This window comes from Antarcticimicrobium luteum, assembly GCF_004358185.1.
Classification (GTDB): domain Bacteria; phylum Pseudomonadota; class Alphaproteobacteria; order Rhodobacterales; family Rhodobacteraceae; genus Antarcticimicrobium; species Antarcticimicrobium luteum.
Window position 1 is genome coordinate 1 of sequence record NZ_SMUV01000069.1, and the last position, 110,464, is coordinate 110,464.

Below are 110,464 nucleotides of genomic sequence, written 5' to 3' on the forward strand. Positions count from 1 at the left end.
AGGGCGGCGGCGGCGACCCGGTCCCGCCGCACGGGCCGGGCGCCGCGCGCGACCGCGTCGCCCGCGCGCTGGCCGACCTCGGCCCGGGGCTGAGCGACGTGGCGCTGCGCTGCTGCTGCTACATGGAGGGGTTGGAGCAGGCCGAAAAGCGGCTGGGATGGTCGGCGCGCTCGGGCAAGATCGTGCTGCGCATCGCCCTGCAACGGCTCAGGGCGCATTACGATCAGGTTGCCGGCGATGCGCTGATCGGATGACTGTGCGGGCGGTCTTGTCGCCGCCGCGTCAATGATCCGCGCGCGCCTCGGGCGCGGGGGGCGGGCCCGGCGCGAACCGGGGGCAGTGACACTTTGTCCGGCATAGGGGCGGGTTGTCAGGCGGCGCCCGCATGATAAGTCTTTCCTATGAATTTCACCCTGCGCCAGCTCACCTATTTCAAGGCCCTGACCCAGCACCGCAACTTCGGCCGCGCGGCCGAGGTCTGCAATGTCTCGCAGCCCGCGCTATCGGTGCAGATCAAGGCGCTGGAGGCGGCGATGGGTGCCCCGCTGGTCGAACGGCGCGCCCGCGATGTGGTGCTGACCGGACTGGGCCGGCAGGTGCTGGCCCGGGCGGACGAGGTGCTCTCGGCGGCCGGGCGGCTGGACCGGCTGGCGCGCGATCACAGCGGCGGGCGGTCGCTGTCGCTGGGGGTGATCCCGACGCTGGCGCCCTATCTGCTGCCCGGGGTGCTGGCGGCGCTGCGGGCGGGCGATCTGTCCCTGACCGTGCAGGTGCGCGAGGCCCGGACCGAGCGGTTGCTGGCCGCGCTCCAGGCCGGCGAGCTGGATACGGTCATCCTTGCACTGCCGACCGGCATGCGCGGCGTGGTCGAGCGCCCGCTGTTCGAGGATCGCTTCTTGCTGGCCGGGTCACGCTCGCGGCTGGCGCGGATGGACGCGGCGGGTCAGGTGCTGCGCCCGACCGATCTGCAACCCTCGCAACTGCTGCTGCTTGAGGATGGCCATTGCCTGACCGATCAGGCGCTGGAGGTCTGCGGCATGGACCGCAACAGCGGCAATATCAACATGGGCGCCTCGTCGCTGGCGACACTGTCACGGCTGGTGGGGGCGGGATTCGGCCTGACCCTGATGCCGGAACTGGCCGCCGCGGCCGAGCAGGCGGCGGACCCGGATCTGGCACTGCGCCGGTTCCCGGCGCCGGAACCGGCCCGGCAGATCGGGCTGGTGCGGCGCGACAGCACCCCGGCCGAGGATTGGTTCGATCGCCTGGCCGGGATGATTCGCGGCGTCGGCGAGGGGATCGTGGCGTCCTATCGAAACGAAAACGGGCCCGCGCAGGGCGGGCCCGATGATGGCGCAGCCGATCCCGGTGATCAGGCGGCGGCCTCTTTCGATGTCTCGGTCAGGTAAGTCTTGACCGTTTCCGGCGAGGAGACGCCGTAAGGATCTTCGGGGTGGTTGTCCGACAGACCCGGCTCTTCGAACCAGGCTTCGATCATGCCGTCGTTGATCACGGCGGCATAGCGCCAGGACCGCAGCCCAAAGCCCAGGTTGTCCTTGCGCACCAGCATGCCCATGCGGCGGGTGAATTCGCCCGAACCGTCGGGGATCACCTTGACGTTCTTCAGCTCCTGCGCCTCGGCCCATTTGTTCATGACAAAGCTGTCATTGACCGACATGCAATAGATTTCGTCGATGCCCAGATCCTGGAACTCGCCATAGCCCTTCTCGAACCCGGGCAGCTGGTAGGTCGAGCAGGTGGGCGTAAAGGCACCGGGCAGCGAGAACAGGATCACCCGCTTGCCGGCGAAATAATCCTCGGTGGTCTTGTCTTCCCAGCGGAACGGGTTCGGGCCGCCGACGGATTCGTCGCGTACGCGGGTGTGAAAGGTGACGCTGGGCAGTTTCATTCCGGATTTCATGTCGCTCTCCTGTCTGATCTGGTTCAGGGGCGAATTAAAACGATTCCAATCTGTCATCAACCGGCGAATTGCTGCACCTGCAATATCGGTTTCATCAGGCAATTCAGACGCATGATGTGATCACCCCGCGACCATCTCCGCCTGATTTTCGCGCGCGCAGCAAACCGGAATCATGGCGGCTATGCGCGTCTGGCGGTTTCCCGGGCGCGCCGTTATGCTAAGCAAAGTGCAACGCGACATGACCAAGGCCGATCCAAATGCGTGATCTCAAGATCCCCGAACAGCGCCATCCCGAAAAGGCGCACCGCCCCGACAACGCCCAGCCCAAGAAACCGGCCTGGATCCGGGTCAAGGCGCCGGGCGGCAAGGGCTATGCGGACACCCACAAGATCATGCGCGAGAACGGGCTGGTCACGGTCTGTGAAGAGGCCGGCTGTCCCAACGTGGGCGAATGCTGGAACCAGGGCCACGCCACCATGATGATCATGGGCGATATCTGCACCCGCGGTTGCACCTTCTGCAACATCGCCACCGGCCGGCCCGAAACGCTGGACGCGTTCGAGCCGGGCCGCGTCGCCCATGCGGTCGAAAAGCTGGGGCTGAACCACGTTGTGATCACCAGCGTCGACCGTGACGACCTGGCGGATGGCGGGGCCGAGCATTTCGCCCAGACCATCCGCGCCGTCCGCCACCGCAGCCCCGCGACCACGATCGAGATCCTGACGCCCGATTTCCTCAAATGCGCCCCCGAGGTGCTCGAGGTGGTGGTCGCTGCGAAGCCGGACGTCTTCAATCACAATCTGGAAACCGTGCCGGGGCTCTATCCCGAGGTGCGCCCCGGCGCGCGCTATTTCCACTCGCTGCGGTTGCTTCAGCGGGTGAAAGAGCTTGATCCCTCGATCTTCACCAAGTCCGGCATCATGGTCGGACTGGGCGAGGAGGCGCCGCAGGTGCGGCAGGTGATGGACGACATGCGCGCGGCGGATGTGGATTTCCTGACCATCGGGCAATACCTGCAACCGACGCCCAAGCATCACCGCGTTGACCGCTTCGTCACGCCCGAGGAATTCGCCGCCTATGAAAAGGCCGCCTTCGGCAAGGGGTTCCTGATGGTCTCGGCCACCCCGCTGACGCGGTCCTCGTATCACGCCGGCGACGATTTCGCCCGGCTGAGGGCGGCGCGCGAGGCGAAGCTGGCGCAGCTGTGAGGTCTATCCGGGCCTGCGGTTGAGGGCCTGCGGTTGACGGTTGCCTGGCCTGACGGCCGGGCTATTCCGCCGGCCTCGGCAGGGCCTTGACATAGGCGGCCACCGCCGCGCGATCCGCGCTGGTCAGCTTGCCGAAATTCCCGACCACGGCGGCCATATGCCCGCCGGCGCTGTCGTAATCGGGGGTAAATCCGGTCTCCAGGTAATAGGCGATCTCGCCCGCGTCCCAGGTCAGCCTGTCCGGGGTCAGCGACGGGATCGTCCCCTTGCCCGAGGGGTTTGGCGCCCCGGCCAGCCAGCGTGCGGTGTCGAGCCCGCCCAGCGGGCCGCGCGGCGTGTGGCATTCGCCGCAATGGGCCAGCGCCTCGACCAGATAGCGCCCGCGCTCCAGCTGCGGATCGGCATCGCCACCCATCACCCAGTCATCCCTGAGATAAAGCAGTTTCCAGACACCGACGGCGCGGCGGATCGAAAACGGAAACCCGACCTCATGCGGCTGGCTGGGTGCATCGCTGGCCGGCAGGGTCTGCCAGAAGGCCCAGAGATCGGCGATGTCCTGATCGCGCATCCGTACATAGGCGGTATAGGGAAACGCCGGATAGTAATGCCGCCCCTCGGGCGACACGCCGCGTTTCAGGGCGGTGGCAAATTGCGCCACTGTCCAGCCGCCGATCCCATGGACCGGGTCGGGCGAGATATTAGGTGCGACGAAGGTTCCGAAATCCGAGGCGAACTGCTGCCCGCCCGAGAGGATCGGCTTGTCCTCTGCCCCTTCTGCCCCCTCTGTCGCCTTCGGTGCCGCGTGGCAGGAGGCGCAGCCGGCGGCCAGAAACACCGTCTCGCCCCGCGCCGCCTCGCCCGCAAGACTGGCCAGCGCATCGGCGGGCAGGGGACGCGCCCGCGTGATCCACCACCCCGCCGCCGCGGCCAGCACGGCGGCAAGGATCAGCCAGCGAAAGGCGCGCATCGCTTACTCGGGGGCGCGGTGGGTGTCGTGGCAGGCCTTGCAGGCGCCGCCCAGCTTGCCCATCGCCGGCCCCAGCGCCTCTTGCCCGGTGGCTGCGACCTGCTGCATCCCGGCCGCCGCGGTGCCGAATCCGCCCCATTTGGTCAGGAAATCGTCGTGATCATCCCAGATCGAGGGCATCGCGCGGGTGCCGTCGATGCTCATGTTGTCGGAGCCCTCGGGCCAGAGCGGGCCGGGATCGATATGCGACACCGCCACCAGCGTATCGGCGGCCCGCTGCGCGGCCTCGGCATCATAGGCGATCTTGCCCTGCGCCATGCCGCCCAGAATGCCGACATTCAGCGCCATGATCCGGAACTGGCCCTGCCGGGCCTTGAGGTTGGCGGAATAATCCTGCGCAACGGCGGCCGTGGCAATCACGGCGGCGGCGGCGGCAATGGCGAAAACCTGTTTTTTCATGATAATCCTCACTGTTGGCGAACCGGTATTGGGTCACTCTATCGTGCAACGACTGTGCAACAAACCGATGCAAAGAGATTTCACATCCACGTGATCCGCGCCGCGATCAATAAACCGGCCTGACCCGCGGTCCGGTCGGCTGTACGCTCAGCGCCTCGGGCCAGCCGATCCAGCGCTCGACGGCGAACAGCGCCAGACAGATCGCGATCACCGCCAGCACCAGGATCACCCGCTGCGTCGACGGCGGGTGCTGCACCCAGCGCCGCATCCGCAGCAGCCAGAAGAAATTCACGGCGTGAACCGCACCTTGCCGATATAGGGCAGGTTGCGGTTCCTCTGGGCGAAATCCACGCCATAACCGACGACGAACTCATCCGGGATTTCGAACCCGATCCAGTCGGCGGCGATCTCGACCTCGCGGCGTGACGGCTTGTCCAGCAGCGCGATGGTCTTCAGCCGCGCCGGCTTGCGGCTTTGCAGCAGCTTGATCACATGGCTCAGCGTGAACCCGGTGTCGACGATGTCCTCGACCACCAGCACGTCGCGCCCCTCGATGGCCGAGCGCAGATCCTTCAGGATGCGCACCTCGCGGCTGCTTTCCATCGCGTCGCCGTAAGAGGAGGCCTCGATGAAATCCACCTCGATGGGCAGGTCCAGCTCGCGCACCAGATCGGCGATGAACACGAAAGAGCCGCGCAGCAGCCCCACCACCACCAGCTTGTCGGTGTCGTCGAATTCCGCCGCGATCTCGCGGCTCAACGCCTCGATCCGGGCCGCGATCGACTTGGCCGTGATCATTTCGTCGATGACATATGGACGCTCTGTCATGGGTCCCCCTTGAACTTCGCGGCCAAGCATAGGACATGGGGCGCCACTGTCACCCAGGAAACACCGCGTCAGGATGCCGACCCACTCCGAAACCCGCCACCTGCCATATTCGGCCCGTGAAATGTACGATCTGGTCGCCGATGTGGCCCGCTACCCCGAATTCCTGCCCTGGACCGCGGCGGCGCGCATCCGCTCGCGCACACCCATCGCCGACGGCGGGGAGGTGATGGAGGCCGATCTGGTGATCTCCTTCAAGGTGTTCCGCGAACGCTTCGGCAGCAGGGTGACTCTCTGGCCCGATGAGGGGCGGATCGACACCGAGTATCTCGACGGCCCGTTCCGCTACATGAGGTCTCAATGGCGGTTCGCGGACAACGGCGAGGGGTGCGAGATCTCGTTCTTCGTGGATTTCGAATTCAAGAGCGCGGTTCTGCAAAAACTGATCGGCGTGGTGTTCAACGAGGCGATGCAGCGGATCGTGCGCGCCTTCGAGATGCGGGCGAAAGCGCTGTACGGCTGATCGCACCTGCAACTGGGAAACGGGCCTGTCGGCCCGTTTCCCAGTTCGTCGGCGTGACCGGGCCTAAGACATCATCTCATAGGCCCGCTCGCCGTGCACCGAGAGGTCCAGCCCGTCTGTCTCGGTCTCGGCGTCCACCCGCAGCGGGGTGATCAGGGACACCAGCTTGATCAGCGCCACGGTCACCACGGCGGTGAACACCCCGACGATGGCCAGCCCGCCCAGTTGCGCCGCCCAGCTTCCGGCGCCGAAGACCGCGATCATCACCGTGCCGAAAATACCGCCGACCCCGTGCACGGCAAAGACGTCCAGCGTGTCGTCGATCCGCAGCCTCTCGCGGATCAGGACGACCACCTCCTGGCACAGCACGCCAGCGATCGCGCCGATGATCAGCGCCTCGATTGGGCCGACGAATCCGCTGGCAGGAGTGATCGAGGCCAGCCCGGCAATGGTGCCGGTGACGGTGCCGACGAGCGATGCCTTGCCGAACTTGATCCGCTCCCACAGCGCCCAGGAGAGCGAGGCGGTGGCGGCCGAGATATGCGTCACGGTCAGCGCCATCGCGGCGCCGCCGTCGGCGGCCAGTTGCGAGCCGCCGTTGAACCCGAACCATCCGACCCAGAGCATCGCGGCCCCGATCATGACAAAGCCAGGGTTATGCGGCGGGGTGTGCCGGTTGCGGCGCGGGCCGAGAAACACGGCGATGATCAGCGCGGCAAGCCCGGCGGTCTCATGCACCACGATGCCGCCGGCGAAATCCCTCACACCGATCTCACCAAAGAGGCCGCCATCGGCAAGCATCCCGCCGCCCCAGATCCAGTGGACCACCGGCGCATAGCACAGCAGCATCCAAAGCCCGGAGAACAGCAGCACGAAACCAAAGCCGATCCGTTCCACATAGGCGCCGACGATCAGCGCCGGGGTGATGATCGCGAAGGTCATCTGAAAGGCAAAGAACAGAACCTCGGGCAGGGTGCCGGCGAGGCTCTCGGCGGTGATGCCGGCGAGAAAGGCTTTCCCCAGCCCGCCCCAGACACCGGACGGGGCGCCGCCAAAGGCGATGGAATAGCCCGCGATCAGCCACAAAACGCTCATCAAACAGGCGATCGCATAGCAATGCATGAAGACGCTCAGCACGTTTCGCGCCCGCACCAGCCCACCATAAAACAGCGCCAGCCCCGGCAATGTCATGAACAGGACCAGGGCGGTTGCCACGATGATCCATGCTGTATCGGCTCCGTTCATCAGCCGTCCCTCCCCCTCGCGAGTGATCGTTAAGCGGCGACCAAGCGGATCGGGGGCGCGGGAAAAAGAGGCAGACGGGGGTTTGGGCGCGTAAATTGTACGCTTTTGCAATAACGCACGAAACATTGGCGTAAAATCGCGCCGAAAGATCAAAAACAGGGCGGTTTAAGAAACAGCACCCATCAGCAGCGACAGCGCGTGATCCCGCGCTGCCGCGCGCACCCGGTCCCGCCCCAGCGCGCCAAATTCGACCGTTTCGACATGGGTGGCGCGCCCGGTTCCGGCCAGCCCGAAACAGACCCGCCCCTCCGGCTTGTGCTCGGATCCGCCGGGACCGGCGATGCCGGTGATCGAGACGGCCAGATCGCCGGCGGAGCGCGCCAGCGCCCCCTCGGCCATCTCGCGCGCCACCTGTTCCGAGACGGCCCCATGGGCGGCGAGCGTTTCCTCCCGCACCCCCAGCATGTCGCGCTTGGCGGCGTTGGAATAGGTCACGAACCCCCGGTCCACCACGTCGGACGAGCCGGGAACATCGGTCAGCGCCGCCGCCACCATCCCGCCGGTACAGCTTTCGGCGGTGGCGATCGTCAGCCCCCTCGCGCGGGCGGCATCGAGCAGCGCGGCAACGTTCATCGCATCATCACCCCGTGATAGAGCCCGGCCAGGATCACCGTGCAGACCCCGGCAAAGAGTCCCGCCCAGAGATCGTCCAGCATCACCCCGGCAGCATCGTGGCGCCGGTCGGCGCGGCCCACCAGCCAGGGTTTCCAGATGTCGAACAGCCGGAACAGGACAAAGGCCGCGACCGCGCCCGGCCAGACCATCGGCACATCACGCATCCAGAACCCCATGGCGGGGAACAGCAGCGCCAGCCACTGTCCGGCGACCTCGTCGATCACGATTTCCGAGGGGTCTTCGCCCGGGCGGTCCTTCAGCGCGGCGCCGACGGTATAGAACCCCAGCGCGGTCACTGCGACGAAGGCGGCGACAAGCGGCAGGAACCCCAGCCAATGCTCGATGGCCCAGCCCAGCAGAACCGCGCCGAGAGAGCCCCAGGTGCCCGGCGCCGGGCGCATCAGGCCGACGAACCCAAAGGTATTGATTGCACGCAGCATGGGTTATCCTCCGATCAGCGCGGCGGTGGCGATCGCCGCGATCCCCTCGCCCCGGCCGGTGAAGCCCAGCCGCTCCGACGTGGTGGCCTTGACCGAGATGCGGGCCGCCCCGATTCCGAGGATCTGAGCAAGACGGTCGGCCATTGCAAGGGCGTACGGCCCGATCTTGGGCAGCTCGCACACCAGCGTGCAGTCGATATTGGAGATCTGAAAGCCCATCTGCCGCGCCAGATCTCCGGCATGACGCAGGAAAATGGCGCTGTCGGCGCCCTTCCACTGCGGATCCGAGGGGGGGAAGTGGCGGCCGATGTCGCCCTGCGCCAGCGCCCCATAGATCGCATCGGTGATCGCGTGCATGCCCACATCGGCATCCGAATGGCCCTGAAGCCCGCGATCATGATGCACCCTCACCCCGCAGAGCATCACGTGATCGCCCGGCCCGAACCGGTGCACGTCGTATCCGTTGCCCAGTCTTACATCCATGTCCTGCCTCAATATGCGTTCGGCCCGCGCGAAATCCTCCGGCCGGGTGATTTTCAGATTGTCCGCCTCGCCCGGCACGATGGCAACCCGCAGGCCGGCGGCCCGGGCGACCTCCACATCGTCCGCCGCGCCGCCCGGGTGGGCGGCATGGGCGGCGCGGATCGCCTCCAGTTGGAACCCCTGCGGCGTCTGTGCGGCGAACAGCCCCTCGCGGTCGCGGGTGCCGGTCACCGCGCCCTCCGCCCCGGTCCAGAGCGCGTCGGTGACGGCCAGCCCGGGCGCGGCGGCTGGGGCCTCGTCCAGCGCGGCGATCACCACGGCGATCAGCGCCTGCGAGACGCAGGGCCGGGCGATGTCGTGGATCAGCACACGCTCCGCGCTGGTGCCCTCCAGTGCCGCCAGCCCGTTTCGCACCGAGGCCGCGCGGTCGGCGCCGCCTTTGGTCAGGGTCAGGCGGGGGTCGGCGCCGAACTCGTCCCAGGCAGCGGTGTCCCCGGGGGCGAGTACCAGAACGATGGGGCCGATTCCCGGAGCGGCGCGGAAGGCGTCGAGCGTCCAGTCCGCCACGCGCCGCCCGGCGAGGGGTCGCCACTGCTTGGGCAGGCCGCCGCCGGCCCGTTGACCGCGTCCGGCGGCGACAAGTAAGACCGCTGTGTCCATCAGACCGCTCCGAAATCCGCCGCCCGCGGGGCGCCGCCGCCCTGTTTATGCGGTGATGCCGGGCGAGGCAATTCCCTGGGGGTGTGTGATTAATTATTAGGCAAGTGGTGGTTTGTTGGGCTTTCAGGACGGCGGATAGATTGTGAGTCCGGGCGGAATTCCCTAGATCTGCGGTATCTGCACAAGGATTGGGCATTTGAGCGTTCATCAAAAGACACTGACGATGACACCCCCGGTTGCCCTGGCCCCGATGGCCGGAATCACCGACCGGCCGTTCCGCGATCTGGTCATGCGCTTTGGCGCCGGGCTGGTGGTCAGCGAAATGGTCGCCAGTCAGGAGATGGTCCAGGCCAAGCCCGGCGTGCGCGAACGGGCCGAACTGGGCATGGGTGTGGCGAACACCGCCGTCCAGCTGGCCGGGCGCGAGGCGCATTGGATGGCCGAGGCGGCCCGCCAGGTCGCAGGCCGCGGCGCGGCGCAGATCGACATCAATATGGGCTGCCCGGCCAAGAAGGTGACCAGCGCCAGCGGGGCGGGGGCCAGCGGCTCGGCGCTGATGAAGGATCCCGATCACGCGCTGCGCCTGATCGAGGCGGTGGTGGGGGCCGTGGATGTTCCCGTGACCCTCAAGACCCGGCTGGGCTGGGACGACGATCTGCGCAACGCGCCGGAGCTTGCGCGCCGGGCGCAAGACGCGGGCGTCGCCATGATCACCATTCATGGCCGCACCCGTTGCCAGTTCTACAGGGGTCAGGCCGACTGGGCGGCGATCGCCGAGGTGAAACAGGCGGTTGGCATCCCGGTGCTGGCCAACGGCGACATTCGCAGCCCAGGCGATGCGCGGCGGGCGCTGGCCCAGTCGGGCGCCGACGGGGTGATGGTGGGCCGCGGCGCCCAGGGCAAACCCTGGCTGCTGGCGCAGATCTCGCATGAGATCTGGGGCGCGGCGGCGCCCGAGGTGCCACGGGGCGGGGCGCTGGCCGATATGGTCGCCGGTCATTACGAGGCGATGCTGGGGTTCTACGGGCGCGATCTGGGCCTGCGCGTGGCGCGCAAGCATTTGGGCTGGTACATGGACACCGCCGGGACCGGTCCCGCTCTGCGCCGCGCGGTGCTGACCGCGCGCGCCCCGCAGTCCGTGCTCGACCTGCTGCCCGAGGCGCTGGCGGCGGAGCAGGGCGACAATCAGGGGCGGGCTGCGGCATGACGTCGGACCATACCCTCTGGGCCTCGCTGCCCGTGCCGGCCATCCTGATCGACGAGAACGACACGATCCTTGACGTCAACGCCGCCGCCGAGGGGTTTCTCAACGCCTCCAGCAGATCGGTCACCGGCGCGCCGGTCTGGGACATGATCGCGATCGACGCGCCGATCGAGGATGCCTTTGCCCGGGCCCGCGAGAATGGCACGCCGCTGTTCGTCAACGACATCGATGTCGGCACCGGCAGCCGCGCGCCGCTGCAATGCGCGTTGCAGATCGCGCCGTTGTCGGGCCATCCGGGGCAGATGATCATGATGATCTCGCCGCGCGAGCTGGCCGGCCGCATGACCCAGAGCCACTCGGTGAAATCGGCGGCGCAATCGGCCATCGGCATGGCGGAGATGCTGGCGCATGAGATCAAGAACCCGCTGGCCGGGATCACCGGCGCGGCGCAGCTTCTGAGCATGAACCTGCGGCCCGAGGATCTTGAGCTGACCGACCTGATCGTGGCCGAAAGCCGCCGGATCGTGAAGCTGCTGGAGCAGGTCGAACAATTCGGCAATCTCAGCCCGCCGGACATGAAGCCGGTCAATATCCACGACGTTCTGGACCGCGCCCGCCGCTCGGCGCTGCTGGGATTCGGCGCGCATATGAAGATCATCGAGGATTACGACCCCTCGCTGCCACTGGCCTGGGGCGACCCGGACCAGTTGTTGCAGGTGATCCTGAACCTGCTCAAGAACGCCTCGGAGGCCTCGCCCAGGGGCGGAACCATCCGGCTGCATACCTATTTCGAGCATTCCTTCCGGCTGCGGCGCAGCGACGGGTCGGGCCAGTCGCTGCCGCTTCAGGTCGAGATCATCGACGACGGTCCGGGCCTGCCCGACGCGATCCGGGACGACATCTTTGATCCCTTCGTGTCCGGGCGCGAGAACGGGACCGGCCTTGGACTGGCATTGGTCAGCAAGATCGTGTCGGACCACGGCGGGTGGATTTCGGTCACCTCGGTGCCCGGCCGCACGGTATTTCGCCTGTCGCTGCCGCGGGTTCCGCGGACCCATGAAAGTAAGGAGAACGGCTGATGGATGGCACGGTTCTGGTCGCAGATGACGACCGCACGATCCGAACGGTCCTGACCCAGGCGCTGACGCGCGCGGGGTGCAAGGTTCATGCGACCAGTTCGCTGACCACGCTGATGCGCTGGGTCGGCGAGGGCAAGGGCGACGTGGTGATTTCCGACGTCGTCATGCCCGATGGCAACGGGCTGGAAATGCTGCCCAAGATCGCCCAGGACCGGCCCGGCCTGCCGGTGATCGTGATCTCGGCGCAGAACACGATCATGACCGCGATCCAGGCGGCCGAGGCCGAGGCCTATGATTATCTGCCCAAGCCCTTCGACCTGCCCGATCTGATGAAACGCACCGCCCGCGCGCTGGAGCTGAAGCGTCGCGCGCCGGCGCGCACCGCGGGAGAGGAAGAGGCCGAGCGTCCGGACGAATTGCCACTGGTCGGGCGCACCCCGGCGATGCAGGCGCTCTATCGGCTGGTGGCGCGGGTGATGAACACCGATCTGCCGGTGCTGATCACCGGCGAGAGCGGCACCGGCAAATCGCTGATCGCCCACGCGATTCACGATTTCTCGGACCGGCGCACACTGCCCTTCATCACCGTGTCGGGCGCGGATCTGCAGGATCTCGAGGGGCCGGCGCGGGTGCTGGCCCGGGTCAAGGGCGGGACGCTGCTGATCGACGAGATCGGCGATCTGGAGGACGAGGTGCAGGCCCGCATCGTGCGCATGATGGATGCGCCGGGCGATCACGTGCCGCGTTTCATGGCCACCAGTCAGGGCAATGCCACCGCCGCGATGGAGGAGGGGCGCCTGCGCCATGACCTCTATTATCGCCTCAGCGGCACCAACCTGCATGTTCCGGCCCTGCGCGAACGGGTCGATGACATACCCCTCCTGGCCGAGCATTTCCTGGCCCGGGCCGAACGCGAGGGCGGGGCCAAGCGCGAGTTGAGCGAAGAGGCCGAGGCGCTGGTGCGGGCCTATTCCTGGCCCGGCAACGTGCGTCAGCTTGAGAACGCGGTGCGGCGGCTGGTGCTGACCGGCCGCGCCGAGGAAATCACCCGCTCCGAGGTGGAGGCGGTACTGGGCCGCCAGCCGGAGATGGAGCCGGTGCTGGATGGCGGCGGCTCGGAAAAGCTGAGTGCCTCGGTGGCGCGCCACCTGCGGCGCTATTTCGACCTGCACGGCGACATGCTGCCGCCGCCGGGCCTCTATGCCCGCATCCTGCGCGAGGTCGAGATGCCGCTGATCGAGATCGCGCTGGAGGCCAGCGGCGGAAATCAGGCAAAATGCGCCGAATTGCTGGGGATCAACCGGAATACCCTGCGTAAGAAAATCACCGACCTCGATATTCAGGTGACACGCCGCCGCAAATTGATGTAAATACGTCACAGAACCGTGGCAGTGCGGCGTCAGTCCTGATCTGGTGCCGCGATAGACCACGAGATTTGGCGGTTGGCTGCGAAAGCGGCACACAGTGATGAGGGCGGCAGGTGACAAGCCGGTCACAATACGGGCTGTTTCCGGCCGTGAACAGGTGGCGCCGGACCCGGCGCGCGCGCAATATTGGCACGCTGGGCCTGGTTCTGCTGGGGCCGGCGCTGGCCTTTGCCACCTTCATGGTGCTGGGACCGTTCGATCTGGGGGCCTCGGCGCCCGGGCTGCGATTCATCCTGCTGGCCGATCTGGTCTATGTCCTGACCGTGGCGGCGCTGGTGCTGGCCCAGCTCGGTCGTCTGATCGCGGCGCGGCGGGCCAAATCGGCGGGATCCCGCCTGCACCTGCGGCTGATCGGGGTGTTCACCTTTCTGGCGCTGGGACCGACCGTGATCGTGGCGATCTTTGCCGGGCTGACGGTGAACATCGGGCTCGAGGGGTGGTTTTCGGACCGGGTCCGCCAGGTGGTGGGAAGCTCGCTTGCCGCCGCCGAGGCCTATGAGAACGAACACCGCGAGGATCTGGCCGAGGACGCCCGCGCGCTGGCGCGCTTTCTCGACAACAGCCGCAAGGTGGTCTTCTTCCTCAACGACGCCGAACTGCGGCAGATGCTGGCCCAGGGCCAGAGCCAGATTCAGCGCGGTCTGCGCGAGGCCTATGTGATCGACGGAACCGGAGAGATCCGGGCGCGCGGCGAACGCTCTTACCTGTTCGATTTCGAGCGCCCGACCGAGGCGCAGATCGCCGAGGCGGGCGAGACCGGGATGATGATCATCCAGGATTGGGACAATAACGAGTTTCGCGCGCTGGTGCGGCTCAATGCCTTTGTTGACCGGTTCCTCTATGTCAGCCGCGCGGTGGACGGCGAGATCCTTAATCTGCTGGACGACACCAAGGAAACCGTCGTCCTCTATCAGCAGCTCGAGAGCGAGCGGGGCCGGGTGCTGTTCGAATTCGGGCTGCTCTATGTCGGTTTCGCGGTGATCCTGATCCTGGCGGCGGTCTGGCTGGGCCTGTGGTTCGCCGAGCGGTTGTCGCGCCCGGTGGGCCGGCTGACCACCGCGGCGCAGCGGGTCGGGACCGGCGATCTGGACGTGCAGGTGGTCGAGGAAGACGGCGACGACGAGATCGCCATGCTGAGCCGTTATTTCAACCAGATGACCAAACAGCTCAAGGGGCAGCGCAAGGCGCTGCTCGACAACACCCGCCAGATCGAGGCGCGGCGGCGGCTGTTCGATTCGGTGCTGTCCTCGGTCACCTCGGGCGTGGTCGGGCTCGATCCCAAGGGACGGGTCACCTTCGTCAACCGCTCGGCCGAGCGGCTGCTCGACTGGTCGGGCGAGGAAACCGCGCTGGCGCTGGAGGTGGCGGTGCCGGAGTTCGGCCCGCTCTTCGAGGCAGTGAAGGTATCGCCCAGCGGCGTCGCGCAGGGCGAGGTCAAGGTGGCGCGCCAGGGCGGGCTGGAGCTCTTGCTGGTGCGCATGGCGACACGGACCAGCGAGGATGGCGGGCTGGAGGGCTATGTGGTGGCCTTCGACGATGTCACCGATCTGGTCAGCGCCCAGCGGATGGCCGCCTGGGGTGACGTGGCGCGCCGCATCGCCCATGAGATCAAGAACCCGCTGACCCCGATCAAGCTCAGCGCCGAGAGGATCAAGCGCAAGTTCGCCCCGCGGCTGGGCGAAGAGGACAGCGACGCGCTGGAATCGATGACCGATGTGATCGTGCGCCAGACCAATGACCTGCACCGCATCGTCAACGAGTTCTCCAAGTTCGCACGGATGCCCGAGCCCGAGCGGCGCAGCGAGGATCTGGTGAAACTGGTCTCCGACGCGGTGCTGCTGCAACGGACCGGACAGCCGGAGGTGACGCTGATCTCGGATATGCCAGACGGCCCGGTGATGGCCGAGGTCGACGCAACCATGCTGTCTCAGGCGTTGACCAACCTGATCAAGAACGCCGGCGAGGCGATCGAAACCCTGCGCCAGCGCGGCGCGCCCGAGGGATTCAAGCCCGAGATCCGCGTACGGCTGAGCGAAACCGATGACGGCTGTGAAATCACCATCGCCGACAATGGCATCGGGCTGCCCGAGGATCGGGCGCGGCTGTTCGAGCCCTATGTGACAACCCGCGACGAGGGCACCGGGCTGGGTCTGCCCATCGTCAAGAAGATCATCGAGGAACATGGCGGCAGCCTGAGCTTGCAGGATGCCCCGGTTTTCGAGGGGCAGGCGCATGTCGGTGCCATGGCGGTGATCCGCCTGCCGGCTGCCACGCCCGCGGCTGCAGGCGCCGCGCAAAAAAATCGCCCGCCACAGAGGAAAAAGAGCAATTTCATAGCAGGTCTGACATGAGTGATATTCTGATTGTTGACGATGAACGCGACATCCGGGAACTGATTTCGGACATTCTCGAGGATGAGGGGTTCGTCACCCGCAAGGCCGCCAACTCCGACGAATGCATGGCGGCGATCAATTCCGAGGCGCCGGCGCTGCTGATCCTGGACATCTGGCTCAAGGACAGCCGGATGGACGGCATCGACATTCTCAAGGCGGTCAAGCGCGACAACCCGGACGTGCCGGTGGTGATCATCTCCGGGCACGGCAATATCGAGATCGCGGTCGCGGCGATCAAGCAGGGCGCTTATGATTTCATCGAAAAGCCGTTCAACATCGATCAGCTGATGGTGGTGATCCGCCGCGCGATGGAGGCGTCGCGCCTGCGCCGCGAGAACAGCACGCTGAAGCGGCGCGAGGTGACCAATGCCGAGATGATCGGTCAGAGCGCGGCCTTCCGCGCGCTGCAAAGCCAGCTCGACAAGGTAACCAAGTCGAACGGGCGGGTTATGCTGAGCGGGCCGGCGGGCGCCGGCAAGGAGGTCGCGGCGCGCTATATCCACGCCAATTCCCACCGCGCCGACGCCCCCTTTGTCAGCGTCAACTGCGCCTCGATCGCGCCGGACCGGATGGAAGAGGTGCTGTTCGGCCGCGAAACGCCCGAGCGGGGGGTCGAGCCCGGCCTGCTGGAAGAGGCGCACGGCGGTGTGATCTTCTTCGACGAGGTGGCCGACATGCCGCCGGGCACGCAATCCAAGATCCTGCGCGTGCTGGTCGATCAGCAGTTCCAGCGCGTCGGCGGCGCCGACAAGGTGCGCGTCGATCTGCGGGTGATTTCCAGCACCAACCGGGATCTGGCGCAGGAAATCGCCGACGGCCGGTTCCGGCAAGAGCTGTTTCACCGTCTGAACGTGGTTCCGATCGGGGTGCCCTCGCTTGAGGAGCGGCGCGAGGACATCCCGGTGCTGGCCGAGTATTTCATCGACACCTGCCATGCCAGCCAGGGATTGCCGCGGCGCGAGCTGACCGAAGAGGCGGTGGCGCTGATGCAGACCATGGTCTGGCCCGGCAATGTCCGCCAACTCAAGAACCTGATCGAACGGGTGCTGATCCTGGGCGAGGGGACCGGCCCGATCGAGGCGCGCGAACTGCCCGGCGACGAGGAGAAGACCGGCGACGACGGCCGGGTGGTGCTGTCCGGCGCGCTGGCGACCCTGCCCCTGCGCGAGGCGCGCGAGGCCTTCGAGCGGGAATATCTGCTGACCCAGATCAACCGGTTCGGCGGCAATATCAGCCGCACCGCCAGCTTTGTGGGGATGGAACGCAGCGCGCTGCACCGCAAACTCAAATCGCTCGGCGTGGTGACCGCGACCAAGGCCGGCGCCCGGGTGGCGCGGGTCGACGAGACGGCGGAATAGGGCGCCGGCCCCGGCGACGGGACCGCTCCGGCGATCGCCCCCCTGTGCCGTGGGGCCAGGTCGATGCGGGGGCGATGCGGCGGGCCGCTACCGTGTCACGATCTGCCAGGTTCCGTCCTGGTTGCGGATCACGCAGGCATCCTGCGTCAGCCTCGGCAGGACCGTCGTCGCCCCCGGCGGAACGGTCTGGCGCACCTCGGCCGGGCAGACCGGCAGGCTGACCGGATCATAGCCCTTTTCGGCCATGCACAGCGCCATGACACGGCCCCGCAAGCCTGCGTTCACATCGACGGTATAGACCGGCCCCTCGACCCAGTGACCCGGCCGCACCCAGCAATCCCCCTGGGCGTTGCACAGCCGCCTGCCGGGCACGAAGCGCGGCGGATATTGCCGTAGCTGCGGCGCCGCCGGCGCCTCGCGCAGCGCGCGCACCTCGCAGCGGGTGGTATCGGCCTGCATCCGCGCCACCGACACGCCGGGCCGGTAATACAGCTCCATCGGCGCGCAGGCCGACAGCACCAGACCCAGACCAAGCAGAAGAACACAACGTCTCATGGCTTCAGAATGCCGCAGGGGCGGCGGCGGTACAATTGAATTGACCGGTCCGGGGGCATCTGTCATTCAAAAACCTCTGGCGACAGGGAAGCAAAAGGCGATGAAGGTCATCATTTGCGGCGCAGGACAGGTCGGCTGGCAGATCGCCCGCCATTTGTCCAGCGAGCACAACGACGTCACCGTCGTGGACAACAACCCCGATCTGGTGCGCCGGGCCACCGACTCGCTGGATGTGCAGGGGATCGCCGGCTTTGCCAGCTATCCCGACGTGCTGGAGAGGGCCGGCGCCAAGGATGCCGACATGCTGATCGCGGCCACCTATTCGGACGAGGTCAACATGGTCACCTGCCAGGTGGCGCATTCGGTCTTTGGGATCCAGCGCAAGATCGCGCGGCTCAGGGCGCAATCCTATCTCACGGCGATCTACTCGGACCTCTACCGCCGCGACCACCTGCCCATCGACGTGGTGATCAGCCCCGAGCGCGAGGTCGCCGCGGCGGCGATGCAGCGGCTCTCGGCGCCGGCGGCCTTTGACACCGAAACCTTCATGGGCGGAAAGGCGCAGCTGCTTGGCGTAACGATCGAGGAGACCTGCCCGATCGTGAACACGCCGCTGCGCCAGCTGACCGACCTGTTCTCGACCCTGCGCGCCATCGTGGTGGGGATCCGGCGCGACGGCAGCCTGTTCGCCCCGGAACCGGACGATCAGCTGTTCATCGGCGACAACTGCTATGTCTTCGCCCATGCCGACGACGTGAACCGGACCATGGAGGTTTTCGGCAAGACGCAAAAGACCCAGGACCGCGTCGTCATCGTCGGCGGTGGGAATGTCGGGCTCGAAGTGGCCCGCGCGCTGGAAAACCGCAAGACGCGGACCCGCGCCAAAGTGATCGAACGCAACCGGGCCCAGGCCGAACGCGCCGCCGAGGCGCTGGAGCGGACCATCGTTCTCAATGGCGACGGGCTTGACGCGGCGCTGCTGAAGGAGGCCGGGATCGAACGCGCCGATGCCATGCTGGCGGTCACCGACGACGACAAGACCAACCTGCTCTCGGCGGTGCGCGCCAAGGCCGAGGGCTGCCCGCTGGCCATCGCGCTGATCAACGATCCCACGCTGGTGCCGCTGATGGAGCCGCTGGGCATCGACGCCTATATCAACCCGCGCGCCACCACGGTCAGCTCGATCCTGCGCCATATCCGCCATGGCCGGGTGCGCCAGGTCTATTCGATCGGCGACGCCGAGGCCGAGGTGATCGAGGCCGAGGTGCTGTCGACCTCGCCGCTGGCCGGTCAGCGGCTGCGCGACATAGATTTCCCCGAGGGCGTTCTGGTCGGCGCGGTGCGCAAGGGCGACGAGGTGCTGCGCCCCTCCGGCGCGCTGCGGATCGAAGAGGGCGACGTGGTGGCGATCTTTGCCATGGCCGCCGATGTTCCCGAGGTCGAGCGGCTGTTGCAGGTCTCGATCGACTTCTTCTGATCATGGCAGAGCGCAGAAAACCCGGCCTGTTGATGCGGCTGCCGTTGTCCCTGATGATCTGGGGCGTCGCGTCGCTGTCGATGTGGCTGCCGGCGATCCATGCCGAGATCCGCAAGAACCATCCGGTGGCGCAGTCGTTCTTTTTCGCCGGACTACTGGGGTTGGTGGGGGTGACGCTGATCGCGCTGGCGCTTGGTGGCGACCGCCGGTCGCGCCATGGCAGCCTGGGACAGCTGCTGACGCTGCTGACCACATTCGCGGCGCTGCCCGTCTTTCTGGCGCTGCCATTCTATGAGGCGCTGCAGACCACCAGCTATCTGAACGCCTATTTCGACATGGTCAGCGCGCTGACCACCACCGGGGCCAACCTGTTCGACGACCCGTCGCGGCTGGATGGCGCGTTGCATCTGTGGCGGGCGCAGGTGGGCTGGATGGGCGGGCTGGTGATGTGGATCGCGGCCTCGGCCATCCTGGCGCCGCTGTCGCTGGGCGGTTTCGAGATCACCGCGCGCGGCCAGCCCGGGCGCGCCGCGCCGCAGCCGGACAAATCCGCCGGCGTCGATCCCCGCCGCCGGTTGCTGCGGATCACAGCCGCGCTGACACCGGTCTATGCCGGGTTGACCATGATCGCCTGGGTCGTGCTGCTGATCGCCGGGGAATCCGGGCTGACCGGGCTTTGCCATGCGATGTCGGTGATGGCGACCTCGGGGATTTCTCCGGTCGGCGGGATGGCTGGCGCCCAGGGCGGGATCGCCAGCGAGGCGATCCTGTTTCTGTTCATGTTTTTCGCCCTGTCGCGGCTGACCTTTTCATCGGACACCGCCACGGTCCGCCGGGCCAGTCTGATGTCGGATCCCGAGTTCAAGACCGGGCTGCTGCTGATTCTGGGCATTCCGCTGCTGCTGTTCCTGCGGCACTGGCTGGCCGCGCTGGAGGTGAGCAGCGATGCCGATCCCCTGCTTGCGTTCCAGGCGCTCTGGGGCGCGCTGTTCACGGTGACCTCCTTTCTGACCACCACCGGGTTCCAAAGCGTCTATTGGGACGAGGCCGGGCAATGGTCGGGGCTGACCACGCCGGGGCTGATCCTGCTGGGGCTGGCGATGATCGGCGGCGGCGTGGCGACGACGGCGGGCGGGGTCAAGCTGCTGCGGGTCTATGCGCTCTATCTCAACGGCCTGCGCGAGATGGAGCGGCTGGTCCACCCCAGTTCGGTCAGCGGGGCGGGGCGGAACAACCGCCGGATCCAGAAGAACGGCGCCTTCATCGCCTGGGTCTTCTTCATGATGTTCGCCCTGACGCTCACGCTGGTCTGCGTGATTCTGTCCGCCCTGGGGCTGAGCTTCGATCAGGCCATCGTTCTGAGCATCGCGGCGCTGTCCACCACCGGCCCGCTGATCGACGTGGCCGCCGATACGCCGATCCGGCTGGCCGAACTGGGCGGCTGGGCCAAGGGTGTGCTCTGTGCAACAATGGTATTGGGGCGGCTGGAAACCTTGGCGATCATTGCGCTGATCACCCCTGATTTGTGGCGGAATTGAAAACATCGGTGAAAACCGCGCGCCCCGGAGTACGATTTCGGCTGGAAACTCCCCGAACCGCACTCCATACTCAAGCAGGAAGGGCGCGTTGGTCCGCAGCGCGTGGCAAGAACAAAGGCGAGATTTTTTAAAATGGCTTCGGACAGACAGAACCTGCAGGACGCGTTCCTGAACCACGTCAGAAAAACCAAGGTTCCGGTCACGATTTTTCTGATCAACGGCGTCAAATTGCAGGGCGTCATCACTTGGTTTGATAATTTCTGCGTATTGCTGCGCCGCGACGGTCAATCGCAACTTGTCTACAAACATGCGATTTCGACCATCATGCCGGCGCAACCGATCAGCCTTTATGAGGGCGAAGACGCTTCTTGATGGATCACGACAAGGAAGACACCCGCGCCTGGGTGCTTCATCCGGACATAAAATCCGACTTTGACCGCCGCGACCCCGCACCGGCGCTGGAGGAGGCCGTCGCGCTGGCGGCTGCCCTGCCGGGCCTCGATGTGGTGGGCGCCGATGTCGTGCGGCTGCCGCGGGCGCAGCCCGGCCATCTGTTCGGATCGGGCAAGATCGAGGAACTGGGCGCCAAGTTCGAGGCCAATGATGTCGGACTTGTGCTGATCGACGGGCCGGTGAGCCCGGTGCAGCAGCGCAATCTGGAAAAGGACTGGGGCGTCAAGATCCTCGACCGTACCGGGCTGATCCTTGAAATCTTCAGTGATCGCGCGCGGACGCGCGAGGGCGTGTTGCAGGTCGAGATGGCCGCGCTGTCCTATCAGCGCACCCGGCTGGTGCGCGCCTGGACCCACCTGGAACGCCAGCGCGGCGGGCTCGGGTTCGTCGGCGGACCCGGCGAGACCCAGATCGAGGCCGACCGCCGCGCCATCGACGACCAGTTGGTGCGGTTGCGCCGCCAGCTCGACAAGGTGGTCAAGACGCGCGAGCTGCACCGCAAGGCGCGCGCCAAGGTGCCCTATCCGATCGTGGCGCTGGTGGGCTATACCAACGCCGGCAAATCGACGCTGTTCAACCGGCTGACCGGGGCCGAGGTGATGGCCAAGGACATGCTGTTCGCCACGCTCGACCCGACCATGCGGCGGGTGGAGCTGCCCGACGGGCCCGAGATCATCCTGTCGGACACCGTGGGGTTCATCTCGGATCTGCCGACCGAGCTGGTCGCCGCCTTTCGCGCCACGCTGGAGGAGGTGCTTGCGGCCGATCTGATCGTGCATGTCCGCGACATCAGCCATGCCAGCACCGAGGAGCAGGCGAAGGATGTCGAGACGATCCTGACCTCGCTTGGCGTGACCGAAGAGCGGCCGCGGCTGGAAGTCTGGAACAAGATCGACCTGCTGGAGCCGGCCGAGCGCGAGGCGATGCAGGCCCGCGCGGGCCGCAGCGACACCGTCCTGGCGCTGTCCGCCCAGACCGGCGAGGGGATGGCGGATCTGCTGGCCGCGATCGCCGCAACGCTTCAGGAGGTGCAGCACGAAACCCGGCTGCACCTGGCCTTCTCGGAGGGGCGCAAGCGCGCCTGGCTGTTCGAGCAGGACGTTGTGCAGAACGAGGCGCAGACCGAGGACGGCTTTGACATCACGGTGATCTGGACCGCGCTGCAACAGGCGCGTTACGAGGGGCTCTGATCCCCGGACTCCGCGTCCGGCGGCGACTGGGGCAGGGACCGGGCGACCCGGGCCAGGGTCACCGCCGCGGCCAGCGGGCCGATCAGTTCGAACACGATGGTGGTGCCGACCGCCATGGCCATGATCATGGCGCCATGCTGCGGCAGCAGGTCCGCCGCGATCAGCGCCATGCCGATGGCGACGCCGGCCTGCGGCAGCAGCGCGGGGCCATACCATCTGCGCGCCGCCAAAGGTTCACCCGCGAGGGTGCCGCCGATCCAGCCGCCCAATATGCGCCCGCCAATTCGAAACGCCGCGTAGACCAGCCCGGCCGGGCCGATCATCCACAGCGCGTCGGCCTCGAGCGAGGCACCGGCCAGAATGAAGAAGATGATCATGAACGGCCATTGCAGGTGTTCGATCTCGTGAAAGGCGCGGGTATGGTGGCGCGCCAGATTGACGATGACCGCGCCTGCCGTCATGCCGGCGATGAGATAGGACAACTCCAGCCAGATCGACAGGCCGGCGGTGACAAAGACCAGTCCCAGCGCCTCGATCCGCAGCGGCTCGCCCTTGGACAACCGCCCGGTCAGCCGCGCGGCGGGCACCCCGATGGCCAGTCCCAGCAGCAGCGAGCCGACAACCTCGACCACCGACACACGCAGCGCCCAGAACGAAAGCTCGCCGCCATCGAAGGTCCGGGCCAGAACGATGACCATGCTGAACACGATCAGACCCCAGGCGTCGTCGATGGCGACGATTCCCTTGAGCGTGTGGGTAAAGCGATTCTCGACCCCGGTCTGGCGGATCACATCGTAGGTCGCGGCCGGATCGGTGGCGGTCGCCAGTGCCCCCATCACCAGCGCCGCCGCCAGCGGCACCCCGACCAGCCAGAGCCCCGCAGCCACCAGCGGCAGCGTCACCAGCACGATGGAGAGCGAGATCAGGACGATCGCCTTGCCATGCTCGCGCATGGTTCTAACCGACAACTCGCCGCCCAGAAGAAAGGCCACCATGGTCAGCGCGATGATCGAGATGACCGGGTACATTTCGGTCAGCAGCGCCGGCATCAGATCGAACCCGGCGGTGCCCGCCAGCAGTCCGCATCCGAGCAGCAGCGTCACCCGCGGCAGACGGGTGCGGTGGCCCAGTGAATCGGCCGCCAGCCCCAGCAGGAACAGCACCCCCAGCGTGATCAGCGCGACCGGAACCTGCGAGGCCAATGGTTCGGTCATTCCGGAACCAGATGCGTGACCCCGACCGAGGCGGCCCGCGCCAGATCGGCATCCAGCGACATCGGGATATATTCTCCGCGCCGCCAGAGCTGGGCCAGATCGTCGAAATGGCGCGACAGGAAATGCCCCGACTGGCCGGTGGAGATGATGAAGACCGAACTGTCGGGATCGGCCAGGTCGTAGACGCCGCGATAGCCCGCCCCGTGCACGTTGAGGAACGGATCGGGATCCTCGCCCGAGGTGCGGCCGCGCTGCAGCGTGTTGTCGCCGCCGCTGGTGGACTGGCGGATATTGACGAAATAGCGCAGCAGCGGCACCTCGCCCAGAACCGGATGGTCGTGGGTGGCCTGATGTGCGTCGCCCCAGCGCAGGCTTTCCAGCGCGGTGCCGTATTTTTCGCCGATCCAGACCAGCGCATCGTCGAGTGCCAGCCGCGCCATGTCGGTGCAGGTCTCGCGCGGGGCGCTCTGACGCACGTCGCACCAGATCGCGGCGCCGTCGATATCGCGGTAGACCCGTTCGATAAAGACCGGGTCCACGTGTTTGTACTCTTCCGCAAGCGGGCCGAGTTCGTCCTCGATCAGGCGTTTTTGAAGGGCACGCAGCCAGGCGGCATAGATCAGCGGCTCGGGCAGGTGTTCGTTCATCTCGCCGTTCCATTCGGCCAGCAGCGAAAGGGCGATCTGGCGCTGCCGCTCGGGCGTGCCGTCCGGCGCGGCCTGACCGGTGAACCACAGATCCGCGCCGATCAGCGGCAGCAGAGAGCGGGCGGTAAAGCTGACGGTGTCGAGCTGCGCCTCGATAAAGCTGTCGCGGGTATGGACCTGGCGGGCCTGCATCAGCCGCTGCCAGCGGTTGATGCGCTGGGTATCGCCCCAGACATATGAGATGTGGTTGGGAAAGGGGCGTTCGAGGATCTTGTTGTTGGTATTGCCGAGAATGCCGCCGCGCGGGCTGACGAATTCGGGGTTCGAGGCATAGGGCTGGCGGCCCTGCCAGCGGTTCTCGGTGCGCCAGCCCTGCACCGGCAGCCGCCCCTCGCTCTGCTGCCGGGGGTCGCGCCGGGGCGCCGCGCCCACGGTCTTGAAGGCAATGGTCTCGCGGTCGATCAGAATCAGGTTCTGCGACGGCGCGATATAGGTTTCGCCGGCCGCGATCGCCTTCTGCACGGTGGCGGCGCGCATCAGCCCCATCGCGGCGGTCATCGTTGTGTCCTGGCCGGTCAGCACGGTCCATCCGAGCGCGGCGACATGGCCCGGCGGCGTCACGGTTCCCAGATTGTAATGGCTGCCGGGCAGGACCGGGCCGTTCTCGGTCCAGCGCAGGGTCAGGGTGATCGGCGCGGCATCCTTGATCTGGATGATCGAGGGGCGGGTCTCGAACGACTTGTAGCCGTCGGGGGTGAGGTATTCGTCCGGGTTCTGCGGATTGACCTTTTCGATGAACACGTCCTGATCATCGAGGTAGGACGAGGTCACCCCCCAGCCCAGCCTGCGGCTGCGCCCCGAAAGCACGGCGGGTATGCCCGGAATGGTGGCGCCGATCACGCCGCCGTCCCGCAACTCGATCCGGGCCAGATACCAGGTCGAGGGCGCCGAAAAGCCCAGATGCGGATCATTGGCCAGAAGCGTGCCGCCCGAGGCCGAGCGTGACGGTGCCGCCGCCCAGGCGTTCGAGGCCCCCGCCAGCCCGTGCCTGGGGAAGGGCGACAACGGATCATCGGGCATGGCCGTGGCTTGGGCATAGCGGGGCAGGTCCGGAAACATCTGCGCATATTCGGGCAGCGCGGCGATGCCGGTGCCCGGGGCATCGGGCAGGATGTCGCGCAGCCGCTCGTTGTCGTCCAGCATCAGCGCGGTGCGCGCGCGCAGCACCTCTTCCTCCAGATGCCCGCTGAGTTGCACCGCCATGAGCTTGAGCAGCGCGACGGAGTCTGCGGGCTGCCAGGGGGCGACCGGAGCGTTGAACAGGAACATCTCGGGGGCGCCGCGCCCCAGCGCCTCGTCATTGATTTCGGTCAGGCGGGCGTTGACGCCGGCGGCATAGGCGTCGAGCGCGGCACGGGTATAGGCGTCCTGAGCTTCGAGCGATTGCTGCGCCAGACGATAGAGGTCGAGCCGCCGCATCAGCCGGTCGAACCGCGTGGTGCGGGTGCCGAACACCTCGGACAGCCGCCCCTGAACGGTGCGGCGCATCGTGGTCATCTGCCAAAGACGGTCCTGCGCATGGGCATAGCCCAGCCCGAAGAACACGTCCGGGTCGTCCTGTCCGAAGATATGCGGGACGTTGGCGTTGTCGCGGATGATCTCGACCGGGGCGGTCAGCCCCGCAACCTTCCGTGTCTGCGAATAGTCGGGGAGCGACTGGCTGGCCAGGAAATAGACCAGCCCGATCGCCAGAACCACCAAAGCCACAAGACCGGCGGCGATGCGCAGCAGCCAACGAAAGATTTGTCCCATATGTTCCCCCGCATCCTGCGCCGGTCCGGCCGGTCTGGCCGTTGGCGTTACGCTAGGCGAATTCTCGGGGCGGTGAAAGTCACCGCACCCGTTTCGCGGCGGAATGCGTCAGGGAATGATACGGGTGTATTTGGTCCCCTCGAGGGTGGCGCCGACGCGCAGACCGGCCTGACCGAACACTGCGGCGATAATCGGCGACCGCAGCGTGTTGGTGTCGGCGGCGACCGAGTCGCCCTCGTCGCGGATCACATACTCCAGATCGCCGCCGGCGGCCCAGCCGGACGAGCGGCGGAATTCGGTCAGCGCGTCCTCGGTCATGAAGAACAGCACGTGGGCATATTGCTGGGCGCCGATCTGGAACCCGGCGCTGCCCTTGACTGTGGAATAGTAATCGACGGTCGCGCCGTTCACCCGCAACGCACCGCGGCCATAGGCGCCGCCCAGGCCCAGTCCGGCCTCGGTCACCAGCGGCATGACCAGCATGCCGGTCGATTTCTCGGACAGCGTCACGGTGTTGGGATAGCGGGCGTACATCTGGGTCAGCGTGGAGTCGACGCGTGCGTCGATCTTGGCCGCCTTGTTGGAGCCCACGCCGTTGCCGCAGGCGGCGGTCACGCCCATGGCGGACAGCGCGCTCAGGGTAAAGGCGCGGCGGGTCAACCGGGATTGGATCGCTTTGGTCATTGGATTTGCCTGTTCTGGAACTGCTCTGACCGGTTTTCCGGCCTTGGGGGCGCTTATACGCCCGCAAGGCGGTTCTGTCACCATGCATGCGCAGCATATGGGCGGGATATTGCCCGGCGTCACGGTGGGGCGGGGGCGCCTCAGAGAAGGAGATCCCCGACGTCGATCGCGCTGACGGCGTCCAGAACGATGCCGAAATCCGCCTTTCTGTCGCCGTCGGTATCGGCCCGCACCAGAATGTCGTCGCCGTCCACCCTGGTAATCACGCCGGGCCCGTCACCGGAAAAGCGCCCGTCGATCTCCAGGGTAAAACTGCCGGAGGTCAGCTTGGAAAGATCGATGAGATCGGTGCCGCTGATGAAATCGCGTATATGGTCGGATTTGACAAAAGGCCTGCTGTCGCTGACCTTGATAAAGCGAAAGGTATCGGCCCCCTCATGCCCGTAGAGAGCATCCTCGCCTTTGCCGCCAATCAGGGTGTCATCGCCGTCTTTGCCGGACAGAACGTCCTTGCCATATCCACCCCGGAGGATGTCGTTGCCCGCGCCCCCGGCCAAGTCGTCCGCGCCGGCATTGCCAAGCAGGCGGTCCCTGCCGATCTTGCCCGACAGCATATCCTCGCCGGTGCCGCCGATCAGCTTGTCCCGGCCGGCGCCCCCGTTCAGGCGGTCGTCTCCGTCCAGTCCGGAGAGCGTATCGCGGCCGCGTTTTCCCGACAGATCGTTGTTGGCCTGATTGCCGCTGATGATGTCGTCGCCGGACCCGCCCAGCGCATTTTCGATCAGCGACCGGGTGTCGCCCTCGTGCAGCAGCGCATTATAGATGTTCCCGCTTGGCCGTTCCCCGTCGCCGAGCCGCGCCAATTGCTCGCTGCTGAAGACCGAGGCCGCCCCCGGAGCCAGATCGATCACCAGGTCGGTGTCGTAGGCGGTCAGATCAAAGGTGTCGGTGCCGCCGCCGTCCCAGATGGTGGCAAAGATGCGGTTGTTGCCGGGGTTGATGGCGACCTCGCCATTCACCAGCGTCTGGCCGCTGTCCGGTGTCCAGCTGTAGCGCGTATCGCCGGAGTTGGTCTCATAATCCGCGCCGTAAAGGTGCTGGAGCGCGGCAATGTCCAGCATCATGAAGCTCTGCGCATACCCCCAGGTCTCGTTCTCATAGGCGGTTCCGGTCGATCCCAGATAGGACCGGTAGGTCATGATGGTGAATTCCATCGCGTTGTAGTCCGCCGGAACCGCGCCGAACGAGCCGATCTCATGGGCGTGCTCCAGCCCCAGCGCATGGCCCATCTCATGCAGGACGGTGATATGGGAATAGTTGCCCGCGCGCGGGCTGGAGAAATCGAAGGCGACGTCGCTGAACCAGACGTCGCCACCCTCGTCGCCGGCATAGGGAAAATAGCTCCAGGCGGTGCCATATCCATAGGGATCGAGGCTGGTCTGCGCCAGGCGCAGATGGGCCTTTGGCAGCGTCGTCGACGTCACGTCGAGCGCGGTGAACCCCTCGAGGGAAAACCCGTCATTGGCCGCGGTTCCGGCCGCGGTGTCGAGGCCGAACCCGGCGGTGGTCTGAATGCCGGTCGAGGCGGTGTACAGGCCGAACTGCTCGCCCGCGCCATAGCTGCTGTCGTATTCCCAGCTGCCGCCGGGAAAGCTGTAGCTCAGCGTCGCATCGCCCCAGTGGAGCGTATTGAGGATGCCGTCGATGCGGGCATCGCCCGTCGCCGTGGTCCAGGACGTGGTGTGTCCGATTCCGCTCATACCCTTGCCTTTCGTATGGACCGCAAGACCGCTCAGCCGTTCAGATACCGCGCTACCGCCGGCGCGAAATAGGTCAGAACCCCGTCACAGCCGGCCCGTTTGAAGGCGAGCAGGCTTTCCAGCATGACCTTTTCACCGTCCAGCCAGCCGTTCTGCGCGGCGGCCTGCAGCATCGCGTATTCGCCCGAGACCTGATAGGCGAAGGTCGGCACGCCAAAGGTGTCCTTGGTGCGCCGGCAGATGTCCAGATAGGGCATGCCGGGTTTGATCATCACCATGTCGGCGCCCTCGGTCAGATCGCGCTCGATCATGCGCAGCGCCTCGTCGGAGTTGGCCGGGTCCATCTGATAGGTATTCTTGTCGCCGGTCAACGCGCCCGAGGCGCCCACCGCATCGCGGAACGGCCCATAAAAGCCGCTGGAGTATTTCGCCGCGTAGGAGAGGATCATCACCCGCTGATGGCCCTCGGCCTCCAGCGCCTGACGCATGGCGCCGATGCGGCCGTCCATCATGTCGGACGGCCCGATGATGTCGGCGCCGGCCTCGGCCTGCGCCAGCGTCATCCTGACCAGCGCCTCGACGGTGCGGTCGTTGACGATCTCGCCGTCCACCACGAAACCGTCATGGCCGTTGATGTTGTAAGGATCGAGCGCGACATCGGTCATCACCGCCATCTCCGGCACCGCGTCCTTGATCGCGCGGATCGCCCGGTTGCACAGGTTGTCGGGGTTCCAGGCCTCGGCGCAATCCTCGGTCTTGAGGCTGGGATCGGTATAGGGAAACAGGCAGATCGCCGGGATGCCCATGCCGTAGGCCTCCTTCGCCGCCTTGGCGATCAGATCGACGCTGCGCCGCATCACGCCCGGCATCGAGGCGACCGGCTCCTCCTCGTTCACGCCGTCGCGCACGAAGACCGGCCAGATCAGATCCGCCGTGCTCAGCGTGTTTTCCCGCACCAGCCCGCGGATGGCGGGGGATTGGCGAGCTCGGCGCGGCCGGGCGGCGGGAAACGGGGCGATCGTGGGTTTCATGGCGCGGACTCCTTGAACAATTGGTTATTGGGTGGCATGGAAAACCGTCCCCCACAAGGGGATCAATGGCCGCGCCCCGGCGGGCATACCGGCCGGGGCGGAATTCGGCGCGCGAAAGGGCAGGGCGTTTGGACTGGTACAGCACGGTTTTCGAACTGATCGACATGCGCTCCTTTTCGAACCTGTGGTTCTGGATCGCTCTGGCGGTGGCCTGGTCCTCGGCCAGCCACTGGGTCCTGGGCGTGCCCTATGACATGGTGCTGCGCGCGCGCCGGGTGGGCGGGCAGGCCGAGCGCGACCTCGAGGACATCGCCAGGGTGAACGTGAACCGCGTGCTCTATATCGCGCGGGTGTCGGGGCCCTGGCTTGTCGGGATCCTGTTCTTTGTGCTGACCAGCATGGCGATTCTGGGGTTTGTCTATCGGGTGGAATTCGCCCAGGCGCTGGTCCTGCTCGGCGCGCCGATGTCCGGGGTCGCGGTGCTGAACGTCGGGACCGCGGCGCGGATCGAACGCGAACAGGCCCATGGCCCCTTGTTGCACAAGCGGCTGACGCGCTGCCGGCTCTACACCCAGATGATCGGCACCTTGTCGATCTTCGTGACCGCGCTGTGGGGGATGTACCAAAACCTGTCGCTGGGCGTCCTGGGATAGTGCCGGGCGATCAAGGGGGCGAGAGCGGATGACAGAATCCAGCCACATCACGGTGGGCGGCGCACCCGAGGGGTACGACGCGCAGCTGATCCTGAACGAGATTCAGCGGACCGGCGCGCCGGTGCTGCATATCGCGCGCGATGACAAGCGGATGGAGGCGATGCGCGCGGCGCTGGCCTTTCTCGCGCCGGACATGCCGGTCATCGCCTTTCCGGGCTGGGACTGCCTGCCATATGACCGGGTCTCGCCCAACGCCAGCATCTCGGCGGCGCGGATGGCGACGCTGGCGGCGCTGGTGCACCAGATGCCCAGCCACTTTGTCCTGCTGACCACGCTCAACGCGGCGAGCCAGCGGATCCCGGCGCGCGAGATCCTGCGCGAGGCCGCCTTTACGGCCCGCGTCGGCCACCGCATCGACGAGGGCGCGCTGCGCGGCTTTCTCGTCCGCATGGGGTTCAGTCAGAGCCCCACGGTGATGGAGCCCGGCGATTACGCGGTGCGCGGCGGTATCATCGATATCTATCCACCCGGAGAGGCCGGGCCGGTGCGGCTCGATCTGTTCGGCGATGTGCTCGACGGCGCGCGGCGGTTCGACCCGGCGACCCAGAGGACCACCGAGAAGCTTGACGTCGTCGAACTGGCGCCGGTCTCCGAGGTGATCCTGGACGAGGCCGCGGTCACCCGGTTCCGCCAGAGTTATCGCATCGAGTTCGGCGCCGCCGGCACCGACGATCCGCTCTACGAGGCGGTGAGCGCCGGGCGCAAGCATCAGGGCATCGAGCACTGGTTGCCGTTCTTTCACGAAAAGCTCGAGACGCTGTTCGACTACCTGCCCGGCGCCACCATAACCCAGGACGATCAGGTGACCCCCACCCGTCTGGCCCGCTGGGACAGCATCGCCGATCAGTACGAGACCCGGCGCCTGGCAATGCAGGCGAAATCGCGCCACGACACCGTTTACAAGCCGATCCCGCCAGACCTTCTGTTTCTTGACGATGCCGCCTGGCAGGCGGCTGTGTCGGGGCGCCGTCTGCTCCAGTTCAATCCGCTGCCCCAGGCCAGCGGCCCCGGTGTGATCGACGCCGGCGGCCGCATCGGGCGCAATTTCGCCCCAGAACGCCAGCAGGAAAACATCAGCCTTTTCGGTGCATTGGCGGACCATATTCGTGCCAAGCTTGATAAGGGTCCGGTGCTGGTCGCCTCCTATTCCGAGGGCGCGCGCGAACGGCTGGCCGGGTTGATCGAGGACGAGGGGCTGGCCGAGACCATCGAAGTGCGCAGCGCCACCCGCATCGGCAAGCGCGGCCTGCACCTGGCGGTCTGGGCTTTGGAGGCCGGTTTCGAGACGCCGGATCTGACCGTAATCTCGGAACAGGACGTGCTGGGCGACCGGCTGATCCGTGCGCCGAAGAAACGCCGCAAGGCCGAAAATTTCCTGACCGAGGCGCAGTCGCTCTCTCCCGGCGATATGGTGGTGCATGTGGATCACGGCATCGGCCGCTATCACGGTATGGAGGTGATCACCGCCGCCGGTGCCGCCCACGAATGCCTGACGCTGGAATATGCCGAAAGCGCACGGCTTTACCTGCCGGTCGAGAATATCGAACTGCTGTCAAAATACGGCCATGACGAGGGGCTCCTCGACCGGCTGGGAGGCGGCGCCTGGCAGGCCAAGAAGGCCAAGCTCAAGGAACGCATCCGCGAGATGGCCGACCGGCTGATCCGGGTCGCCGCCGAGCGTGCCCTGCGCCGCGCGCCCGTGCTGGAGCCCGAACACCACGCCTGGGAGGCGTTCTGCGCCCGCTTTCCCTATCAGGAGACCGACGACCAGCTGCGCGCCATCGCCGACGTGCTTGGCGATCTGGACAGCGGCCAGCCGATGGACCGGCTGATCTGCGGCGATGTCGGTTTCGGCAAGACCGAGGTGGCGATGCGCGCCGCCTTCGTTGCCGCCCTGTCCGGCGTTCAGGTCGCGGTGATCGCCCCGACGACGCTGCTCGCCCGGCAGCATTATGCCAGCTTTGCCGAACGGTTCCGCGGCTTTCCTCTCACGGTGCGCCAACTCAGCCGTTTCGTTTCCTCGTCCGAGGCGGCCAAGACCCGCGAGGGGCTGGCGAAGGGCACGGTCGATATTGTCATCGGCACACACGCGCTGCTGGCCAAGGGGATCCGGCTCAGGAATCTCGGCCTGCTGATCATCGACGAAGAGCAGCATTTCGGCGTCTCGCACAAGGAGAGGCTGAAACAGCTGCGCTCCGACGTTCACGTGCTGACGCTGACCGCGACGCCGATCCCGCGCACGCTGCAACTGTCGCTCTCCGGCGTGCGGGATCTGTCGATCATCGGCACGCCCCCGGTCGACCGGCTGGCGATCCGCACCTATGTCAGCGAATTCGACGCGGTGACCGTACGCGAGGCCCTGCTGCGGGAACATTATCGCGGCGGGCAGAGTTTCTATGTCGTCCCGCGCATCTCGGATCTGCCGGAGATCGAGGCGTTTCTCGGCGAACAGCTGCCGGAACTGAGCTATGTGGTGGCGCATGGCCAGATGGCGGCGGGTGAACTCGACGACCGAATGAACGCCTTTTACGATGGGAAATACGACGTGCTGGTGGCCACCACCATCGTCGAGAGCGGCCTCGACATCCCCACCGCCAACACCATGATCGTGCATCGCGCCGATATGTTCGGTCTGGCGCAGCTGTATCAGATCCGCGGCCGGGTGGGCCGGTCCAAGACCCGCGCCTATGCGTACCTCACCACCAAGCCGCGCGCGAAACTGACCGCCACGGCGGAAAAACGTCTGCGTGTGCTGGGCAGCCTCGACACACTGGGCGCAGGGTTTACCCTGGCTAGTCAGGATCTCGACATTCGCGGCGCCGGCAACCTGCTGGGCGAGGAACAGTCGGGCCAGATGCGCGACGTGGGCTATGAGCTGTATCAGCAGATGCTGGAAGAGGCGATCGCCAAGATCCGGGCCGGCGAGATGGAGGGGTTGAGCGAGGCCGACGACCAGTGGGCTCCGCAGATCAACCTCGGGGTGCCGGTGTTGATCCCCGAGGCCTATGTGCCCGATCTCGACGTGCGGCTGGGCCTCTACCGGCGGCTCTCGTCGCTGACCACCAAGGTGGAGCTGGAGGGGTTTGCCGCCGAACTGATCGACCGTTTTGGCACGCTGCCGAAAGAGGTCAACACGCTGCTGCTGGTGGTGCGGATCAAGGCGATGTGCAAACGCGCCGGCATCGCCAAGCTCGACGGCGGGCCAAAGGGCGCGACGATCCAGTTTCACAACGACAAGTTCGCCTCGCCGCAGGGGCTGGTGGAGTTCGTGCAGGCGCAGAACGGGCTGGCCAGGATCAAGGACAACAAGATCATCGTCCGCCGCGACTGGCGCAAGGACAGCGACAAGATCAAGGGCGCATTCGCCATCGCCCGCGATCTGGCCGAAAAGGTGGTGGCGGAGAAGAAAAAATCCAAGGCGGCAAAGGCCTGATCGGGGAAAGGCAAGCGCCCCCGGCGTTGTTTTGCTGAATGAACTTCCGTCGGAGGCACGCGGTTCTGATTACGGCGTAAATTCTATGGGTTACGCGATGACCCTCATCGCTGCCTGGGCGCAGCCGCAAGAGGCCATGACCCCGTCAGCACGGGCTTGGGCGATGTCGAGTTTCTGCTTGATCAGTTTGATCTCGACCTGTTCGTCCCTTGCTTGCAGACAATCATGCAAGCCCTTGAGGCTCCATACATTGTCCGGGTTCACGGTGGCTCGGGCAAGCTGTCCGCCAAGGCCCAGATCCTCGCGATAGACCGCCTCGGCCTCGGCCACGCGGTCCTGTTCCAGCAAGAGCGCGCCGAGCGCGTGGCGGGCGGGCTGCATCCAGCCCCAGGGCTCGTCGTAAGGCAGATGATCGTCCAGGTCGACGGCGCGGCGCAGGTGGGCGAAGGCGGTGTCGTAGTTCGCTTTGCGGTACTCGATCTCTCCGCGGAGCATTTCGGTTGCGATTTCAAGCAGGTCAGTGACCTTGTTGTTGTGCAGCAGGCGGGTTTCAGGAACTCTGGTCTTGGCGGTCAGGAACAGCTGTTCCTCGGCCTCGGCGGCGTCCACCTCGCCGGTGGCGGCGTGGCCCAGGGCCCTAGCATAATGTACAGTTGCGCATAGGGTTCTGTACAACTCTCGATCCTGCGGCAGCGCCAGTGCCTTGCAGTCCTCCCAGCGGCCGAAGCGGATCAGGATATGCGGCTCCATCGCCATGAAACTTTCGAAATAATCGGCCATCGGCGGGCTTTCGATCCGCAGCATATCCTCCGGCGTGGTCTCCCACAGTCCGCGATTGGCCTCTAGCGCGGGTTCGATCTGGCCCAGGAACAGGGCGCCGTAGATGACGAAATGGTAATCGTGCTGGCGGTAGCCGGTATAGATATTGAAGGCGCCTTCGCGGGCGTAGTATTTCAGGTCGGCTTCAACCGCGCGCTGGTTCCAGTGCACCACGTCGTGATAGGCGCCGCAGAGCACGTCGATATGGGTGGGCATATGCACCAGGTGGCCCGCGTCCGGCACCAGGGTGCGCAGAACATCGGCGGCCTTCAGCGCCTTTTCCGGGGTCGGCGACATTTCCATCAGGTGAACGTAAAGGTGCAGCAGGCCGGGGTGCCGCATCGCGCCGGGCTGGGCGTCGAGCGCCTGTTCCAGGACGCGCTGCGCCTCTTCGGTGGCGGCACCCGGGGCCGGCTGGCCGGTTTTCAGGTCCCACATCTGCCAGGGCGTGAGGTTCAGCAGGGATTCCGCATAGATCGCGCGCAGGTCGAGATGGTCGGGCACCGAGGCGAAGGCGGCGCGCATCGCGTCGGCGAAATCATAGTCCCAGGCGTTCATGTCGCGGGCCAGGGTCGGCTGGGGATAGCGGGCGGGCAGGGCGCGGATCAGCGCCGCCTCGGCGGGCGTCACCCTGTCCATACGCGCCAGCGCCGCCTGTGTGGCGTCATGGGCGGTGGCCAGCGCCTCGGCGCGTCCGGGCTCGTCGAACAGCTCCCACGGCATGTTGTAGTTCGGGCCGGCGGCATAGGCGACGCCCCAATGGGCCATGGCGCAGTCCGGATCATGCTCCAGCGCGCGGCGAAAACAGGCGGCCGCCTCCTGGTGGTTATAACCATAGATCCAGATAAGCCCGCGGTCGAACCAGAGCTGCGCCTGATCCGAGCGGGTGGTGATCGGGCAGCTGTAGCTGCCGAGGTCGTAATAGTCGTCCATGCCGCGCCTCCGTTGTCCGCACCCGGAGGTTAGGCGAAACTAGGGCGTGGGCAACAGGGTTCAGACCGGTTGGCGGGCCTCAATCCGGCCCATTTCCAGCATCAGCGCGAAACCGATGATCGACAGGATGAAAATTCCACCCGCCAGCGGCCGCACCGTGCCGTCGAACAAAAGCCCGACCGGCGCCGAGAGCAGCGCGCCGCCCACGGTCGAGACCGCCCCCATGATCGAGGCCGCCATGCCGGCGATATGGCCCATCGGCTCCATCCCGATGGCATTCAGATTGCCGATGGTGGTGCCGGCCATGAAAAACACGCAGGTTTGCCAGATCAGGAAAATCCAGAAAAAGCCGCGCAGTGGCAGCCCCATCTCGCCCACCAGCAGCATCGCGCCGGCCAGCCCGATCTGAAGCCCCAGAGACCAGGTGACGATCCGGCGCATCCCGACCCGCACCACGATGGCCGCGTTCAGCAGGCTGGCCGAGCCGGAGACCAGCGCAATCGCGCCGAAGTAGATCGGGAAATTCCCGGCCTCATCGAAAATCACGTCATAGACCTGCTGCACCATCAGGATCATGGTAAAGAGCATGGCCAGGCACAGGGTCTGCACCAGGATCGAGAGGCGCACGCTGGGATGGGCCGCCATCTCGCGCAGTGCAGCGGCCAAAAGCGGCGCCCGGAACGGACGGCGGTTTTCACGCGGCAGGGTTTCGGGCAGCCGCACCGCCATCCACAGGGTCGAGATCAGCGAGAACAGGATGAAGGCAAGGAAGATGCCGCGCCAGTCGCTCAGCGCGATGATGCCCGCTCCCATCAGCGGGGCAAAGGCGGGAAACAGGGTAAAGATCATCATGGCGATCGACACCATCCGGGCCATTTCGCGCCCCGAGTAGAGATCGCGCACCACCGCCATCGCCACCACGCGCGGGCCGGCGGCGCCCAGCCCCTGAACCAGCCGCGCGGCCAGCACGACCTCGAGCGAGGTGCTGGTCCAGGCGACAAAGGCCGCCGCCATATAGACGACGGCGCCGGCCAGGATCACCGGTTTGCGCCCGAAGGCGTCCGACAGCGGCCCGGTCACGAAGGTGCCCGCGCCCATCCCCAGCACAAAGGCGGTCAGGATCATCTGCGCGCGGTTCACGTTATCGGGGCTGAGCTGGGCGCCGATCTCGGGCAGGGCGGGCAACATCGCATCGATCGAGAACGCGATCGTGGCGAACATCATCGCGATCAGCGCGATGAATTCGGTGCGGGACATTCGATCTTGCATGGGAGCTCCACGGGGCTATGGAGCGGCGGTATCATGGGCCGGGAAAAGACGCCAGTAGGGCCCTCGCGTCACTCTGCGGGGGCCTGTGAGGGGTCCGGGCGGTCATCCTCGTTCGCGGGCAGGCTTTCAACGCCGTGGTGATTGCCGAGGCGGGCAAAGAGCCATTCGGTATGCTCCTCGCGCTTGCGCATGTGGTAGAAGGCGAATTGCTGGATCGCCACGGCAAAGACGCCCAGACCGACAAAGATCAGAATGGTCGTGCCGATCTTGCCGATCTCCGTTACCGGGACCAGTTCGCCATAGCCCACGGTCGAGATGGTGATCACGGTGAAGAAATAGGAATCCAGCCAGCTCCAGCCCTCAACATGGCGAAAGAACACCGTGCCGAAGCCGACCACGAAGATCAGGCTGAGCACGACGGTAAAGGGTTTAATCTGCATCACGTGGCAAGCTGGTCCTTGAGTTCCTCAATTACCTTTTGCCACATTTCAGGCGGTTGTGCACCGGGCACCGCATGTTTGCCCGCCACGATGAAGGTCGGAACCGAGGTTACCCCCATCTCGCGGCTATGGGCATCGCGGCGGCGGATATCCTCGCGGTCGGCATCCGAGGCGAGCAGCTTCATCACCACCGAGGCGTCCATGCCCAGACTGTCGGCCAGATCGCTTAACACTTCGTGATCGCCGATGTCGCGCCCGTCGACGAAATAGGCGGTGAACAGCGCCGAGACGGCGGCGTACTGGCGCCCCTCGATCCCGGCCCAGTGGATCAGGCGGTGCGCATCCAGCGTGTTGGGGGTGCGCTGCATCCTGTCGAAGTTGATGGTCAGCCCGGCGGCCCTGGCATGTTCGACCACAGGGGCATAGGCGCGCGCGGCGCCCTCCTTGCCGCCGAACTTGGCCTCGAGGTAGGCGCGCCGGTCCATCCCGCCCGCCGGCATGTCGGGGTTGAGCTGGAACGGGTGAAACTCGATCACGAAGGGGTGGTCGGGTATCGCGGCCAGCGCCCGGTCGAGATTGGCTTTGCCGATATAGCACCAGGGGCAGATCGGATCGGACAGGATGTCGAGCTTGACGGTCTTTTCGGTCATGCGGGGTTCGGACTCCGGGTCGGGAAATAGGCGGGCAGCGCGCGGCGCAGCAGCTTGCCATTGGCGCCGCTCGGCAGCGCGTCGAGGTGGACAAAGGCGCGCGGCTGTTTGTAGCGCGCCAAGTTCTGCTCGACATAGGTGCGCAGGGCGCCTTCGTCCAGTTCCGCAGGCCCGGTGTAAAAGGCGACGATGATCGTGGTGTCGGGCCTGATCTCGACCTCGGCGGCGCCGACCTGATCGATGCCGGGGTGGGCGCTGAGCGCGGCCTCGACCTCGACCGGCGAGACGCGGTAGCCGCCGGCGTTCATCATGTCGTCATCGCGGCCGAGATAGGTGATCTGCCCGTCCACCGCCATCGCGCCCTGATCGCCGGTCACGAACCAGTCGCCGCGCATGCGGGCGGCTTTCTCTCCCGGCGCGTTGAGATAACCGAGCATCAGGCCGGGGTCGTCCTTGTGCACGGCGATGACGCCCGGCTCGCCCTGCGGAACCGGGGTGCCGTCGGGGCCCAGGATCGCCACCCGGCGGCCCGTTTGCGGCTGGCCGAGCGCGGCGCCACGCGTCGGATGCGCCGGGCTGGACGAGATGAAGGTCGAACATTCCGACATGCCGTAGGCCTCGTGCAGTTCGGTGCCGGTCAGATCGGTCCAGCGCCGGTGCAGATCCCGCGAAAGTTTCTCGCCGGCGCTGAACCCGTGGCGCAGATCCGGCAACTCGAGCCGGTCGCGGTCCCGCAACATCCGTCGATAGACCCCCGGCGCGGCGGCAAAGAGGGTGGCGCGATGGGTGCGCAGCAGCTCGGGCAGGGCGGCGATATCGGTGCCCGCCTCGGGGATCAGGGCGGTGGCACCGATGGCCCAGGGGTCCATCAGACCGGTGCCCAGCGTATAGGTCCAGTTGAAGGCGCCCGCATGGCACAGCCGGTCCCCGGGGCGCAGGTCGTACCAGCCCTCGACCATCATCTGCCGCGCCCAGATGGCGCGATGGGCATGGGCCACCGCACGCGGGCTGCCCGAGGTGCCCGAGGTATAGACCACATAGGCCAGCCGGTCAGGATCGCCCATGGCCCAGTCGCAGGGCGGCAGGGCGCGCATCGTCTCAAGCGCGTCGGTATCGATCTGCAGCGGGTGGCCGGCGCAGGCGATGGCCGGGTCGCGCAGAATGGCGGCTGGCTTCAGCTCGGCGATGATCTTGGCGGTTTCGGGCTCGGTCAGCTGCGACGAGGTGGGCACCGGCACCAGTCCGGCGGCGATGGCGCCGAGATAGGCGATGGGAAACTCCACCGTGTTGCCCAGCCGCATCAGGACGATCTGACCGGGCTGGAGCCCGGCGCGCAACAGCCCCGTGCCGGTGCCGCGCACGGCGCGCTCCAGCTCCGCATAGGTCCAGTCGTCGGGGCCCTGCGGCCGCAGTATGCTGAGCGCGGGTTTGTCAGGCGTTTTCCCGGCCTGGCGCAACACGAAGGCGGCCAGGTTGAAGGGGGCGGGGCAGGGCGGCGGCGGGCCTTGATCGAAAATGGACTGCATGGCGATTGGCTAGCCTGCCTAAGGGCACGTTGCAAGACGCCTGCGGCGCGCTTATAGAAACCGGATGACCGCGCGCGACCCCAAAGCCATCATCCGCATCGCCCGCAGCGGCGGCCCGGAAATCGAGGCCGAGCCGCTGGATCTGGGCGCGCGCGTGCGCGAGCTGCGCAAGGCCCGGAACTGGACGCTGGAACAGGCCGCCAGCCAGGCCGGGCTGGCGCGCTCGACCCTGTCCAAGATCGAGAACGGTCAGATGTCGCCGACCTATGAGGCGCTGAAGAAACTGGCCGTCGGGCTGGAGATTTCGGTGCCGCAGCTTTTCACCCCGCCGCAGCGCGAGCAGGTGAACGGGCGCATGGCCATCACCCGCGGCGGCGAGGGGGCCGATTACGCCACCGCCACCTATGAACACGAGTTGCTGGCCGAGAGCCTGACCAAGAAACAGATGCTGCCCTATCGGGCCCGCGTGCGCGCCCGCAGCATGGAGGAGTTCGACGGCTGGGTGCGCCACGACGGCGAGGAATTCCTTTATGTGCTGACCGGGGTGATCCAGCTTTATACCGAATTCTACGAGCCCATCGAGATGCGCCGCGGCGACAGCGCCTATTACGACGCCACCATGGGCCATAACGTGATTTCGGTCAGCGATGAGGATGCGACCATCCTCTGGGTTACCTCGCTGGGGTGAGCGGCGGGCTTTCGCCCGGTCACCGGACGCGGGGTGCGTCCGAACCCTCTGCGCCATAGGTCTTTAGCCCACCTCGGAGCCAATCTCCCGCTGCGCGGAACAAGCCCGAAGGGCGCCGCGCAAGCGCCGGACCGTCCCCATGGTCTGGCGCTTGGTCGACGTGGGCGCGCGGCTTTGATGTTGTCCGGATTTGGCGGCGATAAAGTGCATCGAACCGGCGTTGCCGCGCCAGCCCACGGTCTGGCGCATGCGCGGCCTGCTCTCGTGGGGTGAGCGGCAACCTCAGGCCGGGAACCAGTGCCGCGTGCGGTTGGCGAACCAGACCAGCGACAGCATCACCGGCACCTCGACCAGCACCCCCACCACCGTGGCCAGCGCCGCGCCGGAATTCAGCCCGAAGAGCGAGATCGCCACCGCCACCGCCAGTTCGAAAAAGTTCGAGGTGCCGATCATGCAGGCCGGGGCCGCGATGGCATGGCGCAGCCGCAGCGCACGGGCCATGGCATAGGCGATGGCGAAAATGCCGTAGGTCTGGATCAGCAGCGGCACCGCGATCATGCCGATGGCGCCGGGCTGGGCCAGGATGGTTTCGGCCTGGAACCCGAACAGCAGCACCACCGTTGCCAGCAGCCCGATCGCCGACCAGGGCTTCAGCGTCGCGACGAAGCGGTCCAGCGCATCGCCGCTCTGCCGCTCCAGCCGGTGACGGGTCAGCGCCCCGGCGGCCAGTGGCAGCACCACATAAAGCACGACCGAGATCAGCAGCGTCTGCCAGGGGACCGCGACGTCTGAGATTCCCAGAAGGAACGCGGCGATGGGCGCGAAGGCAAAGATCATGATCACGTCGTTGACCGAGACCTGAACCAGCGTGTAGTTGGGATCGCCCCGGGTCAGCTGGCTCCAGACGAAAACCATCGCGGTGCAGGGGGCCACGCCCAGCAGGATCATCCCGGCGATATATTCGCCGGCCGTCTGCGGATCGACCCAGGGGGCGAAGAGGACGCGGAAGAACAGCCAGCCGAGGGCAGCCATGGTAAAGGGTTTGATGAGCCAGTTGATCACCAGCGTCAGGATCAGCCCGCGCGGCGCCTTGCCGACATCCTTGATCGCGCCGAAATCGATCTGCACCATCATCGGATAGATCATCACCCAGATCAGCAGCGCGACGACGAGGTTCACATGGGCGATCTCCAGCCCGGCCACGGCGACGAAGAGGCCCGGCACCAGATTGCCGAGCGCGACCCCTGCGACGATCGCCAGAGCGACCCACAGCGACAATAACCGTTCAAAACCGCCCATGGTTCCGCTGCTCCAATATCCGTTCAGCCCTTTCTTAGGGGACCGCTCAGGCGGCAACAATGTCAATTTCACGGTTTCGTGAAACTGTCATACTGGCCGCTCACTCCTCTTCGTACCACCAGACATCGGGCATGAAATTCACCCCGTCGCCATAGATCGGCAAGCGGTCGGCGGGGTATTTCATCTGCCGGATATGGGCGATCCGGCTGACATCGTATTGCCAGATCGGGATCACATAGCGCCCCGCCGTCAGCACCCGGTCGAGGGCGCGCACGGCGGCGGTGAAATCCTCGCGCGATTCCGAAGTGAGCATGGCGTCGATCATCGCGTCGGCGGCGGGCGAGGCCATGCCCATCAGGTTGCGCGTTCCTTCCTGACCGGCGCCGGCGCTGCCCCAGTAGAGGCGCTGCTCGTTACCCGGCGAGAGCGACAGGTCGCGGCGGAAATTGGTCATGTCGAAATCCAGCGCGGCGATGCGCGCGGCATATTGGGCATCGTCCACCGTGTTGACACGGACCTCTATTCCCAGCCGCCGCAGCGCCTGGGAATAGAGGTCGACCACGCGCTGCATCTCGCCATCGGCCTGCCGCAGCAGCACCGAAAACCCGAACGATCCGCCTTTGGCATTGCGCAGAACGCCCTCCTGCACGCGCCAGCCCGCCTCATTCAGAAGCGCCATCGCGCGGCGCAGGTTGTCTCGGTTGCGGGCGGTGCCGTCGCCCATGGGCAGGCTGTATCCCTCCAGCGCGCCGGGCGGCAGGCTGTCCGCATAGGGGGCGAGCAGCGTCCGTACGCGGCCCGCCGCCGGGCCGGGGCGCACCGCCAGCTCGGAGCTGGAGAAATACGAGGTGATGCGCGGCTGCACGCCGCCGGTCATGGTGTCGTTGATATAGTCGAAATTGAAGGCCGACAGCAGCGCCTCGCGCACGCGCCAGTCGTCGAACGGCGCGCGGCGGGTGTTCATCACCAGTCCGGTCATCCCCGAGGGGCGCTGGTTCGGGATCTCGGACTTGACCACGTCGCCGCGGGTGATGGCGGGGAAATCATACTGGGTCAGCCATTTCTCGGCGTTGAACTCGCGCACCGCCGAAATCTGTCCGGCCTTGAACGCCTCGAACAGCACCGTGGCATCGCCATAGAACTCGATCCGCAGCTCGTCGAAATTCTGCGTGCCGCGGCGGAACGGCAGATCGCGGCCCCAATAGTCGGGGTTGCGCCGCAGGGTGACATAGCGGCCGGCCTCGAAATCGGTGACGACATAGGCGCCGGTGCCGATCGGCGCCTCGGTCAGGCCGGAGGCGGTGAAATCCTTGCCCTGCCACTGCGCCTTTTTCAGGATCGGCCGCAGGCCGGCGATCAGCGCCAGTTCGCGGTTATCGGTGTTGAAGCGGATGCGCAGCGACCGGGGCCCGGTCTGTTCGATCCCGGCCACCTGCGCCTGAAATCCGCGAAACCGCAGGTGCCCCTGGGCGCCGAGCGTCTCGTAGGACCAGATCACATCCTCGACCGTGACCGGGCTGCCGTCCGAGAATCGGGCCTCTTGCCGCAGGGTGTATTCCACCCACGAGCGGTCCGGCGCGGTCTCGACCGATTCGGCCAGCAGCCCGTAGAGGGTGAAGGCTTCGTCCCAGGACCGGCCCATCAGCGATTCGTAGCTCAGGAATCGAAGTTGCCAGGGAGGGGTGCCTTTGGGCACGAAGGGGTTGAGAGAGTCGAAACCGCCTGTGTTGCCAAAGACAACCCGCCCGCCCTTGGGGGCCTCCGGGTTGACATAGGGCAGGGACACAAAATCCGGTGGGAGCGCGGGATCCCCGTACATAGCTATGCCATGCGCGGGTGCCGCAGGCGCCGTTGAAACGCCGCAAAAAAAGGCGATTCCCGCAAGGGAAGCCCGCGCAAGTAGGAAACAGCCCGTTCTCACGATGGAAACAACTCGCTCTGCTCTTTTTTTGTTAACGATGACGCTAGCGGGGGATTCACGTGTTTTCAAACTTTTAGCTTGGAGAAACGCGGAGAATTGCTTATAAAGACCTTACTGCTCGATAGGTTTCTTGCCTGTATGAAACCTGCCTCAATAACTTAACGCCCGCCTTGTGCGGGCGTTTTTTTTGGCCTGCAGCCCTGTCCTTATCCGTCGCGCCGGCCCGGCACAACGCATCAGCGTTGCCTGCGATGCGCGCCCCATTTCGACCCGGCCGGCCCGAACAGCCCCCCGCACAATTCGGGTCGGAGACTCCCATGCCGCGGCGCGGTCCCGCTGTGAACCGACCCGCTGCGGCTTTGGCGTTTTCTTCGCATTTGCAGCATGGCAGGATGCGCGCGACGCAAGCAAAGGGACATACCATGTCATTGACCGGAAAAACCGCCATCGTCACCGGATCGAATTCGGGCATCGGGCTGGGCATAGCCTGGGAGTTGGCCCGCGCCGGCGCCGATCTGGTGCTGAACTCCTTCACCGACCGCGACGAGGATCACGCGCTGGCCGCGCAGATCGCGCAGGAGACCGGGGTCGAGGCGCGCTATATCAGGGCCGACATGTCCAAGGGGGACGAGTGCCGCGCGCTGATCGAGCAGGCGGGGCGCTGCGACATTCTGGTCAATAACGCGGGCATCCAGCACGTCGCGCCGCTCGACGAGTTTCCGGTCGACAAATGGGACGCCATCATCGCCATCAACCTCAATTCGGCGTTTCACACCACCGCCGCCGCCCTGCCGATGATGCGCGCGGCGGGCTGGGGCCGGATCGTCAACATCGCCTCGGCCCACGGGCTGACCGCCTCGCCCTTCAAGGCGGCCTATGTGGCGGCCAAGCACGGCATCGTCGGCATGACCAAGACCGTGGCGCTGGAGACCGCGCAGGAACCGATCACCGCCAACGCGATCTGCCCGGGCTATGTGCTGACCCCGCTGGTCGAGGCGCAGATCCCCGACACCATGAAGGAATACGGGATGAGCCGCGAGGACGTGATCAAGAACGTCATGCTGGAGCGTCAGCCCTCCAAGCAGTTCGCCACCGTCGAGCAGCTGGGTGGCACCGCGGTGTTCCTGTGCTCGGACGCGGCGGCGCAGATCACCGGCACCACAATCAGCGTCGATGGCGGCTGGACCGCGCTGTAACGTCGATTCAGAAAGGGGCGCGGCCGGTCTGGCCGCGCCCCTTTTTCATGGCCGGAACGGTCCGTCGATTTAACGGATCCGCGCCGGTTCGTCGGTTTCCAGATAGGCCTCTTCCTCGGAGGTGAGGTCGATCTTGTCGAAGCCGGTGATCATCGGCCGCACATGGTCGCGGAACGAGTGGCCGACCGTCAACAGATAGACATGCGCCAGCACGAAGGCGGCGATGGCATAGGCCGCCAGCAGATGCAGGTTGGCCACGATGGTCAGCCAGAGCGTGGCGTTTGGTGCCGTATCCCAGAAATTATAGGTCAGGTAGATCACCCCGGTCACCCAGATCGCCGGGAACAGCACCAGCTTCAGCGCCAGATAGGTCAGCGCCTGCAGCGGGTTGTGCTTGCGCCAGTAGGCCTTGCGATAGGGGTGGTGTTCGCCCTTGAAGATGCCCCAGGCATAAAAGCGCGCCACCTTGAGAAGGCCGCGTGTGGTCGGCACGTAATGAACCCAGGTGCCGGTGGTGATGTGCCAGAAGATGGCAAAGACCCAGAGTATGATCAGCGCCAGCGCGGCAATGATATGGAGCATCACCGCCGGGCCGAAGGGGATCAGCGGGTTCAGACCGTTCACCGCCAGGCCGGTGAACAACAGCCCGAAGATCAGCGCCATCTGCGTCCAGTGCCAGAAGCGTTCGAAACGCGGATAGATCTTGACGAAACGTTCGGCCATTACGCGTCTCCGTCCTTGCGGGTGAACAGACGGCCCAGGGCATGGATCCCCAAAGCCAGGACCGTCGCGGCAATCAGCGCGAGGCCGAGGATACCGGCGGTGCTGAACGGGGTGCGGCCGGGCATATAAACCCCGTCGATCCCGGACATCCGGCCATCGCTGGCGTGGCATTCGGCACAATCCAGCGCCTGTTCGGCGGGGGCGACCATATGGGTGATCGGCCAGTACATATGGGTGTTGACAAAGCCGTATTCGCCGGAATATTCGACGCCCGCCGCGTTCATCCCGGCCTCGATCGCCTTGCCCCAGTCGAAATTGGTCCAGAAGGCGGTGTCGGTGGCCGGCCCCCAGACATGGCTGTAGGCCAGATGATTCAGCTTGGCATCATAAGCCTGCCGACCGATCAGCCGCTTGAACGGCCAGATCCGGCTGTCGCCATCCTCGGGGCTGCCGGAGATCCTGTTGACCTCGACCACCTGGGTCGGGTCGATGGTCTGATCGCCGGTGGTGTATTCGACCTGTCCGTTGAACCAGGCATAGAGCGGCTCGACGTTCTCTTCCCAGACGAAATCGCCCTTGGTGGCCAGATAGGTGTGGCGATGCTTGCCGTCGCCCTGAGTATAGTTCTCGACCGAAAGCGGCTTGCCGTCATCGCCCATCTTGCCGGCGGTGGACCAGTCCCAGACCATCTTGGTGGCCACCCCGCCGCGGGCGAATTCGGGGATGTGGCAGGTCTGGCAGGCCAGCTTGTCGGTGTGGTCATTCAGCTTGACGCCCTTGAGCGAGGCCGGGTGCGGTTCGGTCCCGTGGCAGCTTTGGCAGGTGGCGACATCGCGCCGCTCATGCGGCATGCCGGGACCCCTGGTGTCGGCCGCGGTGACGTCATAGCGCGAGCCGGCCCATTCGTGCCGATCGGTCACATGGCAGTCGGAACAGACCATGTTCCCGCCCTCGGAGGACATGTGCACATCGACGTCCCGCGCCGGGTCATACAGGACCGAGGACAGATCGCCGTGTTTCACGTTGTCGCCGCCGCCGCCGTAGAAATGGCACTGACCGCAATTCTCGCGCCCCGGAGGGCCGACGCTCTGCGCCGCCTTGGCCAGATCGACGGGCCAGGCTTCGGCACCGGTGATCGTCTTGGTGCCCGGCTTCACCGGATCGAGCGGCGGCAGGCCCGCCGCGGTGGCGGTCTTGGTGTACTGGCCGGAGCGGTCGTGGCAGACGAGGCAATCGGGGGTGACCCCGGCCTCTTGCGGCGCGACGCTCATGTCGTCCCAGCCATAGCCCGCGTGACAGGAGGTGCAGCGCGGCTCGTTGCCGGCCACATTGCCGCAAAAGGCGTTGATCACATGGCGCTTGCCCAGCAGCTGCCCGGTGGTGGTGTTCTCGAATTCCCAGGTGAAGTGGATCGAGTGCATCACCTGATCGTCGGCCTCTGTATGACAGGACAGGCAGGCCCCGGTCACCTCGGGGGCCGAGGTGAACTCCTTTTTCAGGATCTCGAACTTGGAGTGGTCGGCGGTGCTGCCGGTGCCGGGAATGGCGGGCGCGCCGCTGCCCTGGGCCAGAGCGGCGGTCGCGGCAAGCCACAGCGCACCCGCGACGGCAAACACGAAACTTGGTCGCAACGGAAATCCTCCCGGTTTTCAAAACATGCCCGCAAATTGCATGTTCGGCGAAAGTGCCGCCGATGACTTTGATCGAAGTCAATGTCACGGCGGACAGGGCGGCGCGGCGGTTGTTCGGGCGGCCTACTCAGGCGGCCGGGTGGGATCCTTGCCGTTGGGATAGACGAGGCCGGCGGAGATCACCAGTTTGGCCGCGTCCTCGACGCTCATATCCAGCTCGATCACGTCCTCTTTTGGAAAGAACAGCAAAAAGCCCGAGGTCGGGTTCGGCGTGGTCGGGACAAAGACGCTGATCAGCGGCCCGCCGGTTTCGGCCCGCTCCGAGATTTCTCCCTTGGCGATGGTGGAGACAAAGCCGACCGCCCATATCCCGCGTCTGGGATATTGAATCAGACAGGCCTTTTCGAACGAGCGTTCGGACTGCGCGAACACGGTTTCCGAGATCTGCTTGATCCCCGAATAGACCGAGCGGACCACCGGCATGCGGTCGACCAGCCCCTCGGCGAAACTGATCAGCGAGCGGCCGATGATACCCTTGGCGACCCAGCCGACGACGATGGTGAACAGCAAAAAGATGATCACGCCGACGCCGCGCAGGTTGATGCCGATGTATTGCTCGGGGCGCATCCGGTGCGGGACCAGCGGCAGCACGACGCCGTCGATCCAGCCCACCACGGACCAGATCAGCCAAAGCGTCAGCCCGACCGGTGCGATCACCACCAGGCCAGTCAGGAACGATCCCCGCAGCCGGGCCAGAAGCCCCCTGCGGCGATGCGGTTCGTCGTCAAATGGGGTGTTCATCGGCGTTCCATCCTGTACGCCGCGAAACTAGGGTCTTTTCCTTCACGGTACAATGGCCGCCTGCGTCGATTCACACCCCTGTCAGGGCCTAATTGGAAACCTTGCGCAAGGCTTGGGCGATCTGCGCGGCCAGGCGCGCGTTGTTGCGCACCAGGGCGATATTCGCGCGCAGCGACTGGCCCCGCGTGAACTCATAGATACGTTCCAGGAGGAACGGCGTCACCTCCTTGCCGGACACGCCGCGCTCATCGGCCTCGGCCTGCGCGGCGCCGATGATCGGGGCGAGTTTTTCGGCCGGGATCTCGTCCGCGGCGGGAATCGGATTGGCCACCAGTTGTCCGCCCGGCAGGCCCAGCGCCCGGCGGGCGGCATGGGAGCGCGCGATGGCGTCCGCGTCGTCCATCCGGATCGGCGCCGCATAGGGCGAGCGGCGCGACCAGAAGGCCGGGAAAACGTCCTGGCCGTGCACGATCACCGGCACGCCCAGGGTTTCCAGCACCTCCAGCGTCTTGCCGACGTCGAGAATCGCCTTGGCGCCGGCCGAGACCACCGTGACCGGCGTCTGCGCCAGTTCCTGCAGGTCCGCCGAGACGTCGAATGAGGTCTCGGCGCCGCGATGCACCCCGCCAATCCCGCCGGTGGCAAAGACCGGGATGCCGGCATGGCGGGCCGCGATCATCGTGGCCGAGACCGTCGTCGCCCCGGTGCCGCCGGTGGCCAGGCAGGCAGCCAGGTCGGCGCGCGAGAGCTTGGCCACATCCGGGGTGCGTCCCAGAGCCTGAAGCATTTCCGGCTCCAGCCCCACGTGCAGGCGCCCCTCGATCACCGCGATGGTGGCCGGAGTCGCGCCCGCGTCGCGGATGTCGGCCTCGACCTGGGCGGCGACGGCGACGTTTTGTGGATAGGGCATGCCGTGGGTGATGATGGTGCTTTCCAGCGCCACCAGTGGCTGACCGGACGACCGTGCACGGGCGGCCTCGGCGGAATAGGTCATGTAAATCATTAAGATCTGTCTCCTGAAACATGGGCCGCAGCGGCACCCAGGGCGCGGCGCAGGGCCTCTTCGCGCGTGGCGCCGGCGGCCTCTGCGGCGATATGGGCGGCCATGAATGTGTCGCCGGCGCCGGTGACGCGGGCGACGGGCACCGCGGGGGGCGTCAGGCTGATCACGCCGCCCGGATGGGCGTCGGCGGCCGGTCCGGCGCTATCGGTAACCAGCGCCCGCGCCGCGCCCCGGTCCAGCAGCGCGGCGGCGGCGGTTCCGGAATCCGCAAAGCGGGTATCGCAGAGCAGGCCGGCCTCTTCGAGGTTGACATAAAGCGCGCTGCGCGGATGCGTCAGGAACGGCGCCAGGCGCTCTGCCTTGCCCGGCGAGGCGGGGGCGACGCGCAGGTCGGCGGCGGCAAAATCCGGGCTCGCGGCGATCTCGGCCAGCAGCGTTGCCGTCAGGTTGCCGTCCAGCGCGATGGTCCCGGCAAAGGGCGCCCCGGCATGACCCAGCGATCCGTCGGTCAGCGGGGCCAGGATGCGCGCGCCGGCGGCCTCCAGCGAAAAGGCGTCGGCAATCGCCGCGATCAGCCCGTTGGCGCCCTCGACCGCCAAGTACCGGTCGGTCGGCAGATCGTCGGGGCGATAGATATGCTCGGTCGTCATGCCCATCCGGGCGCAGGCGGCGATCAGCTCGTCACCTTCGGCGTCGCGGCCGATCGCGGTGAGCAGCGTCGGGATCAGGCCGAACCGGGTCAGCGCCATGGCGATGTTCATCGCGACGCCGCCGGGCAGGCGGGTGATTCGTCCCGGCACGTCGGCCCCCTGGTGCATCGGTCCAGCGGCCCGGCCGATCATGTCCCACAGGACACTGCCGATGCACAGGACCGGCGGAGGGGTGCGTGTATTCATGTTTGGGTTGTGCCGCGAATTGTCGCAGCGTGCAAGCGTTCGGAGGCGTCACGGCATTGAAAAAGTCATTGCCGCCCAAAGGGTTTCCCAGACCTCGGCGGCGCCGGCCGGGGCCGGTCGCAGAACCACCGCATCCAACAGGTATTCGTGCCCGGGCGCCACCGGGATGTTCGCCGTCCCGCTGTCATCGGTGCGCAGCCGGGTGATCGTGACGGCGCCGTCCGGGCTGCGGTCGAACACCTCCACCTGTGCCAGCGCCCTTGGTGCGCCCTGATAGAGCAGACGCACCGGAAACCCCTGCGGCAGATCATCGGTATAGGGGTTGGCGAGCGCCACGAACTCGGTCTCCATGCCGGTGGGCGCATCTGCCCCCTGCGCCGTGCCGACGCCCACCAGCGCCTTGGCAAAGCGCGTGTAGGTCTCGGAAAACCCGTTCTCCGGCAGCCCGCGGGCGATGTGGCGGGCGCGGATGTCCGGAAAATCCTTGTGCGCGGCGAAGGCGGCGAACTTCTCCCACTCCGCATAGCTCACGCTGGAGGGCATGGTCTGGTGGACGATCACCACCAGCCCGTCGCCGTCCGACGTTGCGCTGAGCGCGGGCAGATCGCCCATGCGGCCGGCATAGGGGGTGACCCGCCCGCCTTGGACCAGCTCGAACCGCGCGGTCTGATGGTCGAAATAGGGATAGGAGATACCACTGAAGTTCTGCCCGTTGCGCAGCCGCGCCACCAGCGGCGCGCCGGTTTCGACTTGATACTTCGTCGGCGCGATCCAAAACTCATGGGCAAGCGCGGCGGGTGCCGTGAGGCTGGCGAGCACCGCCAGAAAAATGGGGAAAAAGCGGGGCAAAATGTACATACCTTTCCGATCGCTCCTACTTAAACTGTGCGCCGCGCTGGTTCTGTCAAGCCTCGGCGCCGGGATGGCGCCGCGCGCGGCCCGCGCCCACGAGGTCACGCCGACGATCGCCGACATGCGGGTGACGGACGGCATCCTGACCCTCGATTTTCGGCTGAACGCCGAGGCCTTTGTCGCGGGCATCGATCTGGACGGGCTGGGCGACACCAACGACTCCGGCAAATCGGACAGCTACGACAGCCTGCGGGCGCTGGCACCGGGGGAGTTCGCCCCGCGGCTGCGTGCCTTTGCCGAGAGGTGGGCCGGGCAGATCGCTGTCACCGGCGCCGGGCCGGTTGATCTGCGGGTGACCGGGGTCGCCGTGCCGGAGGTCGGCGACGCGGCGCTGCCGCGCGCCTCGCATCTGGTGCTGGAGGGCGCGGTGCCGCCGGGCAGCGAGACGCTGACGCTGGCCTGGCCGGGCGGCGCCGGCGATCTGGTGCTGCGTCAGCAGGGGGTGGAGGATCCCTATACCGGCTATGTCGCGGGGGGCACCGCGACGCCGTCGATCCCGCTGAAGGGCGGGTCGGTCCTGTCCGGCTGGCAGGCCTTTGGCCAGTATGTGCCGGTGGGCTTTGCCCATATCCTGCCCAAGGGGCTGGATCATATCCTGTTCGTGCTGGGGCTGTTCTTTCTGTCCACCCACTGGCGGGCGCTGCTGTGGCAGGTCAGCGCCTTTACCCTGGCCCATACGCTGACGCTGGCGCTGGGCGCGCTGGGGGCGGTGAGCGTTCCGGCCGGCATCGTCGAGCCGCTGATCGCGGCCTCGATCGTCTATGTGGCGGTCGAGGATATCGTGAGCGGGCATCTCAACCGTTGGCGGCCGGTGATCGTCTTTTGCTTCGGGCTGTTGCACGGGCTGGGCTTTGCCAGCGTGCTGGGCGAGATCGGGCTGCCGCAAAGCCAGTTCATCCCGGCGCTGCTGGGCTTCAACATCGGCGTCGAGATCGGCCAGCTGACGGTGATCGCGCTGGCCTTTCTCGCGGTGGGATTGTGGTTCGGGCGCAAGCCCTGGTACCGCGCGCGGATCACCGTGCCGGCCTCGGTCGTGATCGCGGCGATCGGCAGTTACTGGTTTGTGGAGCGAGTGTTCTTGTAAATCCGCGCCGCTCAGCCCATCGCGCCGGTGAGCGCCTTCAGCGCCGCCAGCGGGTCGTCCTGGCCCCAGATTTCGTCGCCGATGCCGAAGAAATCGGTGTGCGGCGCCAGCTCGGCGACGAGGCCGGGGGTCAGGCCGCCCTCGGCCACCACCGGCAGCTCGATCATCTGCGACCACCACTGGAACAGCTCGGGCTCGGCCCGGGTGCCGTCGCCGAGGGCGCTGACGCCGACCGGGCCGAAGCTGACGTAATCCGCGCCGGCTTCTCCGGCGGCCATGCCGTCATGGCGCGAGGTGCCGCAGAAACTGCCGACCACGGCGTCTGGGCCGAGGGTCTTGCGCGCGGCCCGGACCGAGCGGCCGGCGTCGCTGAGATGCACACCGTCGAGTCCCAGCCGCTGAGCCAGCAGCACGTGATCGGTGATCACCAGCGCGATGTCGCGCTCATGCGCCAGTTCGCGCAGGCTGTCGGCGGCATGCGCGATCTCGTCCTCGTCGTGGCTGGCCATGCTCAGCCGGATGCAGGCGACATCGGCCCCGTCGAGGACGCGGGCGAGGGTGCCCGGAAAGGATTCGAGCGCGAAGGCGGGGGGCGTGATCAGGTAAAGCTGCGGCTGCTCGGGGGCGTCCATGGCGGCGGTCCTTGGTTGGTTTCGCGCCGGTGTAACGAATTGCCGCGGCGAAGGGAAGATTCCGCCTCGGGCTGGGATATTTTGGGTGAAAGGAAGCGGGCGGCTTGCCCCCCATGTCCCACGGCAGTAGAGCGGGGCGGGTTTTTCGGCCGGCGCGCGGCCAGATTTTCCACCAGATGTCCGACAAGGAGCCGACATGCCCAGTGCCACCCCTCAGCCCGCCTTTGTCCTGGTGCGTCCGCAGATGGGCGAGAATATCGGCGGCGCCGCCCGCGCGATGTGGAATTTCCGGCTGGACCGGATGCGGCTGGTGGCCCCGCGCGACGGCTGGCCCAACCCCAAGGCGGTGGCGATGTCGAGCGGGGCGGGGCGGCTGCTGGACGAGGCAGGGCTTTATGACGATGTGGCCGGCGCGGTGGGCGATTGCTCTTTCGTCTTCGCCACCACGGCGCGGCAGCGCGGGCTGACCAAGCCGGTCTACAGCCCGGAACGGGCGATGCAACTGGCCGCCGAAAAGATCGCGGCGGGCGAAAAGGTCGCGGTGCTGTTCGGGCCGGAGCGGGCGGGGCTGGAAAACGACGATGTGGCGCGGGCCAATGCGATCATCTCGGTGCCGGTGAACCCGGAGTTCGCCTCGCTCAACCTGGCGCAATGCGTGCTGCTGACCGGCTATGAGTGGCGCCGTCAGGTCGGCGAGGTCACCCATGAGACCGTCGAGATGGCGCGCGCCGACTGGGCCAGCGGCATCGAGATGGAGAAACTGGCCGAACATTACGAGCAGCGGCTGGAGCAGGCCGGATTCTTTTTTCCGCTGGAAAAGGCGGAGAACATGAAGCTGAACCTGCGCAACCTGTGGAGCCGGATGCGGCTGACCCGGGCCGATGTGCAGATGCTGCACGGGGTGATGCGGCAGATGGTGCGCTGGAAAGAGCGCGGCGACTGACCGTGTTCGGGCCCGGGTTCGGGCCCGGGTTCGGGCCCGGCCGCCGCGCTGGAGGCGGTGCAGGATCGGCGGCCCTCAGCGACCCTTGTAGATGATGGTGCCGTCGGGGGTTACCCGGAGAACCTCGTTCGGATCATAGATGCGCTGTTGTGGCGGGTTCGGCCGGTTGGGTGTCGTCGGTCGCTGCACCTTTGGCTGCTTGCGCGGCCGGGGCTGCACCCGTGGCTGCGGTTTCGGCTGGACCCTGGGATGAGGTTGCACCCGGGGCTGCACCCGAGGCTGGGGGTGGATACGGGGGCGCGGGGGCGGCTGATGCCAGTGCGGCGGCGGCTGATGCCAGTGCGGCGGCGGGGGAAACACCCGTGGACGTGGCGGCCGCGGCAGGATGAAGATGGGCGGCGCGGGCGGGGCCGGGCGGAACAGCGGCCGGTCGACCAGATAGGTGAAGAACACCCAGAGCATCAGCCCGTCGGGGGTGCGCACCTGGGCCCAGTCGCCGACCCGGGTGATGATCTGCAACCGGGTTCCCGGCCTCAGTACATGGTGGGTGCGAAAGCGGGTGCCGGGGCCGATCCGCGCGTTCAGGTAAATGCCGTCGCGGACAAAGAGGTAGGCATCGGCACGGGCATCATTGGCGCTGAGCGCCAGCCCGGCGGCGAGGATCAGGGCGACGAGGACAGAACGCAACATATTGGCCCTCCCAGACCTTTAGGCCGCAGCGCGCGCGGACGCCTTCTGGTTTCAGAATATCAGAAGGCGCCGGGTCTGAAACAGCGCGCATGCGCGCATGCGCCGCTTTTCGCCGATCGCTTCGGGGCCGGACCGGCGCGGCATCGGGTCGCCGGCGCAGGCACCGGCCTTGCGCCCCGGGGCGGTGCGAATGCATTGTCCTGCCCGGCGGCCCGGTCTACATGGGGTGCACAGTGACGGACAGCAGCAGGCAGGGCGACGGCATGGCAGTGAAACGCTCCATTTTCGAAGAGGTCGGCGCGGCGGAGGCCCCGGCGGATCGCGCGGCGCAACCCGGCGCGATCGACCGCGGCCGGCGCGGCGCGCGCAGGGGCATCCGCGCCTGGCTGATCGTGATCTTTGTGCTGGTGGCGGCGATGATCGCGGTGGGCGGACTGACCCGGCTGACCGACAGCGGCCTCAGCATCACCGAATGGCGCCCGGTCACCGGCGCGGTGCCGCCGATGAGCGAGGCCGACTGGCAGGCCGAATTCGACAAGTACAAGCAGATAGATCAGTGGCAGATCCAGAACCGCTGGATGGAGCTGGCGGATTTCAAGGCGATCTACTGGTGGGAATGGAGCCATCGGCAATTGGGCCGGCTGATCGGGCTGGTCTGGGCGCTGGGCTTTTTCGGCTTCCTGCTCGCGCGGCGCATCCCCAAGGGCTGGACCGGGAAACTGATCATTCCCGGCGCGCTGGGCGGTTTGCAGGGCGCCATCGGCTGGTGGATGGTCGCCTCGGGCGTCACCCAGGGGCAGGGGATGACCTCGGTTGCCTCTTACCGGCTGGCCACCCATCTGGGGCTCGCCTTTGTCATCCTCGGGCTGATCGCCTGGTACGTGTTCCAGCTGGGCCGCGAGGAGCGCGACCTGATGCAGGCACGGCGCGGGCGCGAGGCAAAGCAGTTCAGCCTGGCCACCGGGCTGATGCATTTCGCCTTTCTGCAAATCCTGCTCGGGGCGCTGGTGGCGGGGATCGACGCCGGCCGATCCTATACAGACTGGCCGCTGATGGGGGGGCAGGTGATCCCGCCCAAACCCTTCATGATCGAGCCGCTGTGGAAGAATTTCTTCGAAAACCCGGGGTTGGTGCAGTTCATCCACCGTGTTTCCGGCTATCTGCTGCTGATCTTCGGCGTGGTGGTCTGGCTGCGCGGGCGGCGCTCGGCCCATGCGGCGACGCGGCTGGCCTTCAACGCCGCCTTTGCGGCGCTGCTGGTTCAGGTGGCACTGGGGATCGTCACCGTGCTTTATGCCGCCCCGGTCCATGCGGCGCTCACCCATCAGCTTGTCGCCGTGCTGGTCTGGGTGCTGATCATCCGGGCGCGTTTCCTGTCACAATATCCCATCCCCAGATCCATCCGCGAGGGCTGATCCATGAGCGCATATGAAGACCTGATGCGGTTCGAGCATGACACCCAGGCGCTGGCGCAGGTCGCCGGCCGGCTGGGCTGGGACCAGGAGACGATGATGCCGCGCGGCGCCGCCGATCAGCGCGGCGAGGAGATGGCGGCGATCGAGGGCGTGCTGCATGCCCGCCGGATCGACCCGCGCATGGGCGATTGGCTGGCGCAGATCGACGATGCCACGCTGGATCAGGTCGGGCAGGCGCAGATGCGCCACATCCGCAAGACCTATGCCCGCACCATGAAGATCCCCGCCGATCTCGCCACGAAGCTGGCCAGGGTGACCAGCCGGGCACAGGGCCTCTGGGCGCAGGCGCGGGCGGACGAGGATGTGGCGGCCTTCCTGCCGGTGCTGGAAGAGGTCGTCGCGCTCAAGCGCGAAGAGGGGAAGGCGCTTGCCAATGGCGGCGATGTCTATGACGCCATGGTCGACGATTACGAACCCGAGATGACCGCGGCCGAACTCGCCGCGATGTTCGACGCCATGCGCCCGCGTCTGGTGGCGCTGCGCGCAGCAGTGCTGGCGGCAGAGCCGCCCAGGGCGTTGAGCGGGCATTTCCCCAGCGAAATGCAGATGGAGCTGACCCGCAAGCTGGCGGTCACCTTCGGCTATGACATGCGCCACGGACGGGTCGACAAGGCGGTGCATCCGTTCAGCTCCGGCTCGGGCCATGATGTGCGGATCACCACGCGGACCAACGAGCTCGACCCTTTCAACTGCTTCTATTCGACCATCCATGAGGTCGGCCACGGCTGCTACGAACAGAACATCGACGACGCCTATCTGCTGACGCCCCTGGGCGGCGGGGTGTCGATGGGGGTGCATGAAAGCCAGAGCCGGATCTACGAGAACCAGCTCGGCCGCTCGCGCGCCTTTACCGGCTGGCTTTACGGCCAGATGCGCGACAGCTTCGGCGACTTCGGCATCGACAGCGAAGACGAGTTCTATCGGACCGTCAACCGGGTGCACGACGGCTATATCCGCACCGAGGCGGACGAGGTGCAGTACAACCTGCATATCATGCTGCGCTTCGATCTGGAGCGCGCGCTGATGGCCGGAGATCTGCAGGTGGCCGATCTTGAGGCGGCCTGGAACGACCGGTTCAGCGCCGATTTCGGCTATGCGGTTGACAGACCGTCGAACGGCTGTCTGCAGGACGTGCACTGGTCGGTGGGGCTGTTCGGGTACTTCCCGACCTACAGCCTCGGCAATGTCTATGCCGGTTGCCTGCACGAGGCGTTGCGCAAGGCGGTGCCGGATCTGGACGATCAGCTGGCCCGAGGGGAGACCGGCGGCGCCACCGCATGGCTGCGCGACAACGTGCAACGGCACGGCGGCCTCTTCCGCCCCGCCGAGGTGATCGAACGGGCCAGCGGCAGGGTGCCCGGTCCGGAGCCGCTGTTGACCTATCTGGAGGCGAAATTCGCCGCGCTTTACGGGGTGTGACGCCGGGGGCTGGGTGTCGGCATGCTCTGAATGGATGTCCGTTTTACCGGATTTTTTCGGCATTAAATCGAATTACTTTCGGGATGGGTCAAATGGCGGGTCACAGGGGGCAAAGGTCTTTGCCTGACCGTCCAACTCTCCTAAACCCGTCGGGACGAGCAACAGAACATGACCGGATTGGCAATGGATATGCCCAGGGATCAGGAAACCGTCGATCTTCTGGTGATCGGCGGCGGCATCAACGGGTGCGGCATCGCGCGGGACGCGGCCGGGCGCGGGCTGTCGGTGACGCTGGCCGAAATGGGCGATCTGGCCTCGGCCACCTCGTCGGCCTCGACCAAGCTGTTCCATGGCGGGCTGCGCTATCTCGAATTCTTCGAGGTGCGGCTGGTGCGCGAGGCGCTGCGCGAACGCGAGGTGCTGCTGCGCGCGATGCCGCATATCAGCTGGCCGATGCGCTTTGTCCTGCCGGTGCACCGCGACATGCGGTTCGAGGCGGGTACGCCGACCTCGCGGCTGCTGACCCTGTTCATGCCCTGGATGCGGGGGCGGCGGCCGGCCTGGCTGATCCGGCTGGGACTGTTCCTTTACGATCACCTGGGCGGGCGAAAGATACTGCCGGGCACCCGCACGCTGGACCTGAGCCGCGATCCGGCCGGTGGAGCGATCAAGGACAAGTTTCTGAAAGCGTTCGAATATTCCGATTGCTGGGTGGAGGATTCGCGCCTTGTGGCGCTGAACGCCCGCGACGCGGCGGCGCGCGGCGCGACCATCCTGACCCGCAACAAGGTGACCGGGGCCCGGGTCGAGGACGGCCTGTGGACGGTGACCATCGAGGACCGGCCGCGCGGCGAGACCCGGACAATCCGGGCGCGGATGCTGGTCAATGCCGCCGGTCCCTGGGTGGGCGCGGTGATCCGCGACACCGTCCATCTGGAACCGCGCGAACGGGTGCGGCTGGTGCGCGGCAGCCATATCGTGACCCGGCGTCTTTTCGATCACGACAAAAGCTATTTCTTTCAGGGGACGGACGGGCGGATCATTTTTGCCATCCCCTATGAGACGGATTTCACCCTGATCGGCACCACGGATGCCGATCACGACGACCCCGATCGTGCCCCGGTCTGCACCGAGGCCGAGCAGGACTATCTTCTGGCCTTCGCCTCGGAGTATTTCAAGGCACCGGTGACGCGCGAGGATATCGTCTGGACCTATTCCGGGGTGCGGCCGCTTTATGACGACGGGTCGAGCTCGGCCACGGCGGCGACGCGGGACTATGTGCTGAAGCTGGACCGGCGCGCGGGCGCGCCGATGCTCGACGTATTTGGCGGCAAGATCACCACATATCGTCGTCTGGCCGAATCCGCGCTGGCAAAGATCGCGCCGGTCTTTGCCGGGCTCGGTGGCGACTGGACCGCCGGCGTGCCGTTGCCCGGCGGCGATTTCCCGGTGGGCGATGTCGACCGGCTGATCGCGGAATTGCGCACCGCCTATCCCTTTCTGAGCGATCGCTGGGCAAGGCGGCTGATCCGGGCCTATGGCACCGAAGCGGACGGGATGCTGGGCGCGGCGCGGTCGCGCTTGGATCTGGGGCGCGATTTCGGCGCCGATCTGACCGAGCGCGAGGTCCGCTGGCTGATGCGCGTCGAGTTTGCCCGGCGAGCTGAGGATGTGGTCTGGCGGCGCAGCAAGCTGGGGTTGCGGATGACGGCCGATGAGACCGCGGCGCTGGACCGCTGGATGCAGGAGGTCGCGGCGGAGGGTGGCGCGGGGTGACAGGAGATATTTCTTTTTTCGCCGAAAAATTGACCAAAGATGTGAAAGCCGCCCTATAAATGATCACATGAGCCGGGCGGGCGCCGTGTCGCGGACCCCGGTAATGGTCTGTGCGTCGGGGTCCGTGCATGGATCGTGATCAGGACCTGGACCCGGAGGTTTCCCGTGACATCCCTCGCGCAGATCGACATGCCGCTGGCGCGCCCGGTTCAGCCGCGCGCCGAGGGCGCGCTGCATCTGTCGTCCAAACGACTGGACGCGCGCAGCGTGATCGACGGGTTCCGCTGTTCGGGCGCGATGAAGGCGTTGTTTCCGCGCAGCGCCGGCGCGCTTGAGGCGATCATGATCAACAGTTCGGGCGGGCTGACCGGCGGCGACCGGATTGCCGTCCGGGCGCGGGCCGGGCGGGACACGGATCTGACCCTAACCACCCAGGCGGCCGAGCGTGCCTATCGCGCCAGCGACGGCGTTGCCCGCGTCGAGACCCGGCTGGAGGCGGCGGCGGGCGCGCGGCTGAGCTGGCTGCCGCAGGAGCTGATCCTGTTTCGCGGCGCCTCGCTGGACCGCAGCCTGCGTATCGAGCTTGCCGCCGATGCGCGGCTTTTGATGGTGGAGCCGGTGCTGTTCGGGCGCGGCGCGATGGGCGAGGTTCTGGACCAGGCGCGGCTGCGCGACCGGATCGAGATCCGGCGCGATGGCCGGCCGCTCTATCGCGATGCGACACGGTTGGAGGGCGATCTGGCCGCCCAACTGGCCCGTCCCGGCATCGCCGGCGGCTGCGCCGCGATTGCGAGCCTTGTCTTCATCGACCCGGCCGCCGAGGCGCATCTGGATCAGGTCCGCGCGCTGCTTCCCGAAACCGGCGGCGCCAGCCTGCTGCACCCCGATCTTCTGGCGGTTCGCCTGCTCGCCCACGACGGGTTCGAGCTGCGCCGTCACCTTCTGCCGATCCTCGACCGTCTGAGCGGCGAGACCCTGCCAACGTCCTGGAGGCTGTGAGACGATGAACCTGACCCCGCGCGAGAAGGACAAGCTGCTGATCGCGATGGCCGCCGAGGTGGCCCGCAAACGGCTGGCGCGCGGCGTCAAGCTGAACCATCCCGAGGCGATAGCGCTGATCACCGACGCGGTGGTCGAGGGCGCCCGCGACGGGCGCAGTGTCGCCGACATGATGGAGGCCGGCGCCCAGGTCATCACCCGCGACCAGTGCATGGAGGGGATCCCCGAGATGATTCACGAGGTGCAGGTCGAGGCCACCTTTCCCGACGGCACCAAGCTGGTGACGGTGCACGATCCGATCCGCTGACCCTGTGCTGACCAGACATGACTGACACCCATTCCTTCCGAACCGAAAAGGATCCTGTGATGAAAGCATTTTACCTTGTCGCCGCCGCCGCCATGATGGCCAGCCCCGCCCTGGCGCATGTGGGCGAGCGCCTTCACGTGCATGAAACCGATGCGCTGCCGCTGATGCTGGGTCTGGCGACGATCGCCGCGGCGGTCGGCCTGGGCGCCCTGGTGCGGGTGCGCAACAGGTGATCCCGGGCGAGCTGTTCCCAGCCGAGGGCACGCTGACTCTCAACGCGGACCGTGAGGCGATCACCCTGATGGTGGCCAATACCGGCGACCGTCCGGTTCAGGTGGGCAGCCATTACCACTTTGCCGAGGCCAACCCGGCGCTGTCGTTCGACCGCGACGCGGCACGGGGCATGCGGCTGGACATCGCCGCCGGCACCGCGGTGCGGTTCGAGCCGGGCCAGCGCCGCGAGGTCAACCTGATCCCGGTCTCCGGGGCGCGGCGGATCTTCGGGTTCAATCAGAAGGTGATGGGAGATCTCTGACGCCCGGTGTCGGTACGCAGGGGTCTGCGGCCGAATCGAAGACAGAGCGCAACCGAATTGACCGCGTTTGACCCCGCGCGGCAGCCAAGACTGAGGAGGACCGGCAATGCCACTGAAACTGGAAGGATCCTGCCGGTGCGGCGCCGTGCATTTCTTGGTCGAGAGTCACACGCCGGTGCCCTATCAGCATTGTTATTGCTCGATCTGCCGCAAGACGGACGGCGGCGGCGGGGCGGCGATCAATCTCGGGGCCAATGCGGACAGCCTGACGGTCAGCGGCCGCGACGCGGTCGGCATGTTCCGGGCCGAAATCGAGCGGGACGGGGTCTGCCGCACCTCAAGCGTAGAGCGTCATTTCTGCACACGCTGCGGCAGCGCCCTTTGGGTCTTTGATCCGGGCTGGCCGGATCTGGTCCACCCGTTTGCCAGCGCCGTGGACAGCGATCTGCCGCGCGCGCCGGAACGGGTGCATATCTTTCTTGCCGAAAAACCGCTCTGGGTTCCGGTGCCGGATGGGCCGGAGGAAATCCATTTCGCCGGCTATCCGGAACTGTCTCTCGCGGACTGGCACAAGACGCACGGCCTCTGGGTCGACTGAAGGAGAACTGAGGATGCCCGCAACGATTTCCCGCGCTTCCTACGCCGCCATGTTCGGCCCCACCGTGGGCGACCGGCTGCGGCTGGCCGACACCGATCTGATCATCGAGGTCGAGCGTGACCTGATTGCCGAGCGCGCCGGCGCCGCGCTCAGCGGCGGGACCGGCGTCAACGCGCTCTCCTACGGCGAAGAGGTCAAGTTCGGCGGCGGCAAGGTGATCCGCGACGGCATGGGGCAATCGCAGGTGACCCGCGCCGGCGGCGCCGTCGATACCGTCATCACCAACGCGCTGATCCTGGACTGGACCGGCATCTACAAGGCCGACGTGGGCCTGAAATCCGGGCGCATCGCCAAGATCGGCAAGGCCGGCAACCCCGACACCCAGCCCGGCGTCGATATCATCGTCGGCCCCGGCACCGAGGTGATCGCCGGCGAGGGCAGGATCCTGACCGCCGGCGGTTTTGACAGCCATATCCATTTCATCTGTCCGCAGCAGATCGAGGATGCGCTGCATTCCGGTCTGACCACCATGCTGGGCGGCGGCACCGGCCCGGCGCATGGCACGCTCGCCACCACCTGCACCCCCGGGCCCTGGCATATGGGGCGGATGCTGCAGGCCGCCGATGCCTTTCCGATGAATCTGGCCTTTGCCGGCAAGGGCAACGCCTCGCTCCCCGCGGCGCTGGAGGAACAGGTGATCGGTGGCGCCTGCGCCCTGAAGCTGCACGAGGACTGGGGCACCACCCCGGGCGCGATCGACTGCTGTCTCTCGGTCGCCGACGACATGGACGTGCAGGTGATGATCCACACCGACACGCTCAACGAATCCGGCTTTGTCGAGAACACCGTCGCTGCGATGAAGGGCCGCACGATCCACGCCTTTCACACCGAGGGGGCCGGCGGCGGCCACGCGCCCGACATCATCAAGATCTGCGGCGAGGAATTTGTCCTGCCGTCCTCGACCAACCCGACGCGTCCGTTCACGGTGAACACGCTGGAAGAGCATCTGGACATGCTGATGGTCTGCCATCACCTGGACAAGTCGATCCCCGAGGATGTCGCCTTTGCCGAAAGCCGGATCCGCCGGGAGACTATCGCGGCCGAGGACATCCTGCACGACATGGGCGCGTTTTCGATCATCGCCAGCGACAGCCAGGCAATGGGACGGGTGGGCGAGGTATTGATCCGCACCTGGCAGACCGCCGACAAGATGAAGAAACAGCGCGGGCGGCTGGCCGAAGAGACCGGCGACAACGACAACCTGCGGGTCCGCCGCTATATCGCAAAATACACCATCAACCCGGCCATCGCCCACGGAATGAGCCAGGAGATCGGCAGCATCGAGGAAGGCAAGCGCGCCGATCTTGTGCTGTGGTCGCCGGCGTTTTTCGGGGTGAAACCCGATATGGTGCTGCTGGGCGGCACAATCGCCATGGCGCAGATGGGCGATCCCAACGCCTCGATCCCGACGCCGCAGCCGGTCTATTCGCGGCCGATGTTCGGCGCCTATGGGCGCAGTGTCGAGAATTCCGCCGTCACCTTTGTCTCGGATGCGGCGCTGGCCTCGGGCATCGGTGCGCGGCTGGGGCTGGCCAAGGACACGGTGGCGGTGCGCGGCACCCGCGGTATCGGCAAGTCTGCGATGAAGCTGAACGACGCCACCCCGCATATCGAGGTGGACCCGGAAACCTATGACGTGCGCGCCGATGGCGAGTTGCTGACCTGCCAGCCGGCCGAGGTGCTGCCGATGGCGCAGCGGTATTTCCTGTTCTGACATGGCGTCCCGCGCGCCATGGCGAGGCATGGGCGCGCTGGACCGCGCCCGCACCCGTTGCAACACCGAGGATGACCGAGATGACTGATTTACCCCTGGCGCAAAACCTGCATCGCAAGGGCGACTGGTCCGGCGCGGCGGACAACGTCCTGCTCGACTACGACGGCCGGTTCCTGCGCCGCAAACGGCTGGTGAGCGGGGCAGGGCGCCCCTTTGTCGTCGATCTGCCGCAGACGACCTCGCTGGAGGAGGGCGACGCGCTGGTGCTGAGTGACGGCACACTGGTCGAGGTGCGCGCCGCCGGCGAGGAGATCCTGATCGTCACCGGCGAGAGCCTGCCGCGCCTGGCCTGGCATATCGGCAACCGCCACACGCCCTGCCAGATCAAGCTGAATTGCCTGGTGATCCAGCGCGATCCGGTGATCCGACACATGCTGGAGCATCTGGGCGCAGAGGTGACCGAGGCGGTGGGCGCCTTCACGCCCGAGGGCGGCGCTTATGGCCACGGCCGCACCCACAGCCATGAGCACGGGCACAGCGCCCATGCGGGATGACGCGCAGCTTCTGACGCTGGCGCAATGGCTGTCGCCGGCCTATCCGGTGGGGGGATTTGCTTATTCCCACGGGCTGGAAAGCGCGGTGCGCGCGGGCTGGATCGCCGATGCCGGCGGCCTCGAAACCTGGCTCGAGGATGTTCTTGAGCATGGTTCGGGGCGGGCGGACGCGATCTGGCTGCACCTGGCGCACCGCTGCGCGGATGGTGATGATCTGATGGCGCTGGACGATGAGGCGCGCGCCTTTGCCCCAGCCCGCGAACGCCTGCGCGAGGGCGCGCGGCAGGGCGCGGCCTTTGCCCGCACCACGGGCGAGGTCTGGGGCCTCGATCTGCCCGATCTGCTGCTGCCGCTGGCCCTGGGGCGGGCGGCACGGCTGATGGGGATGGCGCCGGGCCCGGTCGCCGCGCTCTATCTGCATGCCTTTGCGGGCAACCTCGTCGCGGCGGCGCAGCGGTTGATGCCGATGGGCCAGACCGCCGCGCAGCGGGTGCTGGCCGGGCTGACGCCGCTTTGCGCCGCTGTGGCCGAGGCCACGGCGACCGCGGATCTGGACGATATCGCCTCGACCGCCTTTCTGTCGGACGTGGCGGCGATGACCCACGAAACCCTGGAGCCGAGGATATTCCAGTCATGACCCAGATGAACGGCCCGCTTCGCATCGGCATCGGCGGCCCGGTCGGCGCCGGCAAGACCACGCTGACCGCCCGCCTCGCCGAGGTGCTGAAGGATCATTATTCGATCGGCGTGATCACCAACGACATCTACACCCAGGAGGACGCCGAGGCGCTGATGCGGATGCAGATCCTGCCCGCCGACCGCATCATCGGGGTCGAGACCGGCGGCTGCCCGCATACCGCGATCCGCGAGGACGCCAGCATCAACCTGGCCGCCGTGGCCGAGATGCAGGCGCGGCACTCGGATCTGGAAATCGTGCTGATCGAATCCGGTGGCGACAATCTCTCGGCCACGTTCAGCCCGGAACTGGCGGACCTGACACTCTATGTGATCGACGTGGCTGCGGGCGAGGAAATCCCCCGCAAGGGCGGCCCGGCGATCACCCGCTCGGACCTGCTGGTGATCAACAAGACCGATCTGGCCCCCTATGTGGGCGCCTCGCTGGAGGTGATGGCACGGGACGCGGAAAGGATGCGCCGCGGGCGGCCCTTCGTCTTTGCAGCGCTGTCACGGGCGCGCGGGGTGGACGAGATTGTCGGTCAGATCCTTGATCTGGCCGGTCTGCCGGCGCTGGAGCGCGTTGCAGGATAGGGCTGGGACGGCGGTGTCGGGGCGGGCGCTCAGCCCGCCGGTTCCAGCCCGCACCAGTCGGCGATGAACAGCGCGGTGGTCTGGGTCACCCGCCGCACGCTGTCCAGATCGACCCGTTCGTTGAACCCGTGGATCGCCTCGGCCTTCGGTCCATAGACCAGCGCAGGGGTATCCGCATAGAGGCCGAAGAACCGCGCGTCCGTGGTGGCGGTGATTGCCGCCTTGTCGAGCGTGGTATCGGTCACCGCCTGATGGGCCCCCTCGAGCGCGCCGATCGCCTGGCCGGCGCGCGCGCTGGTGTCCTGCGACAGCGCATAGCCCTCGGCGTGAAAGCCGTGATAGACGATCTCGGGCGTGTTGTTGCGCAAAAAGGCATGTTCGCGCGCGGCCTGCCGCAGCACCGCCTCGATTTCTTCCTTGGCGGTCTCGATGTCCTGGCCGGGAAACAGCCCCATACGGACGTCAAAGACGCACCATGCGGGCACCGAACTGGCCCAGTCGCCGCCCTGGAACTTGCCGACATTGAGGTTCAGCGCGTGATCGTGATGGGCGTAATCCGCGTGCCGGCGTTCCGGCGCGTTCCAGCGGTGCTCCATCTCGTGCAGCGCCGCGATCAGCGGGATCGCCGCCTCGATGGCGTTCGATCCGCTGCCCGCATAGGCCACATGTGTCGGCAGCCCCTTCAGATGCACCTGAAACCAGATCACCCCGAGTTGCGCGGTCACGAGCGACTCGGCAAAGGGTTCGGGGATCAGCGCGGCATCGGCGCGATAGCCGCGTTGCAGACAGGCCAGCGCGCCGTTTCCGGTGCATTCCTCCTCGACCACCGACTGGAAGAACACATCCGCCGCCGGCTGCATCCCGCATGCGCGCAGCGCGTCCAGCGCAAAGAGGTTCGAGGCCAGCCCCGCCTTCATGTCGCCGGCGCCGCGCCCGTACATCCAACCGTCGTCCACGCGCGGCTCAAACGGCGGCGTGTCCCACATGTCGAGCGGCCCCTCGGGCACCACGTCGATATGGCCGTTGAGGATCAGCGAGCGGCCCTTCCCGGTGGCCGAGCGGTGGCTGCCCACCACGTTCACCGCGTCCTCGTAATTGCCGATCACCGGGGAAAACCCGGGCATATCGCAAATGTCGTTCACGTCGATCTGCCAGCGGTCCACGTCCATCCCGCGCTCCGCCAGTTCCTTCGCCATGAAGTCCTGCGCGCTCTGCTCGTTGCCGCGGGTCGAGGGATGGGCGGTCAACTCGGACAGGAACTGCGTCTCGACCTCGAACAGATCGTCGACGGCGCTGAGAATGCGGGTGCGGGTGGATGCGTCCATGGTCTCTCGTGGTCCTTCAGAAACGGGGCAATTCGCCCCCGGGCAGGGTCAGCGGCGCGCCGGTGGCGGCGATTACCTGATCGACCTCAAGCCCCTCGGCGATCTCGCGCAGGGCAAAGCCGTCGGGGGTCACGTCGATCACCGCCATGTCGGTAAAGATGCGATCGACGCAGCCTCGCGCGGTCAGCGGCAGGGTGCAAGCCTCTAAAAGCTTGGGCTGTCCGGTGCGGTCGGTGTGGGTGGTCAGCACCACCACCCGGCGCGCCTTTTGCGCCAGCTCGATCGCGCCGCCCGCGCCGGGCGAGAACCGGCCGGGAATCTTCCAGTTGGCCAGATCGCCGCTCTGGGCCACCTCGAAGGCGCCCAGCATGGTCAGGTCCAGCCGACCGCTGCGCACCAGCGCAAACGAGGTGCCGCTGTCGAAATAGGCGCTGCCGGGGATTGGCGAGACATAGGCGCCGCCGGCGTCGATCAGGTTGCGGTCGGCGCGCTCGGGCGGCAGGCTGGGGCCAATCCCGGTCATGCCGTTTTCGGTATGCAGGCAGAAGGGAAAGCCGGAGGGCAGGTGATCGACCACCTTTGTCGGCAGGCCGATACCGAGATTGACCACCATGCCCGGCGCGATTTCCTGCGCGGCGCGGGCGATCATGCGGGCCTTAGCGTCGGACAACGCCATACTCCTCGGAAATGGATTGCAGTTCGACCACGCGGTCGACAAAGGCGCCGGGGGTGTGCACCTGATCGGGTGTCAGCCCGCCCAGCGGCAGCACGCGCTCGGCCTCGGCGATCACCAGATTGGCGGCCATCGCCATCATCGGGTTGAAGTTCCGCGCGGTGGCGGCATAGGCCAGATTGCCGAAGGCGTCGGCCCGGTCCGCATGGATCAGCGCCGCATCGGCGCGCAGCGCCCGTTCCAACAGGGCGGGGCGGCCATCGACCTCGACCACCTGCTTGCCGCGGGCCAGTTCGGTCTCCATGCCGATGTCTGTCAGGATCCCGCTCAACCCCGCACCGCCGGCGCGGACACGTTCGGCAAGGATGCCCTGGGCGCAGAATTCCACCTCCAGCTCCCCCGCGTTGAACATCGCCACCGCCCGGGGGTTGAGGCCGATATGGGTGGTGATCAGCTTTTCCACCAATCCGGCCGCCAGCAGGTGATCGACGCCCATCCCCTGTTCGTTGGCGTCGTTCTTGATCACGGTCAGCCCGCGCTTGCCCTGCCGCACCAGCTCGTGGATCAGCGTGAACGGCGTGCCGGGCACGCCGAAGCCGCCCAGCATCACCGTCGCCCCGTCCGGAATCGCGGCAACGGCCTGTTCCATCGCCGTGGTCTTGTCGGGCAGGGTGGTCATGCACGCACCGGCAGTGCCATCTCGCGCGCCATCGCCTCGAGGCTGTCGGTCAGCGTGGCCATGATTTCACCGATCTGCGCCTCGTTCACGATCAGCGGCGGCGCCACCATGAAGTGATCGCCCTCGATGCCGCCCCGGGTGCGGCGCGAATAGATGATCAGCCCGCGCTCATAGGCCAGATCGACCAGCCGGGTATAGGCGTTCAGCTCCTTCGGCAGCGGCGCCAAGGTGTCGCGGTCGCTGACCAGCTCGAAGGCCAGCAGCAGCCCCAGCCCGCGCACGTCGCCGATGAAGGGGAACCGGTCCATCAGCCCGGTCAGCCGCGCCTTTAGCAGATCGCCCATCGCGGCGGCATTGCCGACCAGATCGTTGCGGGCGATCTCGTCCAGAACGGCGCAGCCGGCGGCACAGGCCAGCGGGTTGCCCGCATAGGTATAGCCATGCAGAAAACCGCCGGCATCCAGCACCGCCTCGACCATGTCGCCGCGCGCCACCATTGCGCCCAGCGGCGCGTAACCGGCGGCAAACCCCTTGGACAGCGCGATGATATCGGGGGTGATGCCCCAGTGTTCGGCGGCGATGAACTTGCCGGTGCGGCCGGCGCCCGTCATCACCTCGTCATAGATCAGCAGGATGCCGAACTCGTCGCAGATCTCGCGGATGCGCGCGTAATAACTGTCGGGCGCGACCAGCGCTCCGGTCGAGGCGCCGCCGACCGGCTCCATGATGAAGGCGAGCACGCTGTCGGGCCCTTCGGCGAGGATCTTGTCGCGCAGCAGTTCGGCGTATTTCAGCCCGCGCTGGTCGTCGTCGAGGTTGTCGGTGTCGAGGTAACAGGTGGGCGCGGCGATCTTGGGCATCGCGCGCATCATCGGCGCAAAGGGCTTCGACAGCGGATCGTAGCCGGTCAGCGCCAGCGCACCCAGCGTCGAGCCGTGATAGGAGGGATAGCGCGAGATCACCTTCCAGCGGCTGTCCTGGCCTTGCGTCAGCGCATATTGCCGCGCCAGTTTGATCGCGCTTTCCACCGCCTCGGACCCGCCGGAGACGAAAAACACCCGGTCCAGCCCCTTGGGCATCAGGGCGGCGGTCTGCGCCGCCAGACGCTCGGACGCCTCGGTCTGGAAGTGCAGACGATAGCCGAATGTGGCCTTGTCCATCTGCGCCTTCATCGCGGCAAGGACGCGCGGGTTCGAGTGGCCGATATTGGACACCATCGCGCCGGACGAGCCGTCGATGTAGGTTTTACCCTCGGTATCGTACAGATAGATGCCCTCGCCGTGGTCGAGGAAGGGTCGCGGCTGGCGCGATTGATAGAAGAGGTGCGACATCACAGTCATTCTTTGTTTGAAGCCAGGTGCTTGCGGAGGAAATTCTTGGTGCGTTCGCTTTCGGGATTGCGGAAGATCACGCTGGGCGGCCCCTCTTCCACGACCACGCCCTGATCCATGAACAGAACCCGGTCGCAGACGCTTTCGGCAAAGCCCATCTCGTGGGTGACGATGATCATGGTCATGTGCTCTTCGGCGAGCTTCTTCATCACCAGGTTCACCTCTTCGACCAGTTCGGGGTCGAGCGCCGAGGTCGCCTCGTCGAACAGCATCACCTTGGGTTTCATCGCCAGCGCCCGGGCGATGGCGACGCGCTGTTTCTGCCCGCCGGAGAGCTGCGAGGGGTAATAATCGATCCGCTCAAGCATCCCGACCTTGTCGAGTTGTTCCTCGGCCAGCCTGTTGGCCTCCTCCTCGGAGAGGCCCTTGAGCATCCTCGGCGCCAGCGTGATGTTGCCGCGCACCGTCAGATGCGGGAACAGGTTGAAGTGCTGGAAAACCATGCCGATGTCCTGGCGGACCTGGTTGATGTGCTTTTCGTACTGGCGGTGCGGCAGGGTCTTGTTGACCTGGGTATCCTCCAGCCAGACCTCGCCGCCGGTCAGCGGATCGAGATCGTTGATCGCCCGCAGGAGCGTGGATTTGCCCGAGCCCGAGGGGCCGATGATCGCCACGATCTCGCCGCGGTTCACCTTGAGGCTGATGTCCTTCAACACCTCCAGCGCGCCATAGCTTTTCTGGGCGTGGCGGATGTCCACAAAGGGTTTCTCGTCACTCATGTCCATTTTCTCCCTTCGCGGTCAGCGGGCGGCCTGAATCCGGCGTTCGATCCGCCGCAGCACAGCCTCCATGCCGAGGTTGATGACGTAGTAGAACAGCGCCGCGATCACGTAGAATTCGAACGGGCGGTAGGTGCGGCCGATGGCCAGCTGGGCCGACAGCGTCAGCTCGGTCACCCCGATCACCGAGACCAGCGCGGAGTCCTTCAGCAGCGCGATCATGTTGTTCCCGATCGGCGGGATCACGTCGCGCACCGCCTGCGGGACCACCACCTTGCGCAGCGCCTGTCCCCGGCTCAGGCCCAGCGTTCGGGCGGCCTCCATCTGGCCCCTGTCGACGGCTACGATGGCAGTCTGGATCAGTTCGGAATTGTAGACCGCGAAATGCAGTCCCAACCCGATCACCCCGGCGACAAAGGCCGGCAGGTCGATGCCGATCTGCACCAGCCCGAAGTAGATCAGGAACAGTTGCAGCAGCAGCGGCGTGCCCATGAACAGCCACTCGAAGCCGCGGAACGGCAGCCGTATCAGAATCGGCGCATAGAGTGCGATCACGGCAAAGAAGATGCCGCCGAAGAAACTGAGCAGCGCGGCGCCCACCGTGATCGCGATGGTCCACAACGCGCCCAGAAAGATCACGTCGAGGTAGTCGGGAACAACTGAGAAATCCAGGCCCATGGCGGGCTCCTCCTATCCTGTCGGGATCAGACGATCCTGGCCCTGCGGTCGAGCCATGCGACGGCGCGGCCGGTGACATAGATGATGATCATGTAGAGAAGGCCCGATATCAGGAACATCTCGAACGGTTTGTAGGTCGAGCCGATATAACGCTGCGCGGTATAGGTCAGTTCCACCACCGAGATCGCGGCGACCAGCGCGGTGCCCTTGATCAGCGCGTTGATGTTCACCCCCAGCGGGCGGATCATCAGCCGCATCGCCTGCGGCAGCACCACCTTGCGGAAGGTTTGCAGCCGGCTCATCCCCAGGGTGCGGGCGGCCTCGACCTGGCCCTTGTCGATGGCGATGATGGCGCCGCGGATCGTTTCGGTCATATAGGCGCCGATATTGACACCCAGCCCGATCACACCGGCCTCGAAGGCATCGAGCTGGATGCCGATCTGCGGGCCGCCGAAATACAGGATGAAAAGCTGGATCAGCGCCGGCGTGCCGCGGATGAAACTGACATAGGCGGCGCCGACATAGCGCAGCACCTTGAGGCGCGACAGCCGCGCCGCGGCCCCGAGCGATCCGCAGATCAGGCCCAGGATCGTCGTCAGGATCGAAAGTTCGATGGTGACCCACGCCGCCTTTATGAAAAACGGGTAGACCTTCAGCATCAGTTCGACGTCCATTGGCCCTGTCCCCGCGTCAGTGGTGGTCGGTACGTGTCAGAATCGGCAGCGCGCGGATCTCGCGCACCAGCGCCGTGGTCTCCTCGACGGCAGCGCGCAGAAAGGCCGCGCCGGTCTCTGGCGTGGCGACGGTCGGATCGCCCATGGTACCGTCCGGCGAGGCCTCGGACCACCAGCGCATCAGCATCGCCTTGCCGCCGCCCTTGGCCAGATCGAGGTTGAAGAATTTCGTATTCGGATCGTGCAGGTTCTGATTGGCGGCCTTGCTGAGATCCACGTGCTCGGGCTGCAGATGCATGTACATCGCCGCCTCGAACTCGCCCGCGTGGGCGATACCGCCAACCTCGGATTTGCGGATTTCGTTCACCCGGTCGGCGCAGAGGTTCCAGTAGGAGGCCGAGACGCAGATGATCCCGGTCTCGATCACCGTCTTGCGCGCCGCCAGATCCAGAACCGGGTGGTTCGATCCATGCGAGTTCAGCAGCAGGATGCGGCGAAAGCCGTGATGGGCGAGCGATTTGGTGATGTCGGTGACAAAGGCGATCAGGGTTTCCGGCTGGATCCAGATCACGCCCGGGAAATCCTTGTGATGCTCGTTGAACCCATAGGGGACCGGCGGCATCACGAAGACCTCGTCCGGGGCGGCCTCTGCCACGCCATTAGCCACCGCCATGCCCAGCACCGTATCGGTGTCGAGCGGCATATGCGGGCCGTGATCCTCGGTCGCCGAGACGTTGAGGATGACAACGCGGTCCTTGTCCGCATCGCGGACCTCTTCCCAGGTGAGTTTCCCGTAGTCCGTTGTCATGAGAGCCCCTGCAAATTCCGTCGTTTTTTGTGGGGTCCGCCGCGCACGGCGGACCCGGTTTTCCGTATTTTCCGTACCCGCCTCAGCGGATGTCGGCGCCGATCCACTTTTCGGCGATCGCGACATAGGTGCCGTCTTCCATCATCGAATCGAGGGCCTCCTGCATCGCGGCGGCGAGTTTGGGGTTGCCTTCGCGGATCGCGATACCGGCGCCGATCGCGTCGGTTTCAAGATCGTCGAGAATTGCGAATTCCTGGCCCTTTTCGGTCATCGCGAGGATCGCCGCGATCGAGTCGTTGACGATCACGTCGACGCGGCCGTTGTCCAGTTCGAGCAGAAGCTCGGGCAGCCCCTTGTAGGTGCTGACGTTGTAGCCCAGATCCTTGGCCCATTCCTCGTGCGTTTCGCCCAGGGTCACGCCGACCTTGACGTCGCCCAGTTGCGACACGCTGGTGATGCCGCTGCCGGGCTTGGTGAACACCGCGCGCTTGGTGGTGTAGTAGGGGCCGACGAAATCCACCACCTTGTCACGTTCCTCGGTGATCGACATCGAGCCGACGATGGCGTCGTACTTGTTGGCCAGAAGGCCGCCGATGATGCCATCCCAGGCGGTGGTGATGATTTCGACCTCGAGGCCCATGCGCTTGGCGATCTCGGTGCCGATGGCCGGGTCGAAGCCGACCACTTCGTTCTGTTCGTTGACAAAGTTGAACGGCGGGTAGGCGCCGCTCATGGCGATGCGGATCACGCCCTTTTCCTTGATGGTGTCCAGCTCCTCGGCCATGGCCGCGCCGGTCGTCCCGAGCCCGGCCAGCATCAGCGCGCTGGCGGCCAGAGTCGTCTTGATCAAAGTTCTGCGGTTGGTCATCTTCTTCTCCCGATTTTGCTTTTGTATCCTTGCGCGGCTGCGGGCCGGGACTGTGAGCCCGCGTATGACCGCTGCCTTGCAAAAGGCTTGCATGGGGGCTTCACATAAAGCAAATAGATATTAGAAATCTTTATCATTGTCGAAATCTATGAAAAACACCTACAGCCAACGGTTTCCCTGGAACCTGGACTGGAACCTGCTGCGCACCTTCATGGTGATCGTCGAGCAACAGGGCGTGACCAAGGCTGCCGATTTTCTCGGGCTGAAACAGCCCACGATCAGTTCGGCCCTGCGCCGGCTGGAGGAGTCCACCGGCCATCATCTGGTGGAACGCGGGCCGCATCGGTTCACGGTCACGGCGGCGGGGCGAACGCTCTATTCCGAATGCTCGACGATCTTCGGCGCGGTCTCGCAACTGCCTGAACTGCTTGAGGCCGAGGAGGAGGAGCTGTCGGGCCACGTCAATATCGCGCTGACCAGCCATGTGGTCTCGCCGCATTTCGATGGGGTGCTGGAGGCGTTTCACGCGCGCCATTCCAAGGTCACCTATTCCATCGTGGTGGCCGAAAGCTCGGATGTGGTCACATTGGTGCGGCAGAACCGCGCCAGCCTCGGGGTGTGCCTGCTGAACAAGATCCCGGCCGAGCTCGAGGCGCGGATCCTGTTCCGGGAATATTTCGGCCTTTATTGCGGGCCGCGTCACCGTCTGTTCTCGAAACCGAGGATCGACATAGGCGATCTGGTGGGCGAATACTCGGTCGCCTTCCAGACCGAGATCGAGGGCGGGCCGCTCGATCTGGTGTCGGGGCTGCGCCACCGCGCGCGGCTGGCGCCGGGCCTCAAGGGCGTGTCGGCCAACCTGCCCGAGGTGCGGCGCATGATCATTTCCAATATCGGTATCGGCGCGCTGCCGGTCCATGTGGCCGGGCGCGACGTGACGCTGGGCCTGCTGCGGCAATTGCCGCCCTATAGCAAGCTGCCAGCGGTCAATGCGTATCTGCTGACCAACCCGCGCCGCAGCCTGTCCCCGCCCGAGGCGGCGCTGCTGGAGATGTATACCGAGATGATCGATCAGACCGATCTGAAGGCGCGGACCTATCAATAGGCGCCGGAGCCGGGCAATATGGCCGAAACATGCAGGGACAACGCAGGTGAGCAGGGCGGCACTGATCCTACGATACGGCGGCTTCGCGGCGATCGCGACGCTGGCCAACCTTGGGGCGCAGCGGGCGATCTTTGCGCTGTTGCCGGCGGGGCAGGCGCGGCTGATCGCGGCGCTGGTCTGCGGCACCGCGGTGGGGCTGGTGGTGAAATACCTGCTCGACAAGCGCTGGATTTTTCATGACCGGCTGCGCCCGGTGCGCGAGGAGACGCGGACCTTTTCCCTCTATACCCTCACCGGGGTGGGGACCACGGCGCTGTTCTGGGGCGTTGAAAGCCTGTTCTGGGCCCTCTGGCACACGCAAACGATGCGCGAGCTGGGCGCGGTGCTGGGTCTGACCGCCGGCTATGTGATCAAGTATAATCTGGACAAGCGGTTCGTGTTCCGGGGCGCGTGACAACGGATCAGCGGTGCGCCCCGGCGCGGGCGCGCCGATGAAATGTCGTGCGGACTTGGCCGCGACAGAGCGCTCCATTCAGGAGGTGCAGCGCTAGCCTCCGGTCCGCCGCTTGCGCCGCTTTCCCTTTGGGGCAACCGGACGCCGACCTCACAGGGCCAGAATCACCATTCCGACGCCGAGCGCCGCGATCAGCAGGCCGGTGCGGTCATGGGTAACGAACTGGATCGGATCGTAATTCTCCCGCCCCAGCTCGCTCAGCCGGACCACCCGGAACAGCCATAGCGCCAACGGCAGCACCGCGACGGCGAGAATGCTCTGCGACTGGTAAAGCCCGGCCGAATGGCCGCTGAATGCATAGATCAGGAACAGTGCGGCGCTGAGCCCGACACCGGCGGCGGCGACCCATTCCAGCGCCCGAAAATCGCCCGCGCCATAGCCGCGCCCGGGCAGCTTGCCGCGATTCACCGCGCGCGCCAGCGCCGTCATCCGCTTGACGCAGGCCAGCGTGAAGAACACCGCAAAGACGAACCCCAGAACCACGCCCGGGACCGCAACCTGCGCTGCGACGGCCCCGGTCAGCACCCGCAGCAGGAACATGAACGCCAGACTGGCAAGGTCGATCCAGCGGCGTTTCTTGAGCCAGAAGGAGTAGGTCAGACTGGTTCCCATGTAGAGCAGGGTCAGACCGGCCACAGGCGGTCCGGCCAGGCGCGCCAGCAGCAGCGCCAGCAGCACCAGACCGGCGCTGGCCAGCATCGCACTGCGGATCGGCAGCGCGCCCGAGGCGATCGGGCGGTTGCGCTTTTCCGGGTGCAGACGGTCGGCTTCGAGATCGAGCAGATCGTTGAGGATATAAATCGACGAGGCGCCGATGGAAAAGGCCACCGCCGCCAGCAACGCGGCCAGCACGGTCGCCGCGCCGAACTCATGCGCCACCAGCAGCGGCAGGAACAGCAGCAGGTTCTTGATCCATTGATGCGGGCGCATCTCGCGCCAGAGCGGGGCAGCGCCGGCCCGGTCCTCGACGATCTTCAGCGGTTTGCCCATCGCCTCGAGCCGGGAGCGCAGCGCGCGGCCGGGCGCGACGGCGATGATCCGCCGCGCCGCGCCCCAGGCGGGCAGATCGGCATTGGAGTTGCCGGCATAATCGAACCCGCCGGCGCCGAACCGCGCGACCAGCGCCTGCGCCTTGGTCTCTTCGGTGAGGTTACGACTGCCGTCCGAGCCGAAATGGTCCCCCGGCAGATCGAGCCGCCGCGCCACCGCCTCGACCAGCCCGTGATCGGAACCCGAGGCAAGGTGGACCGGTCGGCCGTCCCGCCGCGCCGCCTCGGCCAGCGCCACGATCTCGGGGCGCAGCGGCAAAAGCGCCACCTCCGGCGCGCCGATCCCGCGCAGCGCCTGCTTGAGACGGTTGGGCGCACGCCAGAGCGTTGCGCAGGTTTTCAGCGTTCCGAAAAGATCACGCCCCATCGCCGCCCAGAAGCTTTCGTAAAGCATATCGGTGCGCAAGAGCGTGCCGTCCACATCCAGCACCAGCGGGGTGGCGTCGGGGGCATCGTTTGGCTTCGGTTCTGTCATGCACCTGCTCTGGTCTGCTGCGCCGGGTACGGGCGGATCGCCCGACGAATTCCCGACAATATAGGGTCTCTCTACCGCCGGCGGAACAGCGATCACTTGACACAGGTCATATCCCCGATGCCACGATACACTCAGGATGCCCGAGGAATGACCGTGCCGCCGCCGATGGCCCGCGCGGGGAAAGGAAAGACGAAAAACCATGGCAAAGCAACGATTTCTCGTGACCGGCGGGGCGGGCTTCATGGGGATCAACCTGATCCGGTACCTGCTGGAGCGCGGCCATGAGGTGCGCAGCTATGATATCGCCCCCTTTGCCTATCCCGAGGCGGACCGGGTCGATGTGCTGCAGGGCGACATCCGTGAAAAGGGCCTGCACGACCGTGCCTTCGAGGGCATCGACGTGGTGGTCCATTGCGCCGCCGCGCTGCCGCTGGCCGACCCGTCGGAGATCCATTCCACCAATGTGGGCGGCACGCTGTCGCTGCTGGAGACGGCGGAGGAGCTGGGCACCGACCGCTTCATCCATATATCCAGCACCGCCGTCTATGGCATCCCCGATCACCACCCGCTGACCGAAGAGGATGCGATGTACGGCGTCGGCCCCTATGGCGAATCCAAGGTTGCGGCCGAGCATCTGTGCGCCGAGTTTCGCGCCCGCGGTCTGTGCCTGCCGATCATCCGGCCCAAATCCTTTGTCGGGCCCGAGCGGCTGGGCGCCTTCGAGTTGCTTTATGATTTCGCCTTTGACGGCCATAATTTTCCGGTGCTGGGCAAGGGCGACAACCTCTATCAGCTTCTCGATGTCGAGGATCTGTGCCAGGCGGTCTATCTTTGCGCGACCGGAGACAAGACGGCGGTGAACGACACCTTCAACGTCGGTGCCGCGAAATTCGGCAGTCTGCGCGACAGTTTTCAGGCGGTGCTGGACCGGGCCGGGCACGGCAAGCGGATCATCGGATTTCCCGCCGGGCCCGCCATCGCGCTGCTGCGCGGGCTGGAGGCGCTGCACCTCTCGCCGCTTTACAAATGGATTTACGAGACCGCCGCCAAGGACAGCTTTGTCAGCATCGACAAGATCACCGAACGGCTGGGGTATGCGCCCGAGCATTCCAATGCCGAGGCGCTGGTGCGCAATTACGACTGGTATGTGGACAACCGGGGCGCGATCGCCAAACAGGCGGGCGTGTCCCATCGTGTGCCGTGGAAGAAGGGCGCGCTGAAACTGATCCGGCTGGTATTGTGATGCAGCAGAGGGAGGGGATGATGCAGGAGATTGCAAAGGGGCTGGGCGGCCTGGCTTTGACTTTGACGGCGGCGCTGGCGCTGACGGGCGCGGCGCGGGCGCAGACCGCCGACACGCTGGTAGCACAGCGCGCCGCCTATGACGCGGTGCGCGCCAAGACGATCCTGGAGCTGCAGCCCTTCCGCAACACGGTGACGGCCACGGACGCGGCGGCGGGGCTGGAGATCACCCTGATCGACCTCAATCCCAATGTCGGGGCCTGGTATCTGTTGCAGACCCGCAGCGGCGCGAACAAGGCGCCGGCAAATTATCATCTGGAGAATCCTGCCCCCGGACAACGGCGGGTGACGCTGGATCCCGCCGGCCCGGCGCTGGTGGTGGACGGGACGCGCTGCCGGCCCTGGGCGGGCGAGACGCTGGCGCAGGTCCGGGCGACCGGGCTGGCCTATGCGCCGGTCTGCGACGGCAAGCTCTATCTGCGCAACAAGGTCAGCGGCGCGCGCACCACGCTGGAGGCGACGGCGGAGTTTCTGCGCGACAATGTTTGGGGCGGCGAAAATATCGTGCGCTTTGTGCGCGACAATTTCTTCAAGGATTCCCAACTGGAAACCGGCGAGGCGGTGGGCAGCGCCGCGGTTGGCGGAGCGGCGGCCGGACCGGCGCCGATGCTGACCAATTTCGCCCCGGGCGAGCGGCCGGTGATCTCGACCCTTCTGGACATGGCGCTGGAGGGGGGCGATCCAAAACGGATGGCGGTCGGGCTGTGGTATCCGGTCTCGGGCCTGCCAGGGGTCTTCGCCAGCACGTTCCAGCCACGCTATATCGCCGATGCGGTGATGCAGGGGCCGGGGGTGGCGAACCGCCTCGACGGGATCGAGGCCGGCGCCACCGGCTATATGATCGGTTTTGACATGGGCCAGTTCGACATCGGCTTTGCGGTCGGCACCGATCACCCGGCTCTGGGCTGGTCGCCGCGCCCGCCCTGGAATGTCCGGCCCAAGGGGCTGCCCGGACCGGACGGGGTGCGCAACGCCGATCCGCTGGTGATGCTGGGCATGGTCAACCCCGAGATCGCCGACCGGGCGGTGGCGACCTTCACCGCCGGGTTCAAACGTCAGCATGGCGCGTTCAAATACGGGGATATGGCCGGGTTCAACTATGGCCATCACTACGGGTTCATCGAAAAGGGTGTCGTGCTCAGCAAGCTTTGGCCGGGCCTCTCGACGCTCTACGCGCTGACCGACGGCAGCCTGCACATGAAGACCTGGACCAAGGCCGACGACGCGCTGCTGCCGCGGATCAGCTTTGCCCGCCAGAACGGTGTGCCGATCCTTGAGTTCGATCCTGAAACGGACATGGGCGTGCCCGGCGACCGGGTGACGAAATGGGGGCCGGGCAATTGGTCCGGCTCGGCCAAGGCCGAGCTGCGGACCCTGCGCGCCGGCGCCTGCATGGCCCGCGCCCAGGGCACCCGCTATCTGATCTATGGCTATTTCTCGACCGCCACGCCCTCGGCCATGGCGCGTACATTCCAGGCCTATGGCTGCGATTACGCCATGCTGCTGGACATGAACGCGCTGGAGCATACCTATCTGGCCGTTTACGCGCGCCAGGGCGGCCAGGTGCATGTGGAGCATCTGGTACCCGGCATGGCCCTGATCGAAAAGAAGGTCAGCGGCGGAACCATCCTGCCCCGTTTCATCGGCTTTGCCGACAACCGCGACCTGTTCTATCTGACCCGGAAGGAGGCGCCGAAATGATCCGCGCAACGCTTGCCGCCGCCGTGATCGCACTGGCCGGCCTCACCATGCCCGCCGACGCCCAGACCACGCTACAACAGGCCAATGCGGCGCTGTTCCAGCAATTGAAACAGGTGCACGGGCTGTCCGCCGCGCAGATGGCCCGGGTGCAGGAGATATTTGCCCGCTCCGGCTTCATGGGGCAGGGCAACCCGGAGATCACCCGCCACCCGATGACGCCGGAGCAATGCCGCGCGCGCCTGCCCTCGGGCGGCTATGCCAATTCCCGCAACGAACGGATCTGCGGCGACAAGTACATGGCGCCGCTCTATGATCCGCAGACCGAGAACGCCAATGACGCGCGCGCCTGCATCGACCAGTTCGAGTTTCCCAACATTCCCTGCACCTATCCGGTGGTCTGGGTAAAGGCCAAGGAGGCCGCCGAGGTCTGCGCCGCGGTCGGCAAACGGCTCTGCGATGCGCATGAATGGGAGGGCGCCTGCGCCGGCGCGCTGGAGCCGCCCGATTATCCCTTTGGCGCAGGCTCGGTCGCGGCGATGCGCAGCATTCACAACAACAAATACGCGGCCAGCGCCAATTGGGCTTATGGGCCGTCCTTCCGGCGTGGGATCTGCGCCCAGAACAGCGAAAAAAGCGGCTCCTGCGGTGGCGGCGGCTACAATTCCTGCGGCTCGAACACCTATCCCACCGGCGCCTTTCCCGGCTGTGTGAGCCCGCTGGGGGTCTACGATCAGCACGGTAACGCGGCCGAACATATGAACCTGCCGATGGCGCCCGACCAGATGTCGAGCCGCGGCAGCACCAAGCTGGGCGTGACCGAGATGAAGGGCAGCTGGTTCATCTGGGACAAGTATCGCGCCCATCCCGACTGGTGCCGCTGGCGCGCGCCCTATTGGCACGGCAGCCGCGTGATGGCGGCGGGCAGCCACGAGAATTACCACCTGGGGTTCCGCTGCTGCAAGACGATCAAGTGAGAGGCCAGTGACGGGGAGGCGCCTGTACCTGCGGATTCGCATCCCCTGAAACCGGAAACGGGCGCCGGAAGGGCGCCCGTTTCTGGTTTCGGCCGACGTGTCTCAGTATCGACTTGATTCAGTACAGGCTGGCCAGCAACCGTTCAGCGTTGCCGATCGGGCCCTCGCCGTTGACGATCAGGGCCAGATCCCGGTCCTGCATGATGTCCGACAGCGGCACCTGCTTGCCGTTGAGAAAGGCGGTGCGGCTGACCAGCCGGACGCCATGGCTGTAATCGGCATAGGAGGCGCCGTGCACGGTGCTCAGCGGCTGGATCGGCCTGCCGTTGATCCGGTGCCAGCCATAGATCGCCACGCGCCCCGGTTTTGACAGCAGCCGGTTGGTCAGCACGATGTCCTTTTTCTGGCCGGCGGTGAGGGCGCCGGCGTCGCGGCTGACGCGGGCGCGCTGCTGGTCCACGGTGCGGTCATGTTGCAGCAGATAGGCGGTCGAGGCCATCTTGCTGCCCGGCGTCATCGGGCTGGGCGCCACATGCACCTTGGCCTGGCTGTAGATTGCGTCGACCATCTTCGGGGTCGGCAACAAAAAGCCCAGCTCGCTCGCCACGCGGGCGGCCCCGGCCAGCCCCATCGGCACGCGGACAAAATCGCGGTCATCGCCCACCGACAGATAATCCGGGGTCACGCAGATGGTGATCAGGACTTGCGCGCCGCTCGCCAGCTTGCCGGCCAGGGTCACCGGCGTCAGGTGGCGCAGGAAGGAGGGCAGGTTGCCCGACAGCACCTGATCGACGATCGCCTGGTCGCGGGCCGGACCGCTGGCGGCCATCAGCTGTTCCATAAGCGCGCTGCCCGACGGCGCGCGCGCGGTGCGGTTCGGGATCTCGCGGGTCAGCGGCGCGGCGCAGCTTTCCGTGGCGGCGCGGGCCGGCAGTGTCGGGGCGAGGGCGATCAGGGCGGCGCCCAGAACCGGGGCGGCGGCGCGGCGCAGTATCGAACGAAACGGCATCTTGGCTAATCCTGCTCAGGAACATGGGGCTTTTCTATGCGCCCGTTATTGCCGGGACAGGCCCCGCGGCTCAAGCAATGGGGGAAACGCTGCGCGGCTTCCTGCCAAACCGGGCCGGGTTGCGCGGATTTTCGCCCAGACGGTTCCGCTTGCCGGCGGACATCCACGGCGTTTAGGCTTGCGTCCATGACACAGAATCCGCCCTCTCCCGATCTGGACCCCCGGCTCCTGTCGCGGCTGCAAGCGGGGGCGCAGGCGTTGCAGCCCTGGCTGGTGGGACGGCGGCGTTTGTTCCACAGCGCGCCCGAGCTGGGCTGGCAGGAGATCGAGACCACGGCGCAAATCGTCTCGGACCTGCGCGCCGGGGGATACGAGGTGATCGCCGGCCCCGATTTCCTGGGCGACGTGCCGCGGGCAGGCCTCAGCGCCGATCCGATCCCGGGCGAGGGCGATACCGGCTGCATCGCGGTTTTTGACAGCGGGCGGCCGGGGCCCACGGTCTGCCTGCGGGTGGATATCGACGCACTGCCGATCGAGGAGGCGCGCGGCAACCACGCGCCCGCCGCCGGCGGCTATGCCTCGGGCACCGTGGGGGTGATGCATGCCTGCGGCCACGACGGCCACGCCGCGATCGGGCTGGGCACCGCGCGTCTGTTGCGCGAGCATCTGAAAACCGGGCGCGGGCGGCTGAAACTGCTGTTCCAGCCCGCCGAAGAAGGCGGGCGCGGCGGCCGCGCGGTGGCCGAGGCCGGCTGGATGGACGATGTCGACCTGTTCTTTGCCATTCATCTCGGCTTGGGGGTGCCGACCGGGTCCGCCGCCTTTGCCGTGGACGGGTTTCTGGCCAATGCCCGCTATGACGTGACGCTGACCGGGCAGGCGGCGCACGCCGGCAAGACCCCCGAGGGCGGGCGCAACGCGCTGCTCGGCGCCGCGCAGGCGGTGCAGGGGCTGCACGGGCTGGCGCAGTCCAGCCGTCCGGGCATCCGGGTCAATGTTGGCATCCTGAGCGCCGGGACGGCTGTGAACATCGTGCCCGAGCGGGCCACCTTCGAGTTCGAGATGCGCGCCGGCGACAGCGAGGATCTGGCCACGCTCGACCGCCGTTGCCGCGCCATGATCGAGGGCGCGGCGATGGCCCACGGGCTCGACTGCGCGATGGAACCGATGGGCGGGGCCGAGGCCTGGAGCAACCCCGAGGCGATCGCCCGATGGGCCACGGCGGTGAACCGGACCGCCGGCGCCTTTGCCACCGCCCTGCCGGAGTTCTTCTTTGGCGCTAGCGAAGACGCCACCACGCTGGCGCGGCGTGTGGCGGCGCGCGGTGGGATGGCGGGGGTGTTCGTGCTGGGCGCGGATCTGGCGGACGACCACCACACCCCGCATTTCGATTTCGACGAGGCGGCGCTGTCGCGCAGCGTGTTGCTGACCAGCAGCCTGATCGCGGCGGCGATGGATCTGTCTGCGGCCGGGTAGGGCGGGCGTACCTCAGCCTTTGGATTTCAGCGCGATCATCCGGCCAAGATAGTCCACCGCCAGAGCCACTGTGGCGATTTGCGGGTAATCGCCCTCGGGAATATTGACCCCCAGCCGGTCGTGCAGCGCCGTCACCAAGTTGAGCACATCCATCGAATCCAGGGCCAGATCGGTCTGGATGTGATCATTGTCGCCCACGGTGTCGGCGTCGAGGTCCGGGGCGATGGCGACAAGCTCTTCCAGATAGGTCGTGCGGATCTCAGTCGGGGTCATAATCTCTCCGGCGCGGAAACAAGCGATATAAATTCGGTCAAAAATCCCGCGGCGATCCGGCCATCGGCGACCCGGTGATCGGCTGCCAGCGTTACCGTCAACACCTGACGCGGGATCACCTGCCCGTCAACCACCCAGGGGCGAAGCTGCGGTGCGCCGATGCCCAGAAGGGCCACCTGTGGCGGAAAAATAACCCCTGCCATCGCTTCGGGTCCGGTTTCACCCAATGCGGAAACCGTCAGCGTGCCTTGGGTCATTTCCGAATTGCGCAGCCGCCCGGCGCGCGCACGGCTGACCAGATCGCGCATCCCCGCCATGATCTGCGCCAGATCCATCGCTTCGGCCCCGATCAGCGCCGGCGCCACCAGCCCGCCGCCGCGCAGCGCCACCGCCAGACCGATATTGACTGTGTCCGATGGGCGGAACCCGTCCTCGTACCAGCCGTTGAGTTCCGGCACCGCGCGTGCCGCGCCGACCGCCGCGCGCAGGTAGAGGGCCGCCATCAGCAGCCGCTCGGCCGGCGGTTTGCCCGCGTTATGGGCGGTCAAGAAGTCCGCCGCCGGGGTCAGATCAAAGGTTTGCGACAGGTGGAAATGCGGGATCTCGCGGTTGGCGCGGCTCATCGCATTGGCGATGGCCTTGCGCATCTCGTCCAGGTCGAGACCGCGTCGGCGCGGTTTCTCCGGTTCGGGTGCGGGGGCAGGGGCGGCGGCCTCCACATCGGCCAGAACCACGGCGCCGCCCGGTCCGCTGCCGGTGAGCGCGGCCAGATCGACGCCCAGCGCCTGCGCCCGCACCCGCGCGGCGGGCGACGCGGCGATGCCGCCCGGCGGCAGTCCACCCGGCGGCAGTCCGCCCATCGGCGGGGCCTCCGGGGCCTTGGCAACCGGCGTTTCCGCCGCCGGGGCCTGCGATTTTCCTTCCGGCTCTGCCGCGTCCTCGCGTTCCGCGGCGATCACCGCCAGAGGTGCGCCCACCGGCAGTTCGGTGCCGACCCGCGCCGTCAGCTCCGTTACCGTGCCGCTCTCATAGACCTCGATCTCGATCGCGCCCTTTTGGGTTTCGACCACGGCGATCACATCGCCGCGCGTCACCGTATCGCCCGGCTGCACCAGCCATTCGGCCAGCACGGCGGACTCCATGTCCGAGCCGAGCGAGGGCATCCGGAATACCCCCATATCAGCGCCCCATCGCGGCGCGGGCCGCTGCAACGATGGCGGCGACCTGTGGGATCGCGGCCTGTTCCAGGTGATGCGGATAGGGAATCGGCACCTCCGCCGAGCAGACCCGGCCCACTGGCGCATCCAGCGACCAGAACGCCTGTTCCATGATCCGGGCCGAAACCTCGGCGGCGAGCGATCCGCTGCGCCAGCCCTCGTCCACCACCACCGCGCGGCGGGTCTTGGTCAGCGAGGCCATGATGGTTTCGTCGTCCAGCGGCCGCAGGCTGCGCAGGTCGATCACCTCGGCGCTGATACCCTCATCGGCCAGCGCCCCGGCCGCCTCCAGCGTCTTGTAAAGCGAGCCGCCGTAGGTGATCAGGCTGACGTCGGAGCCGGGTCGTCGGACCGCGGCGCGGGTGATGTCGACGGGCCCGGCGGCCTTGTCCAATTCGCCCTTCAAATTGTACAACATCACGTTCTCGAAGATCAGCACCGGATCGGGGTCGGCCAGCGCGGTGGCCAGCATCCCGCGCGCATCCTCCAGCGTGGCGGGCGCCAGCACCCGCAGCCCGGGGATATGCGCATACCAGCCCTCCAGCGAGTGCGAATGTTGCGCGGCCAGTTGCTTGCCCGCGCCGGTGGCCATGCGGATCACCAGCGGCACACCGAACTGGCCGCCGGACATATGCCGAAGCGTTGCCGCCGTGTTCATGATCTGATCCAGCGCCAGCAGAGAGAAGTTCACCGTCATCAGCTCGACGATGGGCCGCATCCCCGCCGCAGCCGCCCCGATCCCAAGCCCGGTATAGCCCGATTCCGAAAGAGGCGTGTCGCGGATGCGGTCGGGGCCGAACTCCTCCATCAGCCCCATGGAGACCGCATAGCAGCCGCCATAGGCGCCGACGTCCTCGCCCATCAGAAACACACGATCGTCTTGCTCCATCGCCTCGCGCAGCGCGGCGCGGACGGCCTCGCGATAGGTCGTCTCGATGGTCTCGCCCGAGGGCGCGGCCGGGGCTGGCGAGGGGGCGGGCGGGGCCGTGACATGGCGGGTGAGATCCTCCACCGGCTCCCAACTGCCGGCCTCGGCGAAGTCCACCGCCTTCTCGATCTCGGCGTCCACCTGCGACTCGATCCCGGCGATGGTGTCTTCGTGGATCAGGCCGGTTTCCAGCAGCCAGGTCTGGAACCGCTTGATCGGCCCGCGTTTGCGCCAGGCCTCGACCTCCGCTTTGTCGCGATAGAGCTGGGCGTCGAACATGGAATGCGCCCGGAAGCGGTAAGTGCGGCATTCGAGCAGCTGCGGCGCGCCGGTCTCGCGGATGCGGGCCAGCGCCCGTTTCGCGGCGACCTCGACGGCGATCACATCCATGCCGTCGACCGCTTCCGCCTCGATGCCATAGGCCGCGGCCTTGGCGTGGATGTCGGTCTGGGATTCCGAGCGGTCGAGCGCGGTGCCCATGGCATAGCCGTTGTTCTCGCAGACAAACAGAACCGGCAGGCGCCACAGCGCGGCGAGGTTCATGGTCTCGTGAAACTCGCCCTCGGCGACCGCGCCCTCGCCAAAGAAACAGACGGTGACGCGATCCTCGCCCCGCATCCGGTCGGCCAGAGCCAGCCCGCCGGCCAGCGGCAGGCCGCCGCCGACGATGGCGTTGCCGCCGTAGAAGTTCCGGTCCGCATCGAACAGATGCATGGAGCCGCCGCGCCCGCCCGAGCAACCCTCGGCCTTGCCGTACATCTCGGCCATCAGTTCGGGCATTGGCACGCCGCGCACCAGCGCGTGACCGTGTTCGCGGTAGGTGGCGACGATCCGGTCCCGCTCGGCCATCAGCGGGATGATGCCCGCCGCGATCGCCTCTTCCCCGTCATAGAGGTGCAGGAACCCGCGGATCTTTTCCTGGGTGTAGAGCTGGGCGCATTTATCCTCGAACCGGCGGATGCGGATCATGTGGACCAAGAGGTCGGTCACATGGGCGCGGTCGAGGTGCGGTTTGTCCTGTGCTGTCATGTCTCGTCGCTTTCCAGGGTGGAGGTGTCGCCCTCGGGCAGGCCCAGTTCTCGCGCCTTCAGCAGGCGGCGCATGATCTTGCCCGAGCGGGTCTTGGGCAGGGTATTGCGGAACACCACCGCGCGCGGGGCCACCGCCGCGCCGAGACGCTTGCGCGCGTGGCCGCGCAGTTCCCGTTCCAGCGCGTCGGAGGGTTCAAAGCCGGGGTTGAGGGTGACATAGGCCTTGACGATTTCACCGGCGGTCTCGTCGGGGATGCCGATCACACCGGCCTCGGCCACGGCGGGATGTTCGATCAGGGCGCTTTCCACCTCGAACGGGCCGATCAGGTGGCCGGAGGATTTGATCAGGTCGTCGGCGCGGCCGACGAACCAATAGTAGCCGTCCATGTCGCGGGTGGCCAGATCGCCGGAGAGATACCAGCCGTCCCTGAAACATTTGTCGTAGCGGGCCTGCTCGTGCAGGTATTCGCGCATCATCGAGGGCCAGCCGGGGCGCAGGGCCAGTTCGCCGATCTCGCCCGTGCCGCATTCGCGCAGCGGGCCGTCGTCCTGGGCGACGATCCCCGCCTCGATTCCCGGCAGCGGTTTGCCCATGGAGCCGGGTTTGACGGTCATTCCCGGTGTATTGCCGATCATGATGCCGCCCGTTTCGGTCTGCCACCAGTTGTCATGGAACGGCCGGCCGAAGACCTGCTGCGACCAGATCACCGCCTCAGGGTTCAGCGGCTCGCCCACGCTGGCGAGAAAGCGGAGGGAGGAGAAGTCGTAGGGCTTCGCGGCCTCGGCGCCCGCACGCATCATCATGCGGATGGCGGTGGGGGCGGAGTACCAGACCTCAACCTTTTCCCGCTCGACCGTTCCGTACCAACGGTCAAGCTCGAACTCGGCCGCGTCCACGATCATTGTTACCCGGTTCACGAGGGGTGCGATGATCCCGTAGGAGGTGCCGGTTACCCAGCCGGGATCGGCGGTGCACCAGTAAATCGTGCCGGGGCTCAGCCCCAGCGCCTCGCGTCCCGAAAAGGCGTGATAGATCGCCGCGCCGTGCACATGCACCGCGCCCTTGGGCCGGCCGGTGGTGCCGGAGGTGAAATGGATCAGCGCCGGGGTATCCTCGCCCGTTTGCGCCGCCTCGTACTCTGGCGCGGCGGCCTCCAGCGCAGGGCCGAGGGCGACGCAGCCCTCGGGCGCCTCACCATCGGCGATCAGTACCAGTTTCAGCGACGGGATCTTGTCGCGCCAAGGGGCGATCTTGCGCCGGTAGATCGCGGCGGTGGTCAGCAGAACGTTGCATTCGCCGATCTCCATCCGGGTCTGGATCGGCTCCGGCCCGAAGGCGGAAAACAGCGGCGTGAAGATCAGCCCCGCCTTAAGCGTGCCGAGTGCACCGGCGTAAAGCGCCGGGTCGCGCCCCATCAGCGCATAGAGCCGGTCGCCCGGTTGCATCCCATGGGCCCGCAGCACATTGGCGAACCGCGAGGAGAGCTGCGACAACTCCGCGTAGCTGACGTCACGGCGGCCGCCGTCCGGACCCAGCCAGCGCAGGGCGACCTGATCGCCATGGCCGTGGATCACGTGGCGATCCACCGCCTCGTACCCGATGTTGAGATGTCCGCCGGGCCGGTCGAGCATATCGCGCGCCTGTGCCCAGGGGGCGGCATCGGATGCCGGTCCGTCCGGTTGCGTCCGCATGTGCTGTCTCCTCCCGCTCCGAAGAGTTCTAGCAGAGGTTGGCGCGCGCCATGATGCAAATCAACCCGCATGGAATGAGGGCAGAGGTCTTTGGCCCGTTCACCGCCTGACCAAGGCCCGATCATGGCCCACTGGACTGGCGCGGAACGCCGCAAGACCCATGCGCCGACCCGGCGCGCCGGCTGTGCGGGTCAGGCTTCGGGCAGATGCGCGGCGATCCCCTCCAGCGCCTGGCGCAGCGTTGGATGGACCCCGCCTTGCCGCAGGGCCGCAATCATCTGGCGGCCGATCGCATCCCCGGTCGCCAGCGCGTCGCGTCCGGCCGTCAACCCAGCGGGGTCGCCGACGGAGGCGGTGAGGGCGCACTGGACCAGCCGGGCGATAAAACGGTCGGCGCCCCCGCTGTCGCCGGTCTCTGCGGCCAGCCAGTCGGCGCCCGTCGCCATCAGGCCGAACACGGCTGGGACCATCGCGCAGAGCGCCAGATACCGGTTGAAGGCGCGCTCGTCCCGGACCGCCATGACAGGGTTTTCCGGCGCGAAAAGGCGCTCCAGCAGATCGGCATCGGGACAGGCGGGCAGGGGGCATCCGCCAAGTTCGACAAAGCCCAGCGGCAGCGTCCGGGTGATGTCCCGCGTCGGCGCGCAAAGCCCTCTAAGCGCCGCCAGCGGCAGATCCGCAACAAGTGAGACGATGCGGTGATCGGGCCGGAAGACGAGGCCGGACAGAACCGCCGCAGCATCCGGCGGTGGCAGGCAGAGGAACAGGATCTCGGACCGGTCGAGCACCGTCTGACAGCTGGCGGCGCAGACCCCCTGCGCCGGCTCCGGCAAAACGACGTCATGGCCGGTGCGGGACAGGAAACGGTCCAGCGGGGCGGACAGGGGACCGGTGCCCAGAAATCCGATACGGCTCATCTGTGATCTCCTGTCTCGCCATCCGCCGCGCGCTGCGTGTGGTGACCAGACCCCTTGACACCCGGCCCACCCGCAGCGCGCCGGGACGTTGTAACACCCTGGCAACGTGTAACAAACCATGTCGGGGCGGGTGATAGGCAGGGCTGCGCCTGACGCATGGCTGGCGGCGACAGGACGGGGGCAGGGCCGGCGCAGCGGCGCGGAAGAGGGGGAAAAGAGGCGGGCGAAATCGGGCTGGGCATCGCCAGCTATAGACAAAACTTATCCCGGTTCCCGGGAAACGAAATGGTCTTGGCCCGCCGCCGCCCGTAACCAGAGCGCAGATAGAAACGCGCCGGGAGGGAACCCCATGTCCGACAAGAAGACCGCGCTGGTGATCAGTGCCCATGCCGCAGATTTCGTCTGGCGTTGCGGCGGTGCGATCGCCCTGCATCAGGAAAAGGGATACGAGGTGACGGTCGCCTGCCTCTCCTATGGCGAACGCGGCGAGAGCGCCAAGCTGTGGAAACAGGAGGGCATGACGCTGGAGCGGGTGAAAGAGGCCCGCCGCGAGGAGGCCAGCAACGCCGCCGCCGCGCTTGGCGTCAACGATATCCGCTTTCTCGACCTGGGCGATTACCCGCTGAAGCTGGATGAGGACGCGAAAAACCGCATGGTCGACATCATCCGCGAGGTGCAGCCGAAGTGGATGATGAGCCATTCGAAATGGGACCCCTATAACACCGACCACATGAACACGACGCAATTCGCGCTGGAATGCCGGATGATCGCGCAGGCCTGGGGTCACAACCCGGGGCAAAAGGTTCTGGGTGCGCCGCAGCTTTATCTGTTCGAGCCGCATCAGACCGAGCAGATGGAATGGAAGCCCAATGTGTTCCTCGACATCACGTCGGTGTGGGACAAAAAGCGCGCCGCCATCGAATGCATGCAGGGGCAGGAGCACCTGTGGACCTTCTATACCAACGTGGCCGAGAACCGCGGCAACCATTTCCGCCGCAACTCCGGCGGTCAGGCCGGCGGGCGCGACTGCCGCTATGCCGAGGGGTTCCAGATGATCTTTCCGCAGACCGTGGACGAACTGGCATGAGCGGCTATGGCGTCGGAACGCAGGGCGTGGTGGTGCAGAATATTCAGCGCGCAGATCAGGCGATCATCGACGGGCTGGGCGAATGCGGTGTCGCCACCGTGCATGAGGCGCAGGGCCGCAAGGGCCTGCTGGCGGCCTATATGCGCCCGATTTATTCCGGGGCGCGGCTGGCGGCCAGCGCGGTGACGATCTCGGCGCCGCCCTGCGACAACTGGATGATCCATGTGGCGATCGAGCAGATCAGGGAGGGCGACATCCTGGTGCTGGCGCCGACCTCGCCGTCGGATGCCGGCTATTTCGGTGATCTGCTGGCGACCTCGGCCAAGCATCGCGGTTGTCGCGGGCTGATCATCGACGCCGGGGTGCGCGACCTGCGCGACCTGACCGAGATGAACTTCCCGGTCTGGTCCAAGGCGGTTTTTGCCCAGGGCACCATCAAGGAGACGCTGGGATCGGTCAACGTGCCGGTGGTCTGCGCCGGCGAGTTGGTCAACCCCGGCGACATCATCGTCGCCGACGACGACGGCGTTTGCGTGGTCCGCCGGGACGAGGCCGAAGCGGTGCTGGACAAGGCCCGCGCCCGCGAGGCCAACGAGGCCGAAAAACGCGCCCGGTTCGAGGCGGGCGAGCTTGGCCTCGACATCTATGACATGCGCGGGCGGCTGGCCGAAAAGGGGCTGAAGTACGTCTGAGGGCCCGACCGGGGTGGGCGGGGCCAGCCCCCCTTGGCCTGCGGCCATTTCACCCCGCCCAATTTGACAGAGAAAAAGCCGGGAGAAGGTGCGGATGAGCGACGGTATGCGCTGCATGTGGATGCGGGGGGGCACCTCCAAGGGCGGCTATTTTCTGGCTGAGGATTTGCCACAAGATGTGGCGGCGCGCGACGCGGCGCTGCTGGAGATCATGGGCAGCCCGGATCCGCGCCAGATCGACGGCATGGGCGGCGGCGATCCGCTGACCTCCAAGGTGGCGGTGGTGAAGCGCTCGGAGCGGCCGGGCGTCGATGTGGATTACCTGTTCCTGCAGGTCTTCGTCGACCGCGCGGTGGTGACCGACGCGCAGAACTGCGGCAACATCCTGGCCGGGGTCGGCCCCTTTGCCATCGAACGCGGGCTGGTTGCGGCTCAGGACGGCGAGACGCCGGTGACAATCTATATGGAAAACACCGGCCAGGTGGCCGAGGCGCGGGTGCAGACGCCGGGCGGCACGGTCACCTACGCGGGTGAGGCGCGGATCGACGGGGTGCCGGGCAGCTCGGCGCCGGTGCCCATCGTGTTCCGCGACACCGCCGGATCGAGCTGCGGCGCGCTGCTGCCTACCGGCAATGCGGTGGATGTGGTCGATGGCTTTGAGGTCACCATGATCGACAACGGCATGCCCTGCGTGGTGCTAAGCGCCGCCGACATGGGGATTTCCGGCGAGGAGAGCCCCGAGGCGCTGGAAGCCGATATGGAGCTGCGCGCCAGGCTGGAGGCGATCCGGCTGGCCTGCGGCCCGCTGATGAATCTTGGAGATGTCACCGACAAATCGGTGCCCAAGATAACCATGGTGAGCGCGCCGCGCGACGGCGGCGCCATCGCCACCCGCACCTTTATCCCGCATCGCTGCCACAAGGCGATCGGTGTGCTGGGCGCGGTCAGCGTCGCTACCGCCTCCCTGATCGAGGGCACGCCTGCCCATGCGCTGGCCGAAACCGGCGAGGGTGATGAACGCAGCCTTGCGGTAGAGCACCCCACTGGCGAGATGACCGTGGTCGCCAAGCTGGACGCGGCGGGAACGGTGGAGAGCGCTGGCATCCTGCGCACCGCGCGCAAGCTGATGGACGGGGTGGCCTTCCCGCTCTGACCCGCTCACTCGTAGCCGGTCATTTCCAGATAGCCGCGGCCGCCGTGGCTGCCGGAAACGCGCACCGGCCCCTCCCAATAGGCGAAACTGGTGTCCATCCAGCTTTGCGCGTTGAGGGCGGAAACCTCCACATCCAGCCCGCGTTCCGGCAGGGTGACGCGCCAGCGGATCGGCAATGTGCGACCGGCGACAGTGGCCTCCTCCAGCGGGTCGGCCTGAAACGCGCCGGGGGCGAGCGGCGTGGCGCGCCCATCCGGCGCGATCCAGGTGCCGGAGGTGAAATCGCCGCGCGCGCCCCTCAGGCGGAAGCCCATCAGCCGCGCACCGGTCTCGAAACTCAGCGAAAACCAGTCCCAGCCGCTCTGGTCCGCCGCCAGTGGCTGCGATGACCATTCGCGGTCGAGCCAGCCTTGCCCGGTCACGGCGACCGGTCCGGAGGGCAGGGTGAGCGTGCCGGCGATGCGGTAATGCGGCTGGGAATAGTAATGGCTGGCCTGTCCGTCGGCGGATTTGACCGAGTACCCGTTGCGGCCGTGCAGCACCAGCGGACCCTGCGCGCTCAGCGTCAGGTCATAGGCGAACGCGGTGCCGCGCGCGGTGAGCTGGAGCTTGCGCAGGTCATCGTCGCCGGCCATCCGCCAGTCGTCGATCCAGGCCTCGAACGGGGCGGTATCAACGCCCGCCTGGCCGATACCGCCGCGCGCCAGACGTTCGGCGAAATAATGGCTCTCCGGCGTGGTGGCGGCGGCGTGGCCCATCCAGATCTGCGGGCTGGCCCAGCCCTCCGCCTCTCTCGGCGCGAGGGCGGAGCGGAACAGTGTCCATTGCACGCCGTAGTCGATGTTGTCGGGTCCGGTGAGATTGGCGGTCAGGTACCACCATTCGATGCGGAAATCGGGATGGGGGCCATGATCGTGGGGGAAGGTCAGGCGCGTTTCCGGGCCGGGGCTGGAAAACCCCTCGGCGGCGGTGCTGCCCATCCCGGCAAAGCCCTGGGCGGCGGCAGGCAGTCCCGCCAGCAGTGTCAGGATCAGGCAAAGGGCCAGTCTAGCGGGCATTGGCGAAGACCTTGAGCAGTTCCGTGGGCGGCAGGCGGTAAAGCCTCCGCGCGGGCAGGGCGGCGGCGAGCCCGGCGGCGACCAGCGCCAGCACGAACAGCCGCAGCCAGTCGACCGGGAACAGGTACATCGGCAGCCGCCAGCCGAAGGCCTGCACGTTGATCACCGCCAGAAGCGCCCAGGCCAGAACCAGCCCCAGCGGCAGCGCCAGCAGCGCGGTGATGGCGGCGAGCAGCACGCTGCGCGCCAGTTCCAGCCGCGCCAGCTGGCCGCGGGTCATCCCCAGTGCCCAGACCGGCGCCAGTTGCGGCAGGCGCAGTGACCACAGCGTCAGCAGGCTGGTCAGGATGGCGAAACCCGCCACGCCCAGCGTCAGCAGGTTGAGCGCGCCGGTCACCACGAAGGTTTTGTCGAACACAGCCAGCGACTGCGCCTTGAGCCCCGCCTGATCGATCAGGGCGCTGGCGGGCAGGTCGAACGCCGTTCGCAGATCGCGGATCAGGTCCGGCACCTGGCCCGGGTCGAGGCGGACGCCGAAGCGGCGGTTGGGCACGGCGCTTGCATGGGCAAGCAGCGCGGGCAGGGCCACGATGGCCTGTCCGGTGGGATTGCCGTAGTCCGAATAGACCCCGGCGACGGGCAGGGTCCAGCCCGGGGCCAATTGCACGTCGTCGCCGGACCAAAGAGCGGCGCTGCGGGCAAGCTGTTCGTTGATGAAGACCGCAGCGCCGGCGTTCACCCGGTCCCAGGCGTTCGGGGTCTGCTCCAGCAGTGGCCAGTTCCGGCTGTAGGTGGGGTGATCGACCACGCCGTAAACGGTGACCGGGACGCCCTGCACCGTGAACTCCGCCGAGCGGATCGGCAGCACCGCGTCGCTGCGCGGGATCAGCCATTCGGCGATCCGGGCGCCCTGGGCATCGTCGCGGGCGGTCAGGTAAAGCTCGGACACCAGCCGCTGGTCCAGCCAGCCGGTAAAGGTGAGCCGGAAGCTGGAAACCATGGTGCCGACGCCGATATTTGCCGCCAGCGCCAGCAGCAGCGCCATCAGCGCCAGTCCGATGCCGGGAAGCTGCGCCCGCATATCGGCCCAGATCCAGTCGCCCACCGGGCCGCGCGCGAACCGCCGTCCGAGACGCAGCACCAGACCCAATGTCGGCGGCAGCAGAAGCGCCGCGCCCAGCATGATCCCGGCAATCAGGGCGAAACCGCCGATCAGCCCCTTGACCGGCCCCAGCGCCGCGACGCCCGCCGCGATCAGCCCCAGCCCGGTCAGCGCCATCCGGCGCTCGCCCCGCGCGGCGCGCTGGGCCCAGGCCTGCAACCCCGGCGCGGAGAGCAGCGGCATCCGCGTCATCCGCCACAGCGCCTGGGCGCTTGCCAACCCGGTGCCGGTCAGCGCCATTGCAAGCCCGCCCAGAACCCAGGACGGGCGCAGCGACAGCCCGCCCGCCACGGGCGCGCCATAGAGCCCGCGCAGGGTGGCGGCGACGTCGGGCAGCAGCGCGGCGGCGACCAGATAGCCCAGAACCAGCCCCAGCGCCCCGCCGATCAGCGCCAGAACCAGAAGCTCGCCCAGCATCAGGCCGGTCAGCAGCCGCAGCGACAGGCCGAGGGCGCGCAGGGTGCGCACCATGGCGCGGCGTTGCTCGAAGGCGAGGCCGACGGTGCCATGGACGATGAACAGCCCCACGGCAAAGGACAGCAGCCCGAAGGCGGTGAGGTTGAGGTGGAAACTGTCGGTCAGCCGCGCGGTATCGGTGCCAGTGCGCGACGGGCGGCGCTGAAGGTCGGGGGCAAGCTGCTCAAGCGGCGTCAGGCCGGCGGGCTGACCCGGAAGGATCAGCAGCCGGTCGATCTGGCCCGGTCTGGCCAGCAGGCGTTCGGCGACGCCGATGTCGGTCAGCACCAGGCCCGGCGGGACGCGGTCGCTGGCGTGGACCGCCGGCAGGCCGGGGGTGGCCGAGAGCGTGGCGGCAAGCGCCGGCGCGGCAAAGAGGAGGCCGCCGCGCGCCAGCATCTGCGCAAGCGTTTCGGGGTCGCCTTCCGTCGCCGCCTCCAGCGCGGGCAGGGGCGGATGGCTGAGCGGGTCGAGGCCCAGCACACTCACCCGGTCCTCGCCCAATCGCGCGCGCCCCTCCAGCACCGGCGAGAGCTGCCAGCCGGCGCGGCGCAGTTCGACATAGCGGGCCAACGGGATCGGGCCGCCCGGCGCCTCCAGCACGTCCAGCCCGCCGGCGCCGATCTGGGTCGCGGCACGGGCATAGCTGGCGCGCGCCTCGGCATTGATCGCCTGCACCGCAGACCACAGCGCGGTGGCCAGCGCCAGCCCGGCCAGCAGGGTCGCCAGTTGCAGCGGATGCCGCCGCCAGTGCGATCCCAGCGCCTGAAGCGCGGCGGCGATCATGCGATGCGCCCGCCGCGCAGATGGGCGCGCAGATCCAGCCGCGCTGCGACCCGTTCGGAATGGGTGACGAGGAAGAGGGCCGTGCCGCTGTCGCGCACCAGATCCAGCATCAGCGCCATCACCGCCGCGCTGGCGGTCTCGTCCAGATTGCCGGTGGGCTCGTCCGCCAGCAGCAGATCGGGCCGTGCCGCCAGCGCCCGGCCGATGGCCACCCGCTGCTGCTGCCCGCCGGAGAGTTGCTCGGGATAGCGTCCGGTCAGATCGCCGAGCCCAAGCCGGTCGGTCAGCTCATGGGTCCAGGCCGGGTCGTGGCGCCCCGCCAGCCGGGCGTGAAAGCTCAGGTTCTGGCCCACTGTCAGCGAAGGGATCAGATTGAACTGTTGAAAAACCAACGCCACGCGCGAGCGCCGCAGCGCCGCGCGGCCGGTATCGTCGAGCCCGGAGAGCGGCGTTCCGCAGAGCGTGATCTCGCCGCTGTCGAAGCTGTCGAGCGCCCCGGCAAGATGCAAAAGCGTGCTCTTGCCGCTGCCGCTTTCGCCGGTCAGCGCCAGGGTCTGGCCCGCATCGAGGGAGAGCGACACACCCTGAAGAACCGGACGCGCGCCGGGATAGGTCTTGGTGACATCCTCAATCTGCAGCAGCATGGCGGCCCCTTGTCCGGCGCGATTGCGCCCCGTTTCCGACCCTGACATCAATTGGCTCTGGCCGCGCCGCTGTCCACCCCTGGACCGGCGGTTCGGCGGTTTCGCGCGTTTCGCCGCAAGCGGGCAGCCGCCGTCGGCAGCCGGGACCATTGACGCCGGGCCGCGATCCGGCTGATCTGTCCGGCATGACTCGCTCGCTCCTGTTCCTGCTGCCGCTGCTGGCCGGCCCGCTCTGTGCCTTTCCGGCCTTGGCGGAGGACCGCGAGGCTGCCTGCCGCGCCCAGGCCGAACGGGTCAGCGGGTATCGTCTGCGGGCACCGGAGGTCGACGCGGGCGGGGTGACCCTGCGGCTGGGCGGCTCGGTCGCCCTGGGGGTGTCGCGCAGCCAGGGCGCACCGGCACCGACCGCGCCGCCCTTCGCCGGAGCGGCGCATCGGGAGCGGTTCGAGGCCGAGCGAAACCGCAAACGTGCTGAACACTATCAGCGCCTGTTCGACGATTGCATGGGTGCAGCTCAGGATTAAATGACACTTTAAGAGCGTGTGAATATCGTTTTATAGCGATGAAATAATACGGCCTCTTAAAGCAAAGGTGAAAACAGTCGCGCCACCGGCGCGCCGTAGCGAACAAACGGCGATTGCTCGGCGATTCCTGCCGTCATCTGATAGCTGTTTTCGAGATCTGCCCGCAGCATGGCGTCGACCCGGCCGGCGAAATCGGCGTCGAAGAACAGCGCCATCGCCTCGAAATTCAGGCGGAAGGACCGGTTGTCGAGGTTGGTTGTCCCCACCGCCGCGATGGTGTCATCGACGACAAACGCCTTTTGGTGCATGAACCCGCTGGTATAGCGAAAGACGCGCACACCGGCCTCGGTGATGCCATCGAAATAGGCCCAGGCGGCCAGCCAGGGCATCCAGTGGTCGCTGCGTTCGGGTACCAGCAGCCGCACATCGACGCCGCGCAGCGCCGCATGGCGCAACGCGCTGACGATGTCGGTGTCGGGCACGAAATAGGGCGAGGCGATCCAGACCCGTTTTTTCGCCGCGGCAATGGCGGAAAAGAACAGCAGGCCGCCGGTTTCGGTCTCGTCCCCCGGACCGGTGGCGACGATCAGCCCGGTGGCGTCCGCCCGGTCGGGCGGCGCATTCCAGTTCAGGTCGGCGAAGGGGGACGCGTCAGTCATGTCGCCATTGGCGTCACCGGTGATCCAGTGCCAGTCCTCAAGAAAGATCAGCTGGAGCTGCGACACCACGGGCCCGCGCAGCCGCACATGGGTGTCGCGCCAGGCGCCATAGGCCGGTTTGCGCCCCATGTATTCATCGCCCACGTTGAAGCCGCCGGTGAACCCGGTCTCGCCGTCGACGATCAGGCTCTTTCGGTGGTTGCGGTAGTTGATCTGGAACCGGAACCGGGGCGCGCGCGACCGTTTCCGGTGCGCCACATCGACCCCGGCGGCGCGCAACCGGGCGAAATAGCGGCTGGGCAGACCGAAACTGCCCACCGCGTCGGTCATCACCCGCACCCGCACACCGCGCGCGGCGGCGGCGATCAGCCGGTCCTGAAAGGCGCGGCCAAGCGCATCGTTGCGGATGATATAGAACTGCACCAGCACATAAGAGTGCGCCGCGTCGATGGCGGCGAACATGGCGTCAAAGGCGGCGGCGCCGTCGATCAGCAACTCGGCCCCGTTGCCGCTGATCGCCGGCATGTTGGCGCAATACTCGAACGGGGCCAGGTTGACCCGGGTCCGTTCGGGGTCGGGGGCGTTGCGGGCTGCGAAATCGCGCAGCGCCTCGACCACCTGGCGCGCCTCGCGGCGCGAGATGATATAGCCGCGCAGCCGGTGATGGCCCAGGAACAGATAGGCCGGCACCGCCGCAAAGGGCAGGGCGAGCAGGAACACCACCCAGCCCACGGACCCCTGCGCCGTGCGCGCGGTGGCGGCGGCGCGAAAGGCGAACAGGACCGACACGAGATAAAGCGCGGCAACAGCCACGCTGCCCATCATGACCCACATGCGCTCGGGCTCCGGTCAGGGATCGGGGCGTCCGCCACGGGACCAGGCGGACGGGTGAGGGCGGATCAGGATTTTCGCAGCCGGTCGAAGGCGGTTTTCATCCGTAGGCCAAGCTCTTTCGCGGCATCGCCCACCTCTTCGGCGGATTTGTCGAGCTGGGTCTTATGGATAAATTTGTCCCAGTCCTTGACCAGTTCCTCCCATTCATCCTCGGCGTCTTTGCTGGCCAGATGCAGTTGCAGTTTCAACTCGTCCCGGGTCTGTTTCAGTTTGGCGGTGAAATCGTCAAAATCGTTCATTCCGTGCCTCCTGGTGCTGCGCCGGTCCGGCCCGGCGTTTCGGTCGCGGGCATCGTGCCTCTGATGGGATGCAAAGGCAACGGCCCAAAGCGGCGCGCTCTGGCAGCGGCGGGCGGCGGCGGTTAGGGTGCCAGCCATGATGCCATCTGTTGCCATTCCCCTGCGCGGCCTGCGCGCCCTGATCCGCGCCGCGGCCCGGTTCGGCGACAAGGGCGGCTGGGTGATGAGCAGTCATGTGGCGATGTCGCTGATGATGGCGTTGTTTCCCTTTGTCCTTTTTGTGGTGGCGCTGGCCGGGTTCCTGTCGCGCGACGTGCCGGTGGACGATCTGTTCGAGCTGCTGTTCGGCTCCTGGCCGGAAGAGGTGGCGCAGCCCATCGAGCGGGAGCTGCGCGCGGTTCTGGCCGCCGCCGATTCGCGGCTGCTGACACTGGGGGGCGTGGTGGCGCTCTATTTCGCGTCCAACGGGGTGGATGCGGTGCGGGTGGCGATGACGCGGGCCTATCATGACACCGATCCGCGCCCATTCTGGCAGACGCGGCTTTTGTGTCTGGGGCTGGTGGTGGCCGGCGCGGCGCTGGTGCTGGCGGGGGTGGCGGTGGATCTGGTGCTGCCGCTCTATACCAACATGCTGCGCGCCGCGGTGCCGGGCGAGGTGACGTCCTGGTTTGCCGGCGTCGGCGTCAGCTGGCTTTTCGTCATCGCGATGCCGGTTCTGGGGGTGCTGGGTTTTCACCTGCTGCTGCCCGGGCGGCGGCACGGGATTCGCCAGATCCTGCCCGGGGTCGTGCTGACGCTGATGCTCTGGGCGCTGGCGGGCTGGGGGTTTTCGATCTACATCGGCCGGTTCGCCAGCTATTCGGCGACCTATGCGGGGTTGGCGGGGGCGATGTCGGCGCTGATCTTTCTCTATCTCAACGCCGCGATCCTGATCCTGGGGGCAGAGTTCAATGGCGCGCTGCTCGATGCGGGCCGGGAAAAAGAGCCGGCGTCGGAGCCGGGCTGATTTCCCCCGGATTGTCCGGTTTGCGCCTTATTGGCGGCGCGGTTGCGCGCCAGGCTGGGCGCACCCACCCGGATCGGACCCGCCATGCACACCGATGAAACGCCCTGCCGTCACGCCCGCCTGTTCGCCCTGATCCATCAACAGGCGCGTGCCGAATACACCGCCCTTCGTCTGGTGCGGCGATCGAAACGGCCCCTGGCCGAGCCCACGACCGCACGTCTGTTGACGCAGGCGGCCCGGTCCTGGTCCGACCCGGCGCAATCCGGGCAACGCGGCTGATCAGCCGCGAAAGCCGGTGGCGACCACGAATTTTTCCGAACTGTCCGACCGGGAGGCGGGTGGTTTCACATTGGCGACCTTGGTGAATTTCTGCTTCAGCAGCTTTTGCAGATCGCCCTCGGCGCCGCCGGCAAGAACCTTGGCGATAAAGGTGCCGCCCTCTTCCAGCACGTCAAAAGCGAAATAGGCGGCCGCCTCGCACAGCGAAATGATGCGCAGATGGTCGGTCTGCTTGTGGCCGGAGCTGGCTGCGGCCATGTCGGACATCACCACGTCGGCCTTGCCGCCCAGCCAGTCCTTGACCTGTTCGTCGGCGCCTTCGGCCATGAAATCGAGCTGGTGGATCTCGGCCCCCGGGATCGGCTCAACCTCCTGCAGGTCGATGCCGATGATCCGGCCCACCGCCTTGCCCTTTTTTTCACCCAGCGCATTGATGCGCGGCACCGCAACCTGAATCCAGCCGCCGGGCGCACAGCCCAGATCGACCACCCGCGCGCCGGGCACGAGAAACCGGAACTTATCATCCAGTTCCATGATCTTGAACGCCGCACGGCCGCGGAACCCCTCGGCCTGTGCGCGTTTGACATAGGGGTCGTTGAGCTGGCGCTGCAGCCAGCGGGTCGAGGACAGCTTGCGCCCCCGCGCCGTCTTCACCTTCACCGTCAGGTCGCGCTGTCCGCGCCCAGATGTGTTCCGCCCGGTCGTGTTCTTGGCCATGGTCCAGTTCTCCACAATCGTGCCCCGTTATCGGTTCGCGCCGGCCCGGGCAAGGGGCGGGGCTATCCGGCATCCCGCCGCCAAGGCGGCGGCACCGGGGCGCCGTTGACGCGCACCTCGCCGGCCGCATTGTCCAGAACGACCGGACAATCGTACAGTTCCAGCGTCGGGCGTACGCCAAATCGCCCCTCCATCCAGTCGGCCCAGCCGTCGTTGAACCAGGCCTCCGCCGCCTCGCGGCTGGCGAACTCATAGATGCCGCCGCCGCCCGCCTCGCTGTTGAGGTAGTATTTGCGCCGCAGCCCCGGCACCTCGTGAAAGATTACGCTGGACTCCAGCGATTGCCGGATCACCGCGTCGGCGGGCCGCTTGGGACCCTCCAGCGGTATCCTGACGATGGCGATGATCATCTTTCCTGCCCTCTCTCGGTTTTCCGGCCAGTATCGCCCCAATCCTGCCCAACGCCAAGCGCCGAACCGCAAAAGGGGCGCCTCCCCCGGGATACTTGGGGCCGGAAAACGACCGGGGAAGGTGAGGGGGCTGAAAATACCCCAGGGGCCGCGAGGGGGCGGACTGCCCCCGCAGGGACGTCAGGAGCGATCAGAACGGGCCGTCCTCCAGCACGCCGTCGGCACTCATCTGGGCATAGAGCAGCCCCTCGCGCAGGCCGCGGTCGGCCACCGAGAGCCGATCGGTCGGCCAGCAGCGCAACAGCGCCTGAAGGATCGCCGATCCAGACATGATCAGCGCCTGCCGATCCTCGCCGATGCGGGGATCGCGGCGGCGTCCGAGCGGGCCGAGGTCGAGATAGCCGCGGATCACCTTGTCGATCTGATCCGAGGTCATGCGCAGCCCGTCCACCTTGGTCCGGTCATAGCGTTTCAGCCCCAGGTGGCTGGCGGCAACCGTGGTGACGGTGCCCGAGGTGCCGACGATCTGAAACCCCTCGCGCGCCTGCACGTCCTGATATGGGGTGAACTCGGCCAGGTTCTCTTCGAAGAACCAGCTCATCAGGGCGAAACGGGCGGAGTCGTCCTCGACGTCGATGAACTGATCGCGCAGCGTCGCGACGCCCAGCGGCACAGAGATCCAATCGACCACCTTGGCGGCGGGAAAGGGGCTTTCGGGCGGGTGGAATCCCGCATGCAGCCGCATGATCGCCGCAGGCCGGTCGCGCCGCGGGATCGAGGAGATGTCGATCCAGACCAGTTCGGTCGATCCGCCGCCGATATCGACCACCAGCAGTTGTTCCGTCTTGGTCGAGACCAGTGGCGCGCAGGAGATCACGGCGAGCCGCGCCTCTTCCTCGGGCTGGATGATCTCCAGGGTCAGCCCGGTTTCCCGTTTGACCTGGCGGATGAATTCGCGCGCGTTCTTGGCCCGCCGGCACGCCTCGGTCGTGACCAGCCGCATGCGGTGGACCTTGTTGCGCTTGATCTTCTGCTGACAGATCCGCAGCGCCTGGATCGTGCGCGCCATCGAGGCGCGCGAAAGACGCCCGGTCCGCTCCAGCCCGGAGCCGAGCTGGACGGATTTCGAGAAACTGTCGACCACATGAAACCCGCTGCCCTTGGGTTGGGCAATGAGCATGCGGCAACTATTGGTACCCAGATCCAGCGCCGCATAGAGCGCATCTGGATCGGGCCGGGACGGCGCAGGGCTTTCGACCGGTTTCGGGAACGCGCCCGCACCTTTGGGACGCTTGGGCGCCATGACAACACGCCCTCCGATTTCGAGTTATGTTCAAGCTATGTCTTTGCCGTCCCCCGCGCAAGGGATCACGGCGCTCATATTCAACTTGAAAAGAATGAGGGTGGCCAAGGCTGGCCAGGCGGGGCGCGATTGCCTAGGCATTGGTCGCGGAATGCGTCGTTTCCGTCGAAATTCGGCGACGGCGCGCGGCACTCCTGCCGTAGAGAGAGCGCAGAGAGAACGGGGAATCAGACCATGCCGGACGTTACGATCGTTTACTGGCGCGACATTCCGGCCCAGATCATCGTGGGCAAGGGCCGTCGTGGCACCAAGCGGGTGCTGGCCGAACGGTTTGAACAGGCCATCGACCGGGCCGCGATGAAAGGCGGCGCGGCCGGCACCGATGCCTATCTGGCAGAATGGCGCAAGGCCGATCCCTATCCGGTGGAGGGTGAGGCGGCCGAAGTGGCCGAGGCCGAGGCCACCCGTCTCGAAGCGCACTACGATCAGGAACGTCTCAAGGCCCTGATCGCGAACGACGGCTGGGCATGAGCCTGACATCACTCTGGGAGGCCGCAATGGCACTGTTGAACTTCAAAAGACGCGACGCGGCCGCCCCGGCGCCGGTGAACTGCCAGGTCGAGGCGCTGCTTGACGGCTATTCGATCGAGGTGATGCCGCGCACCGCCGAGAAGGTCGAGGATTTCCGCGATCTTCTGCCCGAGGGCACAAGGGTCTATATCGCCCATATCGACGGCACCCCCATCGAGGACATGGTGCGCACCGCCGCCCGGCTGGCGCGCGATGGCTATGCGGTGATGCCGCATTTCCCGGCCCGCATCATCAGGGACCGCGCCACGCTGGAAAACTGGATCGCCATGTACCAGGGCGAGGCGGGCGTCGAGCAGGCGCTGTTGCTGGCGGGCGGGGTTTCGGAACCGCTAGGCGATTTCGACAGCTCGATGCAGCTCATGGAAACCGGCCTGTTCGACAAGGCCGGGTTCAAGCGGTTGCACGTTGCCGGCCATCCCGAGGGCAACCGCGACATCGACCCGGATGGCGGCGAAGACAATGTGATGGCCGCGCTGCGCTGGAAACAGGCGTTCAGCGAACGCACCGATGCCCAGATGGCGCTGGCGACCCAATTCGCCTTTGACGCGAAGCCGATCATCGCCTGGGCCGAGGGGCTGCAGGCGGCGGGCATCGACCTGCCGATCCATATCGGCATCGCCGGGCCGGCAAAGTTGCAGACGCTGATCAAATTCGCCATCGCCTGTGGCGTCGGCCCCTCGCTCAGGGTGCTGCAGAAACGGGCGATGGATGTCACCAAATTGCTGCTGCCCTATGAGCCGACCGATGTGCTGGCCGACCTGGCCGCCCACAAGGCCGCCAATCCGGGCTTCAACATCACCAACGTGCATTTCTTTCCGCTGGGCGGTATCAAGACCAACGCCACCTGGGCGATCGAACATGGCGGCGCCGCAGGCGTCCCCGCAAATCAAAGCTGAAAGGCCGTTTAATGACGCGCACCGTAGTCGAAAGCAAAACCAAGACAGCCGTGATCGGCTTTGACCAGCCCTTTTGCGTGATCGGCGAACGTATCAATCCGACCGGCCGCAAGAAACTGGCGGCTGAGCTGGAGGCGGGCGATTTCTCGACCGTCGAAAAGGATGCCGTGGCGCAGGTCGCCGCCGGGGCCAACATCCTCGATATCAATGCCGGGGTCGTCTATAACTCGAACCCCAACCCGAACGAGACCGAGCCGCCGCTGATGACCCGGATCGTCGAGATGGTGCAGGCGCTGGTTGATATCCCGCTGTGCATCGACAGCTCGGTGCCCGGCGCGCTGGAGGCGGGGTTGCAGGCGGCCGAGGGCCGGCCGCTGCTGAACTCCGTCACCGGCGAGGAGGAGCGGATGGAACTGGTCCTGCCGCTGGTCAAGAAATACAACGTGCCGGTGGTGGCGATCTCGAACGACGATACCGGAATCTCCGAGGATCCCGACGTGCGCTTTGCCGTGGCCAAGAAGATCGTCGAGCGCGCCGCCGATTTCGGCATCCCTGCGCATGACATCGTGGTCGACCCGCTGGTGATGCCGATCGGCGCCATGGCGACCGCCGGTCAGCAGGTGTTCGCGCTGGTGCGACGCCTGCGTGAGGAACTGGGCGTGAACACCACCTGCGGCGCGTCCAACGTGTCGTTCGGGCTGCCGAACCGGCATGGGATCAACAATGCCTTTCTGCCGATGGCGATGGGCGCGGGGATGACCAGCGCGATCATGAACCCCTGCGCGCTGCCGGTCGGCGCCAGCAAGATCGCCGAAAAGCGGGCCGAAGCCGCCGCCGCCGGCATCGTCCTGCCCGAGGATCTGGACGACGAGGCCTTTTGCCAGCTGTTCGGCCTGGGCAGCACCCAGTTCCGCCCCGGCTCGGAAATGACGGCCATTCGCGCCGCCAATCTGCTGACCAACCACGACCCGCATGGCGGCGAGTGGATCCGGTTCAACAAACCGCCCGCGGCGCCGGGCGAGGAGGGCGCCGGAGGCCGACGCGGCCGCGCCGGTGGACGCCGCCGCCGCGCCTGATCCGCGAAAATGACGGCTGGGCCGGGTCTTGCACCCGGCCTTTTCATGTTTCGGACCATAAAGTGCCCTTTTTCTCTATTTATCCGATTGTTGGCCAAGGATACTCATCTTTCGCGTGAGGCGTTCCTCTGGCGGCACCGGCGGGCCTGCTCTGTTTCCGCCGTTCCCGGATGATAAAGCTTGACCGCACGCCCCTCTATCGGGTGGGCTGGGAGGCATGGATATTCAGCCCAACCCCCATCGCGGCAACGCCCATTCCATGGCCGAGCTTGAACCGTTTCCGCTGCCCAGCACCGACGCCGGGCGGCCGCTGGCCCTGGTCCGGAAATGCCCCCGCCATGCGCCAACCCCGCTGCTGCAATCCGACGCCTTGGCAGCCGGATGCGGTGTCGGCCAGGTCTGGTTGAAGGATGAGCGCGACCGCATGGGGCTGGGCAGTTTCAAGGCGCTGGGGGCGGCCTATGTCATCGCTTGCGATGCGGCGGAGGGGGATCTCTCGGGCGTTACCTATGTGACCGCCAGTGCCGGCAATCACGGTCTTTCGGTTGCTGCCGGGGCACGGGCGTTCGGCGCCCGCGCTGTGGTCTACGTGGCCGAGACGGTGCCGGAGAGTTTCGCCCAGCGGCTGCGGGCCGAGGGGGCCGAGGTGGTACGAGAGGGCGCCGACTACGAGGCCAGCATGGCCGCCGCCGCAAAATCCGCCGAGGTCAGTGGCTGGCAATTGCTGTCGGACAGTTCCTGGCCCGGCTACATGGCGCGGCCGCATCGGCTGATGGAAGGGTATCTTGTGCTGGTGGACGAGATCATCCGGGATATGCCGCAGGTTCCGACCCATGTGGTGTTGCAGGCGGGTGTCGGCGGGCTGGCCGGGGCGGCGGCGGCGCTGATGCGGGATCGCTGGGGGGATGCGCCGCTGATCGCGGTGGTGGAGCCGCAGGCGGCCCCGGCACTGGCCGCCTCGATCGCAGCCGGCGCGCCCCTCGTAACGCAGGGGCCGGTCTCGGACATGGGGCGGCTCGATTGCAAGGAGCCGTCCTGGGTCGCCCTGCGCGGGCTGGCGCGGGATGCCGATGTCTTTCTGACCATCAGCGAGGAGGAGGGGCATCGCGGCGCCGACATCGCCTCCGGGGCCGGGTTTCCTACCACCGCCTCCGGCGCGGCGGGGCTCGCCGGGCTGATCGCCGCCGCGGATGCGGACGCGCTGGGGCTGGATGAGACCTCCCGCGCGCTGGTCATCGTGAGCGAGGGGCCCCAGCCATGAGCGGTCCCGCGCGCGGATTTCCGGCCTCGGAATACCGCGTGCGGGTGGCGCGCGCGCAGGCCCGGATGGCGGCGCGGGGTCTGGCCGCGCTGCTGCTGACCACCGAGGCCGATCTGCGGTATTTCAGCGGCTTTCTCACCCGGTTCTGGGAAAGCCCGACCCGGCCCTGGTTTCTGATCGTACCGGCCTCGGGCGATCCGGTGGCGGTGATCCCGGCGATCGGCGCGGCGCTGATGGCGCGGGGGTGGATCACGGATATCCGCACCTGGCCCGCGCCCGACCCGGAGGATGATGGCGTCAGCCTGCTGGCCGATGCGCTGAGCAAAATCGCAGGCAAGGGCGGGCGCGTCGGCCTGCCGATGGGGCTGGAAAGCCACCTGCGGATGCCGCTGGCGGATTGGGCCGGGGTCCAGGCGCGGGCGGCGGTGGAGATCACTGACGACGGCGGCATCACCCGTGCGCTGCGAATGGTGAAATCAGAGGCCGAGATCGACAGGATCCGCGCCGCCTGCGCGGTGGCGGGCCGCGCCTTTGCCCGGGTCCCCGAGATCGCGCGCGCCGGTGTTCCGCTGGAGGATCTGTTCCGCCGGTTCCAATGCCTGTGCCTGGAGGAGGGGGCCGACTGGGTGCCCTATCTGGCCGGAGCGGCGGAGCAGGGGGGGTATGCCGACGTGATCTCGCCCGCCGGGCCCGATCCGTTGCGCCGGGGCGATGTGCTGATGCTGGACACCGGGGTGATCCGAGACGGTTATTTTTGCGATTTCGACCGGAATTTCTCGGTCGGGCCGGCTGGCGATGCCGTCCGCACGGCCCACGCCGCCCTGATTGACGCCACGCAGGAGGCCGCGGAGGCGGCCGCCCCCGGCCGTACCGCCGCCGAGCTGTTCGGAGTGCTGCATGCGGCGCTGTCCCGGCACGGCACGCCCGGCGCGGGGCGGCTGGGGCATGGGCTGGGGATGCAACTGACCGAGGGGCTTTCGTTGATCCCCGGCGATCGGACGGTGCTGGCGCCGGGCATGGTGATTACGCTCGAGCCGGGGCTGTCGCTGGGGCCAGGGCGGCTGATGGTGCATGAGGAGAACATCGTGATCCGCGAGACCGGGGCCGAGTTCCTGTCGCCGCCCGCCGGGCGCGAGATCGTCACGCTGGAGGGATGAGCCATGCAGGTCTTTTCGTTCGACACCCGGCCGCGCAGAAACCCTGCCCTCGGCATGGTCGTATTGCAGGTCGACGAGCGGATCGAGGCGGATGCCCGCCGCCTTCTGCCGCCGGCGGTCGATCTGATGGTCAGCCGGGTGCCCAGCGGGCTGGACGTGACCCCCGCGACGCTGGCGCGGATGGAGGGCGAGTTGCCGCGCGCGGCGGCGCTGCTGCCCGGGTCGGTCGATTTCGATGTCATCGGCTATGGCTGCACCTCGGGCGCGGCCCAGATCGGGCCTGCCCGCGTGGCGGATCAGGTCCGCGCCGGCGCGCGCTGCGCCCATGTGACCGATCCGGTCAGCGCCCTGACCGCCGCCTGCGGTGCGCTGGGTCTGCGGCGGCTGGCGCTGCTGTCGCCTTATGTCGAGACGGTCTCGGACCGGCTGCGGCAGGTGCTTTCCGATCAGGGGATAGACACGCCCGTTTTCGGCAGTTTCGCCGAGGCCGAAGAGGCCCGCGTGGCGCGGATCACGCCGGCCTCGGTGGTAACGGCGGCGCGGACCCTGGCCGGGACGGGGGCGGTTGACGGGATCTTTCTGTCCTGCACCAATCTTGACACGCTGCCGGCGATCCCCGCGCTGGAACGCGAGATCGGGCTGCCGGTTCTGTCCAGCAATCTGGTCCTTGCCTGGCATATGTTGCGGCTGGCAGGCGCCGGATCGCCCCAGCTCGAATGCGCGCTGGCGCGACCGGCCGGGCAGGGGGCGATCATATGACCCCGATGCCTCCGCCGCATCTGGACAACGTCGATCTCACGAGCCGCCTCGGCAAGGACGTCTATGAACGGTCTCTGCGCGATCTCCAGTTCAGACTGGCCCAGGTGCAGCAGGCCTATCTGCATACCGGCAACAAGGCGGTGATCGTCTTTGAAGGCTGGGACGCCGCCGGCAAGGGCGGCACGATCCGGCGGCTGTCGCAGGCCTTTGATCCGCGCGGATTCAAGGTCTGGCCGATCGGACCGCCGCGCAACTATTACCTGGAGCGGCACTATCTGTTGCGCTTCATGGAGCGGCTGCCGCCGGACGGGGCGATCTCGGTCTTTGACCGGTCCTGGTACGGACGGATCCTGGTGGAGCGGGTCGAAAACTTGACGCCCGAACACCGCTGGCGCGCGGCCTATGGCGAGATCAACGATTTCGAGCGGATGCTGGCCGACGACGGCGTGCGGCTGGTCAAGCTGTTCTTTCATATCACGCCCGAGGTGCAGATGTGCCGCTTTGAGGAGCGGTTGCGCAACCCGCTGAAACGCTGGAAACTCTCTTACGAGGATTTTCGCAATCGCGCCCATTGGAGCGAGACCGAAGTCGCCGTGAACGAGATGTTCGCCAGAACCTCGACGCCGGCGGCTCCCTGGTCCGCGATCCCGGCCAATCAAAAGAAATTCGCCCGGATCGCGGCGATGCAGACCATCCTCGACGTGTTGTCGAAGGACGTGGACCTGCGCCCGCCGCGCATCGATGAGCGTCTGCTGGAAGAGGCCAAGGCGCATCTGGATCTGGAGTCCGCGCTGTTCGAGGATCTGCGCAAGGGGGCGCCGCCGGTCAGCCGTTGAAGCGGACCGGAAGCGAGAAACTGTAGACAGGTCTGGTCAGTCCCTCCGGCGCCGGCGGGAAGCGTCCGGCGCGGCGGACCGCGTTGATCGCGGCGGCGTCCATCTCGGCATTGCCCGAGCTGCTGCGGATAGAAACGCCCTGCAACGCGCCGCTGCGGCTGACCTGAAGCCGCAGCACCACCCGCCCGCCGCCGCGCAGCCCGCGTGGGGCGCGCTTGGTCCGTTCGATCCGGTCGATGATCCGTGCGCCCCAGGCGGCGATCAGGCTGTGGCGCTGCCCCGAACCGAGAGCGGGTTGCTGCGCCTTGCCGTTGGTTCCGGCCCGCTGGGCGCCGCCGCGCCCTGCGGCCTGTTGCGCCTGCGCCGCGGCCTGCGTGCGCTGCGCGGCCGGTGTTTCGGATCGCGCTGGCGGCGGCGGCTGCGGTGGGGCAGCCTCCATCGCTTCAGCCAGCTGCGGAGCACCGGGCGGCGGCAGCGCAGAGGGTGCTTTCGGCCGCTGGAGGGGGTCCCGCGGCGCCTGGGCCGATGGCGCGATGGTAATCTCCGGCCGCTCCTCGGTGCCTTGCTCCGGTTGCGGCAGGCGCAGGGACGGGGCCTCGGTCAGACTTGGCGCAGGCATCGGGGTTGGCAGCGGCAGATTCGCGGCTTGGGGCGGCGGGGGTGCGTCCGCCAGATCAGGGAGCTGCGCGGCGGTAGCCGGCGGACGCGGCGCGCGCTCGACCGGCGGCAGATCGGGTGCCGGGGGATCGGCCGAGGGCAGAGAAGGCTGCGACAACGCCACCGGTTCCGCCATTTCGGGCGGGGCGGTCCAGGCGGCGACCATGGCCGCGATCTGCGGGCTGGCGCCCTCTAGGGTCACTCGCCCGGTGCCGCCGGCCCCGCCGGACTGCGCGCCGGTCCCCGGCAGCGCGGCAAGGGCCAGCACGTGCAGCCCGGCGGCGATAACTCCGAACACCGCCTTTTCGGCCAGCGCGCTCATCGCGGCAGCACCGACAATTCGACCCGCGTCACCCCCAGCCCGGCCAGACGCCGCATCAGCCGGGCGACACGCGCGGCGGGAACCCCGGCATCGGCCGCCAGGATCACCGGGCCGGCGTCGGTGTCGCGCCTGGCCAGCGCGGCGAGCGCGGCCTCGCCATACAGACCGTCCAGCTGCGGGATGCCGTCGGGCCCGACGAACAGCCGGGTTCCGTGATCGACCGGCGCGCCCTGATCGGAGACCGGCGGCGTGACCTCGACCGGATCGGGCGGGGCGATCTGCGAGGTCATCAGGAAGAAGATCAGCAGCAGGAACACCACGTTGATCATCGGGACGACGGATTCGCGGGGCGGGCTGCGGTGCGGCGGGGCGATCTGCATCGGCTACTCCACCAGGACCAGGGCGGTATAGCCGGCCGCGCGCAGCCGGTCGGCAACCGAGACTATGTCCTGCAAGGCGGCCTCCCCGGTCCCGCGCAACACGATGGTGTCGCCTGGCGCGCCCATCAGCGGGGCCAGCGCCGCGGCCAGCGCCTCCGGCGCCAAGGGACGGCCGTTCAGCCGCAGGTCCTGCGCGCCGATCTCGACCAGTCGGGGCGGGCCGGAATAGACCGCGCCGCCGCCCGCCAGGGACAGCGGCATCACCTGGTCGACGCCAAAACGTGAGGCCAGCATGAAAAAGACCAGCAGCAGGAACACCACGTCGATCATCGGCGTCAGGCTGGGACGCCGGCGTTTTCGGATCGGGGCCAGCGGCGACATGGCTATTCCGCTGCTCTGGCGCGGTCTTCGGGCGGCGGCGCCGGGGCCACGAAGATCCGCGTCACCGCATCCTCGATGTCGCGGCGCATGCGGTCGATCACCGCCTCGAACCAGGTCAGCGCGGCCGAGGCAGGGATCGCCACGGCCATACCGGCGGCGGTGGTCAGAAGCGCCTCCCAGATGCCGCCGGCAAGCCGGCCGGGATCGGCCCGCGTGCCGCTTTCCTGCAACGCCTGAAACGCCGCGATCATGCCCAGCACCGTACCCAAGAGGCCCAGCAGCGGCGCGATGGTGGCGATCAGTTCCAGAGCGCGCAGGCCGGTCGCGGCCTCGGCCAGTTCATTGCGGGCCACCCGCAGCGTATCCTCGCGCGCCAGGGCGTCGGGCTTTTCGGCCCGCCCGGCGACGGCGGCGCGCACCACGATCGAACGGGGGCCTCCACGGTGGGTCAGGATCGCCCTGGTCGCGGCATGATCGCCGCGCTCATAGGCGGCCACCGCGTCGCGCGCGTGGCCCCTGCGCCAGGCGCCGGCGCCGGCCAGACGCCAGGTCTTCCACAGAATGATGGTCAGGGTGGCCACAGACAGCGCTGCTATGGCCCAGATCACAGGCCCGCCGTCGGCGAGAAACCGGACCAGCGGTTCGGTCATCGCATCCGCCTGCTCTGCGGCGGGGGCGGGGTCCGGTTGCGCCCCGAACAGAGGATCGCGGGCCGGGATCGCGCCCTGTTGCGCCATTGCGGGCCGGGCGAGCATCGCCGCGGACATAGCCCCCAGTGCGAAGCGGCAGGAGCGGGCGGTGCCGGAACGGCGGGTCGGGCGGCGGATCGCGGTCATCGGGCGGCGTCCTGTCTGCGTCTGTCAACGGGCGGGCAGAGGGCTGTCCGCCTCTCTACGCCCGCCTCTCTACGACGGGGCGGGGCACCTCGTAAAGGGTCGCAAGGACGCGGATTTCCGGGGTGCCGAACGAAAAAGCCCCCGCGTGACGGCGGGGGCCTCAGCGCGGCGAATGACGGATGGCGTCAGGCGCCCCAGCTACGTACCACGCCGCAATCCATATGCACGAAGTTCGAGCGCGAATAGCGCCCGACACCGCCGGCATGACACGCCATCGCGGCCTTGGCCATCTGGTTCACGCTGCGCGAGCCCAGGCGCAGATCGGCGGCCTGCCCCTGCATGTGCAGCGAGTTCTTGGCTACCCCGCGCGAGCGGCTGCGCAGCATCGCGTTGGTCTGCGGGCTGCGGTAGCCCGAGAGCAGCATGTAGGGTTCGCTCACATCCAGAAGATTATGCGACGCCGCCATGATGTCGAGCGTGCGCAGATCGATCGATTTGACCTGATCGACGCGCCAGTCGCGCATGAAGTGATTGATCTCCTTCACCGCGTCCTTGATGTAATCGCCGTCGATCCAATAGATCATGTCCAGCTTTTCACCGGTGCGGCCGGAATACATCCGCAGTCTGCG

The 110,464-nt window shown here is 66.9% G+C and carries 110 protein-coding genes (1 of these 110 cut by a window edge); 50 read left to right on the plus strand and 60 right to left on the minus strand.

The features are described from left to right. Positions 1 to 254 (plus strand): DUF6456 domain-containing protein (locus E1832_RS13890; protein ID WP_245513991.1); only part of this gene is annotated, 254 nt, incomplete at its 5' end. 147 nt (positions 255 to 401) lie between these two features. After that, on the plus strand, positions 402 to 1,409 hold the full coding sequence (locus tag E1832_RS13895) for a hydrogen peroxide-inducible genes activator (RefSeq protein WP_133360368.1): 1,008 nt from the start codon (positions 402 to 404) through the stop codon (positions 1,407 to 1,409). Here the strand turns inward: E1832_RS13895 and E1832_RS13900 are convergent. Next, positions 1,373 to 1,921 (minus strand): peroxiredoxin, encoded by a 549-nt coding sequence (locus tag E1832_RS13900; RefSeq protein WP_133360369.1) that lies wholly within the window; start codon positions 1,919 to 1,921, stop codon positions 1,373 to 1,375. The two genes, E1832_RS13895 and E1832_RS13900, sit on opposite strands and share 37 nt — an antisense overlap. A 257-nt stretch (positions 1,922 to 2,178) precedes the next feature. Here E1832_RS13900 and lipA point away from each other — a divergent pair, with 257 nt between their 5' ends. Beyond that, on the plus strand, positions 2,179 to 3,129 hold the full coding sequence (lipA, locus tag E1832_RS13905) for a lipoyl synthase (RefSeq protein WP_133360370.1): 951 nt from the start codon (positions 2,179 to 2,181) through the stop codon (positions 3,127 to 3,129). A 61-nt stretch (positions 3,130 to 3,190) separates the two neighbouring features. Here lipA and E1832_RS13910 read toward each other — a convergent pair whose 3' ends face one another. The 4 genes from E1832_RS13910 to hpt all read right to left on the minus strand — a co-directional run bounded on the left by E1832_RS13910 (position 3,191) and on the right by hpt (position 5,383). Further along, positions 3,191 to 4,096 carry a c-type cytochrome gene (locus E1832_RS13910; protein WP_133360371.1) on the minus strand — a complete coding sequence of 302 codons (906 nt, stop codon included), beginning with the start codon at positions 4,094 to 4,096 and terminating at the stop codon, positions 3,191 to 3,193. A gap of 3 nt (positions 4,097 to 4,099) precedes the next feature. After that, positions 4,100 to 4,555 (minus strand): c-type cytochrome, encoded by a 456-nt coding sequence (locus tag E1832_RS13915; protein WP_133360372.1) that lies wholly within the window; start codon positions 4,553 to 4,555, stop codon positions 4,100 to 4,102. 106 nt (positions 4,556 to 4,661) lie between these two features. Beyond that, positions 4,662 to 4,847, minus strand: a complete 186-nt coding sequence (locus E1832_RS13920) for a hypothetical protein (protein ID WP_133360373.1) — start codon at positions 4,845 to 4,847, stop codon at positions 4,662 to 4,664. Next, complete coding sequence (hpt, locus tag E1832_RS13925; protein WP_133360374.1) at positions 4,844 to 5,383, minus strand: hypoxanthine phosphoribosyltransferase; 540 nt, start codon at positions 5,381 to 5,383, stop codon at positions 4,844 to 4,846. Before hpt ends, E1832_RS13920 begins: the two co-directional genes overlap by 4 nt. A 73-nt stretch (positions 5,384 to 5,456) precedes the next feature. Between hpt and E1832_RS13930 the strand changes: the two genes are divergently transcribed. Next, positions 5,457 to 5,903, plus strand: a complete 447-nt coding sequence (locus E1832_RS13930; RefSeq protein WP_133360375.1) for a type II toxin-antitoxin system RatA family toxin — start codon at positions 5,457 to 5,459, stop codon at positions 5,901 to 5,903. Between the two features lie 63 nt (positions 5,904 to 5,966). Here the strand turns inward: E1832_RS13930 and E1832_RS13935 are convergent, their stop codons facing one another. The 4 genes from E1832_RS13935 to E1832_RS13950 all read right to left on the minus strand — a co-directional run bounded on the left by E1832_RS13935 (position 5,967) and on the right by E1832_RS13950 (position 9,406). Beyond that, positions 5,967 to 7,148: an ammonium transporter gene (locus E1832_RS13935; RefSeq protein WP_133360376.1), complete on the minus strand. Its 1,182-nt coding sequence runs from the start codon at positions 7,146 to 7,148 to the stop codon at positions 5,967 to 5,969. A 165-nt stretch (positions 7,149 to 7,313) separates the two neighbouring features. Next, positions 7,314 to 7,781, minus strand: coding sequence for a CinA family protein (locus tag E1832_RS13940; RefSeq protein ID WP_133360377.1), 468 nt, complete (start codon positions 7,779 to 7,781; stop codon positions 7,314 to 7,316). After that, positions 7,778 to 8,263 (minus strand): phosphatidylglycerophosphatase A family protein, encoded by a 486-nt coding sequence (locus E1832_RS13945; protein ID WP_133360378.1) that lies wholly within the window; start codon positions 8,261 to 8,263, stop codon positions 7,778 to 7,780. The genes E1832_RS13940 and E1832_RS13945 overlap by 4 nt, the downstream gene beginning before the upstream one ends. Positions 8,264 to 8,266: 3 nt before the next feature. After that, positions 8,267 to 9,406: a bifunctional 2-C-methyl-D-erythritol 4-phosphate cytidylyltransferase/2-C-methyl-D-erythritol 2,4-cyclodiphosphate synthase gene (locus tag E1832_RS13950; RefSeq protein ID WP_133360379.1), complete on the minus strand. Its 1,140-nt coding sequence runs from the start codon at positions 9,404 to 9,406 to the stop codon at positions 8,267 to 8,269. Between the two features lie 223 nt (positions 9,407 to 9,629). Here E1832_RS13950 and dusB point away from each other — a divergent pair, with 223 nt between their 5' ends. From dusB to ntrX, 5 genes are all read left to right on the plus strand, one after another. Further along, on the plus strand, positions 9,630 to 10,613 hold the full coding sequence (gene dusB / locus E1832_RS13955) for a tRNA dihydrouridine synthase DusB (RefSeq protein ID WP_133360380.1): 984 nt from the start codon (positions 9,630 to 9,632) through the stop codon (positions 10,611 to 10,613). Then, the gene (locus E1832_RS13960) at positions 10,610 to 11,689 is read left to right on the plus strand and encodes a two-component system sensor histidine kinase NtrB (RefSeq protein WP_133360381.1); all 1,080 of its coding nucleotides are present in this window, start codon (positions 10,610 to 10,612) and stop codon (positions 11,687 to 11,689) included. Before dusB ends, E1832_RS13960 begins: the two co-directional genes overlap by 4 nt. Beyond that, a complete protein-coding gene (locus E1832_RS13965; RefSeq protein WP_133360382.1) occupies positions 11,689 to 13,059 on the plus strand; it encodes a response regulator in 1,371 nt (456 codons plus the stop codon). Before E1832_RS13960 ends, E1832_RS13965 begins: the two co-directional genes overlap by 1 nt. Positions 13,060 to 13,169: 110 nt before the next feature. Further along, complete coding sequence (locus E1832_RS13970; RefSeq protein WP_133360383.1) at positions 13,170 to 15,467, plus strand: sensor histidine kinase NtrY-like; 2,298 nt, start codon at positions 13,170 to 13,172, stop codon at positions 15,465 to 15,467. Next, positions 15,464 to 16,867, plus strand: coding sequence for a nitrogen assimilation response regulator NtrX (gene ntrX, locus E1832_RS13975; protein WP_133360384.1), 1,404 nt, complete (start codon positions 15,464 to 15,466; stop codon positions 16,865 to 16,867). The genes E1832_RS13970 and ntrX overlap by 4 nt, the downstream gene beginning before the upstream one ends. Positions 16,868 to 16,954: 87 nt before the next feature. Here the strand turns inward: ntrX and E1832_RS13980 are convergent, their stop codons facing one another. Beyond that, on the minus strand, positions 16,955 to 17,422 hold the full coding sequence (locus tag E1832_RS13980) for a hypothetical protein (protein ID WP_133360385.1): 468 nt from the start codon (positions 17,420 to 17,422) through the stop codon (positions 16,955 to 16,957). A gap of 100 nt (positions 17,423 to 17,522) precedes the next feature. On the opposite strand from E1832_RS13980, the gene trkA reads away from it, so the two are divergent. From trkA to hflX, 4 genes are all read left to right on the plus strand, one after another. Further along, positions 17,523 to 18,899, plus strand: coding sequence for a Trk system potassium transporter TrkA (gene trkA, locus E1832_RS13985; RefSeq protein WP_133360386.1), 1,377 nt, complete (start codon positions 17,523 to 17,525; stop codon positions 18,897 to 18,899). Positions 18,900 to 18,901: 2 nt separating this feature from the next. Then, on the plus strand, positions 18,902 to 20,437 hold the full coding sequence (locus E1832_RS13990; RefSeq protein ID WP_133360387.1) for a TrkH family potassium uptake protein: 1,536 nt from the start codon (positions 18,902 to 18,904) through the stop codon (positions 20,435 to 20,437). A 132-nt stretch (positions 20,438 to 20,569) separates the two neighbouring features. Continuing rightward, the gene (gene hfq / locus E1832_RS13995) at positions 20,570 to 20,809 is read left to right on the plus strand and encodes an RNA chaperone Hfq (RefSeq protein ID WP_008204623.1); all 240 of its coding nucleotides are present in this window, start codon (positions 20,570 to 20,572) and stop codon (positions 20,807 to 20,809) included. Beyond that, positions 20,809 to 22,080: a GTPase HflX gene (gene hflX, locus E1832_RS14000; RefSeq protein WP_133360388.1), complete on the plus strand. Its 1,272-nt coding sequence runs from the start codon at positions 20,809 to 20,811 to the stop codon at positions 22,078 to 22,080. Before hfq ends, hflX begins: the two co-directional genes overlap by 1 nt. Here hflX and E1832_RS14005 read toward each other — a convergent pair. The 5 genes from E1832_RS14005 to hemB all read right to left on the minus strand — a co-directional run bounded on the left by E1832_RS14005 (position 22,065) and on the right by hemB (position 29,228). Continuing rightward, positions 22,065 to 23,294: a cation:proton antiporter gene (locus E1832_RS14005; RefSeq protein WP_133360389.1), complete on the minus strand. Its 1,230-nt coding sequence runs from the start codon at positions 23,292 to 23,294 to the stop codon at positions 22,065 to 22,067. The two genes, hflX and E1832_RS14005, sit on opposite strands and share 16 nt — an antisense overlap. Further along, entirely contained in the window at positions 23,291 to 25,753 is a 2,463-nt protein-coding gene (locus E1832_RS14010; protein ID WP_133360390.1) for a penicillin acylase family protein, read from the minus strand. The genes E1832_RS14005 and E1832_RS14010 overlap by 4 nt, the downstream gene beginning before the upstream one ends. Before the next feature lie 108 nt (positions 25,754 to 25,861). Beyond that, positions 25,862 to 26,437, minus strand: coding sequence for a lipid-binding SYLF domain-containing protein (locus E1832_RS14015; RefSeq protein ID WP_133360391.1), 576 nt, complete (start codon positions 26,435 to 26,437; stop codon positions 25,862 to 25,864). A 140-nt stretch (positions 26,438 to 26,577) separates the two neighbouring features. Further along, entirely contained in the window at positions 26,578 to 28,197 is a 1,620-nt protein-coding gene (locus tag E1832_RS14020; protein ID WP_133360392.1) for a M10 family metallopeptidase, read from the minus strand. A 32-nt stretch (positions 28,198 to 28,229) separates the two neighbouring features. After that, a complete protein-coding gene (hemB, locus tag E1832_RS14025; protein ID WP_133360393.1) occupies positions 28,230 to 29,228 on the minus strand; it encodes a porphobilinogen synthase in 999 nt (332 codons plus the stop codon). 128 nt (positions 29,229 to 29,356) lie between these two features. On the opposite strand from hemB, the gene E1832_RS14030 reads away from it, so the two are divergent. Then, positions 29,357 to 29,881 carry a component of SufBCD complex gene (locus tag E1832_RS14030; protein ID WP_133360394.1) on the plus strand — a complete coding sequence of 175 codons (525 nt, stop codon included), beginning with the start codon at positions 29,357 to 29,359 and terminating at the stop codon, positions 29,879 to 29,881. A 28-nt stretch (positions 29,882 to 29,909) separates the two neighbouring features. Continuing rightward, the gene (mfd, locus tag E1832_RS14035) at positions 29,910 to 33,374 is read left to right on the plus strand and encodes a transcription-repair coupling factor (protein WP_133360395.1); all 3,465 of its coding nucleotides are present in this window, start codon (positions 29,910 to 29,912) and stop codon (positions 33,372 to 33,374) included. Between the two features lie 90 nt (positions 33,375 to 33,464). Here the strand turns inward: mfd and E1832_RS14040 are convergent, their stop codons facing one another. The 5 genes from E1832_RS14040 to E1832_RS14060 all read right to left on the minus strand — a co-directional run bounded on the left by E1832_RS14040 (position 33,465) and on the right by E1832_RS14060 (position 39,011). Then, entirely contained in the window at positions 33,465 to 35,126 is a 1,662-nt protein-coding gene (locus E1832_RS14040) for a tetratricopeptide repeat protein (RefSeq protein ID WP_133360396.1), read from the minus strand. 60 nt (positions 35,127 to 35,186) lie between these two features. Further along, the gene (locus E1832_RS14045) at positions 35,187 to 36,383 is read right to left on the minus strand and encodes a multidrug effflux MFS transporter (RefSeq protein WP_245513992.1); all 1,197 of its coding nucleotides are present in this window, start codon (positions 36,381 to 36,383) and stop codon (positions 35,187 to 35,189) included. 80 nt (positions 36,384 to 36,463) lie between these two features. Continuing rightward, complete coding sequence (locus tag E1832_RS14050) at positions 36,464 to 36,835, minus strand: potassium channel family protein (protein WP_245513993.1); 372 nt, start codon at positions 36,833 to 36,835, stop codon at positions 36,464 to 36,466. Next, positions 36,835 to 37,485, minus strand: coding sequence for a DsbA family oxidoreductase (locus E1832_RS14055; RefSeq protein ID WP_133360399.1), 651 nt, complete (start codon positions 37,483 to 37,485; stop codon positions 36,835 to 36,837). Before E1832_RS14055 ends, E1832_RS14050 begins: the two co-directional genes overlap by 1 nt. Next, positions 37,482 to 39,011: a class I adenylate-forming enzyme family protein gene (locus tag E1832_RS14060; protein WP_133360400.1), complete on the minus strand. Its 1,530-nt coding sequence runs from the start codon at positions 39,009 to 39,011 to the stop codon at positions 37,482 to 37,484. Before E1832_RS14060 ends, E1832_RS14055 begins: the two co-directional genes overlap by 4 nt. Positions 39,012 to 39,075: 64 nt before the next feature. On the opposite strand from E1832_RS14060, the gene E1832_RS14065 reads away from it, so the two are divergent. Beyond that, complete coding sequence (locus tag E1832_RS14065) at positions 39,076 to 39,699, plus strand: helix-turn-helix domain-containing protein (RefSeq protein WP_133360401.1); 624 nt, start codon at positions 39,076 to 39,078, stop codon at positions 39,697 to 39,699. Positions 39,700 to 39,762: 63 nt separating this feature from the next. Here the strand turns inward: E1832_RS14065 and E1832_RS14070 are convergent, their stop codons facing one another. The 3 genes from E1832_RS14070 to E1832_RS14080 all read right to left on the minus strand — a co-directional run bounded on the left by E1832_RS14070 (position 39,763) and on the right by E1832_RS14080 (position 42,919). Then, positions 39,763 to 39,948, minus strand: a complete 186-nt coding sequence (locus E1832_RS14070) for a hypothetical protein (protein ID WP_133360402.1) — start codon at positions 39,946 to 39,948, stop codon at positions 39,763 to 39,765. A 33-nt stretch (positions 39,949 to 39,981) separates the two neighbouring features. Then, positions 39,982 to 40,998 (minus strand): ACR3 family arsenite efflux transporter, encoded by a 1,017-nt coding sequence (arsB, locus tag E1832_RS14075; RefSeq protein WP_133360403.1) that lies wholly within the window; start codon positions 40,996 to 40,998, stop codon positions 39,982 to 39,984. Positions 40,999 to 41,098: 100 nt separating this feature from the next. Then, positions 41,099 to 42,919, minus strand: a complete 1,821-nt coding sequence (locus E1832_RS14080; protein ID WP_425358979.1) for an extracellular solute-binding protein — start codon at positions 42,917 to 42,919, stop codon at positions 41,099 to 41,101. A 422-nt stretch (positions 42,920 to 43,341) separates the two neighbouring features. Between E1832_RS14080 and E1832_RS14085 the strand changes: the two genes are divergently transcribed. After that, complete coding sequence (locus tag E1832_RS14085; RefSeq protein WP_133360405.1) at positions 43,342 to 44,115, plus strand: 3-hydroxybutyrate dehydrogenase; 774 nt, start codon at positions 43,342 to 43,344, stop codon at positions 44,113 to 44,115. 69 nt (positions 44,116 to 44,184) lie between these two features. Here the strand turns inward: E1832_RS14085 and E1832_RS14090 are convergent, their stop codons facing one another. From E1832_RS14090 to E1832_RS14115, 6 genes are all read right to left on the minus strand, one after another. Then, a complete protein-coding gene (locus E1832_RS14090; protein ID WP_133360406.1) occupies positions 44,185 to 44,838 on the minus strand; it encodes a cytochrome b/b6 domain-containing protein in 654 nt (217 codons plus the stop codon). Then, positions 44,838 to 46,469, minus strand: coding sequence for a tetrathionate reductase family octaheme c-type cytochrome (locus E1832_RS14095; RefSeq protein ID WP_133360407.1), 1,632 nt, complete (start codon positions 46,467 to 46,469; stop codon positions 44,838 to 44,840). Before E1832_RS14095 ends, E1832_RS14090 begins: the two co-directional genes overlap by 1 nt. A gap of 123 nt (positions 46,470 to 46,592) precedes the next feature. After that, entirely contained in the window at positions 46,593 to 47,270 is a 678-nt protein-coding gene (locus E1832_RS14100) for a DUF502 domain-containing protein (protein WP_133360408.1), read from the minus strand. An 88-nt stretch (positions 47,271 to 47,358) separates the two neighbouring features. Then, positions 47,359 to 48,273, minus strand: a complete 915-nt coding sequence (locus tag E1832_RS14105; RefSeq protein WP_133360409.1) for a pseudouridine-5'-phosphate glycosidase — start codon at positions 48,271 to 48,273, stop codon at positions 47,359 to 47,361. Further along, positions 48,273 to 49,169, minus strand: coding sequence for a PfkB family carbohydrate kinase (locus E1832_RS14110; protein WP_133360410.1), 897 nt, complete (start codon positions 49,167 to 49,169; stop codon positions 48,273 to 48,275). The genes E1832_RS14105 and E1832_RS14110 overlap by 1 nt, the downstream gene beginning before the upstream one ends. 48 nt (positions 49,170 to 49,217) lie before the next feature. Beyond that, complete coding sequence (locus tag E1832_RS14115) at positions 49,218 to 50,027, minus strand: DUF4198 domain-containing protein (protein WP_133360411.1); 810 nt, start codon at positions 50,025 to 50,027, stop codon at positions 49,218 to 49,220. A 64-nt stretch (positions 50,028 to 50,091) separates the two neighbouring features. Here E1832_RS14115 and E1832_RS14120 point away from each other — a divergent pair, with 64 nt between their 5' ends. Then, positions 50,092 to 51,165 carry a HupE/UreJ family protein gene (locus E1832_RS14120; protein ID WP_245513994.1) on the plus strand — a complete coding sequence of 358 codons (1,074 nt, stop codon included), beginning with the start codon at positions 50,092 to 50,094 and terminating at the stop codon, positions 51,163 to 51,165. Positions 51,166 to 51,176: 11 nt separating this feature from the next. Here E1832_RS14120 and E1832_RS14125 read toward each other — a convergent pair whose 3' ends face one another. Beyond that, positions 51,177 to 51,797: a thiamine phosphate synthase gene (locus E1832_RS14125; protein ID WP_133360413.1), complete on the minus strand. Its 621-nt coding sequence runs from the start codon at positions 51,795 to 51,797 to the stop codon at positions 51,177 to 51,179. 196 nt (positions 51,798 to 51,993) lie between these two features. Between E1832_RS14125 and E1832_RS14130 the strand changes: the two genes are divergently transcribed. Beyond that, on the plus strand, positions 51,994 to 52,740 hold the full coding sequence (locus tag E1832_RS14130; protein ID WP_133360414.1) for an RNA methyltransferase: 747 nt from the start codon (positions 51,994 to 51,996) through the stop codon (positions 52,738 to 52,740). A 75-nt stretch (positions 52,741 to 52,815) separates the two neighbouring features. Here the strand turns inward: E1832_RS14130 and E1832_RS14135 are convergent, their stop codons facing one another. After that, positions 52,816 to 53,430 (minus strand): SH3 domain-containing protein, encoded by a 615-nt coding sequence (locus tag E1832_RS14135; RefSeq protein ID WP_133360415.1) that lies wholly within the window; start codon positions 53,428 to 53,430, stop codon positions 52,816 to 52,818. 263 nt (positions 53,431 to 53,693) lie between these two features. Between E1832_RS14135 and ctaA the strand changes: the two genes are divergently transcribed. The 12 genes from ctaA (at position 53,694) to ureG (ending at position 64,136) form a co-directional block, all read left to right on the plus strand. Continuing rightward, entirely contained in the window at positions 53,694 to 54,845 is a 1,152-nt protein-coding gene (gene ctaA / locus E1832_RS14140; RefSeq protein ID WP_133360416.1) for a heme A synthase, read from the plus strand. Between the two features lie 3 nt (positions 54,846 to 54,848). After that, positions 54,849 to 56,324 carry a carboxypeptidase M32 gene (locus tag E1832_RS14145; protein WP_133360417.1) on the plus strand — a complete coding sequence of 492 codons (1,476 nt, stop codon included), beginning with the start codon at positions 54,849 to 54,851 and terminating at the stop codon, positions 56,322 to 56,324. A 168-nt stretch (positions 56,325 to 56,492) separates the two neighbouring features. Then, positions 56,493 to 58,100, plus strand: coding sequence for a glycerol-3-phosphate dehydrogenase (gene glpD, locus E1832_RS14150; protein WP_245513995.1), 1,608 nt, complete (start codon positions 56,493 to 56,495; stop codon positions 58,098 to 58,100). 165 nt (positions 58,101 to 58,265) lie between these two features. After that, on the plus strand, positions 58,266 to 59,099 hold the full coding sequence (locus tag E1832_RS14155; protein WP_133360418.1) for an urease accessory protein UreD: 834 nt from the start codon (positions 58,266 to 58,268) through the stop codon (positions 59,097 to 59,099). A 4-nt stretch (positions 59,100 to 59,103) separates the two neighbouring features. Continuing rightward, positions 59,104 to 59,406 carry an urease subunit gamma gene (locus tag E1832_RS14160; protein ID WP_133360419.1) on the plus strand — a complete coding sequence of 101 codons (303 nt, stop codon included), beginning with the start codon at positions 59,104 to 59,106 and terminating at the stop codon, positions 59,404 to 59,406. A 59-nt stretch (positions 59,407 to 59,465) separates the two neighbouring features. Next, complete coding sequence (locus E1832_RS22560) at positions 59,466 to 59,639, plus strand: hypothetical protein (RefSeq protein WP_165978898.1); 174 nt, start codon at positions 59,466 to 59,468, stop codon at positions 59,637 to 59,639. Beyond that, positions 59,636 to 59,941, plus strand: coding sequence for an urease subunit beta (locus E1832_RS14165; protein WP_133360420.1), 306 nt, complete (start codon positions 59,636 to 59,638; stop codon positions 59,939 to 59,941). Before E1832_RS22560 ends, E1832_RS14165 begins: the two co-directional genes overlap by 4 nt. Before the next feature lie 106 nt (positions 59,942 to 60,047). After that, positions 60,048 to 60,539, plus strand: a complete 492-nt coding sequence (locus E1832_RS14170) for a GFA family protein (RefSeq protein WP_133360421.1) — start codon at positions 60,048 to 60,050, stop codon at positions 60,537 to 60,539. A gap of 13 nt (positions 60,540 to 60,552) precedes the next feature. Beyond that, entirely contained in the window at positions 60,553 to 62,313 is a 1,761-nt protein-coding gene (gene ureC / locus E1832_RS14175; RefSeq protein ID WP_133360422.1) for an urease subunit alpha, read from the plus strand. 80 nt (positions 62,314 to 62,393) lie between these two features. Continuing rightward, a complete protein-coding gene (locus E1832_RS14180) occupies positions 62,394 to 62,867 on the plus strand; it encodes an urease accessory protein UreE (RefSeq protein WP_133360423.1) in 474 nt (157 codons plus the stop codon). After that, positions 62,836 to 63,504 (plus strand): urease accessory protein UreF, encoded by a 669-nt coding sequence (locus E1832_RS14185; RefSeq protein WP_245513996.1) that lies wholly within the window; start codon positions 62,836 to 62,838, stop codon positions 63,502 to 63,504. The genes E1832_RS14180 and E1832_RS14185 overlap by 32 nt, the downstream gene beginning before the upstream one ends. Continuing rightward, on the plus strand, positions 63,501 to 64,136 hold the full coding sequence (gene ureG / locus E1832_RS14190) for an urease accessory protein UreG (RefSeq protein WP_133360424.1): 636 nt from the start codon (positions 63,501 to 63,503) through the stop codon (positions 64,134 to 64,136). Before E1832_RS14185 ends, ureG begins: the two co-directional genes overlap by 4 nt. A 29-nt stretch (positions 64,137 to 64,165) precedes the next feature. Here the strand turns inward: ureG and E1832_RS14195 are convergent, their stop codons facing one another. The 9 genes from E1832_RS14195 to E1832_RS14235 form a co-directional block, all read right to left on the minus strand. Continuing rightward, positions 64,166 to 65,461 (minus strand): ArgE/DapE family deacylase, encoded by a 1,296-nt coding sequence (locus E1832_RS14195; RefSeq protein ID WP_133360425.1) that lies wholly within the window; start codon positions 65,459 to 65,461, stop codon positions 64,166 to 64,168. Positions 65,462 to 65,477: 16 nt separating this feature from the next. Further along, on the minus strand, positions 65,478 to 66,131 hold the full coding sequence (locus tag E1832_RS14200) for a 3-oxoacid CoA-transferase subunit B (RefSeq protein ID WP_245513997.1): 654 nt from the start codon (positions 66,129 to 66,131) through the stop codon (positions 65,478 to 65,480). Beyond that, the gene (locus E1832_RS14205) at positions 66,118 to 66,813 is read right to left on the minus strand and encodes a CoA transferase subunit A (RefSeq protein ID WP_133360426.1); all 696 of its coding nucleotides are present in this window, start codon (positions 66,811 to 66,813) and stop codon (positions 66,118 to 66,120) included. Before E1832_RS14205 ends, E1832_RS14200 begins: the two co-directional genes overlap by 14 nt. Further along, positions 66,810 to 68,144: an aminotransferase family protein gene (locus E1832_RS14210; protein WP_245513998.1), complete on the minus strand. Its 1,335-nt coding sequence runs from the start codon at positions 68,142 to 68,144 to the stop codon at positions 66,810 to 66,812. The genes E1832_RS14205 and E1832_RS14210 overlap by 4 nt, the downstream gene beginning before the upstream one ends. Positions 68,145 to 68,149: 5 nt before the next feature. After that, positions 68,150 to 68,923 carry an amino acid ABC transporter ATP-binding protein gene (locus E1832_RS14215; RefSeq protein ID WP_133360428.1) on the minus strand — a complete coding sequence of 258 codons (774 nt, stop codon included), beginning with the start codon at positions 68,921 to 68,923 and terminating at the stop codon, positions 68,150 to 68,152. Positions 68,924 to 68,944: 21 nt separating this feature from the next. Then, positions 68,945 to 69,601, minus strand: coding sequence for an amino acid ABC transporter permease (locus E1832_RS14220; RefSeq protein ID WP_133360429.1), 657 nt, complete (start codon positions 69,599 to 69,601; stop codon positions 68,945 to 68,947). Positions 69,602 to 69,627: 26 nt separating this feature from the next. Next, positions 69,628 to 70,275, minus strand: coding sequence for an amino acid ABC transporter permease (locus tag E1832_RS14225; RefSeq protein ID WP_133360430.1), 648 nt, complete (start codon positions 70,273 to 70,275; stop codon positions 69,628 to 69,630). A gap of 16 nt (positions 70,276 to 70,291) precedes the next feature. Continuing rightward, on the minus strand, positions 70,292 to 71,083 hold the full coding sequence (locus E1832_RS14230) for a creatininase family protein (RefSeq protein WP_165978900.1): 792 nt from the start codon (positions 71,081 to 71,083) through the stop codon (positions 70,292 to 70,294). Between the two features lie 82 nt (positions 71,084 to 71,165). Continuing rightward, complete coding sequence (locus E1832_RS14235; protein WP_133360432.1) at positions 71,166 to 71,951, minus strand: transporter substrate-binding domain-containing protein; 786 nt, start codon at positions 71,949 to 71,951, stop codon at positions 71,166 to 71,168. 148 nt (positions 71,952 to 72,099) lie between these two features. Here E1832_RS14235 and E1832_RS14240 point away from each other — a divergent pair, with 148 nt between their 5' ends. Next, positions 72,100 to 73,056, plus strand: coding sequence for a LysR family transcriptional regulator (locus E1832_RS14240; RefSeq protein ID WP_133360433.1), 957 nt, complete (start codon positions 72,100 to 72,102; stop codon positions 73,054 to 73,056). A 46-nt stretch (positions 73,057 to 73,102) separates the two neighbouring features. Further along, positions 73,103 to 73,510, plus strand: coding sequence for a GtrA family protein (locus tag E1832_RS14245; protein WP_133360434.1), 408 nt, complete (start codon positions 73,103 to 73,105; stop codon positions 73,508 to 73,510). A 150-nt stretch (positions 73,511 to 73,660) separates the two neighbouring features. Here E1832_RS14245 and E1832_RS14250 read toward each other — a convergent pair whose 3' ends face one another. Next, on the minus strand, positions 73,661 to 75,094 hold the full coding sequence (locus E1832_RS14250; RefSeq protein ID WP_165978901.1) for a UbiA family prenyltransferase: 1,434 nt from the start codon (positions 75,092 to 75,094) through the stop codon (positions 73,661 to 73,663). Between the two features lie 199 nt (positions 75,095 to 75,293). On the opposite strand from E1832_RS14250, the gene E1832_RS14255 reads away from it, so the two are divergent. From E1832_RS14255 to E1832_RS14265, 3 genes are read left to right on the plus strand one after another with little or no spacing between them, the layout of a single operon-like run. Further along, positions 75,294 to 76,337: an NAD-dependent epimerase/dehydratase family protein gene (locus tag E1832_RS14255; protein ID WP_133360436.1), complete on the plus strand. Its 1,044-nt coding sequence runs from the start codon at positions 75,294 to 75,296 to the stop codon at positions 76,335 to 76,337. 20 nt (positions 76,338 to 76,357) lie between these two features. Then, positions 76,358 to 78,097, plus strand: a complete 1,740-nt coding sequence (locus E1832_RS14260; protein WP_133360437.1) for a hypothetical protein — start codon at positions 76,358 to 76,360, stop codon at positions 78,095 to 78,097. Continuing rightward, complete coding sequence (locus tag E1832_RS14265; protein WP_133360438.1) at positions 78,094 to 79,071, plus strand: SUMF1/EgtB/PvdO family nonheme iron enzyme; 978 nt, start codon at positions 78,094 to 78,096, stop codon at positions 79,069 to 79,071. Before E1832_RS14260 ends, E1832_RS14265 begins: the two co-directional genes overlap by 4 nt. A gap of 118 nt (positions 79,072 to 79,189) precedes the next feature. Here the strand turns inward: E1832_RS14265 and E1832_RS14270 are convergent, their stop codons facing one another. Continuing rightward, positions 79,190 to 80,080, minus strand: a complete 891-nt coding sequence (locus tag E1832_RS14270; protein ID WP_133360439.1) for a hypothetical protein — start codon at positions 80,078 to 80,080, stop codon at positions 79,190 to 79,192. 186 nt (positions 80,081 to 80,266) lie between these two features. Here E1832_RS14270 and E1832_RS14275 point away from each other — a divergent pair, with 186 nt between their 5' ends. Next, positions 80,267 to 81,556, plus strand: a complete 1,290-nt coding sequence (locus E1832_RS14275; RefSeq protein ID WP_165978902.1) for an amidohydrolase — start codon at positions 80,267 to 80,269, stop codon at positions 81,554 to 81,556. Positions 81,557 to 81,568: 12 nt separating this feature from the next. On the opposite strand, the gene E1832_RS14280 is transcribed toward E1832_RS14275, so the two are convergent. From E1832_RS14280 to E1832_RS14300, 5 genes are all read right to left on the minus strand, one after another. Continuing rightward, positions 81,569 to 81,829, minus strand: a complete 261-nt coding sequence (locus E1832_RS14280; RefSeq protein WP_133360441.1) for an acyl carrier protein — start codon at positions 81,827 to 81,829, stop codon at positions 81,569 to 81,571. Then, entirely contained in the window at positions 81,826 to 83,007 is a 1,182-nt protein-coding gene (locus E1832_RS14285; protein WP_133360442.1) for a dihydrolipoamide acetyltransferase family protein, read from the minus strand. The genes E1832_RS14280 and E1832_RS14285 overlap by 4 nt, the downstream gene beginning before the upstream one ends. A gap of 1 nt (position 83,008) precedes the next feature. Further along, positions 83,009 to 85,003, minus strand: coding sequence for a pyruvate dehydrogenase (acetyl-transferring) E1 component subunit alpha (pdhA, locus tag E1832_RS14290; protein ID WP_133360443.1), 1,995 nt, complete (start codon positions 85,001 to 85,003; stop codon positions 83,009 to 83,011). Beyond that, positions 85,000 to 86,697, minus strand: coding sequence for an acetate--CoA ligase (gene acsA, locus E1832_RS14295; RefSeq protein WP_133360444.1), 1,698 nt, complete (start codon positions 86,695 to 86,697; stop codon positions 85,000 to 85,002). Before acsA ends, pdhA begins: the two co-directional genes overlap by 4 nt. A gap of 191 nt (positions 86,698 to 86,888) precedes the next feature. After that, a complete protein-coding gene (locus E1832_RS14300; RefSeq protein WP_133360445.1) occupies positions 86,889 to 87,614 on the minus strand; it encodes a pyrroline-5-carboxylate reductase in 726 nt (241 codons plus the stop codon). Between the two features lie 349 nt (positions 87,615 to 87,963). Between E1832_RS14300 and E1832_RS14305 the strand changes: the two genes are divergently transcribed. The 3 genes from E1832_RS14305 (at position 87,964) to E1832_RS14315 (ending at position 90,546) form a co-directional block, all read left to right on the plus strand. Beyond that, positions 87,964 to 88,701, plus strand: coding sequence for a PIG-L deacetylase family protein (locus tag E1832_RS14305; RefSeq protein ID WP_133360446.1), 738 nt, complete (start codon positions 87,964 to 87,966; stop codon positions 88,699 to 88,701). Next, on the plus strand, positions 88,698 to 89,393 hold the full coding sequence (locus E1832_RS14310) for a 4-carboxy-4-hydroxy-2-oxoadipate aldolase/oxaloacetate decarboxylase (RefSeq protein WP_133360447.1): 696 nt from the start codon (positions 88,698 to 88,700) through the stop codon (positions 89,391 to 89,393). Before E1832_RS14305 ends, E1832_RS14310 begins: the two co-directional genes overlap by 4 nt. Before the next feature lie 94 nt (positions 89,394 to 89,487). Further along, positions 89,488 to 90,546 (plus strand): 4-oxalomesaconate tautomerase, encoded by a 1,059-nt coding sequence (locus E1832_RS14315; RefSeq protein WP_133360448.1) that lies wholly within the window; start codon positions 89,488 to 89,490, stop codon positions 90,544 to 90,546. A gap of 5 nt (positions 90,547 to 90,551) precedes the next feature. On the opposite strand, the gene E1832_RS14320 is transcribed toward E1832_RS14315, so the two are convergent. Genes E1832_RS14320 through E1832_RS14330 form a run of 3 tightly spaced genes read right to left on the minus strand, consistent with a single transcriptional unit; the run spans position 90,552 to position 94,652 of the window. Continuing rightward, positions 90,552 to 91,604: a lipocalin-like domain-containing protein gene (locus E1832_RS14320; RefSeq protein WP_133360449.1), complete on the minus strand. Its 1,053-nt coding sequence runs from the start codon at positions 91,602 to 91,604 to the stop codon at positions 90,552 to 90,554. Beyond that, on the minus strand, positions 91,594 to 94,008 hold the full coding sequence (locus tag E1832_RS14325) for an ABC transporter permease (protein ID WP_133360450.1): 2,415 nt from the start codon (positions 94,006 to 94,008) through the stop codon (positions 91,594 to 91,596). Before E1832_RS14325 ends, E1832_RS14320 begins: the two co-directional genes overlap by 11 nt. Then, positions 94,005 to 94,652: an ABC transporter ATP-binding protein gene (locus E1832_RS14330; RefSeq protein ID WP_133360451.1), complete on the minus strand. Its 648-nt coding sequence runs from the start codon at positions 94,650 to 94,652 to the stop codon at positions 94,005 to 94,007. Before E1832_RS14330 ends, E1832_RS14325 begins: the two co-directional genes overlap by 4 nt. A gap of 185 nt (positions 94,653 to 94,837) precedes the next feature. Between E1832_RS14330 and E1832_RS14335 the strand changes: the two genes are divergently transcribed. Then, a complete protein-coding gene (locus E1832_RS14335) occupies positions 94,838 to 95,176 on the plus strand; it encodes a hypothetical protein (protein ID WP_133360452.1) in 339 nt (112 codons plus the stop codon). 56 nt (positions 95,177 to 95,232) lie between these two features. Here the strand turns inward: E1832_RS14335 and cls are convergent, their stop codons facing one another. Further along, positions 95,233 to 96,669, minus strand: a complete 1,437-nt coding sequence (gene cls, locus E1832_RS14340; RefSeq protein WP_133360453.1) for a cardiolipin synthase — start codon at positions 96,667 to 96,669, stop codon at positions 95,233 to 95,235. A gap of 65 nt (positions 96,670 to 96,734) precedes the next feature. Further along, complete coding sequence (locus E1832_RS14345; protein WP_133360454.1) at positions 96,735 to 96,968, minus strand: hypothetical protein; 234 nt, start codon at positions 96,966 to 96,968, stop codon at positions 96,735 to 96,737. A 139-nt stretch (positions 96,969 to 97,107) separates the two neighbouring features. Here E1832_RS14345 and E1832_RS14350 point away from each other — a divergent pair, with 139 nt between their 5' ends. Together E1832_RS14350 and E1832_RS14355 are read left to right on the plus strand one after the other, a co-directional pair. Beyond that, positions 97,108 to 97,974, plus strand: coding sequence for a YihY/virulence factor BrkB family protein (locus E1832_RS14350; protein WP_133360542.1), 867 nt, complete (start codon positions 97,108 to 97,110; stop codon positions 97,972 to 97,974). 84 nt (positions 97,975 to 98,058) lie between these two features. Continuing rightward, positions 98,059 to 98,253 (plus strand): hypothetical protein, encoded by a 195-nt coding sequence (locus tag E1832_RS14355; RefSeq protein ID WP_133360455.1) that lies wholly within the window; start codon positions 98,059 to 98,061, stop codon positions 98,251 to 98,253. Here the strand turns inward: E1832_RS14355 and E1832_RS14360 are convergent, their stop codons facing one another. From E1832_RS14360 to E1832_RS14370, 3 genes are all read right to left on the minus strand, one after another. After that, complete coding sequence (locus E1832_RS14360; RefSeq protein ID WP_133360456.1) at positions 98,254 to 98,970, minus strand: RlmE family RNA methyltransferase; 717 nt, start codon at positions 98,968 to 98,970, stop codon at positions 98,254 to 98,256. Between the two features lie 62 nt (positions 98,971 to 99,032). Beyond that, positions 99,033 to 99,380: a monooxygenase gene (locus E1832_RS14365; RefSeq protein WP_133360457.1), complete on the minus strand. Its 348-nt coding sequence runs from the start codon at positions 99,378 to 99,380 to the stop codon at positions 99,033 to 99,035. 190 nt (positions 99,381 to 99,570) lie between these two features. After that, on the minus strand, positions 99,571 to 100,683 hold the full coding sequence (locus E1832_RS14370; protein ID WP_133360458.1) for a Ppx/GppA phosphatase family protein: 1,113 nt from the start codon (positions 100,681 to 100,683) through the stop codon (positions 99,571 to 99,573). Between the two features lie 234 nt (positions 100,684 to 100,917). Here E1832_RS14370 and E1832_RS14375 point away from each other — a divergent pair, with 234 nt between their 5' ends. From E1832_RS14375 to E1832_RS14405, 7 genes are all read left to right on the plus strand, one after another. Further along, positions 100,918 to 101,214 carry a virulence factor gene (locus tag E1832_RS14375; RefSeq protein WP_133360459.1) on the plus strand — a complete coding sequence of 99 codons (297 nt, stop codon included), beginning with the start codon at positions 100,918 to 100,920 and terminating at the stop codon, positions 101,212 to 101,214. A gap of 26 nt (positions 101,215 to 101,240) precedes the next feature. Continuing rightward, entirely contained in the window at positions 101,241 to 102,170 is a 930-nt protein-coding gene (locus E1832_RS14380) for a methylenetetrahydrofolate reductase (protein WP_133360460.1), read from the plus strand. Between the two features lie 11 nt (positions 102,171 to 102,181). Next, positions 102,182 to 103,246 (plus strand): methyltetrahydrofolate cobalamin methyltransferase, encoded by a 1,065-nt coding sequence (locus E1832_RS14385; RefSeq protein ID WP_133360461.1) that lies wholly within the window; start codon positions 102,182 to 102,184, stop codon positions 103,244 to 103,246. A gap of 217 nt (positions 103,247 to 103,463) precedes the next feature. Further along, the gene (locus E1832_RS14390; protein WP_133360462.1) at positions 103,464 to 104,507 is read left to right on the plus strand and encodes a pyridoxal-phosphate dependent enzyme; all 1,044 of its coding nucleotides are present in this window, start codon (positions 103,464 to 103,466) and stop codon (positions 104,505 to 104,507) included. Further along, positions 104,504 to 105,664 carry a M24 family metallopeptidase gene (locus tag E1832_RS14395; RefSeq protein WP_133360463.1) on the plus strand — a complete coding sequence of 387 codons (1,161 nt, stop codon included), beginning with the start codon at positions 104,504 to 104,506 and terminating at the stop codon, positions 105,662 to 105,664. Before E1832_RS14390 ends, E1832_RS14395 begins: the two co-directional genes overlap by 4 nt. A 3-nt stretch (positions 105,665 to 105,667) precedes the next feature. Beyond that, positions 105,668 to 106,423 (plus strand): maleate cis-trans isomerase family protein, encoded by a 756-nt coding sequence (locus E1832_RS14400; protein ID WP_133360464.1) that lies wholly within the window; start codon positions 105,668 to 105,670, stop codon positions 106,421 to 106,423. Then, complete coding sequence (locus E1832_RS14405; protein ID WP_133360465.1) at positions 106,420 to 107,259, plus strand: polyphosphate kinase 2 family protein; 840 nt, start codon at positions 106,420 to 106,422, stop codon at positions 107,257 to 107,259. The genes E1832_RS14400 and E1832_RS14405 overlap by 4 nt, the downstream gene beginning before the upstream one ends. On the opposite strand, the gene E1832_RS14410 is transcribed toward E1832_RS14405, so the two are convergent. From E1832_RS14410 to mepK, 5 genes are all read right to left on the minus strand, one after another. Further along, positions 107,249 to 108,238 carry an energy transducer TonB gene (locus E1832_RS14410; protein ID WP_133360466.1) on the minus strand — a complete coding sequence of 330 codons (990 nt, stop codon included), beginning with the start codon at positions 108,236 to 108,238 and terminating at the stop codon, positions 107,249 to 107,251. The two genes, E1832_RS14405 and E1832_RS14410, sit on opposite strands and share 11 nt — an antisense overlap. Continuing rightward, positions 108,235 to 108,618: an ExbD/TolR family protein gene (locus E1832_RS14415; RefSeq protein WP_133360467.1), complete on the minus strand. Its 384-nt coding sequence runs from the start codon at positions 108,616 to 108,618 to the stop codon at positions 108,235 to 108,237. The genes E1832_RS14410 and E1832_RS14415 overlap by 4 nt, the downstream gene beginning before the upstream one ends. A 3-nt stretch (positions 108,619 to 108,621) precedes the next feature. After that, positions 108,622 to 108,999, minus strand: coding sequence for an ExbD/TolR family protein (locus tag E1832_RS14420; RefSeq protein WP_133360468.1), 378 nt, complete (start codon positions 108,997 to 108,999; stop codon positions 108,622 to 108,624). Positions 109,000 to 109,001: 2 nt separating this feature from the next. Beyond that, complete coding sequence (locus E1832_RS14425; protein WP_133360469.1) at positions 109,002 to 109,835, minus strand: MotA/TolQ/ExbB proton channel family protein; 834 nt, start codon at positions 109,833 to 109,835, stop codon at positions 109,002 to 109,004. A gap of 185 nt (positions 109,836 to 110,020) precedes the next feature. Next, positions 110,021 to 110,464, minus strand: partial view of a peptidoglycan L,D-endopeptidase MepK gene (mepK, locus tag E1832_RS14430; protein ID WP_133360470.1) — the 3' portion only. It continues 126 nt past the right edge of the window; the window shows 444 of its 570 coding nt (coding positions 127-570); the start codon falls outside the window, past its right edge — the gene reads right to left on this strand; its stop codon occupies positions 110,021 to 110,023.

What these genes read in the sequence shown, in the direction of transcription:
- E1832_RS13895 (WP_133360368.1), top strand. Translation starts at nt 402, where the DNA reads ATGAATTTCACCCTGCGCCAGCTCACCTATTTCAAGGCCCTGACCCAG.
- E1832_RS13900 (WP_133360369.1), bottom strand. Translation starts at nt 1,921, where the DNA reads ATGAAATCCGGAATGAAACTGCCCAGCGTCACCTTTCACACCCGCGTA.
- lipA (WP_133360370.1), top strand. Translation starts at nt 2,179, where the DNA reads ATGCGTGATCTCAAGATCCCCGAACAGCGCCATCCCGAAAAGGCGCAC.
- E1832_RS13910 (WP_133360371.1), bottom strand. Translation starts at nt 4,096, where the DNA reads ATGCGCGCCTTTCGCTGGCTGATCCTTGCCGCCGTGCTGGCCGCGGCG.
- E1832_RS13915 (WP_133360372.1), bottom strand. Translation starts at nt 4,555, where the DNA reads ATGAAAAAACAGGTTTTCGCCATTGCCGCCGCCGCCGCCGTGATTGCC.
- hpt (WP_133360374.1), bottom strand. Translation starts at nt 5,383, where the DNA reads ATGACAGAGCGTCCATATGTCATCGACGAAATGATCACGGCCAAGTCG.
- E1832_RS13930 (WP_133360375.1), top strand. Translation starts at nt 5,457, where the DNA reads ATGCCGACCCACTCCGAAACCCGCCACCTGCCATATTCGGCCCGTGAA.
- E1832_RS13935 (WP_133360376.1), bottom strand. Translation starts at nt 7,148, where the DNA reads ATGAACGGAGCCGATACAGCATGGATCATCGTGGCAACCGCCCTGGTC.
- E1832_RS13940 (WP_133360377.1), bottom strand. Translation starts at nt 7,781, where the DNA reads ATGAACGTTGCCGCGCTGCTCGATGCCGCCCGCGCGAGGGGGCTGACG.
- E1832_RS13945 (WP_133360378.1), bottom strand. Translation starts at nt 8,263, where the DNA reads ATGCTGCGTGCAATCAATACCTTTGGGTTCGTCGGCCTGATGCGCCCG.
- E1832_RS13950 (WP_133360379.1), bottom strand. Translation starts at nt 9,406, where the DNA reads ATGGACACAGCGGTCTTACTTGTCGCCGCCGGACGCGGTCAACGGGCC.
- dusB (WP_133360380.1), top strand. Translation starts at nt 9,630, where the DNA reads ATGACACCCCCGGTTGCCCTGGCCCCGATGGCCGGAATCACCGACCGG.
- E1832_RS13960 (WP_133360381.1), top strand. Translation starts at nt 10,610, where the DNA reads ATGACGTCGGACCATACCCTCTGGGCCTCGCTGCCCGTGCCGGCCATC.
- E1832_RS13965 (WP_133360382.1), top strand. Translation starts at nt 11,689, where the DNA reads ATGGATGGCACGGTTCTGGTCGCAGATGACGACCGCACGATCCGAACG.
- ntrX (WP_133360384.1), top strand. Translation starts at nt 15,464, where the DNA reads ATGAGTGATATTCTGATTGTTGACGATGAACGCGACATCCGGGAACTG.
- E1832_RS13980 (WP_133360385.1), bottom strand. Translation starts at nt 17,422, where the DNA reads ATGAGACGTTGTGTTCTTCTGCTTGGTCTGGGTCTGGTGCTGTCGGCC.
- trkA (WP_133360386.1), top strand. Translation starts at nt 17,523, where the DNA reads ATGAAGGTCATCATTTGCGGCGCAGGACAGGTCGGCTGGCAGATCGCC.
- E1832_RS13990 (WP_133360387.1), top strand. Translation starts at nt 18,902, where the DNA reads ATGGCAGAGCGCAGAAAACCCGGCCTGTTGATGCGGCTGCCGTTGTCC.
- hfq (WP_008204623.1), top strand. Translation starts at nt 20,570, where the DNA reads ATGGCTTCGGACAGACAGAACCTGCAGGACGCGTTCCTGAACCACGTC.
- hflX (WP_133360388.1), top strand. Translation starts at nt 20,809, where the DNA reads ATGGATCACGACAAGGAAGACACCCGCGCCTGGGTGCTTCATCCGGAC.
- E1832_RS14005 (WP_133360389.1), bottom strand. Translation starts at nt 23,294, where the DNA reads ATGACCGAACCATTGGCCTCGCAGGTTCCGGTCGCGCTGATCACGCTG.
- E1832_RS14010 (WP_133360390.1), bottom strand. Translation starts at nt 25,753, where the DNA reads ATGGGACAAATCTTTCGTTGGCTGCTGCGCATCGCCGCCGGTCTTGTG.
- E1832_RS14015 (WP_133360391.1), bottom strand. Translation starts at nt 26,437, where the DNA reads ATGACCAAAGCGATCCAATCCCGGTTGACCCGCCGCGCCTTTACCCTG.
- E1832_RS14020 (WP_133360392.1), bottom strand. Translation starts at nt 28,197, where the DNA reads ATGAGCGGAATCGGACACACCACGTCCTGGACCACGGCGACGGGCGAT.
- hemB (WP_133360393.1), bottom strand. Translation starts at nt 29,228, where the DNA reads ATGAAACCCACGATCGCCCCGTTTCCCGCCGCCCGGCCGCGCCGAGCT.
- mfd (WP_133360395.1), top strand. Translation starts at nt 29,910, where the DNA reads ATGACAGAATCCAGCCACATCACGGTGGGCGGCGCACCCGAGGGGTAC.
- E1832_RS14040 (WP_133360396.1), bottom strand. Translation starts at nt 35,126, where the DNA reads ATGGACGACTATTACGACCTCGGCAGCTACAGCTGCCCGATCACCACC.
- E1832_RS14045 (WP_245513992.1), bottom strand. Translation starts at nt 36,383, where the DNA reads ATGTCCCGCACCGAATTCATCGCGCTGATCGCGATGATGTTCGCCACG.
- E1832_RS14050 (WP_245513993.1), bottom strand. Translation starts at nt 36,835, where the DNA reads ATGCAGATTAAACCCTTTACCGTCGTGCTCAGCCTGATCTTCGTGGTC.
- E1832_RS14055 (WP_133360399.1), bottom strand. Translation starts at nt 37,485, where the DNA reads ATGACCGAAAAGACCGTCAAGCTCGACATCCTGTCCGATCCGATCTGC.
- E1832_RS14060 (WP_133360400.1), bottom strand. Translation starts at nt 39,011, where the DNA reads ATGCAGTCCATTTTCGATCAAGGCCCGCCGCCGCCCTGCCCCGCCCCC.
- E1832_RS14065 (WP_133360401.1), top strand. Translation starts at nt 39,076, where the DNA reads ATGACCGCGCGCGACCCCAAAGCCATCATCCGCATCGCCCGCAGCGGC.
- E1832_RS14070 (WP_133360402.1), bottom strand. Translation starts at nt 39,948, where the DNA reads ATGCGCCAGACCGTGGGCTGGCGCGGCAACGCCGGTTCGATGCACTTT.
- arsB (WP_133360403.1), bottom strand. Translation starts at nt 40,998, where the DNA reads ATGGGCGGTTTTGAACGGTTATTGTCGCTGTGGGTCGCTCTGGCGATC.
- E1832_RS14085 (WP_133360405.1), top strand. Translation starts at nt 43,342, where the DNA reads ATGTCATTGACCGGAAAAACCGCCATCGTCACCGGATCGAATTCGGGC.
- E1832_RS14090 (WP_133360406.1), bottom strand. Translation starts at nt 44,838, where the DNA reads ATGGCCGAACGTTTCGTCAAGATCTATCCGCGTTTCGAACGCTTCTGG.
- E1832_RS14100 (WP_133360408.1), bottom strand. Translation starts at nt 47,270, where the DNA reads ATGAACACCCCATTTGACGACGAACCGCATCGCCGCAGGGGGCTTCTG.
- E1832_RS14105 (WP_133360409.1), bottom strand. Translation starts at nt 48,273, where the DNA reads ATGATTTACATGACCTATTCCGCCGAGGCCGCCCGTGCACGGTCGTCC.
- E1832_RS14110 (WP_133360410.1), bottom strand. Translation starts at nt 49,169, where the DNA reads ATGAATACACGCACCCCTCCGCCGGTCCTGTGCATCGGCAGTGTCCTG.
- E1832_RS14115 (WP_133360411.1), bottom strand. Translation starts at nt 50,027, where the DNA reads ATGTACATTTTGCCCCGCTTTTTCCCCATTTTTCTGGCGGTGCTCGCC.
- E1832_RS14120 (WP_245513994.1), top strand. Translation starts at nt 50,092, where the DNA reads ATGGCGCCGCGCGCGGCCCGCGCCCACGAGGTCACGCCGACGATCGCC.
- E1832_RS14125 (WP_133360413.1), bottom strand. Translation starts at nt 51,797, where the DNA reads ATGGACGCCCCCGAGCAGCCGCAGCTTTACCTGATCACGCCCCCCGCC.
- E1832_RS14130 (WP_133360414.1), top strand. Translation starts at nt 51,994, where the DNA reads ATGCCCAGTGCCACCCCTCAGCCCGCCTTTGTCCTGGTGCGTCCGCAG.
- E1832_RS14135 (WP_133360415.1), bottom strand. Translation starts at nt 53,430, where the DNA reads ATGTTGCGTTCTGTCCTCGTCGCCCTGATCCTCGCCGCCGGGCTGGCG.
- ctaA (WP_133360416.1), top strand. Translation starts at nt 53,694, where the DNA reads ATGGCAGTGAAACGCTCCATTTTCGAAGAGGTCGGCGCGGCGGAGGCC.
- E1832_RS14145 (WP_133360417.1), top strand. Translation starts at nt 54,849, where the DNA reads ATGAGCGCATATGAAGACCTGATGCGGTTCGAGCATGACACCCAGGCG.
- glpD (WP_245513995.1), top strand. Translation starts at nt 56,493, where the DNA reads ATGACCGGATTGGCAATGGATATGCCCAGGGATCAGGAAACCGTCGAT.
- E1832_RS14160 (WP_133360419.1), top strand. Translation starts at nt 59,104, where the DNA reads ATGAACCTGACCCCGCGCGAGAAGGACAAGCTGCTGATCGCGATGGCC.
- E1832_RS22560 (WP_165978898.1), top strand. Translation starts at nt 59,466, where the DNA reads ATGAAAGCATTTTACCTTGTCGCCGCCGCCGCCATGATGGCCAGCCCC.
- E1832_RS14170 (WP_133360421.1), top strand. Translation starts at nt 60,048, where the DNA reads ATGCCACTGAAACTGGAAGGATCCTGCCGGTGCGGCGCCGTGCATTTC.
- ureC (WP_133360422.1), top strand. Translation starts at nt 60,553, where the DNA reads ATGCCCGCAACGATTTCCCGCGCTTCCTACGCCGCCATGTTCGGCCCC.
- E1832_RS14180 (WP_133360423.1), top strand. Translation starts at nt 62,394, where the DNA reads ATGACTGATTTACCCCTGGCGCAAAACCTGCATCGCAAGGGCGACTGG.
- E1832_RS14185 (WP_245513996.1), top strand. Translation starts at nt 62,836, where the DNA reads ATGAGCACGGGCACAGCGCCCATGCGGGATGACGCGCAGCTTCTGACG.
- ureG (WP_133360424.1), top strand. Translation starts at nt 63,501, where the DNA reads ATGACCCAGATGAACGGCCCGCTTCGCATCGGCATCGGCGGCCCGGTC.
- E1832_RS14195 (WP_133360425.1), bottom strand. Translation starts at nt 65,461, where the DNA reads ATGGACGCATCCACCCGCACCCGCATTCTCAGCGCCGTCGACGATCTG.
- E1832_RS14205 (WP_133360426.1), bottom strand. Translation starts at nt 66,813, where the DNA reads ATGACCACCCTGCCCGACAAGACCACGGCGATGGAACAGGCCGTTGCC.
- E1832_RS14210 (WP_245513998.1), bottom strand. Translation starts at nt 68,144, where the DNA reads ATGTCGCACCTCTTCTATCAATCGCGCCAGCCGCGACCCTTCCTCGAC.
- E1832_RS14215 (WP_133360428.1), bottom strand. Translation starts at nt 68,923, where the DNA reads ATGAGTGACGAGAAACCCTTTGTGGACATCCGCCACGCCCAGAAAAGC.
- E1832_RS14220 (WP_133360429.1), bottom strand. Translation starts at nt 69,601, where the DNA reads ATGGGCCTGGATTTCTCAGTTGTTCCCGACTACCTCGACGTGATCTTT.
- E1832_RS14225 (WP_133360430.1), bottom strand. Translation starts at nt 70,275, where the DNA reads ATGGACGTCGAACTGATGCTGAAGGTCTACCCGTTTTTCATAAAGGCG.
- E1832_RS14230 (WP_165978900.1), bottom strand. Translation starts at nt 71,083, where the DNA reads ATGACAACGGACTACGGGAAACTCACCTGGGAAGAGGTCCGCGATGCG.
- E1832_RS14235 (WP_133360432.1), bottom strand. Translation starts at nt 71,951, where the DNA reads ATGACCAACCGCAGAACTTTGATCAAGACGACTCTGGCCGCCAGCGCG.
- E1832_RS14240 (WP_133360433.1), top strand. Translation starts at nt 72,100, where the DNA reads ATGAAAAACACCTACAGCCAACGGTTTCCCTGGAACCTGGACTGGAAC.
- E1832_RS14250 (WP_165978901.1), bottom strand. Translation starts at nt 75,094, where the DNA reads ATGACAGAACCGAAGCCAAACGATGCCCCCGACGCCACCCCGCTGGTG.
- E1832_RS14255 (WP_133360436.1), top strand. Translation starts at nt 75,294, where the DNA reads ATGGCAAAGCAACGATTTCTCGTGACCGGCGGGGCGGGCTTCATGGGG.
- E1832_RS14260 (WP_133360437.1), top strand. Translation starts at nt 76,358, where the DNA reads ATGCAGGAGATTGCAAAGGGGCTGGGCGGCCTGGCTTTGACTTTGACG.
- E1832_RS14265 (WP_133360438.1), top strand. Translation starts at nt 78,094, where the DNA reads ATGATCCGCGCAACGCTTGCCGCCGCCGTGATCGCACTGGCCGGCCTC.
- E1832_RS14270 (WP_133360439.1), bottom strand. Translation starts at nt 80,080, where the DNA reads ATGCCGTTTCGTTCGATACTGCGCCGCGCCGCCGCCCCGGTTCTGGGC.
- E1832_RS14275 (WP_165978902.1), top strand. Translation starts at nt 80,267, where the DNA reads ATGACACAGAATCCGCCCTCTCCCGATCTGGACCCCCGGCTCCTGTCG.
- E1832_RS14280 (WP_133360441.1), bottom strand. Translation starts at nt 81,829, where the DNA reads ATGACCCCGACTGAGATCCGCACGACCTATCTGGAAGAGCTTGTCGCC.
- E1832_RS14285 (WP_133360442.1), bottom strand. Translation starts at nt 83,007, where the DNA reads ATGGGGGTATTCCGGATGCCCTCGCTCGGCTCGGACATGGAGTCCGCC.
- pdhA (WP_133360443.1), bottom strand. Translation starts at nt 85,003, where the DNA reads ATGACAGCACAGGACAAACCGCACCTCGACCGCGCCCATGTGACCGAC.
- acsA (WP_133360444.1), bottom strand. Translation starts at nt 86,697, where the DNA reads ATGCGGACGCAACCGGACGGACCGGCATCCGATGCCGCCCCCTGGGCA.
- E1832_RS14300 (WP_133360445.1), bottom strand. Translation starts at nt 87,614, where the DNA reads ATGAGCCGTATCGGATTTCTGGGCACCGGTCCCCTGTCCGCCCCGCTG.
- E1832_RS14305 (WP_133360446.1), top strand. Translation starts at nt 87,964, where the DNA reads ATGTCCGACAAGAAGACCGCGCTGGTGATCAGTGCCCATGCCGCAGAT.
- E1832_RS14310 (WP_133360447.1), top strand. Translation starts at nt 88,698, where the DNA reads ATGAGCGGCTATGGCGTCGGAACGCAGGGCGTGGTGGTGCAGAATATT.
- E1832_RS14315 (WP_133360448.1), top strand. Translation starts at nt 89,488, where the DNA reads ATGAGCGACGGTATGCGCTGCATGTGGATGCGGGGGGGCACCTCCAAG.
- E1832_RS14320 (WP_133360449.1), bottom strand. Translation starts at nt 91,604, where the DNA reads ATGCCCGCTAGACTGGCCCTTTGCCTGATCCTGACACTGCTGGCGGGA.
- E1832_RS14325 (WP_133360450.1), bottom strand. Translation starts at nt 94,008, where the DNA reads ATGATCGCCGCCGCGCTTCAGGCGCTGGGATCGCACTGGCGGCGGCAT.
- E1832_RS14330 (WP_133360451.1), bottom strand. Translation starts at nt 94,652, where the DNA reads ATGCTGCTGCAGATTGAGGATGTCACCAAGACCTATCCCGGCGCGCGT.
- E1832_RS14335 (WP_133360452.1), top strand. Translation starts at nt 94,838, where the DNA reads ATGACTCGCTCGCTCCTGTTCCTGCTGCCGCTGCTGGCCGGCCCGCTC.
- cls (WP_133360453.1), bottom strand. Translation starts at nt 96,669, where the DNA reads ATGTGGGTCATGATGGGCAGCGTGGCTGTTGCCGCGCTTTATCTCGTG.
- E1832_RS14345 (WP_133360454.1), bottom strand. Translation starts at nt 96,968, where the DNA reads ATGAACGATTTTGACGATTTCACCGCCAAACTGAAACAGACCCGGGAC.
- E1832_RS14350 (WP_133360542.1), top strand. Translation starts at nt 97,108, where the DNA reads ATGCCATCTGTTGCCATTCCCCTGCGCGGCCTGCGCGCCCTGATCCGC.
- E1832_RS14355 (WP_133360455.1), top strand. Translation starts at nt 98,059, where the DNA reads ATGCACACCGATGAAACGCCCTGCCGTCACGCCCGCCTGTTCGCCCTG.
- E1832_RS14360 (WP_133360456.1), bottom strand. Translation starts at nt 98,970, where the DNA reads ATGGCCAAGAACACGACCGGGCGGAACACATCTGGGCGCGGACAGCGC.
- E1832_RS14365 (WP_133360457.1), bottom strand. Translation starts at nt 99,380, where the DNA reads ATGATCATCGCCATCGTCAGGATACCGCTGGAGGGTCCCAAGCGGCCC.
- E1832_RS14370 (WP_133360458.1), bottom strand. Translation starts at nt 100,683, where the DNA reads ATGGCGCCCAAGCGTCCCAAAGGTGCGGGCGCGTTCCCGAAACCGGTC.
- E1832_RS14375 (WP_133360459.1), top strand. Translation starts at nt 100,918, where the DNA reads ATGCCGGACGTTACGATCGTTTACTGGCGCGACATTCCGGCCCAGATC.
- E1832_RS14380 (WP_133360460.1), top strand. Translation starts at nt 101,241, where the DNA reads ATGGCACTGTTGAACTTCAAAAGACGCGACGCGGCCGCCCCGGCGCCG.
- E1832_RS14385 (WP_133360461.1), top strand. Translation starts at nt 102,182, where the DNA reads ATGACGCGCACCGTAGTCGAAAGCAAAACCAAGACAGCCGTGATCGGC.
- E1832_RS14390 (WP_133360462.1), top strand. Translation starts at nt 103,464, where the DNA reads ATGGATATTCAGCCCAACCCCCATCGCGGCAACGCCCATTCCATGGCC.
- E1832_RS14395 (WP_133360463.1), top strand. Translation starts at nt 104,504, where the DNA reads ATGAGCGGTCCCGCGCGCGGATTTCCGGCCTCGGAATACCGCGTGCGG.
- E1832_RS14400 (WP_133360464.1), top strand. Translation starts at nt 105,668, where the DNA reads ATGCAGGTCTTTTCGTTCGACACCCGGCCGCGCAGAAACCCTGCCCTC.
- E1832_RS14405 (WP_133360465.1), top strand. Translation starts at nt 106,420, where the DNA reads ATGACCCCGATGCCTCCGCCGCATCTGGACAACGTCGATCTCACGAGC.
- E1832_RS14410 (WP_133360466.1), bottom strand. Translation starts at nt 108,238, where the DNA reads ATGAGCGCGCTGGCCGAAAAGGCGGTGTTCGGAGTTATCGCCGCCGGG.
- E1832_RS14415 (WP_133360467.1), bottom strand. Translation starts at nt 108,618, where the DNA reads ATGCAGATCGCCCCGCCGCACCGCAGCCCGCCCCGCGAATCCGTCGTC.
- E1832_RS14420 (WP_133360468.1), bottom strand. Translation starts at nt 108,999, where the DNA reads ATGTCGCCGCTGGCCCCGATCCGAAAACGCCGGCGTCCCAGCCTGACG.
- E1832_RS14425 (WP_133360469.1), bottom strand. Translation starts at nt 109,835, where the DNA reads ATGACCGCGATCCGCCGCCCGACCCGCCGTTCCGGCACCGCCCGCTCC.